The 115,343-nt window shown below is 65.0% G+C and carries 89 protein-coding genes and 3 pseudogenes (1 of these 92 running past the window's edge); 60 read left to right on the forward strand and 32 right to left on the reverse strand.

Annotated features, from left to right (window positions below; all coding sequences use genetic code 11):
* Positions 1-58: 58 nt before the first annotated feature.
* Entirely contained in the window at positions 59-2,542 is a 2,484-nt protein-coding gene (locus tag N7422_RS20495) for a glycogen/starch/alpha-glucan phosphorylase (RefSeq protein ID WP_279808261.1), read from the reverse strand.
* Between the two features lie 198 nt (positions 2,543-2,740).
* Between N7422_RS20495 and N7422_RS20500 the strand changes: the two genes are divergently transcribed.
* Positions 2,741-3,145, forward strand: a complete 405-nt coding sequence (locus N7422_RS20500) for a YkgJ family cysteine cluster protein (protein ID WP_198744613.1) — start codon at positions 2,741-2,743, stop codon at positions 3,143-3,145.
* 202 nt (positions 3,146-3,347) lie between these two features.
* On the opposite strand, the gene typA is transcribed toward N7422_RS20500, so the two are convergent.
* Positions 3,348-5,168, reverse strand: coding sequence for a translational GTPase TypA (typA, locus tag N7422_RS20505; RefSeq protein ID WP_279808262.1), 1,821 nt, complete (start codon positions 5,166-5,168; stop codon positions 3,348-3,350).
* 127 nt (positions 5,169-5,295) lie between these two features.
* Complete coding sequence (thiI, locus tag N7422_RS20510) at positions 5,296-6,750, reverse strand: tRNA uracil 4-sulfurtransferase ThiI (protein ID WP_279808263.1); 1,455 nt, start codon at positions 6,748-6,750, stop codon at positions 5,296-5,298.
* Between the two features lie 491 nt (positions 6,751-7,241).
* Here thiI and glnA point away from each other — a divergent pair, with 491 nt between their 5' ends.
* The 4 genes from glnA (at position 7,242) to ntrC (ending at position 12,110) form a co-directional block, all read left to right on the forward strand.
* Entirely contained in the window at positions 7,242-8,648 is a 1,407-nt protein-coding gene (glnA, locus tag N7422_RS20515; protein WP_279808264.1) for a glutamate--ammonia ligase, read from the forward strand.
* A gap of 151 nt (positions 8,649-8,799) precedes the next feature.
* Positions 8,800-9,339, forward strand: a complete 540-nt coding sequence (locus N7422_RS20520) for a chorismate mutase (RefSeq protein ID WP_279808265.1) — start codon at positions 8,800-8,802, stop codon at positions 9,337-9,339.
* 252 nt (positions 9,340-9,591) lie between these two features.
* The gene (gene glnL / locus N7422_RS20525; protein ID WP_279808266.1) at positions 9,592-10,677 is read left to right on the forward strand and encodes a nitrogen regulation protein NR(II); all 1,086 of its coding nucleotides are present in this window, start codon (positions 9,592-9,594) and stop codon (positions 10,675-10,677) included.
* Positions 10,674-12,110, forward strand: a complete 1,437-nt coding sequence (ntrC, locus tag N7422_RS20530; RefSeq protein WP_279808267.1) for a nitrogen regulation protein NR(I) — start codon at positions 10,674-10,676, stop codon at positions 12,108-12,110. The genes glnL and ntrC overlap by 4 nt, the downstream gene beginning before the upstream one ends.
* Before the next feature lie 283 nt (positions 12,111-12,393).
* On the opposite strand, the gene N7422_RS20535 is transcribed toward ntrC, so the two are convergent.
* Positions 12,394-12,831 (reverse strand): hypothetical protein, encoded by a 438-nt coding sequence (locus N7422_RS20535; RefSeq protein ID WP_279808268.1) that lies wholly within the window; start codon positions 12,829-12,831, stop codon positions 12,394-12,396.
* Between N7422_RS20535 and trmL the strand changes: the two genes are divergently transcribed.
* Complete coding sequence (trmL, locus tag N7422_RS20540; RefSeq protein WP_279808269.1) at positions 12,830-13,291, forward strand: tRNA (uridine(34)/cytosine(34)/5-carboxymethylaminomethyluridine(34)-2'-O)-methyltransferase TrmL; 462 nt, start codon at positions 12,830-12,832, stop codon at positions 13,289-13,291. The genes N7422_RS20535 and trmL overlap by 2 nt on opposite strands.
* A 108-nt stretch (positions 13,292-13,399) precedes the next feature.
* On the opposite strand, the gene secB is transcribed toward trmL, so the two are convergent.
* From secB to N7422_RS20555, 3 genes are read right to left on the reverse strand one after another with little or no spacing between them, the layout of a single operon-like run.
* Positions 13,400-13,882 (reverse strand): protein-export chaperone SecB, encoded by a 483-nt coding sequence (gene secB, locus N7422_RS20545; protein ID WP_279808270.1) that lies wholly within the window; start codon positions 13,880-13,882, stop codon positions 13,400-13,402.
* A gap of 39 nt (positions 13,883-13,921) precedes the next feature.
* Positions 13,922-14,176 (reverse strand): glutaredoxin 3, encoded by a 255-nt coding sequence (grxC, locus tag N7422_RS20550; protein WP_003249204.1) that lies wholly within the window; start codon positions 14,174-14,176, stop codon positions 13,922-13,924.
* A gap of 1 nt (position 14,177) precedes the next feature.
* Positions 14,178-14,591: a rhodanese-like domain-containing protein gene (locus N7422_RS20555; RefSeq protein ID WP_279808271.1), complete on the reverse strand. Its 414-nt coding sequence runs from the start codon at positions 14,589-14,591 to the stop codon at positions 14,178-14,180.
* A 206-nt stretch (positions 14,592-14,797) separates the two neighbouring features.
* On the opposite strand from N7422_RS20555, the gene gpmI reads away from it, so the two are divergent.
* The 4 genes from gpmI to N7422_RS20575 all read left to right on the forward strand — a co-directional run bounded on the left by gpmI (position 14,798) and on the right by N7422_RS20575 (position 20,031).
* On the forward strand, positions 14,798-16,333 hold the full coding sequence (gene gpmI / locus N7422_RS20560) for a 2,3-bisphosphoglycerate-independent phosphoglycerate mutase (RefSeq protein ID WP_279808272.1): 1,536 nt from the start codon (positions 14,798-14,800) through the stop codon (positions 16,331-16,333).
* Positions 16,334-16,553: 220 nt separating this feature from the next.
* Entirely contained in the window at positions 16,554-17,849 is a 1,296-nt protein-coding gene (locus tag N7422_RS20565; RefSeq protein ID WP_279808273.1) for a murein hydrolase activator EnvC, read from the forward strand.
* A gap of 88 nt (positions 17,850-17,937) precedes the next feature.
* The gene (locus N7422_RS20570) at positions 17,938-19,257 is read left to right on the forward strand and encodes a S41 family peptidase (RefSeq protein WP_279808274.1); all 1,320 of its coding nucleotides are present in this window, start codon (positions 17,938-17,940) and stop codon (positions 19,255-19,257) included.
* Positions 19,258-19,266: 9 nt separating this feature from the next.
* Complete coding sequence (locus tag N7422_RS20575) at positions 19,267-20,031, forward strand: divergent polysaccharide deacetylase family protein (RefSeq protein WP_279808275.1); 765 nt, start codon at positions 19,267-19,269, stop codon at positions 20,029-20,031.
* A gap of 3 nt (positions 20,032-20,034) precedes the next feature.
* Here the strand turns inward: N7422_RS20575 and N7422_RS20580 are convergent, their stop codons facing one another.
* The 5 genes from N7422_RS20580 to N7422_RS20600 form a co-directional block, all read right to left on the reverse strand.
* A complete protein-coding gene (locus N7422_RS20580; protein ID WP_279808276.1) occupies positions 20,035-20,481 on the reverse strand; it encodes a hypothetical protein in 447 nt (148 codons plus the stop codon).
* Entirely contained in the window at positions 20,478-20,954 is a 477-nt protein-coding gene (locus tag N7422_RS20585; protein WP_279808277.1) for a hypothetical protein, read from the reverse strand. The genes N7422_RS20580 and N7422_RS20585 overlap by 4 nt, the downstream gene beginning before the upstream one ends.
* A 33-nt stretch (positions 20,955-20,987) precedes the next feature.
* Positions 20,988-25,664 (reverse strand): DUF6543 domain-containing protein, encoded by a 4,677-nt coding sequence (locus N7422_RS20590; RefSeq protein WP_279808278.1) that lies wholly within the window; start codon positions 25,662-25,664, stop codon positions 20,988-20,990.
* A gap of 148 nt (positions 25,665-25,812) precedes the next feature.
* Positions 25,813-30,642 (reverse strand): DUF6543 domain-containing protein, encoded by a 4,830-nt coding sequence (locus tag N7422_RS20595; protein WP_279808279.1) that lies wholly within the window; start codon positions 30,640-30,642, stop codon positions 25,813-25,815.
* Between the two features lie 144 nt (positions 30,643-30,786).
* The gene (locus tag N7422_RS20600; protein WP_279808346.1) at positions 30,787-32,733 is read right to left on the reverse strand and encodes a BCCT family transporter; all 1,947 of its coding nucleotides are present in this window, start codon (positions 32,731-32,733) and stop codon (positions 30,787-30,789) included.
* A 536-nt stretch (positions 32,734-33,269) separates the two neighbouring features.
* On the opposite strand from N7422_RS20600, the gene betI reads away from it, so the two are divergent.
* The 22 genes from betI to trxC all read left to right on the forward strand — a co-directional run bounded on the left by betI (position 33,270) and on the right by trxC (position 66,690).
* Positions 33,270-33,926 carry a transcriptional regulator BetI gene (gene betI / locus N7422_RS20605; protein ID WP_279808280.1) on the forward strand — a complete coding sequence of 219 codons (657 nt, stop codon included), beginning with the start codon at positions 33,270-33,272 and terminating at the stop codon, positions 33,924-33,926.
* A gap of 38 nt (positions 33,927-33,964) precedes the next feature.
* Positions 33,965-35,437, forward strand: a complete 1,473-nt coding sequence (gene betB / locus N7422_RS20610; RefSeq protein ID WP_279808281.1) for a betaine-aldehyde dehydrogenase — start codon at positions 33,965-33,967, stop codon at positions 35,435-35,437.
* A 77-nt stretch (positions 35,438-35,514) separates the two neighbouring features.
* Positions 35,515-37,212 carry a choline dehydrogenase gene (gene betA, locus N7422_RS20615; protein WP_279808282.1) on the forward strand — a complete coding sequence of 566 codons (1,698 nt, stop codon included), beginning with the start codon at positions 35,515-35,517 and terminating at the stop codon, positions 37,210-37,212.
* Between the two features lie 435 nt (positions 37,213-37,647).
* On the forward strand, positions 37,648-38,361 hold the full coding sequence (locus N7422_RS20620; RefSeq protein ID WP_279808283.1) for an autoinducer binding domain-containing protein: 714 nt from the start codon (positions 37,648-37,650) through the stop codon (positions 38,359-38,361).
* 124 nt (positions 38,362-38,485) lie between these two features.
* Positions 38,486-39,034 carry an acyl-homoserine-lactone synthase gene (locus N7422_RS20625; RefSeq protein ID WP_279808284.1) on the forward strand — a complete coding sequence of 183 codons (549 nt, stop codon included), beginning with the start codon at positions 38,486-38,488 and terminating at the stop codon, positions 39,032-39,034.
* A 50-nt stretch (positions 39,035-39,084) separates the two neighbouring features.
* Entirely contained in the window at positions 39,085-40,023 is a 939-nt protein-coding gene (locus tag N7422_RS20630; RefSeq protein ID WP_279808285.1) for a diiron oxygenase, read from the forward strand.
* Between the two features lie 16 nt (positions 40,024-40,039).
* Positions 40,040-40,630, forward strand: coding sequence for an aminodeoxychorismate/anthranilate synthase component II (locus tag N7422_RS20635; RefSeq protein ID WP_279808286.1), 591 nt, complete (start codon positions 40,040-40,042; stop codon positions 40,628-40,630).
* A 32-nt stretch (positions 40,631-40,662) separates the two neighbouring features.
* Positions 40,663-42,123, forward strand: coding sequence for an aminodeoxychorismate synthase component I (pabB, locus tag N7422_RS20640; RefSeq protein ID WP_279808287.1), 1,461 nt, complete (start codon positions 40,663-40,665; stop codon positions 42,121-42,123).
* Entirely contained in the window at positions 42,120-43,379 is a 1,260-nt protein-coding gene (locus N7422_RS20645) for a chorismate mutase (protein WP_279808288.1), read from the forward strand. Before pabB ends, N7422_RS20645 begins: the two co-directional genes overlap by 4 nt.
* A gap of 2 nt (positions 43,380-43,381) precedes the next feature.
* Positions 43,382-44,704, forward strand: a complete 1,323-nt coding sequence (locus N7422_RS20650) for a hypothetical protein (RefSeq protein ID WP_279808289.1) — start codon at positions 43,382-43,384, stop codon at positions 44,702-44,704.
* Complete coding sequence (locus N7422_RS20655) at positions 44,701-46,407, forward strand: thiamine pyrophosphate-dependent enzyme (protein ID WP_279808290.1); 1,707 nt, start codon at positions 44,701-44,703, stop codon at positions 46,405-46,407. The genes N7422_RS20650 and N7422_RS20655 overlap by 4 nt, the downstream gene beginning before the upstream one ends.
* A 37-nt stretch (positions 46,408-46,444) precedes the next feature.
* Complete coding sequence (locus tag N7422_RS20660; RefSeq protein ID WP_279808291.1) at positions 46,445-52,138, forward strand: non-ribosomal peptide synthetase; 5,694 nt, start codon at positions 46,445-46,447, stop codon at positions 52,136-52,138.
* A gap of 29 nt (positions 52,139-52,167) precedes the next feature.
* Positions 52,168-53,055 (forward strand): isochorismatase family protein, encoded by an 888-nt coding sequence (locus N7422_RS20665; RefSeq protein WP_279808292.1) that lies wholly within the window; start codon positions 52,168-52,170, stop codon positions 53,053-53,055.
* Positions 53,052-53,822: a 2,3-dihydro-2,3-dihydroxybenzoate dehydrogenase gene (locus N7422_RS20670; RefSeq protein ID WP_279808293.1), complete on the forward strand. Its 771-nt coding sequence runs from the start codon at positions 53,052-53,054 to the stop codon at positions 53,820-53,822. Before N7422_RS20665 ends, N7422_RS20670 begins: the two co-directional genes overlap by 4 nt.
* 34 nt (positions 53,823-53,856) lie before the next feature.
* Complete coding sequence (locus N7422_RS20675; protein ID WP_279808294.1) at positions 53,857-54,582, forward strand: hypothetical protein; 726 nt, start codon at positions 53,857-53,859, stop codon at positions 54,580-54,582.
* Positions 54,579-55,988, forward strand: coding sequence for a chorismate-binding protein (locus N7422_RS20680; protein ID WP_279808295.1), 1,410 nt, complete (start codon positions 54,579-54,581; stop codon positions 55,986-55,988). Before N7422_RS20675 ends, N7422_RS20680 begins: the two co-directional genes overlap by 4 nt.
* A gap of 88 nt (positions 55,989-56,076) precedes the next feature.
* Positions 56,077-57,987 carry a threonine--tRNA ligase gene (gene thrS, locus N7422_RS20685; RefSeq protein WP_279808296.1) on the forward strand — a complete coding sequence of 637 codons (1,911 nt, stop codon included), beginning with the start codon at positions 56,077-56,079 and terminating at the stop codon, positions 57,985-57,987.
* A gap of 337 nt (positions 57,988-58,324) precedes the next feature.
* Positions 58,325-59,335 (forward strand): 3-deoxy-7-phosphoheptulonate synthase, encoded by a 1,011-nt coding sequence (locus N7422_RS20690; RefSeq protein WP_279808347.1) that lies wholly within the window; start codon positions 58,325-58,327, stop codon positions 59,333-59,335.
* Between the two features lie 126 nt (positions 59,336-59,461).
* Positions 59,462-61,204, forward strand: coding sequence for a potassium/proton antiporter (locus N7422_RS20695; protein ID WP_279808297.1), 1,743 nt, complete (start codon positions 59,462-59,464; stop codon positions 61,202-61,204).
* 36 nt (positions 61,205-61,240) lie between these two features.
* Positions 61,241-64,546 (forward strand): mechanosensitive channel MscK, encoded by a 3,306-nt coding sequence (gene mscK / locus N7422_RS20700; RefSeq protein WP_279808298.1) that lies wholly within the window; start codon positions 61,241-61,243, stop codon positions 64,544-64,546.
* A gap of 118 nt (positions 64,547-64,664) precedes the next feature.
* On the forward strand, positions 64,665-66,125 hold the full coding sequence (selO, locus tag N7422_RS20705; RefSeq protein ID WP_279808299.1) for a protein adenylyltransferase SelO: 1,461 nt from the start codon (positions 64,665-64,667) through the stop codon (positions 66,123-66,125).
* Between the two features lie 130 nt (positions 66,126-66,255).
* Complete coding sequence (gene trxC, locus N7422_RS20710; RefSeq protein WP_279808300.1) at positions 66,256-66,690, forward strand: thioredoxin TrxC; 435 nt, start codon at positions 66,256-66,258, stop codon at positions 66,688-66,690.
* Here the strand turns inward: trxC and N7422_RS20715 are convergent.
* A complete protein-coding gene (locus N7422_RS20715; RefSeq protein WP_186711981.1) occupies positions 66,687-67,460 on the reverse strand; it encodes a ParA family protein in 774 nt (257 codons plus the stop codon). The genes trxC and N7422_RS20715 overlap by 4 nt on opposite strands.
* Positions 67,461-67,785: 325 nt before the next feature.
* Here N7422_RS20715 and N7422_RS20720 point away from each other — a divergent pair, with 325 nt between their 5' ends.
* Genes N7422_RS20720 through N7422_RS20820 form a run of 21 tightly spaced genes read left to right on the forward strand, consistent with a single transcriptional unit; the run spans position 67,786 to position 86,323 of the window.
* Positions 67,786-68,502, forward strand: coding sequence for a beta-ketoacyl synthase chain length factor (locus tag N7422_RS20720; protein WP_279808301.1), 717 nt, complete (start codon positions 67,786-67,788; stop codon positions 68,500-68,502).
* The gene (locus N7422_RS20725) at positions 68,478-69,296 is read left to right on the forward strand and encodes a lysophospholipid acyltransferase family protein (RefSeq protein WP_279808302.1); all 819 of its coding nucleotides are present in this window, start codon (positions 68,478-68,480) and stop codon (positions 69,294-69,296) included. The genes N7422_RS20720 and N7422_RS20725 overlap by 25 nt, the downstream gene beginning before the upstream one ends.
* Positions 69,265-69,537: a phosphopantetheine-binding protein gene (locus tag N7422_RS20730; RefSeq protein ID WP_279808303.1), complete on the forward strand. Its 273-nt coding sequence runs from the start codon at positions 69,265-69,267 to the stop codon at positions 69,535-69,537. Before N7422_RS20725 ends, N7422_RS20730 begins: the two co-directional genes overlap by 32 nt.
* A 9-nt stretch (positions 69,538-69,546) precedes the next feature.
* Entirely contained in the window at positions 69,547-69,801 is a 255-nt protein-coding gene (locus N7422_RS20735; protein WP_279808304.1) for an acyl carrier protein, read from the forward strand.
* Complete coding sequence (locus N7422_RS20740; protein WP_279808305.1) at positions 69,798-70,343, forward strand: hypothetical protein; 546 nt, start codon at positions 69,798-69,800, stop codon at positions 70,341-70,343. Before N7422_RS20735 ends, N7422_RS20740 begins: the two co-directional genes overlap by 4 nt.
* The gene (locus N7422_RS20745; RefSeq protein ID WP_279808306.1) at positions 70,340-72,019 is read left to right on the forward strand and encodes an AMP-binding protein; all 1,680 of its coding nucleotides are present in this window, start codon (positions 70,340-70,342) and stop codon (positions 72,017-72,019) included. The genes N7422_RS20740 and N7422_RS20745 overlap by 4 nt, the downstream gene beginning before the upstream one ends.
* Entirely contained in the window at positions 72,012-72,746 is a 735-nt protein-coding gene (locus N7422_RS20750) for a glycosyltransferase family 2 protein (protein WP_279808307.1), read from the forward strand. Before N7422_RS20745 ends, N7422_RS20750 begins: the two co-directional genes overlap by 8 nt.
* Positions 72,743-73,681, forward strand: a complete 939-nt coding sequence (locus N7422_RS20755; protein ID WP_279808308.1) for a glycosyl transferase — start codon at positions 72,743-72,745, stop codon at positions 73,679-73,681. The genes N7422_RS20750 and N7422_RS20755 overlap by 4 nt, the downstream gene beginning before the upstream one ends.
* Positions 73,662-75,206 carry an aromatic amino acid ammonia-lyase gene (locus N7422_RS20760; protein ID WP_279808309.1) on the forward strand — a complete coding sequence of 515 codons (1,545 nt, stop codon included), beginning with the start codon at positions 73,662-73,664 and terminating at the stop codon, positions 75,204-75,206. Before N7422_RS20755 ends, N7422_RS20760 begins: the two co-directional genes overlap by 20 nt.
* Complete coding sequence (locus N7422_RS20765; protein ID WP_279808310.1) at positions 75,199-75,624, forward strand: acyl-CoA thioesterase; 426 nt, start codon at positions 75,199-75,201, stop codon at positions 75,622-75,624. The genes N7422_RS20760 and N7422_RS20765 overlap by 8 nt, the downstream gene beginning before the upstream one ends.
* The gene (locus N7422_RS20770) at positions 75,621-76,355 is read left to right on the forward strand and encodes an outer membrane lipoprotein carrier protein LolA (RefSeq protein WP_347815272.1); all 735 of its coding nucleotides are present in this window, start codon (positions 75,621-75,623) and stop codon (positions 76,353-76,355) included. The genes N7422_RS20765 and N7422_RS20770 overlap by 4 nt, the downstream gene beginning before the upstream one ends.
* Complete coding sequence (locus N7422_RS20775) at positions 76,345-78,666, forward strand: hypothetical protein (RefSeq protein WP_279808311.1); 2,322 nt, start codon at positions 76,345-76,347, stop codon at positions 78,664-78,666. The genes N7422_RS20770 and N7422_RS20775 overlap by 11 nt, the downstream gene beginning before the upstream one ends.
* Positions 78,663-79,820: a sodium:proton antiporter gene (locus tag N7422_RS20780; RefSeq protein WP_279808312.1), complete on the forward strand. Its 1,158-nt coding sequence runs from the start codon at positions 78,663-78,665 to the stop codon at positions 79,818-79,820. Before N7422_RS20775 ends, N7422_RS20780 begins: the two co-directional genes overlap by 4 nt.
* Positions 79,807-81,054, forward strand: a complete 1,248-nt coding sequence (locus N7422_RS20785; protein WP_279808314.1) for an NAD(P)/FAD-dependent oxidoreductase — start codon at positions 79,807-79,809, stop codon at positions 81,052-81,054. The genes N7422_RS20780 and N7422_RS20785 overlap by 14 nt, the downstream gene beginning before the upstream one ends.
* A complete protein-coding gene (locus N7422_RS20790) occupies positions 81,051-81,782 on the forward strand; it encodes a class I SAM-dependent methyltransferase (protein WP_279808315.1) in 732 nt (243 codons plus the stop codon). Before N7422_RS20785 ends, N7422_RS20790 begins: the two co-directional genes overlap by 4 nt.
* Positions 81,779-82,264, forward strand: coding sequence for a hypothetical protein (locus tag N7422_RS20795; RefSeq protein WP_279808316.1), 486 nt, complete (start codon positions 81,779-81,781; stop codon positions 82,262-82,264). The genes N7422_RS20790 and N7422_RS20795 overlap by 4 nt, the downstream gene beginning before the upstream one ends.
* Positions 82,261-83,454: a beta-ketoacyl-[acyl-carrier-protein] synthase family protein gene (locus N7422_RS20800; RefSeq protein WP_279808317.1), complete on the forward strand. Its 1,194-nt coding sequence runs from the start codon at positions 82,261-82,263 to the stop codon at positions 83,452-83,454. The genes N7422_RS20795 and N7422_RS20800 overlap by 4 nt, the downstream gene beginning before the upstream one ends.
* Positions 83,451-83,921, forward strand: coding sequence for a hotdog family protein (locus N7422_RS20805; RefSeq protein ID WP_279808318.1), 471 nt, complete (start codon positions 83,451-83,453; stop codon positions 83,919-83,921). The genes N7422_RS20800 and N7422_RS20805 overlap by 4 nt, the downstream gene beginning before the upstream one ends.
* Positions 83,914-84,642, forward strand: a complete 729-nt coding sequence (fabG, locus tag N7422_RS20810) for a 3-oxoacyl-ACP reductase FabG (protein ID WP_279808319.1) — start codon at positions 83,914-83,916, stop codon at positions 84,640-84,642. Before N7422_RS20805 ends, fabG begins: the two co-directional genes overlap by 8 nt.
* On the forward strand, positions 84,642-85,868 hold the full coding sequence (locus N7422_RS20815) for a beta-ketoacyl-ACP synthase (RefSeq protein ID WP_279808320.1): 1,227 nt from the start codon (positions 84,642-84,644) through the stop codon (positions 85,866-85,868). Before fabG ends, N7422_RS20815 begins: the two co-directional genes overlap by 1 nt.
* A 29-nt stretch (positions 85,869-85,897) precedes the next feature.
* Entirely contained in the window at positions 85,898-86,323 is a 426-nt protein-coding gene (locus tag N7422_RS20820) for a hypothetical protein (RefSeq protein ID WP_279808321.1), read from the forward strand.
* A gap of 100 nt (positions 86,324-86,423) precedes the next feature.
* Here N7422_RS20820 and N7422_RS20825 read toward each other — a convergent pair whose 3' ends face one another.
* Positions 86,424-87,320 carry a LysR family transcriptional regulator gene (locus N7422_RS20825; RefSeq protein ID WP_279808322.1) on the reverse strand — a complete coding sequence of 299 codons (897 nt, stop codon included), beginning with the start codon at positions 87,318-87,320 and terminating at the stop codon, positions 86,424-86,426.
* Positions 87,321-87,444: 124 nt separating this feature from the next.
* Between N7422_RS20825 and N7422_RS20830 the strand changes: the two genes are divergently transcribed.
* The gene (locus N7422_RS20830) at positions 87,445-88,686 is read left to right on the forward strand and encodes an MFS transporter (RefSeq protein ID WP_279808323.1); all 1,242 of its coding nucleotides are present in this window, start codon (positions 87,445-87,447) and stop codon (positions 88,684-88,686) included.
* A 4-nt stretch (positions 88,687-88,690) separates the two neighbouring features.
* On the opposite strand, the gene creC is transcribed toward N7422_RS20830, so the two are convergent.
* The 3 genes from creC to N7422_RS20845 all read right to left on the reverse strand — a co-directional run bounded on the left by creC (position 88,691) and on the right by N7422_RS20845 (position 91,424).
* Positions 88,691-90,124 (reverse strand): two-component system sensor histidine kinase CreC, encoded by a 1,434-nt coding sequence (gene creC / locus N7422_RS20835; RefSeq protein WP_279808324.1) that lies wholly within the window; start codon positions 90,122-90,124, stop codon positions 88,691-88,693.
* Complete coding sequence (gene creB, locus N7422_RS20840) at positions 90,124-90,804, reverse strand: two-component system response regulator CreB (RefSeq protein ID WP_279808325.1); 681 nt, start codon at positions 90,802-90,804, stop codon at positions 90,124-90,126. Before creB ends, creC begins: the two co-directional genes overlap by 1 nt.
* A gap of 119 nt (positions 90,805-90,923) precedes the next feature.
* Positions 90,924-91,424 carry an ATP-dependent zinc protease gene (locus tag N7422_RS20845; protein WP_279808326.1) on the reverse strand — a complete coding sequence of 167 codons (501 nt, stop codon included), beginning with the start codon at positions 91,422-91,424 and terminating at the stop codon, positions 90,924-90,926.
* 182 nt (positions 91,425-91,606) lie between these two features.
* Here N7422_RS20845 and N7422_RS20850 point away from each other — a divergent pair, with 182 nt between their 5' ends.
* Entirely contained in the window at positions 91,607-92,494 is an 888-nt protein-coding gene (locus N7422_RS20850) for an acyltransferase (protein ID WP_279808327.1), read from the forward strand.
* Between the two features lie 173 nt (positions 92,495-92,667).
* A complete protein-coding gene (locus N7422_RS20855; RefSeq protein ID WP_279808328.1) occupies positions 92,668-94,017 on the forward strand; it encodes an APC family permease in 1,350 nt (449 codons plus the stop codon).
* A 59-nt stretch (positions 94,018-94,076) separates the two neighbouring features.
* Here N7422_RS20855 and N7422_RS20860 read toward each other — a convergent pair whose 3' ends face one another.
* The 8 genes from N7422_RS20860 to N7422_RS20895 form a co-directional block, all read right to left on the reverse strand.
* On the reverse strand, positions 94,077-94,643 hold the full coding sequence (locus N7422_RS20860; protein ID WP_279808329.1) for a DUF2780 domain-containing protein: 567 nt from the start codon (positions 94,641-94,643) through the stop codon (positions 94,077-94,079).
* Between the two features lie 134 nt (positions 94,644-94,777).
* Positions 94,778-95,977, reverse strand: coding sequence for a formaldehyde dehydrogenase, glutathione-independent (gene fdhA / locus N7422_RS20865; RefSeq protein WP_279808330.1), 1,200 nt, complete (start codon positions 95,975-95,977; stop codon positions 94,778-94,780).
* A gap of 288 nt (positions 95,978-96,265) precedes the next feature.
* Entirely contained in the window at positions 96,266-97,123 is an 858-nt protein-coding gene (gene purU / locus N7422_RS20870; protein ID WP_279808331.1) for a formyltetrahydrofolate deformylase, read from the reverse strand.
* Between the two features lie 12 nt (positions 97,124-97,135).
* Positions 97,136-97,768 (reverse strand): sarcosine oxidase subunit gamma family protein, encoded by a 633-nt coding sequence (gene soxG, locus N7422_RS20875; protein WP_279808332.1) that lies wholly within the window; start codon positions 97,766-97,768, stop codon positions 97,136-97,138.
* 180 nt (positions 97,769-97,948) lie between these two features.
* Positions 97,949-100,966, reverse strand: coding sequence for a sarcosine oxidase subunit alpha (locus N7422_RS20880; protein ID WP_279808333.1), 3,018 nt, complete (start codon positions 100,964-100,966; stop codon positions 97,949-97,951).
* Positions 100,963-101,298: a sarcosine oxidase subunit delta gene (locus tag N7422_RS20885; RefSeq protein ID WP_028688435.1), complete on the reverse strand. Its 336-nt coding sequence runs from the start codon at positions 101,296-101,298 to the stop codon at positions 100,963-100,965. Before N7422_RS20885 ends, N7422_RS20880 begins: the two co-directional genes overlap by 4 nt.
* A gap of 16 nt (positions 101,299-101,314) precedes the next feature.
* Positions 101,315-102,565 carry a sarcosine oxidase subunit beta family protein gene (locus N7422_RS20890; protein ID WP_011536148.1) on the reverse strand — a complete coding sequence of 417 codons (1,251 nt, stop codon included), beginning with the start codon at positions 102,563-102,565 and terminating at the stop codon, positions 101,315-101,317.
* A gap of 15 nt (positions 102,566-102,580) precedes the next feature.
* Complete coding sequence (locus N7422_RS20895) at positions 102,581-103,834, reverse strand: serine hydroxymethyltransferase (protein ID WP_279808334.1); 1,254 nt, start codon at positions 103,832-103,834, stop codon at positions 102,581-102,583.
* Between the two features lie 272 nt (positions 103,835-104,106).
* Here N7422_RS20895 and N7422_RS20900 point away from each other — a divergent pair, with 272 nt between their 5' ends.
* A complete protein-coding gene (locus N7422_RS20900) occupies positions 104,107-105,147 on the forward strand; it encodes a low specificity L-threonine aldolase (RefSeq protein ID WP_279808335.1) in 1,041 nt (346 codons plus the stop codon).
* Positions 105,148-105,245: 98 nt separating this feature from the next.
* Here N7422_RS20900 and N7422_RS20905 read toward each other — a convergent pair whose 3' ends face one another.
* The 3 genes from N7422_RS20905 to N7422_RS20915 form a co-directional block, all read right to left on the reverse strand.
* Positions 105,246-107,183 (reverse strand): methyl-accepting chemotaxis protein, encoded by a 1,938-nt coding sequence (locus N7422_RS20905; RefSeq protein ID WP_279808336.1) that lies wholly within the window; start codon positions 107,181-107,183, stop codon positions 105,246-105,248.
* A gap of 175 nt (positions 107,184-107,358) precedes the next feature.
* Entirely contained in the window at positions 107,359-107,661 is a 303-nt protein-coding gene (locus tag N7422_RS20910; protein ID WP_279808337.1) for a cell division protein ZapA, read from the reverse strand.
* Positions 107,658-107,888: a hypothetical protein gene (locus tag N7422_RS20915; RefSeq protein ID WP_279808338.1), complete on the reverse strand. Its 231-nt coding sequence runs from the start codon at positions 107,886-107,888 to the stop codon at positions 107,658-107,660. Before N7422_RS20915 ends, N7422_RS20910 begins: the two co-directional genes overlap by 4 nt.
* A gap of 277 nt (positions 107,889-108,165) precedes the next feature.
* Between N7422_RS20915 and N7422_RS20920 the strand changes: the two genes are divergently transcribed.
* Positions 108,166-109,791: a methyl-accepting chemotaxis protein gene (locus N7422_RS20920; protein WP_279808339.1), complete on the forward strand. Its 1,626-nt coding sequence runs from the start codon at positions 108,166-108,168 to the stop codon at positions 109,789-109,791.
* A gap of 90 nt (positions 109,792-109,881) precedes the next feature.
* Here the strand turns inward: N7422_RS20920 and gbcB are convergent, their stop codons facing one another.
* Entirely contained in the window at positions 109,882-110,982 is a 1,101-nt protein-coding gene (gene gbcB / locus N7422_RS20925) for a glycine-betaine demethylase subunit GbcB (RefSeq protein ID WP_279808340.1), read from the reverse strand.
* A gap of 295 nt (positions 110,983-111,277) precedes the next feature.
* On the opposite strand from gbcB, the gene gbcA reads away from it, so the two are divergent.
* Positions 111,278-112,570 carry a glycine-betaine demethylase subunit GbcA gene (gbcA, locus tag N7422_RS20930; protein WP_279808341.1) on the forward strand — a complete coding sequence of 431 codons (1,293 nt, stop codon included), beginning with the start codon at positions 111,278-111,280 and terminating at the stop codon, positions 112,568-112,570.
* 560 nt (positions 112,571-113,130) lie between these two features.
* On the opposite strand, the pseudogene N7422_RS26880 reads toward gbcA, so the two are convergent.
* Positions 113,131-113,481 (reverse strand): annotated as a pseudogene (locus N7422_RS26880) (RHS repeat-associated core domain-containing protein); the annotation flags it as partial.
* 94 nt (positions 113,482-113,575) lie between these two features.
* Between N7422_RS26880 and N7422_RS20940 the strand changes: the two are divergent.
* A pseudogene (locus N7422_RS20940) lies at positions 113,576-113,737 on the forward strand (transposase); the annotation flags it as partial.
* 18 nt (positions 113,738-113,755) lie between these two features.
* On the opposite strand, the gene N7422_RS20945 reads toward N7422_RS20940, so the two are convergent.
* On the reverse strand, positions 113,756-114,622 hold the full coding sequence (locus N7422_RS20945; RefSeq protein WP_347815273.1) for an RHS repeat-associated core domain-containing protein: 867 nt from the start codon (positions 114,620-114,622) through the stop codon (positions 113,756-113,758).
* Positions 114,623-115,243: 621 nt separating this feature from the next.
* Positions 115,244-115,343, reverse strand: a pseudogene (locus N7422_RS20950) (RHS repeat-associated core domain-containing protein) (its annotated part continues 125 nt past the right edge of the window); the annotation flags it as partial.

Raw genomic sequence — 115,343 nt, forward strand, 5'->3', positions numbered from 1 at the left:
CTGCGCGGCCCTTTCGCGACACAAGGCCGCTCCTGCAGCGATTGAGCAGGCTGCGGCCTCAATCCAACGCCTTCCAGATCTCGGTCGCATACTCGCGAATGGTCCGGTCCGACGAGAACCAGCCCATCCGCGCCGTGTTCAGCACCGCCATGCGCCACCACTCCTGCGGCGCATGCCACAGCTCCTCGACGCGGCGCTGGGCATCCCAGTAGGCATCGAAGTCGGCGCACACCAGGAAGCGGTCATAGGCGATCAGCCCATCCACCAGCCCGGCGTAACGCGCCGGATCGTCCGGCGAGAACACCCCGCTGCGGATCGCCTGCAGCACGTCGCCCAGGCGATGCGAGGCGGCGATCGCCGCGGCGGCGCCGAAATCGCCGCTGCGCTTGCGCGCCTCCACCTGCTGGGCGGTCAGACCGAAGATGAACATGTTCTCGGCGCCGACCTGCTCGCACATCTCGACGTTGGCGCCATCGAGCGTGCCGATGGTCAGCGCGCCGTTGAGGCCGAACTTCATGTTGCTGGTGCCCGACGCCTCGTAGCCGGCGGTGGAGATCTGCTCGGACAGGTCCGCCGCCGGAATGATGCTCTCGGCCAGGCTGACGTTGTAGTTGGGCAGGAACACCACCTTGAGCAGGCCGCGCACGGTCGGGTCGTTGTTGACCACCCGGGCGATGTCGTTGGCCAGCTTGATGATCAGCTTGGCCTGGTGGTAGCTGGCCGCGGCCTTGCCGGCGAAGATCTTCACCCGCGGCACCCAGTCGGTGCCGGGGTCGTTGCGCATGGCCTGGTACAGCGCCACGGTGTGCAGCAGGTTGAGCAGCTGACGCTTGTACTCGTGGATGCGCTTGACCTGGACATCGAACAGCGCCTCCGGGTTGACCGTCACCCCCAGCCGATCCTGGATGATGCTGGCCAGGGCGCGCTTGCTGTGCAGGCGCTGAGCGGCGAACTGCTTGCGGAAGGTGGCCTTGTCGGCGAACGGCACCAAACCCTTGAGCTTGCCTTCCGGGTCGTCCAGCACCTGCGCGCCCAATGCCTCGATCAGCATCGCGGTGAGTTGCGGGTTGGACTGGTACAGCCAGCGGCGGAAGGTGATGCCGTTGGTCTTGTTGTTGATCCGCTGCGGGTAGAGCTTGTGCAGCTCGGCGAACACCGTGCTCTTCATCAGTTTGCTGTGCAGCGCCGACACGCCGTTGACACTGTGCGAGCCCAGGAACGCCAGGTTGCCCATGCGCACCCGCCGGCCGTTGTCTTCCTCGATCAGCGACACCGCGCGCAACACGTCGAAGTCGTGCAGGCCTTTCGCCCGCAGCGCATCGATGTGGTAGGCGTTGATCAGGTAGATGATCTGCATGTGCCGCGGCAGCATGCGCTCCATCAGCGCCACCGGCCAGGTTTCCAGAGCCTCGGGCAGCAACGTGTGGTTGGTGTAGGCCAGGGTCCCGACCGTCAGCTCCCAGGCCTTGTCCCAGGGGATTTCGTGCTGGTCCACCAGCAGCCGCATCAGCTCGGCGACGGCAATCGACGGGTGGGTGTCGTTGAGCTGGATGGCGGCGGCTTCCGGCAGGTTGAGCAGGTCCTTGTGCATGTTCAGGTGGCGGCGCAACAGGTCCTGCAGCGAGGCAGAGACGAAGAAGTACTCCTGACGCAGGCGCAACTCTTGCCCGGCTTCGGTGCTGTCGGCCGGGTACAGCACCCGCGAGATGCTTTCGGCCCGCGCCACCTCGGCCACCGCGCCCAGGTGATCGCCGGCATTGAAACGCTCCAGGTGCAGCTCTTCCAGCGCCCGGGCCCGCCACAGGCGCAGGGTGTTGACGCTGGCGCCGCGCCAGCCGACCACCGGCGTGTCGTAGGCCACCGCTCGCACCGTCTCGCCCGGCCACCAGACCTGGCGCTGCTGGCCATTGCTTTCGTGCACCGTCTCGACGCTGCCGCCGAAGCTGATCGGGTAGATCACCTCGGCGCGTTCGAACTCCCAGGGGTTGCCGAAGTCCAGCCAGTTCTCGGTCTGCTCCTGCTGCCAGCCATCGACCACGGCCTGGCGGAACAAGCCGTGCTCATAGCGGATGCCATAACCGTGGGCGGCGATGCCGAGCGTCGACATGCTCTCCATGAAGCACGCCGCCAGGCGCCCCAGGCCACCGTTGCCCAGCGCCGCGTCGGGTTCGAGCAGGCGGATGCGCTCCAGGTCGACATCGAGGTCCTGCAGCGCTTCCCGGGCGATCTCCAGATAGCCCAGGTTGCTCAGGCTGTCGTACAGCAGCCGGCCGATGAGGAATTCGAGGGAAAGGTAATAGACGCGCTTCTGGCTTCGCCGGTAGGCCTGGCGGGTGTGGTCCATCCAGTGGTCGACCATGTGGTCGCGGGCGGCCAGGGCGATGGCTTCGAACCAGTCATGGTCGAAGGCGTGTTCCGGATCCTTGCCGACCGCGTAGGTCAGCTTGGCCAGCACGGCGGCACGAAAGGCGGCCACCTGCGCGTCATGTGCCTCGGCGGTCGTCGGGACCTTGGCGTCGCGGGCCTGATTTTCCTGGGACATGGGGCATCCTCGGGCAAGTGGGCGAAAGCGCTGGGAGATTGTTCAGCCTAGACGCTCTGACACGGAGCGACAGCGACGGTTCGCGGTTTTCATCGACCGCTCGCCGAACCGGCAAAAGGTTGTTCACAAATTGAACAACTCCGGTATGATCGCGCGCCCCAAAACCGTGATTTCCCTTGCAAGAATAAAACCGCAACCATGAAACCGACCCTGATCGCCGCCGCCGAAGTCGACCGCCTGGAGACCTGGCAGCGCTATGCCAGCCACATGTGCGGTGGCTGCCACTCGACCTGCTGCACCCTGCCGGTGGAGGTGAAGATCAAGGATCTGATCCGCATCGGCGTGGTGGACGAATTCGAAAAGGACGAACCACCGAAGAACATCGCCAAGCGCCTGCAGAAGGACGGCATCATCGAACGCTTCAACCAGAAGTCGGGGATCTTCACCCTGACCCGGATGAGCAACGACGACTGCCTCTATCTGGACCGCAAGAGCCGGCTGTGCACCATTTACGACAAGCGCCCGGATACCTGCCGCAATCATCCCAAGGTCGGGCCGCGGCCGGGGTATTGCGCTTACAAGCCCAAGGTGGCCACCCGTTGATCCTGCTTTGCTTTTGACATCCTGGGGCTGCCTTGCAGCCCTTTCGCGACACAAGGCCGCTCCTACAAGGGCCCGCTATCTCCTGTAGGAGCGGCCTTGTGTCGCGAAAGGGCCGCAAAGCGGCCCCAATTTCTCAAGGCAAACAAAAACGCCCCCGGCCTTTCGACCGGGGGCGTTTTTTCATTCAGCCTGAACTAATGACTCAGTTCTTGGCTTTCTTGGCAGCGCGGGTACGCTCGCCTTCGTCGAGGATCTTCTTGCGCAGACGGATCGACTTCGGCGTGACTTCGCACAGCTCGTCGTCCTGGATGAACTCCAGAGCCTGCTCGAGGGTGTGGCGAACCGGCGGAACCAGGGCGATGACTTCGTCCTTGCCCGAAGCACGCATGTTGTCGAGCTTCTTGCCTTTGGTCGGGTTCACGCCCAGGTCGTTGTCACGGCTGTTCAGGCCGATGATCTGACCGTTGTAGATGTCCTGGCCGTGCTCGATGAACAGCTTGCCACGAGCCTGCAGGGTTTCCAGCGAGTAGGTCAGCGCCTTGCCGGTCTCGATCGAAACCAGAACACCGTTCAGACGGCCGGACATCTGGCCCGACTTCATGGTGTCGTAGCGATCGAAGATCGAGGTCAGGATGCCAGCACCGTTGGTCAGGGTCAGGAACTGGTTACGGAAACCGATCAGACCACGCGCCGGTACGTTGTACTCCAGACGCACGCGACCCTTGCCATCCGGCGCCATGTTGGTCAGGTCGGCTTTACGCAGGCCCATCTCTTCCATGACCTTGCCCTGGGATTCCTCAGGGATGTCGATGGTGACGTTCTCGAACGGTTCCTGCTTCACGCCGTTGACTTCACGGATGATCACTTCAGGACGGCCCACGGCCATCTCGAAGCCTTCACGACGCATGGTTTCGATCAGAACCGACAGGTGCAGCTCACCACGGCCGGAAACCTTGAACTTGTCGGCCGAGTCGCCTTCTTCAACGCGCAGTGCAACGTTGTACAGCAGCTCTTTGTCCAGACGTTCCTTGATGTTGCGGGAAGTCACGAACTTGCCTTCCTTGCCGCAGAACGGCGAGTCGTTGACCTGGAAGGTCATCGAAACGGTCGGCTCGTCGACGGTCAGCGGCTTCATCGCCTCAACGACGTTGATGTCGCACAGGGTGTCGGAGATGAACAGCTCGTCGAAACCGCTGATGCAGACGATGTCGCCCGCCTGGGCTTCTTCGACGTCGACGCGGTGCAGGCCGTGGTGGCCCATCAGCTTGAGGATACGGCCGTTACGCTTCTTGCCGTTGGTGTCGATGGCGACGACCGGGGTGTTCGGCTTGACGCGACCACGGGCGATACGGCCAACGCCGATGACACCGAGGAAGCTGTTGTAGTCCAGTGCGGAGATCTGCATCTGGAACGGGCCGTCACGGTCGACAGCCGGCGCCGGTACGTTGTCGATGATCGACTGGTACAGCGGGGTCATGTCTTCGGCCATGGCGGTGTGGTCGAGACCGGCGATGCCGTTCAGGGCCGAGGCGTAGACAACCTGGAAGTCCAGCTGGTCGTCGGTGGCGCCGAGGTTGTCGAACAGGTCGAAGATCTGGTCCAGAACCCAGTCAGGACGCGCGCCCGGACGGTCGACCTTGTTGATCACGACGATCGGCTTCAGACCGGCTTCGAAGGCCTTCTTGGTCACGAAGCGGGTTTGCGGCATCGGGCCGTCCTGGGCGTCGACCAGCAGCAGCACGGAGTCGACCATCGACATCACACGCTCCACCTCGCCACCGAAGTCGGCGTGGCCGGGGGTGTCGACGATGTTGATGTGGTAGCCGTTCCAGTTGATGGCGGTGTTCTTCGCCAGAATGGTAATGCCGCGCTCTTTTTCCTGGTCGTTGGAGTCCATGACGCGCTCGTCGTTGAGCTCGTTACGCTCCAGGGTGCCGGACTGGCGCAGGAGTTTGTCGACCAGGGTGGTTTTACCATGGTCAACGTGGGCGATGATGGCGATGTTACGCAGATTTTCGATCACAACTGTATCTCGATCAGAGGATTCGGTTGCCGCCAGTGTAGGCGGCCAATATGTACTGTTTAAGGCTCAGCGGGCCCGGCGGTCGGGAGGGCGATGGCGGATGCTGCCGCCATACAGCCCTGGCGTCTTATGTCGGACGATAAACACGCACATTGGCATGTCCCTCACTGAGCAGGTGGTGTGCGTGCAGACGGCTCATCACACCCTTGTCGCAATACAGCAGGTACTGGCGGTTGGCATCCAGGTGCTTGAACTTGCTGTTGATCGCGTAGAACGGCATGGCCTGGACTTCGACGCCTTCGAGCACCAGGGGTTCGTCTTCCTGGGCATCGGGGTGACGAATGTCGATGACGATCTGGCCCGGCAGGGCCTCGGCCACCTCTTCGATTTCGATATCCTTGCCCAGCTCGTCGATCACATGGTCGATGGAGATGAACTTGGCGCGCTCCAGGGCGCGCTCCAGCACCGCCATGTCGAACTGCTTCTCTTCATGCTCCATGCGGTGACGCTTGGCATGGGTGGTCGGGTTCACCGAGATCACGCCGCAGTATTCGGGCATGTGCTTGGCGAAGTCGGCGGTGCCGATCTCGGTAGCCTGGTCGATGATGTCCTGCTTGTGGCTGGCCAGCAGCGGGCGCAGCACCAGCTTGTCGGTGGCCGAATCGATGATCGACAGGTTCGGCAGGGTCTGGCTGGAGACCTGGGAGATTGCCTCGCCGGTGACCAGCGCATCGATCTCCAGGCGGTCGGCCATGCGCGCGGCGCCGCGCAGCATCATGCGCTTGAGGGTCACGCCCATGTAGCTGTTGTCGACCTTGTTGAGAATCTCGCCGACCACTTCCTCGAACGGCACGCTGATGAACAGCACGCGCTGGCTGCTGCCGTATTTCTTCCACAGGTAGTGGGCCACTTCCATCACGCCCAGCTCGTGGGCACGGCCACCGAGGTTGAAGAAGCAGAAGTGGGTCATCAGGCCACGGCGCATCATCTGGTAGGCCGCCACGGTGGAGTCGAAACCACCGGACATCAGCACCAGGGTCTGCTCCAGGGCGCCCAGCGGGTAGCCGCCGATGCCGTTGTGCTGGTTGTGGATCACGTACAGGCGCTGGTCGCGGATCTCGATGCGTACCAGCACTTCTGGCTTCTTCAGCTCGATGCCGGCTGCGCCGCACTGCTGGCGCAGCTGGCTGCCGACGTAGCGGTCGACGTCCATCGAGGTGAAGTCGTGGTGGCCGCCACGCTTGCAACGCACGGCAAAGTGCTTGCCGGCCAGCAGGTGGCCAAAATGGTGCTTGCACTTGGCGACGATATCGTCGAAGTCGCCCAGCGGGTACTCCTCGACCTGCAGGAAGTGGGTGATACCCGGGGTGCAGGTGAGGCGCTCGATCATCTCGCGCTGGATCTTCTCGTCCTCGACGCGGGTGACCACTTCGAGGTTGTCCCAGACACCATCGACCACGAGCTCAGGATCGAGATCCTTGAGCACGTTGCGGATGTTCTTGCCGAGCTGGCGGATGAAGCGCTTGCGCACCGGCCGGCTCTTGATGGTGATTTCCGGGAAGACTTTGACGATAAGTTTCATTGGTTTAACAGCGCGCGCCGGGCCTGCCGAAATTAGGGGGCGCGAATTATAGCGGAAATTGCTCAAGGTTTGAGCAACTTTTGATCAGAAGCTTTGAGATGAATGCAACAGGGGACTTCTACAGCGCCTGCACGGGCCCTTTCGCGGGTGAACCCGCTCCCACAGGGATCGCACAGTCATTGAAGCCGGTGCAGATTCTGTGGGAGCGGGCTTACCCACGAAAGGGCTCCCGAAAGAAGCACAAGACCACGTCATTGCACCAAAATAGTGCGTCAAATTCAAAAAGCGCCTTCAAAGGGTGCAGTCTTTCCACCCCGTCACCTCGTAAATACCCGCAAACGCCCCCTTTTATCCCGCGCTCGCCATTTTCGGGCACTGGCATGCAATTTGCTCCCTTGTGAGGCAGGTAAGCTTGGCCGACTATCCGCGCCCGGCGACACTCTTTTTCCAGGGCAGCGGCCCACCGCGCCCTAGACCATCCGGAGGACAACATGTCGAAGTCGGTTCAACTCATCAAGGATCATGACGTCAAGTGGATTGATCTGCGTTTCACGGACACCAAAGGCAAGCAGCACCACGTCACCATGCCGGCTCGCGACGCGCTGGATGAGGACTTCTTCGAAGCTGGCAAGATGTTCGACGGCTCGTCGATCGAAGGCTGGAAAGGCATCGAAGCCTCCGACATGATCCTGATGCCGGACGACTCGTCCGCCGTGCTGGACCCGTTCACCGAAGAGCCGACCCTGATCCTGGTCTGCGACGTGATCGAGCCGTCCACCATGCAGGGCTACGACCGCGACCCGCGCGCCATCGCCAAGCGTGCCGAGGAGTTCCTGAAGTCGACCGGTATCGGTGACACCGTCCTGGTGGGCCCGGAGCCTGAGTTCTTCATCTTCGACCAGGTCAAGTTCAAGTCGGACATCTCCGGCTCGATGTTCAAGATCTACTCCGAGCAAGGCTCCTGGATGACCGACCAGGACGTCGACGGCGGCAACAAGGGCCACCGCCCTGCCGTCAAGGGCGGCTACTTCCCGGTTCCGCCGTGCGACCACGACCACGAAATCCGCACCGCCATGTGCAACGCCATGGAGGAGATGGGCCTGGTCGTCGAAGTTCACCACCACGAAGTGGCCACCGCCGGCCAGAACGAGATCGGCGTGCGCTTCAACACCCTGGTGACCAAGGCTGACGAAGTCCAGACCCTGAAGTACTGCGTGCACAACGTGGCCGACGCCTACGGCAAGACCGCCACCTTCATGCCGAAGCCACTGTACGGCGACAACGGCTCGGGCATGCACGTGCACATGTCCATCTCCAAGGATGGCAAGAACACCTTCTCCGGCGAAGGCTATGCCGGCCTGTCCGACACCGCCCTGTACTTCATCGGCGGCATCATCAAGCACGGCAAGGCCCTGAACGGCTTCACCAACCCGGCCACCAACTCCTACAAGCGTCTGGTGCCAGGCTTCGAAGCCCCGGTGATGCTGGCTTACTCGGCCCGCAACCGTTCGGCCTCGATCCGTATTCCTTACGTTTCCAGCCCGAAAGCCCGCCGTATCGAAGCGCGCTTCCCGGACCCGGCCGCCAACCCGTACCTGTGCTTCGCCGCCCTGCTGATGGCCGGCCTGGACGGCATCCAGAACAAGATCCACCCAGGCGACGCCGCCGACAAGAACCTGTACGACCTGCCGCCTGAAGAGGCGAAAGAGATCCCACAGGTTTGCGGCAGCCTGAAGGAAGCCCTGGAAGAGCTGGACAAGGGCCGTGCGTTCCTGACCAAGGGCGGCGTGTTCTCCGACGACTTCATCGATGCCTACATCGAGCTGAAATCGGAAGAAGAGATCAAGGTCCGTACCTTCGTCCACCCGCTGGAATACGACCTGTACTACAGCGTTTGATGTAGGCGACGCCTGGCGTCACCGACATCGATCTGAAACGGCCTCCCTCGGGAGGCCGTTTTCGTTTGCGCGACTGCAAGATCGGACTAAACCTATAGCCACCCTCGATCAACTGCAGAGACTCAGGTCTCCATCCCCCCAGGAGACCACCATGCGTACCTCCCTTGCCCTGATCTGCAGCCTGACCTTGTCCGGCTGCGCCTCCCCTGCGCCGCCCACACCGGCACTCGGGCACTTGCTCGACACCCTCGAGCGACGCCTGGACCTCGCCGAAGCAGTCGCCCTGCACAAGTGGGACCGCCAGCAACCGGTGCAGGCCAGCGTTCGCGAAGCGCAGGTACTGGCCAGCGTGCGCCAGGCCGCCCCCTCCCATCAGCTGGCGCCGGCCCGGGCCGAAGCATTCTTCGCCGACCAGATGGAGGCCAACAAGCTGCTCCAGTATCACCTGCTCGACAGCTGGCACCTCGCCCGCCAGGCGCCCAACCTCCCGCGGCGCGACCTGAGCCACGATATCCGCCCGGCGCTGGACCATCTGCAGGACCAACTGCTCGACGCCCTCGCCCGCTTCGACCAGGCACCGCCCTGCGCGTGCGCCGACCGCCTGGCCGATGCCCTGAGACAGCGCACACAGGACCCGACCCGCCATCTTGCCTTGGTCCGTGCCAGCGGCCAGCTGTGCAAAATACCTTGATCACCCTATGCTCCATATTGGTGCATGGATAGGATGCACGCCCCATCATGCATCCCAATTTGGGTCACAAGAATCGATAAACCAGGGCTTTCTGGCCTGAACTCGCGCCTATCCAGGGCTTTGTCCGGAATTTCCGCTTCTTTTCGGAGCCTTGGTTTGGTTCTTGCATTTTCACTGCATCCAGCACGCCATCCCTGTGCGCCCCGGCAGGTCCCGGGGCGCCAATGTGCCAAAAGAGGTCAACGACGCCTTATGACCATCAGCGATGCACAGCACCGTCTGCTCCTGGACAACCTGACCACCGCCACCTTGCTGCTCAACGGCGAGCTGCGCCTGGAATACATGAATCCGGCCGCGGAAATGCTCCTGGCCGTCAGCGGGCAGCGCAGCCATGGGCAGTTCATCAGCGAGCTGTTCACCGAGTCGGCCGAGGCGCTCAACTCGCTGCGCCAGGCGGTCGAGCAGGCGCACCCGTTCACCAAGCGCGAAGCGCAGCTGACCTCGCTGACCGGGCAGAGCATCACCGTGGACTACGCGGTGACGCCGATCCTGCACCAGGGCCAGACCCTGTTGCTGCTGGAGGTTCACCCACGTGATCGGCTGCTGCGCATCACCAAGGAAGAAGCCCAGCTGAGCAAGCAGGAAACCACCAAGATGCTGGTGCGCGGCCTGGCCCACGAGATCAAGAACCCGCTGGGCGGGATTCGCGGCGCGGCACAGCTGCTGGCCCGCGAGCTGCCCGAAGATGGCCTGCGCGACTACACCAACGTGATCATTGAGGAAGCCGACCGCCTGCGTAACCTGGTCGACCGCATGCTGGGCTCGAACAAGCTGCCCTCGCTGGCCATGACCAACATCCACGAAGTGCTCGAACGGGTCTGCAGCCTGGTCGAGGCGGAAAGCCAGGGTGGCATCACCCTGGTGCGCGACTACGACCCGAGCCTGCCGGACGTACTGATCGACCGCGAACAGATGATCCAGGCCGTGCTCAACATCGTGCGCAACGCCATGCAGGCCATCAGCAGCCAGAACGAGCTGCGCCTGGGCCGCATCACCCTGCGCAGCCGCGCGGTGCGCCAGTTCACCATCGGCCATGTGCGCCACCGCCTGGTGGCCCGGGTCGAGATCGTCGACAACGGCCCGGGCATTCCCGTGGAACTGCAGGACACCCTCTTCTATCCCATGGTCAGCGGCCGCCCGGACGGTACCGGGCTGGGCCTGGCCATCACCCAGAACATCATCAGCCAGCACCAGGGTCTGATCGAATGCGAAAGCCACCCTGGGCATACCGCCTTCTCGATCTACCTGCCCCTGGAACAAGGAGCCACCGCCTCATGAGCCGAAGTGAAACCGTCTGGATCGTCGACGATGATCGCTCCATCCGCTGGGTCCTGGAAAAAGCCCTGCAACAGGAAGGCATGACCACCCAGAGCTTCGACAGCGCCGATGGCGTCATGGGCCGCCTGGCCCGCCAGCAACCGGACGTGATCATTTCCGATATCCGCATGCCGGGGGCCAGCGGCCTCGACCTGCTGGCGCAGATCCGCGAGCAGCACCCGCGCCTGCCGGTGATCATCATGACTGCCCATTCCGACCTGGACAGCGCCGTGGCTTCGTACCAGGGCGGCGCCTTCGAGTACCTGCCCAAGCCGTTCGACGTCGACGAGGCGGTGTCGCTGGTCAAGCGCGCCAACCAGCATGCCCAGGAGCAGCAGGCGCTGGACGTGCCCCAGGCTCTGGCCCGCACGCCCGAGATCATCGGCGAGGCCCCGGCGATGCAGGAGGTGTTCCGCGCCATCGGCCGCCTGAGCCACTCCAACATCACCGTACTGATCAACGGCGAGTCCGGCACCGGCAAGGAGCTGGTGGCCCACGCCCTGCACCGCCACAGCCCGCGCGCGGCGGCCCCGTTCATCGCCCTGAACATGGCGGCGATCCCCAAGGACCTGATGGAGTCCGAGCTGTTCGGCCACGAAAAAGGCGCCTTCACCGGTGCGGCCAACCTGCGCCGGGGTCGTTTCGAACAGGCCGATGGCGGCACGCTGTTCCTCGACGAGATCGGCGACATGCCCGCCGACACCCAGACCCGTCTGTTGCGGGTGCTGGCCGATGGCGAGTTCTACCGGGTCGGCGGCCACGTGCCGGTGAAGGTGGACGTGCGCATCATCGCCGCCACCCACCAGAATCTCGAGTCACTGGTGCAGGCCGGCAAGTTCCGCGAAGACTTGTTCCACCGGCTCAATGTCATCCGCATTCATATCCCGCGCCTGGCCGATCGCCGCGAGGACATCCCCGCGCTGGCCCGCCACTTCCTCGGCCGCGCCGCCCAGGAACTGGCGGTGGAGCCCAAGCTGCTCAAGCCGGAAACCGAAGCGTTCATTCGCAACCTGCCGTGGCCGGGCAACGTGCGCCAGCTGGAGAACACCTGCCGCTGGATCACCGTGATGGCTTCCAGCCGCGAGGTGCTGATCGGCGACCTGCCGCCGGAGCTGCTCAACCTGCCTCAGGACGCCACGCCGGTGACCAACTGGGAGCAGGCCCTGCGCCAGTGGGCCGACCAGGCCCTGGCACGCGGCCAGTCGAACCTGCTCGACAGCGCCGTGCCGAGTTTCGAGCGGATCATGATCGAGACCGCGCTCAAGCACACCGCCGGCCGCCGTCGCGATGCCGCGGTGCTGCTGGGCTGGGGGCGCAATACCCTGACGCGCAAGATCAAGGAGCTGGGGATGAAGGTCGATGGCGGGGATGATGACGAAGGTGAAGAGCACTGATCACAGTGCTTAAAGGACATCGCGGGGCAAGCCCGCGATGCTTCGATGCACCGAACCTGTGCCGCTTGCACCGAGTGAAGGCAAAAAACCCGTCAAATTCTGGCCAGACAGCCATCAACGCCAGCGTTTTCAGGCATCTAAAACCTGGCACGCCCCCTGCAATAGACACCGTATCTCCAGTTTCGGGGGCCTCGGTACAGGCAGGCCGGGATACCCCCTCTTTAATTTGCAATCGCGCAAGTTTCGGGGACCTCGGTACAGGCAGGCCGGGACATCCCCTCTTTTATTCGTGCAGCCTGACCTGCACCCGCCAACGCCCGTCATCCTTCGCGCCGGTCCACTCCCCGCGCAGGGGGCGGGCGGCCACCACGGTCAGCAGCAACCCTTGATCGCTCTTCTGCAGGCGCCAGCCCACCGGCTTGCCCTGCAGCATCAGTTGGCCGCGCTGGGCCTTGCCTTGGGCCTCGAACACCACGGCCACGGTCCCCTCGACATGCTCGCCATGCAGCTGCGGTTCCTCGTTGAACCACAGGTCGAGCCCATCCTGCACCACCGTTACCTGCTCCAGCATCCGCTCTTCGGGCGAGGTCAGGCGGCCGATCATCATGCCCACCATCAGCCCGACGATGGCCAGCGACAGGATCACGCGTGGGAAGGCCTTCGAACGCAGGTCCGGTTCGAGGGTAGAATGCCCGTCATCTTCACGCCTGGAGCCGTGCATGTTTCACGTCATCCTTTTTCAACCAGAAATTCCGCCGAATACCGGCAACATCATCCGCCTGTGCGCCAACAGCGGCTGCGACCTGCATCTGATCGAGCCGATAAGCTTCGAACTGGATGACAAGCGCCTGCGCCGGGCAGGGCTGGATTACCACGAGTATGCCACGCTCAAGCGCCACGACAGCCTGGCCGGATGCCTGGAGAGTCTGGGCAATCCACGGCTGTTCGCCTTCACCACCAAGGGCTCGCACCCGTTCCATGAGGTCGAGTACCAGCCAGGCGACGCCTTCCTGTTCGGCCCCGAGAGCCGCGGGCTGCCCGCCGAGGTGCTGGACAGCCTGCCCGCCGAGCAACGCCTGCGCCTGCCGATGCGACCGGGGTGCCGTAGCCTGAACCTGTCCAATACCGTGGCGGTGACGGTCTACGAGGCGTGGCGGCAGCAGGGGTTCGCCGGCAGCTGATGCGGTGGCTGTACGGGCCCTTCGCGGGCTCACCCGCGAAGGGCCCGGCGCAGCGGCAACGCAACAAAAAGGCGACCTCGAGGGTCGCCTTTTCAGTTGCCGCTGCAATCACTGCACGGTCGGCACTTCACCGGCTTCCTGCATGCGCTGCATCTCTTGCGCGTACAGGGCGTCGAAGTTGACCGGCGACAGCATCAGGGCCGGGAACGAACCACGGGTCACCAGGCTGTCCAGGGTCTCGCGGGCGTACGGGAACAGGATGTTCGGGCAGAACGCGCCAAGGGTGTGGCTCATCGAGGCCGCGTCCAGATTGGCGATCAGGAAGATGCCAGCCTGCTGCACTTCGGCGATGAAGGCTACTTCGTCACCGTTTTTCACGGTCACCGACAGGGTCAGCACCACTTCGTGGAAGTCGCCTTCCAGGGCCTTCTGGCGGGTGTTCAGGTCCAGCGAGACGCTCGGCTCCCACTGCTGGCGGAAGATCTGCGGGCTTTTCGGGGCCTCGAACGACAGATCGCGCACGTAGATGCGCTGCAGGGAGAATTGCGGGGAGTTGTCTTCGGCAGCGCCGTTGGTCTGTTGGTCAGTCATTGCAGATCCTTTTCCTAATGTTCTTGAATGCAGTGCGAATCAGGCCGCCAGCAGCGCGTCGAGCTTGCCCGCGCGCTCCAGGGCATAGAGGTCATCGCATCCACCGACGTGCGTGCTGCCGATCCAGATCTGCGGCACCGAGGTACGGCCGGCCTTCTGGCTCATTTCGGCGCGGACCTGGGGCTTGCCGTCGACCTTGATCTCCTCGAACGCCACGCCCTTGCTCTCGAGCAGGTACTTGGCGCGCATGCAGTAGGGGCAGTAGTCGCTGGAATAAACGATGACGGGCTTCATATCACTTCACCAGGGGCAGGTTATCGGCTTTCCAGCTGGAAACGCCACCGCTGAGCTTGGCAGCGGTGTAGCCAGCCTTGAGCAGCTCGCGGCAGATGGTACCGGACTGCTGGCCCATCGCGTCGACGACGATCAGGGTCTTCTCTTTGTGTTTTTCCAGCTCGGCCATGCGACCGGCCACTTTGTCCTGGGGAATGTTCAGCGCGCCGACGATATGCCCGGCGGAGTATTCCTTGGCGGGGCGGATATCGATCACCACGCCCTTCTCGGCATTGACCAGCGCGGTCAGCTGGCCATTGCTCAGGCTCTGGCCGCCGCGACGGATTTCGTTGATCAGCAGCAGCACCAGCAGTACAACGAAGATCGCCACCAGGATGAAGTGGTTTGTCGCAAATTGGATCAGGTTAGCAACCATCAGGGGTGTTCCAGGCGATTGAAAATGGCGGCCAGTATACACAGCCCCCCATGACCGCCAAAGCCCACCGGGCCGGCCGCAAAGCCGGCTTCATGTTGCATGCCTGACCGCGCCTGTCGGGCGATGGGAGGAATATTCGCCGTCGCTGGCGCATTTGCCCTAAAATGCGTGTCTTTATCATCTTTGAACAACCGTGAGTTTGATTGATGACGAGTACGCCTAAACCCCTGGTCCTGATCATCCTGGATGGCTTCGGTCACAGCGAAAGCCCCGAATACAACGCCATCTTCGCCGCCAACACTCCGGTCTACGACCGCCTGCGCGCCACCCAGCCGCACGGTCTGATTTCCGGCTCCGGCATGGACGTGGGGCTGCCCGACGGGCAGATGGGCAACTCGGAAGTCGGTCACATGAACCTCGGCGCCGGCCGTGTGGTGTACCAGGACTTCACCCGTGTCACCAAGGCCATCCGTGACGGCGAGTTCTTCGAGAACCCCGTGCTCGGCGGCGCGGTGGACAAGGCCGTCGGCGCCGGCAAGGCCGTGCACATCCTCGGCCTGCTCTCCGACGGCGGCGTGCACAGCCACCAGGACCACCTGATCGCCATGGCCGAACTGGCCGCGCAGCGTGGCGCCGAGAAGATCTACCTGCATGCCTTCCTCGATGGCCGCGACACGCCGCCGCGCAGCGCGCAATCCTCCATCGAGCTGCTCGACGCGACCTTCGCCCGCCTGGGCAAGGGCCGTATCGCCAGCCTGATCGGCCGCTACTTCGCCATGGACCGCGACAACCGCTGGGACCGCGTCAGCGCCGCCTACAACCTGATCGTCGACAGCGTCGCCGACTACAACGCGCCGACCGCCGTGGCCGGCCTCGAGGCCGCCTACGCACGCGATGAGAGCGACGAGTTCGTCAAGGCCACGCGCATCGGCGAAGCGGTCAAGGTCGAGGACGGCGACGCCGTGATCTTCATGAACTTCCGCGCCGACCGCGCCCGCGAGCTGTCCCGCGTGTTCGTCGAGCCCGACTTCAACGAATTCCCCCGCGCCCGCCTGCCAAAACTGGCCGCCTACATCGGCCTGACCCAGTATTCGGCGAAAATCCCGGCCCCCGCGGCCTTCGCCCCCGCCAGCCTGAACAACGTGCTGGGCGAGTACCTGGCGAAGAACGGCAAGACCCAGCTGCGCATCGCCGAGACCGAAAAATACGCCCACGTCACCTTCTTCTTCTCCGGTGGCCGCGAAGAGCCGTTCGAGGGCGAAGAACGCATCCTGATCCCGTCGCCGAAGGTCGCCACCTACGACCTGCAGCCGGAAATGAGCGCCCCCGAGGTCACCGACCGCATCGTCGAGGCCATCGAGCAGCAGCGCTACGACGTGATCGTGGTCAACTACGCCAACGGCGACATGGTTGGCCACACCGGCGTGTTCGACGCCGCGGTCAAGGCCGTGGAAGCGCTGGACGGCTGCGTCGGGCGTATCGTCCAGGCCCTGGACAAGGTCGGCGGCGAAGCGCTGATCACCGCCGACCATGGCAACGTCGAGCAGATGGAAGACGAGTGCACCGGCCAGGCGCACACCGCCCACACCACCGAGCCGGTGCCGTTCATCTATGTCGGCAAGCGCCAGGTCAAGGTCCGTGAAGGCGGCGTGCTGGCCGACGTGGCGCCGACCATGCTCAAGCTGCTGGGGCTGGAAAAGCCGGTGGAAATGACCGGCACATCGATCCTGGTCGACGAGTAAAACCCCATGGGAGCGGGTTTGCCCCGCGATAGCGTCATCTGCTGCAGTGATGTTCCAGCGCAGGCCGCTATCGCGGGACAAGCCCGCTCCCACGAGGATTGCGACGCGCTTTACGCATGAATTCCAGACCAACGCCCCGCCGCACACGCCACGGGGCGTTTTTTTTGCACGCCCAGGCGGGCATACTAGGCCAGTCTCCATCCCTGGTACGCCCAACCCCATGCTCCGCGCCCTTCTATTACTCGCCTTGTCATGCCTGCTCATCCCGGCCTTCGCCGACGAGCGCGCGCAGACCCAGCAACAGCTGGACGCCACCCGCCAGGACATCGCCGAGCTGAAGAAGATGCTGGGCAAGCTCCAGGAGGAAAAAGCCGGCGTGCAGAAAGACCTCAAGTCCACCGAGACCGACATCGGCAAACTCGAGAAGCAAGTGGAGGCGCTGCAGCAAGAACTAAAAAAGACCGAGGGCGAGCTGGAGCGCCTTGATCACGAGAAAAAAAAACTCCAGAGCGCCCGCGTTGAACAGCAACGCCTGATTGCCATCCAGGCCCGTTCGGCCTACCAGAACAATGGCCGCGAGGAATATCTCAAGCTGCTGCTCAACCAGCAGAACCCGGAGAAGTTCGCACGCACCCTCGCCTACTACGACTACCTGAGCAAGGCGCGCATGGACCAGCTGCGCGCGTTCAACGAAACCCTGCGCCAGCTGGCCAACGTCGAGCAGGACATCGCCCGCCAGCAGGAACAGCTGCTGACCCAGCGCGCCGACCTCGACAGCCGCCGCCAGGCCCTGGTCGCCGAGCGTGACAAGCGCCAGCAGGTACTGGCCAAGCTCAATGGCGACCTGAAAGCCCGCGACCAGAAGCTGCAGAGCCGCGAACAGGACCAGGCCGACCTGAGCAAGGTACTCAAGACCATCGAGGAAACCCTTGCCCGCCAGGCCCGCGAGGCCGAAGAGGCCCGCCAGCGCGCGTTGCTGGCCAAACAGGAAGAAGAAAAGCGTCGCAAGGAGCAGGCCCTGGCGGCCGCCCGCGCCCCGGAGCCGGAAGAGGCGCCGAAAAAAGCCCGCACCACCCTCGGCCCGGTGGTTTCCAGCGATGGCGCCAGCTACGGCGGGGCATTTTCTGCAGCCCGGGGAAAACTTCCATGGCCGGTCAATGGTCGATTGCTAGCGCGCTTCGGCGATAGCCGCGGCGGCGATGCCCGGGCCCGATGGGACGGGGTGATGATCGGCGCCAGCGCCGGCACCCAGGTACGCGCCGTGCATGGCGGGCGCGTGGTGTTCGCCGACTGGTTGCGCGGCGCCGGACTTCTGGTCATCCTCGATCACGGTAACGGTTACCTGAGCCTGTACGGCCACAACCAGAGCCTGCTCAAGAGCGCCGGCGACATCGTCAAGGCCGGCGAGGCCATCTCCACCGTCGGCGACAGCGGCGGCCAGGACAGCGCCGGGCTGTACTTCGCGATTCGCCAGCAGGGCCGCCCGACCGACCCTGCGCAATGGTGCCGCGGCTAGGCACCGACTACTTTTACGGCGCGGCCCCTGAAATGGCCGCACCGCTGCTCCCGCCGGGAGCGCCAACAGGATCAGGAGTTCGTTCGACATGCTGCACTCGCCTCGTCTCACCCAACTGGCCCTGACCATCGCCCTGGTCGTCGGCGCGCCCCTGGCCATTGCCGCCGAGCCGGCCAAGCCAGCCGTGGTCAAGCCGGCCACCGAGGTGACCGCCAAGGCGCCGCTGCCGCTGGAAGAGCTGCGCACCTTCGCCGAGGTGATGGACCGCATCAAGGCCGCCTATGTCGAACCGGTGGACGACAAGACCCTGCTGGAGAACGCCATCAAAGGCATGCTCAGCAATCTCGACCCGCACTCGGCCTACCTCGGCCCCGAGGACTTCCAGGAGCTGCAGGAAAGCACCAGCGGCGAGTTCGGTGGCCTGGGGATCGAGGTCGGCATGGAGGACGGCTTCGTCAAGGTGGTCTCGCCCATCGACGACACCCCGGCCTCCCGTGCCGGCATCGAGGCGGGCGACCTGATCGTCAAGATCAACGGCGCGCCGACCCGTGGCCAGACCATGACCGAAGCCGTGGACAAGATGCGCGGCAAGATCGGCGAAAAGATCACCCTCACGCTGGTGCGCGATGGCGGCACGCCATTCGACGTGACGCTGGCGCGCGCGGTGATCCAGGTCAAGAGCGTCAAGAGCCAGCTGCTGGAGAACGACTACGGCTACATCCGTATCACCCAGTTCCAGGTCAAGACCGGCGACGAAGTGGGCAAGGCCCTGGCCAAGCTGCGCAAGGACAACGGCAAGAAGCTGCGCGGCGTGGTCCTGGACCTGCGCAACAACCCCGGTGGCGTGCTGCAGTCGGCGGTGGAAGTGGCCGACCACTTCCTGACCAAGGGCCTGATCGTCTACACCAAGGGCCGCATCGCCAACTCCGAGCTGCGCTACTCCGCCGACCCGGCCGACGCCAGCGAAGGCGTGCCGCTGGTGGTGCTGATCAACGGCGGCAGCGCCTCGGCCTCGGAAATCGTCGCCGGCGCCCTGCAGGACCAGAAGCGCGCCGTGCTGATGGGCACCGACAGCTTCGGCAAGGGCTCGGTGCAGACCGTGCTGCCGCTGGCCAACGACCGCGCGCTGAAGCTCACCACCGCGCTGTACTTCACTCCCAATGGCCGCTCGATCCAGGCCCAGGGCATCGTCCCGGACATCGAGGTGCGCCCGGCCAAGCTCACCGCCGAGGCCGACAACGACAACTTCAAGGAAGCCGATCTGCAGGGTCACCTGGGCAACGGCAACGGCGGCGCCGACCGCCCGAGCGGCAGCAGCAAGCGCAAGGACCGCCCGCAGGACAACGACTTCCAGCTCAGCCAGGCTCTCAGCCTGCTCAAGGGCCTGAACATCACCAAGGGCGACTGACCACTTCCCATGCGTTACTTGCTGTTCGCGCTGTTCTGCCTCATGGCCGGCGTCGCCCAGGCGGCGCCGGCCAAGGCCTACATGAGCATCATCATCGACGACCTGGGCCAGAGCAGCGAACGCGACAGCCGCACCCTCGCCCTCCCCGGCCCGGTCACGATGGCGATCATGCCCGACACCCCGCACGCCACCGACTTCGCCCGCCAGGCGCACAAGGCTGGCAAGACGGTGATCCTGCACATGCCCATGGACCCGGCCACCGGCCCATACGCCTGGCATCCCGGCACGCCGATCGAGGAGCTGGCCCGCCGCCTGGACGCGGCGCTGGCCAAGGTGCCCTATGCCGCCGGCATCAACAATCACATGGGCAGTCGCATGACCGCCCAGCGCGCGCCGATGGGCTGGCTGATGAGCGAACTGCAACGGCGCCATCTGCTGTTCGTCGACAGCCGCACCAGCGCCGCCACGGTGGCCGCGGCCGAGGCCCAGGCGATCGGCCTCGCCCACGTGTCACGCGATGTGTTCCTCGATGATGTGCGCACCGTCGAAGCCATCACCGACCAGCTACGCCAAGGCGTCGCCCTGGCGCGCAAGCAAGGCTCGGCAGTGCTGATCGGTCACCCCTACCCGCAAACGCTCGAAGTGCTGGAAAAAGAAATGCCCCGGCTCAAAAGCCAGGGCATCGAACTGATCAGCCTGCGCCAGATGGTCGCCGAACGAGGCAACCAGGCCATGCCGGCCCACGGCCGCCAAGGGCGCTACACGAATCGCTGAGCATCAGGTCAGTGGAATGATGCCGGTGATGTCCTCACGAACCAAAGGCCCACGGTGCACACGCTCACCCTTGGCCACTTCGTATGCATGCCCCTGGAAACGCTTGGGCCAAAGCTTCAAGTGAGCAAAGGTGAAGTCTTGCAGATGAGCGGCTTGTGAGCTCAGATGAAAGTGCGCGGCCCAGATGGCCTGCTCTTTCTTTACACCCGAGGCCTTCAGGCGGATGATCTTGAACTCGTCGAACGGGCTGGTGTTTCGCGAGGTGTCACGCCTCGCATACTCCACCTTGATCAGCTTGTGCCTGTGCAGAAAGCGCAACGCTGCAGCGGTTGGATACTTCGTGTTGGTGTAGGCCTCTGTCAACAGCTGCTCGCGCTGTGCCGGCAGTGCGTCCAATGCCGCCAGTACGCGCAATCTGCAGGCTATTGATGATCGCGGCGGCATATTCATCCCACGCCTCCTGCAAGATCACGATCCTGTCGGCCACCGGCATGGAGGACATCAACAGCTCGCCATGCTGGAGCCCGCGAAATGATGGGCGCAAGCAAGCCCAGGTTGTAATGACGCTCGTCCAACGGCTCCAGCGTGATTGGCTTGCCATCGAGCTGTGCCTGCAGCACGGCATCCACCAGGGAGCTGGTGGCCCAGTATTCGCTGTCGGGATCGGGACTATCCAGCGTCAGCGGACTCCAGAGCGGGCTGAACGAAAGCCAGCCAGGGCAGTTGCTCCAGCAGGACGGCCAGCAACTGCTTGCTTGCCACCTCGCAAAGCGTGGGACGGTCGCCGAACGCCTGGGCGACGACGCAGGTGCTGACGCACCTCCCCCAAGCGCGACCTTGCTCGAAAACAGATGCCCCGGCTCAAGAGTCAGGGCATCGAACCGATAAGCCTGCGCCAGATGGTCGCCGAACGGGGCAACCAAGCCATGTCCGCCCATGGCACAGGCGGTCAACCGTCAGCCGTTCGACCTGCCCGCCCAGGCGATGATTTCCTTGGCCTGTTCACGGGTCAGCGGCCCACGGTGAATACGTTCGCCGTCGGCCGCCAGGCGCTTGGCGTCCTCGCGACCGTAATGGCGTTGCGCCCAGGTCTTGATATGAGCCAGAACGAAGTCATCCGCCGGGTCGGACTGCCCGTTGTAGTGGTAATGCACTGCCCAGAGGATCTTCTCTGACTTGGCTTCCTTGCCCTTGAGCAATCGGATCGCGTACTCGTCCAGGGCAGTCCGGTCCTTGAGCAGCTTGCGATTCGGCCGGTACTCAACCTTGATGAGGTTGCGCTCGCTGAGGAAGCGCAAGCTTTCGAAATCCGGGGAACGCGTTTCGGTGTGCAACGTCAACAGCAACGACTCGCGCCTGGCCGGCCACTGGGCAAGCTTGTTCTTGAGCAATAGCGCGGTTGCCCCGGTATTGTCCCCGAACGCATCGGCCAGCTTCTGCAGCTTGCTGACATGCTCGTCCACCAGCCGCTCCAGCAGGCGATGGTGGACCCGCTTGGCCACGTACTCGTCGGCCATGCCCATGACCGACGCATCTTCCGCGGTCACCGTCAACGCCTGTCTCAACAGCTCATCCCTGACAGGCGCAAGCTCTGGAGCAGCGCGCTCCACCACCTCGACCCAGGCCTGCCCCACCTGCTCGAAACGGACGATTCTGCTACGCGTGCCGGGGTCGCGTACCTCCATCGACCTCCGGCCACCCTCCTCGACCACATCACCCACCACGATCTGGCCATCGCTCCTGCGCGCGACCGCCCTGACCCGAGCGCCAGGATCGTAGGCGACGCCCATCTGGGCAGGCTCCCCGTCCTCCACGCCAATCGCCTCCACCAGGCGATCGCCAGCGTCCTGCTTGAGTGACTGCATGACCTCAACGTAACGGTCGAGCATGGCCACGTCCACCAGGCTGCCCCCGTCACGCTTGATATCGACCGCATTGATGATCGCCGCGCTGTATTCATCCCAGGCACTCTGCAACGCCTCGACCCGGTCAGCGGCTGACAGACTGCCGAACTGCACTTCGCCATGCGCGAAGGCCGCGGCTCGCAGGTGCACGCTCATCAATGCCTGACGATACCGGGGGAGCTGGCCGGTCGGATCCTCCATCTCGTAATGAATCGCCAGTTCGCAATAATGGACAGCCTGCTGGAACCGAATATCCACAGTGGTCAGGGCACGCTGCGCAGCAAGCTCACCGAACAGCACCCTCGGTGGGCCGTCGACCACAGCCACCAGTGGAGCTTGCGGATCGACCTGCGGCAGGAACTGGTCCACCAGAGCACTCGCCCTAATCATCCGCTCCTGCAAAGGGATCGTTTCACGCATGCGCTGCCGGAAAGCCTCGTACTGCTCCGGCACGTCACTGACAATCCGGCCGTGCAATGCCTGCCCCATCTCGCTGATGCGGGGATAGTCGATCATTTCACCCAGACGCGGGAGATTGAACCAGCACCCTCTCACGATCGCTTCACGGGCGAACACCAGCGACCTTCTGAGCTCTTCGGGTCCAAGCCCGCTGTTGACTCTGCGATAACGCTGCATGTCGAGCATCTTATGGGCATCGTCAACCACCTTCAGATCGATCTCGACCATGGCTTCCATCTGCGCGACGTAGTCGCTACGTGCGTCTTCGAACACTTTGCGCTTGGCACGTATATTGTCGTCGTACAAACCCAGCATTCTGTCGAGTACCTCTTGCGACAGACCGCTTTCATTCGCTGCGGCCTTGTCCCGCAACGCCTGTACTTTGTCCAGTTCGGCTCGGCTGTTGAGTTCGCGGGCATCCATCACGTTGGATTCCCTGCTCATCCTGTTGTAAGTCTCGATCAGCTCGTCGAGCCGAGCAGAGATGCGGTCGAAGGCGGCCTGGGTCACCTGCGCCCCGCGCGCCTGCTTCGGGCCGCCGCCAAGGGCGAATCCGTCGCTCCGTACCCGCCAGACCCCATCATGAAAAAGCCAGGGTCCGAGCTCGCCAGCCGGGCCGACGATCCGTCGCCCTTCGTCCTCATGCACGACCTGGTAGTGATCGCCCAGCACGGCGGCATAAAAGCGCCCGCCCAGCAGGTAAAGGTCATTGCCAGGCGCCACGCCAGACAGATCGACGCTGGCCCGGTACGGCCGCAGCATGGCGCGCTGCTCGACAGGGCCAGCTCCCCAGCCATGTCCCAGCGACACCTGCCCGCTCCATTCACTCAATGCCTTATCTAGCGGCTCATGCCGCACCTGCCCGACCACCTGCGGCAAGCGCAACGGCTCTCGCAGCGCCGGCTCCACCAGCCTGACGGGGGCCGGCGCCGGCAAGGCGACGCCTTGGCGGGTATCGGGGAGTCGCTCATGCAGCAACGCCATCGCCAGGTTGGCCGCCAGGTCGATGGCGAACGCCGAATCGGCGCCTTCGACCCGCGGTGCCTGCTCAGGCTCCAGCAGCGGCGCCAGCAGGCTCGCGACCCAGGCCACCTTGCCCAGCGAGCCTGGCAGCACCGGCGCGATGAGGTCGAACAGCAACCAGCCAAAGCGCTTCAAGGTGGACCAGCGCTGCTGGGTGTTGGAGAGGGTTTCACGCTGCGCCAGCGCAATCAGCGCCTGGCGCTTGTCGCCGTACATCCAGGTATCGATGTCCGCCAGGAACGGGACCAGCGACAAGCTCGCCGGCTCGACGGGTTCCGGCCAGATCGACGTATCGAAAATGACCCGGCGCAGATGAGGCTCGAGGAAGCCGCCCCGGGCATAGACATTGAACGCTGACTCGGGCAGCCACCGCAGGACGCTGTCTTGGAGATCCCCCACAGCACTGATCGCCGTCATCAAGGTGGCTTCATCGGCAAAGCTCAGCAACGTGCGTTGCGGGTAGAGCGGGCGATACAGCAAGACCGCCTTTGGCGTGTGCAGGCGAATGACATACATGCACATGGCGGCGTCGCGCTGGCGACTGTCCGGCTCGGCCTTGAAGGCCAGGGGCGCCAGGTCGACATTCGCCTTCAGATCCTTGTCGCTGCGGCAGAATTCGGCCAGTGCCCGCCAGCAGGCTCCGTCCAGTTCGCCATCGACCTTGGCACGCAGGGCATCGAACAACAGCGCGCTTCGCCACTCCCGGGAGAACCGCTCGATCCGCACGGCCTGCTGCCCAGGGTCGTTCAGTCTGTCGGCCACATACGCCGGGTAGGTACCCCCGATATCGACCGCCTCGACCAGGCCAGCGACATAGACAGGCGTCATCCAGCCCGGTATCGGCCGCCCATCACGATGATCGACAGACGTTATCAATGCATCCTGCAGCCCATCCAGACGCTCGACGGCATACGCGACCAAGGTCTTGCCGCCAACAGGCTTGAGCACCACCGGCAGTTCCTTGTCGATGACCGGGTCCGGCACCGACACATGGATCAACAGCTCATCGGGCGCCAACTCTGGATCCTGTGGATGATCCAGGCTCATCTGCTCGATCAGGCGTCGCACCGTGAAGGCGTGCAGGTCCTCCACCCCGTCGAGCGATGTCTTCCCCCGCGAAAGCGCCTGGGCAATGGCCAGGTCCTGCATGGCCACCTGATACTCGAAGCGGTCCTGCGTCGAGGCCGCCGCCAGCCACGCGGGCACCCCGGCCGTTGGTGCGTCGGCAGTGAACAGATCGTCCGAATAGAACATTCGCGACGGATCGGTCAGTAGCGCCAGCGTCTGTTCGAGCTGCTCCGCGTCGGTGATATCGGACAACTGCAACCGTTCGACATCCGCCAGCAGGCTGCTCAGCAACAGGGCGGACTGCTGCAGGAAAGGGTCTGCGTCGAACGTCCGGCGCTGCCAGGCCAGCTCATCGAACAGCAGGCGCGGCGCCAGTTCGGCATGCAGGCTGGCCATGAACGCCGAGATCGATTCGAACGCCTGGACACGCCCGCCGGGCTGGCAGCGCACGATCAACTCGCGCTCCTCGCGTTCGGCTTCGATCAGCAGATCGGGCAACAGCTGGCTGAATGACGTGCCGTCCTGGGTGAACGTCAGTTCGATGGCCGATACCGAGGTGCCTTTCTGCAACCCCAGCATCACCTCGTAGAGACAGTCCCGTTCCTCGTCACGCCACCCCGAACGAGCGACACTGCGCAGCAGCGTCGACCTCAGCGCCTGCCGCATCCAACCATGCCGGCTGACCGTGGTGATGGCTGGGACGATCGCATCGTCCTGCTCCCAGAAACGTATGTGCGCCTGCAGGAACGTCGGGATCAGCGACTGGAGAACGGTATCGAGGTCATCATTCATGGGGGCAAGGGACAGCTCGGTGAGCGAGTCGTCGTCAGCATCGATGCCTGTCACCTGTTCGAAGAAATCTTCAAGGGCGGCACGACCGAAGGCCTCCAGGCGAAGCGAGTCGCGAACGCCAAAGGCAACCTTCTGTCCTTGCACGAAAACACTGAGCAGCAGCGACAGCAGCGCCTCGGGATGCCGCTTCCCGTCAAGGCCTGGACGGATGAGTGTGTAGGGCTCGGCAAGGTCATGGTCGATGGAGGCCGTGGCCTGATCAGGGTGATGCTTCACCAGGACCTTGTGGATCTCCTGGCTGAGGACGTAACGCAAGGTCGGCCGATAGGCGAACTGTCGCGCGACAGCCGCCTTGAACGTGGTCGGAAGAGATGTGGCATCTTGCATGGCGGCACTCCGGCTGATGATTTGGAGGGCCACGCTAAGTCACTGCCTGCATCGCAAGGCGTTATTCATTCATTACCAGCGGCTGAAACGACAGAGGGCCCGACGCTTGCGCGACGAGCCCTCTGTCGTTGCCTGAGCCGTTGTTGCCTCAACTGTTGAATGGAATGATGTCTTTCACCTGCTCATAGGTAATCCGGCCATAGTGAACGTCAATGCCGGTTTTCTTGCGCTGGGCACGGGTCTTGAGGTGGCCGCGCACGAATGCGGAGGCGACGTCTGCCTGCCGCTGGAAGTGGAAGTGCGCGACCCAGAAGTCAGTGCCTTTCCCCTGCGCGTGCGGAGTCCTCAACCAATTGATGGTGTACTCGTCCATGGCCGAGCCATTGGCTATGACGGAGCGACCGCTGTAGGTGATCTTGAGCCGACCACGCTCGAACAGGAAGCGCAGGCCTTCGAGGTCCGGGTAATGGGTGCTCCTGTAGAGCTCGGTCAGCCAGCTCTCCTTGTTGGCTTGCCATGTCCCGATACGGGCATCGATGGCATCGGTGTTTTCGCCCGCTCGCAGCAGCGTGCTCCTGGCATCGTCGAGCGCTTGCAAATGCGCATTCACCAGTTCGGTCAACGCCTCGACGCCCGCATCACCTTCGACGTATCCCTGCGCAATCGACTCCACCCTCGCGCTATCGGCCAGCACCCGGCTTTGCAAGTGCCTGGCGATATCGATCAACTGCGGCCCTTCGGCGCTGGCCGATGTGCCCGAGCCCGGGCTCGACCCGGATTCGACATCAGACTCTGATTCAGTCTCACTCTCGGACGCGAGCCTGGGTTCGGACGCAGGCCGGGAGCCTGCCTCCGAACCGGACTCGGATTCGGTCTCGTAGCCAACCTCCAGATCAGCAGCACCACCCGCCTGGACCCAGTCACCCTGGGCATCCGCCTCGAAACTCAGCAGCACCCTGTTGCTGAACGGTTCGAGCACCTGCAGGACGGTCGTTCCATCCGCCTGAACGGCCTCACTGGCAATGACCAGCGTCTGTGCGCGCGTGCGGACGGCCCGATAGCCCGTTTTGACTGGGTAGGGTGATACTTCTTCCCCCATCGGCGTGCCCTCTAGCTGCGCCTGCGCCCTGAGCAGGGCCGGCGCCATGGCCTTCTTGAGCGCCTCCATGTGCTTCTTGTATTGCTCGATCATCCCAGGGCTGTAGGTGGCGGTGTCCCTGTGCAGGAGCACGTCCGCCTTCACGATTGCATTGCCATATCGACGCCACGCAGCCTGCAGTATTTCCAGCCGATCGTCGGTACTCACCTCGCTCATCAGTACACGGCTGTGCGCAGCGCTGACGACACGCAAGGAGAGACCCGCAAGCTGTCTCGAGACACGCAGAAGCCTTTGGGTACTGGTGACCTTGGTGACATCCAGCGCCAGATTGGCGTAGCCCATTGCGATATGGAACCGGTAATCGACGTACGTCCGCTCGCGCAGGTCGATCAGCTCGTGCCTGAACAGGGTTCTACCCTGCAGATCGACCGATATGTCCGGCGGCAACTCACCGATGTGCTTGTCGATGAGGTCCAGCGCGTCAGCCATCACCTCCTCGTTATTGACGGCTTCACGCAGAACATCCTGGTAGGCGGGCCACTCATGGGACAAGTCACTGTCCGGGGCGAATGCACGAGCACGTGCGTCGATCAGATCTTTCGCCTTGTTCACCCTGTCCAGCATGTCCAACACGGTGAACCCCTCGACCAGCAGCAACCTCAGCGCGGTGACATGCCGTTCCTCGTGGTTCGTAAAGGGCACCCCCTTCTTGGCTTTATCGAGCACGACCAGCAGCTCGTCGGCATGAACCATCAGGGTATATCGGGTGGTCTCTCGGTCCGTGCTTGTCTTGCGGATCAGCATGCGCCAGTTCCTGACCTTTTCCCCAAGCACACCCAGGACCTTGTATTCCTCGCTTTCAGGCTCATATCCAGCGGCCATTTCCAGCTTTAGATTGTCTGCATCCTTCTTCAGCTGGGCCTGCAGGAACCGGATATTGGAGTTCAGGGCCTTGATCTTGTCGTTGCTGTTCCTGATCCTGGTGGCAATATCGCTCGCGATACGCTGATACCTCGGCAGACTGATGGATGGTCCTGCCGCGCCGCCCCTGCCCGACCCACCCTTGAGGCCGAGATCAAGCACCCAGCCTTCGTCCCCCGGACGCAACCATGGCCCTTCCCGACCGTCGGGTGCCACGATTCGGGCGCTCCCCCAATCCACGCGGACTTCATAGGACTGCCCGTCGAGCTCGAGATACAGGGGGCCATCCACTTCTACAAGACCACGCATGGGCCATTGCTTTTCGCTCAGCCGCCCGACAAGGGAAACCGAAGCCTCGTAGGTCGCCAATCGCGCCTTCAACGACGGTGTCAGAGTATTGAAGCGCTGTTCGCTCCAGGCGTATGCCTGCAACGCCTCACGGTCGTCCATGGCACGCAGTGGAGCACCCTCCTCTGCCACGGTCATTGGCCGCAGCACCCGGGCGATGGCATCGTCCTCGAGCAAGTCGCCCTGTTCCTCGAGCGAGGCATCCATCGGCTCCCAGGGCCGACTGCGTTCAGGCGGCGCTGCCAAGGTGACGGGCGTGTCGTGCTCGACAGGCACTGGCGCCCCATCCTTGGCTCCGTGGCCATGGACCAGCAGCATGGCCAGGTTGTTGAGCAAGTCGACCAGTGCGAGCGATTTCTGCGCATCGTCGCCGTTGGCGAGTGCGCGAAAATCATCCGGCAGGCCGTGCACGAGCGCCGCCAGCCACGCCACGCTGGCCAATGGGCCGGGCAGCATCGGCGTCACCAGGTTGAACAACAGCCAGCCCAGCTGATTGGCGATCGCCCAGCGCCGCTGTGCGTTCGAGACGGTCTGGCGCGCAGTCAGCATCGCCAACATCCTGCTTCGGGCCTGATACATCCGTGCATCGAGGTCGGCGAGCCAGAACTTCGGCGTGGCCTTCACCGGTTCGCGCAGGCTTTCCAGGTAGGTCGCCACGTTGTCCGCCTCCAGGGTCAGCAGATGCAGGATCGACTTCAGCGCATCATGCAGGTGCGGCTTGCCGAAGCCGCCGTCGTCGTAGACCGCACGCACATCGTCCGGCAGCCAATCCAGCACGCTCTGCTGCAAATCGCCCGGTTCGCGCAGCTGCCTCATCAAGTCGTCCAGATCGGCAAACGCCAGGATCGCGCGGGCCTCATACAGGGGGCGGTACAGCATCCACTTGCCCAGCTCGTTGAAGCGAATCACGAACATCCCGCTGACCTGGTCCGCAGTGCGGGCGCCCGGCGCGCACTTGAAGGCCAGCGGCGCGATGCTCAGGTACTGGGCAAAATCGCGTTTGCTGCGGCAGAAGGCTGCCAATACCTGCCAGCAGGGTTCATCCAGGTGGCCTTCGATCTTCGCCCTCAGCGCCTGGAACAACAGCGCACTGCGCCATTCACTGGCGAACAGCCTGAGGCGCTCGGGCTGACCCGTGCTGTCATCGAGCGCGCGGCCGACCTGGCTCGGATAGGTGCCGCCAATGTCCACGCGGGTGAGCAGCCGGTTGACGTATGCCGGGGTCATCCAGCCCTGGACGCTCCCACCGCCGGCATGGGTAACGCCTGTCACCACCTCCAGCGTCTCGACCGCAGGTTGGGTATACGCCAACTCCGTCAGGCTTAGGTTTCTCGCGGGTTTCAGGGATGCCGGCAGCTCGGGGTCGATCGCAGGGTCGGGGACCGCCAGGGCGATCGTCAGCTCATCCGGATCGCAGGGCGCCTGCCCGGGGTGATCGGCCTGCATCTGCTCGCGCAGGCGGCGCACGGTATAGCCATGCAAGTCCTCGATGCCGTCCAGCGAGGTGGCGCCCCTGGAAAGCGCTTGCCGGGCACTCTGTTCCTGCAACGCCATCTGGTACTCGAAACGGTCGGCGCTGCTGGCCTGGCTCAACCAGGCGGGTAGCTCGAGCGCTGGCAGGTCCTGGCCCGGCTCGGGCCGTTCGGGGAAGTCGGTCGACGGATCGCTCCACGTCTGGAAGCTGGTCTCCAGCTGCTCGACCGTGTCGGCTTGCCACATCTTCAGGCGCCCGATGCGCTCCAGCCCGCACTGCAGCAGCAGGCGGGCCTGCTGGGCGAACGGGTCCCCCTGCAGCGGGCTGCGCGACCACGACAAGGTGTCGAAGCGATAACGCTCGGAGAACGTGTCACGCAAGGTACGGGCGAAGCCCAGGTCATCGTCATGAGCACGCACGGTGCCGAAGGGCTCGCACCACAGCAGCAGGCTGCCCTCCTCGGACTCGCCGCTGATCAGCAGGTTCGGCAACAGCTCCCGGTATTCATTGCCATCGGTGTTCAAGCAGCATTCGACGGCATCTACCCGCAGCGTGGCCCTGTCGCCCATCAAAACCCCGTACAACAAGCTCTTTGCCTGCTCGGTCAACCCCTGGTGCTCGATGTTCCGTGCCAGGGCCGCCTTGATCACCTGCGTCATCCACTCGGCCCGGATGATCCCCAGCCCTTCCTGGCTGCCATTCCAGAAACATACCTGGGCCTGCCGGAAGCGATCGACCAGGCCCGCCAGCAGCTGGTTGAAGTCGTCGTTCAACAGGCTCAGGCGCAGGTTGACCTGCGCGGGTGCCATGTCCTTGGTGATGATCTCGGCGGCGCGAAAACGATGGGGCGTGTCGAGGCTCAGGTGATCGTCGTCGCTGAAGGCGACCCGCCCATCCTCGAGGAACACCTCGAGCAGGTGATCGAGCAACGGGGTATAGCGGACCAGCCCGGTGGCATCCCGCGCCCGCATCAGCGTGAAGGCGGCGAGGCTGTCGAGGTGCGGGTAACTGGACGTGACCAGTGGGTAATGGCGGGCCAGGAGCTTGAACCCCTCCCTGGCCACTACCTGGCGTAGCGTGGGTCGAGAGGCGAACTGGTACGCGACAGCGCCCTTGAGCGTGGTGGTACTCGGCATGGCAATGTTCCGGCTGATGATTCGGAGGGCCACGCTAAGTCACTGCCGGCGCCGCAAGGCGCTATTCATTCAACACCACCGGCCGAAACGACAAAGGGCCCGGCGCTTGCGCGTCGGGCCCTTGCTTGCGGTCAGCAGACTGGATCAGCTGTACACACGCCCCAGCAACTGGCGGTGGCTCTCGAACTGATCGAGCACGTCACGCACGATCTGCTCGCGGGTGAAGCCCATCAGGTCGTACTCCTGGCTGCCATCGTGCAGGTACACCTCGGCACGGTAGAAGCGCTGGCGTACCTCCGGCTCGCCTTCGACCGGCGCCTCGCTCGGGGCGGCCATGTAGCCATCAAGGCTGGCTTCGTAGACGAAGGGGTTGCCCTCTTCCATCATCACCCGCAGGCCCATCATGTTGCGCGACTGGCCAACCCGGGTCTCGACCTCGAAGCCCAGGGTGCGCAGCTGCTCGGCGGCTTCCTTCAGCGCCGGGCTGACCTGCTTGTCCATGAAGCGCTGCACCACCGCCTGGGTCGGCTGCAGGTCCAGCTGGCTCAGACGCTCGCTGAAACCGCGACGGCCACGGGCGGCCAGCTCGGCGCGCTCGCTCTCGACCGCGACGTCCTGCTTCATGGCCTTCATCAGGCCGAACATGAACAGCACCAGGACCACCGAGAATGGCAGGCCGGCCAGCACCACCATGGTCTGCATGGCTTCGAAGTTGCCGGCGAACAGCAAACCGATGGTGACCAGGGTGATGACCACCGACCAGAACACTACCATCCAGTGCGGGGCGTCTTCGTCGACCTTGCCGCCTTTGCACGACAGGTTGGCCATCATCACCGCGCCGGAGTCGGCCGGGGTCAGGAACAGCACGAAGCCGACGAACACCGCCAAGCCGATGACGATCTTGGCCGCCGGGAAGAACTCCAGCAGTTGGTAGATCGACATCGACGGCTGTTCGAGCGCCGTCTTGCCCAGCTCCACGGCGCCCTGGTTGATCACCAGGTCCAGCGCGGTGTTGCCGAAGATCGACAACCAGGCCAGGGTGAAGCCCAGCGGGATCAGCAGCACGCCGGTCACCAGCTGGCGCACGGTACGGCCCTTGGAAATACGGGCGATGAACATGCCGACGAACGGGCCCCAGGAGATCCACCAGGCCCAGTAGAACACGGTCCACAGGCCCAGCCAGCGCTCGGACTTGTCGTTATCGCCTTCGTAGACATAGAGGTCGAAGGTCTTGAGCACGATACCGTTGAGGTAGTCGCCGACGTTCTGCACGAAGCCGTTGAACAGGTGCAGGGTGTTGCCGGCCAGCAGCACGAAGATCAGCAGGCCGCTGAACAGCAGAATGTTCAGGTTGGACAGACGGCGGATGCCGTTTTCCACGCCCGACACCGCGGCCACGGTGGCCACGCCGGCCATGACCAGGATCACCACCAGCAGGTTGGTCTTGCTGTGGTCCATGCCGAACAGGTATTCCAGCCCCGAGGCCACCTGCATCGAGCCGATGCCGAGGTTGGTCACCAGGCCCAGCAGGGTGACGAACATGCCGAAGATGTCCACGGCATGACCGGCACCGCCCTTGACCCAACGCTCGCCGACCAGCGGGTACAGCGCCGAACGCAACGCCAGCGGCTGGTTGTGACGGTAGGCGAAGTAACCCACGGCCAGGCCGACCAGGGCGTAGATCGCCCAGCCGTGCAGGCCCCAGTGCAGGAAGGTCAGCTGCAGGCCCTGGCGCGCGGCCTCGAGGCTGGCAGGCGTGCCTTGCGGCGGGTTGAAGTAGTGATCCAGCGGCTCGGACGCGCCGAAATACAGCAGCGAGATACCGATACCGGAGGAGAACAGCATGCCGGCCCAGGCGCCGTAGCTGAAGTCCGGGGTGTCGTCCTTGCCGCCCAGCTTGAGCTTGCCGAAGTCGGAGAAGGCCAGGTAGACGACGAACAGCAGGTAACCGCAGATCACCAGCATGTAGTACCAGCCGAAGGTACGGGTCAGCCATTTCTGGGCGACGCCCAGCACCTGGCCGGCGGTTTCGGGGACAGCGATCAGCAGGGCAGTCAGAACGAGGATCATCATCGCCGAGGTGTAGAACACCACGCGATTGACCCGTACCCGCTCGGCGGGAGGCTTAGTCAGGGAGGCAGAACTCATTGCACGAATGCTCCGGGCAGTGCGGCAGTGGAGGCTATACAGTTATTTCCCGCGCAATTGGTGCAATAGCCCTACTGCGCAAGGTGTTATAAAAGGCACCTGGAAACCGTGATCCCGAATCGAAACGCTGCAAAAAAAACAGACCGGCCGCCTGTCGCCTTGCCACGCACTCAGCAGAAGGTGCGCGCATTCGCCACAGACCACCTGGCCCGCTCCAAGGGCCGACCGCGCAGTCCATGACCGCTCGGCAGAATCTGTCCTTTGCATCGCTCATGCCCGTCAACGCCTTGTATTCCGGGGGTTACACGATTTCCTGGGGTGTCGATTCGTGTCCTCTTGACCGCCTGAAAAACTGTCAATGGCACAAATTGTCGCAGAGCTTATTCTTTATTGATTGAACGTTCAATCAAAACAAAATAGACTGGCCTTCGCCGAGGCAGCCGCTCGTCGTCTGTCCGCAGGCCTGAGGAGATAGCAAGATGCCCAAGGTCGGTATGCAACCCATCCGCCGCCAGCAGTTGATCGAAGCCACGTTGCAGGCGGTCGATCAGGTCGGACTGGGAGATGCCAGCATTGCGCTGATTGCCCGTTTGGCCGGCGTGTCGAACGGCATCATCAGTCACTACTTTCAGGACAAGAACGGCCTGATCGCAGCGACGATGCGCTACATCATGAACATGCTCAACGAGGGTGTGATCGCGCGTCGTCAGGCACTCACGGACGACAGCCCGCGTGCCCACCTGAAGGTGATCATCGAAGGCAACTTCGATGCGAGCCAGGTGAATGGCCCGGCAATGAAAACCTGGCTGGCCTTCTGGGCCTCCAGCATGCACCAGCCGTCTTTGCACAGGTTGCAGCGGATCAACGATCACCGCCTGTATTCCAACCTGTGCTGCCAGTTCCGCCGCGTCCTGCCGCTCTACCATGCGCGCAAGGCCGCCCGCGGACTGGCGGCCCTGATCGACGGCCTGTGGCTGCGTGGCGCCCTGTCGGGAGATGCATTCGACACCGACCAGGCGATACGAATTGCTTACGAATACATGGATCTACAACTGGCTAAACAGCAGTCCCTGGGCACAACCGACCAGGCCTCTGAACAGCCGCGCGCAGCGACCAGCCAATCGGCAGGAGCGTGACGCGGCAGCCAACCACACACTGCACTTGCGAGGACACTATGGCCCGTTTCGGAACGCAAAAACTCTACATTGATGGCGCTTACGTCGACGCTGGCAGCGACGCCACCTTCGAAGCCATCAACCCGGCCACCGGCGAAGTCCTCGCCCACGTGCAGCGCGCCACCCAGGCTGACGTCGAGAAGGCCGTGGAAAGCGCCGAGCGCGGCCAGAAAATCTGGGCCGCGATGACCGCCATGCAGCGTTCGCGCATCCTGCGCCGCGCCGTCGACATCCTGCGCGAGCGCAACGACGAGCTGGCCATGCTGGAAACCCTGGACACCGGCAAGTCCTACTCCGAAACCCGCTACGTCGACATCGTCACCGGCGCCGACGTGCTGGAGTACTACGCGGGCCTGGTCCCGGCCATCGAAGGCGAGCAGATTCCGCTGCGCGAATCGTCCTTCGTCTACACCCGCCGCGAGCCACTGGGCGTGACCGTCGGTATCGGCGCCTGGAACTACCCGATCCAGATCGCCCTGTGGAAATCCGCTCCGGCCCTGGCCGCCGGCAACGCGATGATCTTCAAGCCGTCGGAAGTCACTTCGCTGACCACCCTGAAACTGGCCGAGATCTACACTGAAGCCGGCCTGCCGAACGGCGTGTTCAACGTCCTGACCGGCAGCGGCCGCGAAGTCGGCACCTGGCTGACCGAGCACCCGCGCATCGAGAAAGTCTCCTTCACCGGCGGCACCACCACCGGCAAGAAAGTCATGGCCAGCGCCTCCAGCTCTTCGCTGAAGGAAGTGACCATGGAACTGGGCGGCAAGTCGCCGCTGATCATCTGCGACGACGCCGACCTGGACAAGGCCGCCGACATCGCCATGATGGCCAACTTCTACAGCTCCGGCCAAGTCTGCACCAACGGCACTCGCGTGTTCGTGCCGGCGTCGATGAAAGCCGCCTTCGAAGCCAAGATCGCCGAGCGCGTCGCGCGCATCCGCGTCGGCAACCCGGAAGACGAAAACACCAACTTCGGCCCGCTGGTCAGCTTCCCACACATGGAAAGCGTGCTGTCGTACATCGCCAAGGGCAAGGAAGAAGGTGCCCGCGTACTGTGCGGCGGTGAGCGCCTGCTGGAGGGTGCCTTCGCCAAGGGCGCCTTCGTCGCCCCGACCGTGTTCACCGACTGCCGCGACGACATGACCATCGTCAAGGAAGAGATCTTCGGCCCGGTGATGAGCATCCTCTCCTACGAGACCGAGGAAGAAGTCATCCGCCGCGCCAACGACACCGAATACGGCCTGGCCGCCGGCGTGTGCACCAACGACATCAGCCGCGCCCACCGCATCATCCACAAGCTCGAAGCCGGCATCTGCTGGATCAACGCCTGGGGCGAGTCGCCGGCCGAAATGCCGGTTGGCGGCTACAAGCAGTCGGGCGTCGGCCGTGAGAACGGTGTCAGCTCGCTGGCTCAATACACTCGCATCAAGTCGGTTCAGGTCGAGCTGGGCGGCTACAACTCGGTTTTCTAAACCCTGTCCAGCCACGCCCGTGCCAGTGAGCACGGGCGTTTCCGCTCCCTGATCACCGCCAACGAGGGTACTTTTTCATGTCCCAAGAATTCGACTACATCATCGTCGGAGCAGGCTCCGCCGGTAACACCCTGGCCACCCGCCTGACCGAAGACGCCAGCGTCACCGTGCTGCTGCTGGAAGCCGGTGGCCCCGACTACCGCTTCGACTTCCGCACCCAGATGCCGGCCGCCCTGGCCTTCCCGCTGCAGGGTCGCCGCTACAACTGGGCCTACGAGACCGATCCGGAGCCGCACATGGACGGCCGCCGCATGGAATGTGGCCGCGGCAAGGGCCTGGGCGGCTCCTCGCTGATCAACGGCATGTGCTACATCCGCGGCAACGCCATGGACTTCGACGGCTGGGCGGAACTGCCAGGCCTGGAAGACTGGACCTACCTGGATTGCCTGCCGTACTTCCGTAAAGCCGAAACCCGCGACATCGGCCCGAACGATTACCACGGCGGCGACGGCCCGGTCAGCGTGGCCACGCCCAAAGCCGGCAACAACCCGCTGTTCCACGCCATGGTCGAAGCCGGCGTGCAGGCTGGCTACCCGCGCACCGAAGACCTCAACGGCTACCAGCAGGAAGGCTTCGGCCCGATGGACCGTTCGGTCACCAAGAACGGCCGTCGCTCCAGCACCGCCCGCGGCTACCTGGACCAGGCCAAGAAGCGCCCGAACCTGACCATCGTCACCCACGCCCTGAGCGACCGCGTGCTGTTCGATGGCAAACGCGCCGTTGGCGTGACCTACCTGGTGGGTGACAGCGAAGAGCGCGTCGAAGCCCGCGCCCGCAAGGAAGTGATCGTTTCCTCCGGCGCCATCGCCTCGCCGCAACTGCTGCAACGCTCCGGCGTCGGCCCACGCGCCCTGCTGGAAAGCCTCGACATCCCGGTGGTCCACGACCTGCCAGGCGTCGGCGAGAACCTGCAGGACCACCTCGAGTTGTACCTGCAGTACGCCTGCACCCAGCCGGTGTCGCTGTACCCCTCGCTGCTGTGGTGGAACCAGCCGGCCATCGGTGCCGAGTGGCTGTTCAACGGCACCGGCATCGGCGCCAGCAACCAGTTCGAGGCCGGCGGTTTCATCCGTACCCGTCCTGAGTTCAAGTGGCCGAACATCCAGTACCACTTCCTGCCGGTCGCCATCAATTACAACGGCTCCAACGGCGTGAAGGAGCACGGTTTCCAGGCGCACATGGGCTCCATGCGTTCGCCTGCCCGTGGTCGCATCCAGGCCAAGTCGAAAGACCCGCGCCAGCACCCGAGCATCCTGTTCAACTACATGTCCACCGAGCAGGACTGGCAGGAATTCCGCGACGGCATCCGCCTGACCCGCGAAATCATGGCCCAGCCGGCACTGGACCCGTACCGTGGTCGCGAGATCAGCCCGGGCGCCCACGTGCAAACCGATGAAGAGCTGGACAAGTTCATCCGCGAGCACGCCGAAACCGCCTTCCACCCGTCCTGCTCGTGCAAGATGGGCACCGACGACATGGCGGTGGTCGATGCCGAAGGCCGCGTCCACGGCATGCAAGGCCTGCGCGTGGTCGACGCGTCGATCATGCCGCTGATCATCACCGGCAACCTCAACGCCACCACGATCATGATCGCCGAGAAGATCTCGGACAAGATTCGTGGTCGCCAGCCGCTGCCGCGCAGCACCGCCAAGTACTACGTGGCCGGTGATGCTCCGGTGAAGGGCAAGGCACTGCGTGAAGTGAAGCAGGGCTGAGCCAGCGACTCAGTGTCCCTGCACCTGTAATACCATTGGGGCCGCTTTGCGGCCCCAATTGCTTCACACTGACCGGCCTTGACCGCCAGTTGCGCAGCAACCCAATGGAAACGGTTCAGTACCGCACGTTCTGCGCGAATGGCTGCCACTTCCAGCCAGAAAATCGTAACAGTCCCCCATCCTGCTACTCCGTGCCCGCCCTGGCCTGGCACTGTCGTGCCCGATTCGCCGAACGCCAACGCGAAAGATCCTCCCTCCTCCTGCACGTCAGTGCCCTCCCCTGTTTCCCCGCCCAACGCATTTCGTCGGTTTCAGGACCACGATGAAAAATCCGTCATAAATTTGGATCCAAAATCCGGAATGCCATATTCTCCGCTGGCCAGCAGTCCGGCGTAGCCCGAGTGGCATCCCATACAAGAGACAACGAGAACAAACATGGAAGGTTGGCAGATCGAGCTTTTGCATGCACTGGAACGGGCCGGCGATGAAAACGTCATCTTTGCCTTGATCCTGGAAGCCAGCGTCGCGCTGGACTTCAACTACTGCGCCTATGGCCTGCAGACCCCCTACCCTCTCTCCAACCCCAAGGCGATCATGCTCAACAACTACCCGGCCCGCTGGCAGGAGCGCTACAAGGAAGCCCGGTACCTGGAGAGCGACCCCACCATCCTCCTCGGTCGGCAGTCGGAACGCGTCATCATCTGGAGCGACCAGCTCTATACGCAGACGCCCGAGCTATGGGAGGAGGCCCGTGGCCACGGCCTGCGCAAAGGGCTCTCGCAATCGATTCTCAACGCCGGCGGAACCTGCGCAATGCTTACGCTGGCCCGCAGCGACGGCGATATCAGCGAACGCGAGCTGCGCCACAATGGCGAGCAGCTGCGCTGGCTGGCCAGCACCGCCCACGCATCGCTCAGTTCAATCCTGACCAAGCGTCACCGCAACGCCGAGGCCCCAGAACTCACCGAGCGCGAACGGGAGATCCTCAAATGGACCGCGGATGGCAAGTCAGCCAGTGAAATCGCCGACCTGCTGACGGTGTCGAAAAACACCATCGACTTCCACATCAAAAATGCCGTGCGCAAGCTCAAGACCGCCAACAAGACCGCCGCAGTGGTGCGCGCCGCCATGCTCGGCCTGCTGTTCTGAAACCACCGCCAAGGCACTAACATGACAGGCGAATGAATACCACCCTACTGCTTTTGGTAGGTTACACAGCCAGGGACTGTTGTATCTAATAGCTCCGCCAACGGAAGTTTGCGGAGCCCAAGAAATGGAATTCATCACCGGAACGCTGGAAACACTGGACGCCAGCGTACGCTCGGCCATGGCGCACTATCGGTACCAGGTATTTGTCCGACAGTTGGGATGGGAGCTGGACTGTGAAGAGGATGCCGAATTCGATCAGTTTGACCGAAGCGATACGGTTTATATCCTCGCCCGGGATGAAAACAAACAAGTAGTCGGGGTGGCGCGTTTATTGAGCACCGCCACGCCTTACTTGCTCAGCGAAATATTTCCCGAACTAATGGCCGGCCAGCCGATGCCCGCCAGCGAACAGGTCTGGGAATTGTCGCGTTTCGCCGCCGCCGGCCCTTCGTCGTGTCGTGCCGAGCGTCAGATTTCCTCGCCCAACGCCATCGCCCTGATGCAGGAGACCTTGCGCTGCGCCGCGGAGTACGGGGCTCGCAAGCTGATCACCGTATCACCACTGGGCATCGAACGCCTGCTGCGCAAGGTAGGCATCGATGCCTCCCGCGCCGGTCAGGTCTGCAGCAAATATGGCCAACCCCTGTATGCATCCTGGATCACCGTGAACTGAGCGGCGAACGGTTCGCCATTCGTTCCCACCCCACCTGACTGGAAAAAAACATGAGCCTCGACCAGATCAATGATCATTGGTACGCGAAAGCGACTGTCCGCAGCACACCGCGAATCATCGTCCCGGAATATGACGGCGAACAACTTATCTATCCCGTCTCGCGTTGTGCCATGTGCGAACACCCGATTATTCAGGCGCAAGGCAAGGGCATTAAAAACTATATATTGACCCAAGCGGCCTATCAGTTCCTCTACAACGTTGGGTTACTGGAAACGAAGTTCATAATCCAATGCTGCCTGGACATGTTGCACGACCGTTTCACCGGTATTGGCGATGTGGAAAAACTACAGGCCCTCACCGTCATCATCGACGAGGGTTACCACGCCCACGTGGCGCTGGACTATCTGACCCAGATGAATGAAAAGAGCGGCATCGAGGCGATCGAGGTGCCGCAGACCAACCAGAAGCTGAACGCGACCGCCCGCGCCTACGCGCAACTGCCCGAATCGCTGCGTACCGAATTCCAGCTGCTGGCCGTGACCATCGCCGAGAACGTGCTCACCGACGAAGTGGCCAACCTGGGGCGTGAACGCGAACTGAGCAAATCGTTCACCACCCTCATGACCGATCACGTTCGCGACGAAGGTCGCCATTCGCGGTTCTTCGCCGACCTGATGAAAAAACGCTGGCCGACCCTGCCGGAAAGCACCCGCGAGCGCTTCGGCCTGATGCTTCCCGCCTACCTTGACGACTTCCTCGACCTCGATCCCGAGCGACGCTTCGAACGCCGCATCCTGGCCCATTGCGGCCTTACCCCGGAACAGGCCGAGCAAGTGATCCACGAATCCGACCCGACCTTCCACGCCGACCATGCGCGCATGAAGAAATCGATTCTCCAGCGTCTGTACCGGCTGCTGCGGCAGATGGGCATCCTCGACCTGCCACAGGTCAGGGAAGCGTTCGCCGACCGCGACTACGTCAGCGCTTGAGCGGAGGGGAACGACTGTGAAAACACTGATCGTCGACAACTTCGATTCGTTCACCTACAACCTGTTCCAGTTCATGGGCCAGGTCTGCGGCGAAGAGCCTGACGTCTTCACCAACGACGTATCGCCCGCAGACATCGACCTGAACCGCTACGCCGCCATCATCATCTCCCCTGGCCCCGGTACACCGGCGCGCAAGAGCGATATCGGCCTGAGCGAAGACGTCATCCGCGATGCCAGCGTGCCTGTGCTGGGCGTCTGCCTCGGCCATCAATGCATGGCCCACCTGCACGGGATGGACGTGGTGCATGCCCCCGAACCGATGCACGGACGCCTGAGCCGCATCAGCCACGATGGCCAGGGCGTCTTCGCCGGGCTGCCCGCCGACCTGACCGTGGTGCGCTATCACTCGCTGATGGTGCGCCAGGTCAAGTCGCCGTTCGTGGTCAGCGCCTGGGACCAGCACGGCATGATCCACGGCATCCGCCACAAGGATCGACCACTGCACGGCATCCAGTTCCACCCCGAATCCATCTGCACCGAAGCGGGCCTGCAGATGCTCGGCAACTTCCGCGACCTCGCGCACCAGCACCAGGGCGGCCGCTGCTGACGGCCCTCGCCTGACTTTTCCGGAGATTCTAGATGAGCGACAACCGTGTCGAATTCCGGGCCTTTGACCATGTGCCCGACACCCTGGCGGCCTTCGAGCAAGAGTTCGCCCAATCCCCGGCCCGCTTCCTGCTGGAGAGCAGCGTGGTTATCCCGGGGTTTTCCCGATTTACCTTCATGGGCGATTCCCAAGGCCGCTGGGGCGAGGTGCTGCGCTACAAGCAGGAGAGCAGCAGCGTGGAGATCCAGCGCCTCGAGGGCACGCAGCACGAGCGCGCCGAAGACTTCCTCGGCTGGCTCGGCGAACGCATGCGTGCGCAGCACACTCCGTGCCCCGACGCACTGCCGTTCGACTTCAACCTCGGCTATGTCGGGGTTCTGGGTTATGAGCTGAAGGTGGCTACCCTGGGCGATCCTGCCTGGTCGTCCCCCGCCCCGGACGCCTGCTTCATGTTCGCTACCCGCATGCTGGTGATCGACCATCAGGAAAACCGCAGCTACCTGCTGCATCTGCTCAGGGACGATCACGACACGCCGGTGGCTCGCGCCTGGCTCGACCAGGCCTGCGAGCGCCTGCAGTCACTGCCAGCCGCCCAGCCACTGGCAAGACGCCCGCGGCGCATGTCGCTCGACCAGGTCGAGCACTGGATCCGTGCTCACGCCAAGGCCCGCCACGAAAAGCCGGCCTATATCGAAAAGATCCTCGAGGCCCAGCGCCAGATCGTCGATGGCGAAACCTATGAAGTCTGCCTGACCAACCTGGTCGAGCTGCCGTTCGAACACTCCGCCTATGCCCTCTACCGGATCATGCGCGAGCTGAGCCCGGCGCCCCACGCGGCCTACTACGCGATCCCCGGCTTCGAGATGGCCAGCTCTTCCCCGGAGCGCTTCCTCAAGGTCGATCGTCAAGGCGAGGTCGAGGCCAAGCCGATCAAGGGTACCCGCCCACGCAGCGACGATGCGCGGGAAGACCAGCGCCAACTCGACGATCTGCGCCAGGACGAGAAGGACCTGGCCGAGAACCTGATGATCGTCGACCTGCTGCGCAACGACCTGGGCAGGGTATGCCAGATCGGCTCGGTGAAAGTGCCCGGCCTGTTCGTGGTGGAGAGCTACTCCCACGCGCACCAGCTGGTGTCGACCATCCAGGGCCAGCTCAAGCCTGGCATGCAGGCGCTCGATTGCATCAAGGCCAGCTTCCCCGGCGGCTCGATGACCGGCGCCCCGAAAAAACGCACGATGCAGATCATCGGTGAACTCGAACAAGGCGCCCGGGGCGCCTATTCGGGGTCGCTGGGGTGGATCGGCCTGGGCGGAGCCTGTGACCTGAGCATCCTCATCCGCAGCGTGGCGGTACATGACGCGCTCGCCCGCTTCGGTGTCGGCGGCGCCATCACCGCGCTGTCCGACCCGGAAAGCGAATATGTCGAGACCGTGGTCAAGGCCAGTGGCGTGGTGGAAGCGATCGCCCTGCTCGAGGAGGTGAGTGCATGAGCCTCCCCTCGCGCCCGGACAACGGGCAAGCCATCGTCATCGGCGCCGCCGGCTCGATCGGCCGCATGCTCTGTGAGCAACTGAGCGCAACCGGCCTGAAAGTACTGGGCGTCGACCTGGTGCCGGCGCAGGTGCCAGTGTCACAAGGCTACGAAACCCTGCAAGACGACATCTGCGCGCCATCCGCGCAGCTGTGCCAGCGGCTGGCGAACGCCAATCTGCTGGTGCTGGCAATCTCGGAGAAGGTCTTGCTGCAGGCGCTTCCCGCCTTGATCCCGCACCTGGCGCTGGAGTGCCTGCTGGTCGAGACGCTGTCCATCAAGAGCGCGTTCGCCACACTGATTCGCGATGTTTCGCTGCCGCAGGCCGTGGCCGGGCTCAACCCGATGTTCTCTGGCGACCTGTCGCCCGAGGGTCGACCGGTGGTGGTGGTTCCCTATCAGGCCGGGGTGCAGCTCGACGACCTGCGCGAACGCCTGGCAAGCCGTGGCATGCGCCTGTTCACGCTGTCGGCGCAGGAACACGACCAGACCATGGCCCTGCTGCAGACCGTCGGCCACTCCATGGTACTCGCCTTCGGCCACTCCCTGGCGGCCAGCGGTGTGCCCCTGGCGCAGTTGATCGAGCTGGCCCCGCCACCGTTCAAGGTCATGCTCTGCCTGCTGGCCCGCATGATGACCAACCACCCTGACGTGTACTGGGAGATCCAGGCAGCCAACCCGGCCTCCGAGGCCGCGCGCGAAACGGCCATCGCCCATCTGCAACGCCTGGACGGGCATGCCCGCAGCGACGCCCACGTCGAGTTCCTGGCCGCCATGGCCAGCCTGCGCAACCACCTGGAAGAGGTCCAGCCACAACTGGCGGCAACCTGCCGGCAGCTGTTCGAAGTGGTCGAGGGGCACGCGCCGCGGCCCTCGGGCAACGGCGTCGCGCTGGGCAGCCACCGTGAACGCATCGACCGTATCGACGATCAGCTGATCGACCTGCTGGCACAACGCCTGGACATCATCCGCGAGGTCGCCCACAGCAAGAAGGACAGCAATACCGCCGTGATGCAGCCAGAACGGGTCAGGCAGGTGGTCGGCCGCTGCACCGCGCGCGGGCACACCCGCAATGTCCCGGCGGCGCTGATCGAACAGCTCTACCACGCCATCATCGAGCAGTCCTGCCAGATCGAATACGACGTCATTGGCGGCCCCCGCCAGACGCTGCTCGCCGTCACCCCGGAAGTGTTTTCTCAGACAGGAGTCCGCTGAACATGAATCAGGACAAGCACAACGCCGGCCCGCTCATCGAATGGCTGGCCCAGACCCTCGATCAGGATTACCAGTACCGTCAGGACACCCTCAGCCTGACCGCCAACGAGAACTACCCGAGCGAACTGGTACGCCTCACTTCCGGCAGCACCGCCGGGGCGTTCTACCACTGCTCCTTCCCCTTCCCGGTACCGCTGGGCGAGTGGCACTTCCCCGAACCCGGGCAGATGAACGAGATCGCCGACGACCTGCGCGGGCTGGCCAGGCGCATGCTCGGTGCCCAGGCATTCGACTGGCGTCCCAATGGCGGCTCGCCCGCCGAACAGGCGCTGATGCTGGCGGCCTGCAAGCCAGGTGAAGGTTTCGTGCACTTCGCCCATCGCGACGGTGGGCACTTCGCCCTCGAGCAGCTCGCGAGCAAGATGGGCATCGAGATCTTCCACCTGCCGGTCGACCCGCACACCCTGCTGATCGATGTTCCCAGACTCGACGACCTGGTGCGACGCAACCCGCACATCCGTATCGTCATCCTCGACCAGTCGTTCAAGCTTCGCTGGCAACCGCTGGCGGAGATTCGCGCCGTGCTGCCCGAGTCCTGCACCCTGACCTACGACATGAGCCACGACGGTGGCCTGATCCTGGGTGGCGTGTTCGACTCGCCGCTGGCCTGCGGCGCCGACGTCGCCCATGGCAACACGCACAAGACCATTCCAGGTCCACAGAAGGGGTACATCGCCTTCAAGTCCGCCCAGCACCCGTTGCTGGTCGACACCTCGATGTGGGTCTGCCCGCACTTGCAGAGTAACTGTCACGCCGAGCTGCTGCCGTCGATGTGGGCGGCGTTCAAGGAGATGGAGGCCTTCGGCCCGGCCTACGCCCAGCAGATGGTACGCAACGCCAAGGCCCTGGCGCGCCAGCTCCATGAGCTTGGCCTGGAGGTTTCCGGCGAGTCGTTCGACTTCACCGAAACCCACCAAGTGCACTTCGCCGTCGGCAATCTGCAACAGGCGCTGGCCATGTGCGTCGACAGCTTGCATGCCGGCGGCATCCGTTCGACCAACATCGAGATCCCCGGCAAGCCAGGCGTGCATGGCATTCGCCTGGGCGTACAAGCCATGACCCGCCGCGGCATGCGCGAGGACGATTTCCGCCAGGTCGCCGGGCTGGTCGCCGACCTGTACTTCAAGCGCACCGAGCCCGCACGCGTCGCCGCCAGAGTCAAGGAGCTGCTGGCGGGTTTCCCTCTGGCGCCACTGGCGTACTCGTTCGACGGGCAGATCGACGAAGCCCGTCGCCACCTGCTCGAGCGAGGAATCCAGCGATGAACGTACTGACCCGGTTATTCACCTCGTCTCGGGAAATGACCCTCGGGCAACTGGTGGGCCATGTGCTGGTGGAAAACGACATAAGCGATCTGTTCTGTATTCCCGGCGACTTCACCATGCAGCTGTCGCGAGAGATGCTCGGCACTCCGGGCCTGACCCTGCGCACCATGTCCCACGAATACAGCACCACCCTCACCGCCCTGGGCTATGCCCTCGGCGGGCAGGCGCCTGGCGCGGTGTGCTTCACCTACGGGGTGGGTGCGCTGAACGCCATCAATGGTATCGCCCAGGCCTACGTCGAACGGCTGCCGCTGGTGGTGATTTCCGGTTCGCCCGGGCACAAGGAGCGCCAGGGCTCGATGTTCGCCCACCACACCATCGTCGACCACGGCACACAGTTGCGCCTGATGAAGGAGGTCACGGTGCACCAGGCCTGCATCGAGGATCCACACCAGGCCCAGGACCAGTTGCGCGAAGCGGTCGCCATCGCGCTGCGCGAGTCACGCCCGGTGTACGTCGAGATCCCCCGCGACCTGTTCCTGCACAAGATCCGCCATACCCCACGCCGCGCGCCGCTTGAGCGTCAGCCGGCGCTGTTCGACCAGCACGCCCTCGGTGCGGCCGAGCAAGCCCTGAAGCTGCTCGACCAGGCCACACAACCGATCCTGGTACCCGGTCTCGACATCAAGCGTGGCCACCTGGGAGACGAGGCCCTGGCCCTCAGCGACGCTCTCGGCCTGCCCTGGGTCGAAACCCCGATGTCACGGGGCGGCCTGCCAACGGCGCATGCCAACTACCGGGGAATCTACGCCGGCCCGGCCTCGCCTTCGCGCCTGACCCAGACCCTGGTCGACGGCTGCGACGTGCTGATGCTGCTGGGCGAACCCAACTCCGACGTGAACATGGGCATCGCCAGCCAGATCGCCGGTGGTCGGCTGATCCACGCCAACGACGGCGTGGTGATGGTCGGCCGACAGCGCTACGAGCTGAGCACCGAAGCCTTCCTGCGTGCCCTGCTTGGCCTGGCCAGCACCTCGCGGCGCCACGGCCAGACCCTGGCGCCACTGGAGGCGGAACAGACCGCCTTCATCCGTCCGCCGGCGCCGGAGCGGCTGCTCGCCTCGGACTCGCCACTGACCCCCTACGAGATCATCGACGAACTGAACAGGGTGTTCAGCGAGCATCCCGACCTGGACCTCATCGCCGACTGCGGTGACGCCTTCTTCATGTCGCTGGGCATGTTCCCGCGTGACGTGCTGGCCTCATCCCTCTACATGAGCATGGGGCTCGCCGTGCCGGGCGCCATCGGCTACCAGCTGGCGAGCGGCAAGCGCCCCTTGGTGCTGGTAGGGGACGGTGCGTTCCACATGACCGGCAACGAACTGATGCATGCCGCGCGCTTCGGTACCAGCCCCATCGTCGTGATTCTCAACAACCGGCGCTGGACTTCGCTGTCCGGCAAGCCACAGGACCGTCCGCTGACCGAGCAACCTGACCTGGAGTTCATCGACATTGCGCGATTCCACAAAGTGCAGGGTTTCACCGCGCACACCTCGGAGCAGCTTCGCGAGCAGCTCGCCGAAGCCTTGGCCATGGACCGCCCCGTACTGATCGATGCACGGGTCGCCCCCGACACCCGCTCCTACCTCTGCGAGCGTTTCTTCGATGCGGTGCAGAAGCAGCAGCATCTGCCCAAGGCCTGAGCCGCAGAGCCTCAGACACAGAATGGAGCCGTTTGAAATGGAAGCCGTCACCACTCTCCCGCTTACTGCCGCCCAGCACGCGATCTGGCTGGGGCAGCAGATGGCCAGCGACAGCGCCGCTTACAACATCGCCAGCCTGCTGCGCTTCGACGGCCGCCTGGACGCGCAGCGCCTGGCCGCCGCCCTGAACCAGGCCGTGGGCGAGAGCACTTGCCTGCGCGTGCGCCTGTGCGAAACGCAAGGCCAGGTGCAGCAGCAGATCCTCGCTGAGCCCCGGTGCAGCCTCGCCGAGCACGCCTTTGCCGACGAAAGCCAGGCCCGTCGCTGGATGGCCAGTGACCTGGCCACGCCTGTCGACCTGGAACAGGGCCCGCTGCTGCAGGCGAGCCTCGTGCGTATCGCCGACGCCGCCGATTGCCTGTACGTAAAGAGCCACCATATCGCGCTGGACGGCGTCGGCCTTGGCCTGTTCCTCAAGCGCTGGGCACAGTTGTACGCCGAGCGGTGTGGCCAGAACATCGTCGCGGCGCCGCTTGGCGCGTTCGACAAGGTCCTGGAAGCCGAACAGGCCTATCAGGCATCGCCGCGCTACGCGCAGGACCGCAGCTTCTGGCAGGGGCAGGTCGACGGCAGCCTCACCGTGGCCAGCCTCAATCCACAGGTGAAACTGCCGACCAGACAAGCCTTGCTGTACCGTGGCCAGCTGTCCGAGGCGGCCTTCCAACGCCTGCGCCAATGCGCCAGTCAGCTGCACAGCCACTGGGTGCACGCGCTGATCGGGGCCTTCGCCGCCTTCATCGGCCGCAGCACCGGCCAGCGTGACGTGGTGGTCGGCATCCCGATGATGAACCGCCTGGACACTCAGGCGCACGATGTACCCTGCACACTGGCCAACGTGCTGCCGCTGCAGGCCCGGATCGATCCTTGGACCCGCGTCGGCGAGCTGGTCGCCGAGGCCGGCAAGACCCTGGCCGGCCTGCGCGAACACCAGCGCTACCGAGCCGAGGACATCCGCCGCGACTGCAATCTGCTCGGCGAGGGCCGACGCCTCACCGGGCCGCAGATCAACATCGACATCTACTCTCCCACACTGGCCTTCGGTACGCTGGGCTGTGACGTCGAGGTACTCAGTGCCGGCGCCGCCGACGACCTGTCGCTGCTGGTCCAGCCGCTACCAGGCCAAGGGCTGCGCGTGTGCGGCATGGCCAACCCCGAGCTGTACGACGCGCAGGCGCTGGGCGCCCACGTGGAGCGCTTCCTCGCCTTCGTGGAAGCCTTCGCCACCGACGCCGAGCGTCCGCTCGGTCAGCTCGAAGCGTACGTACCGATGGCCTGCCCGCCGCTGGCGCAAGCCCGGCAAGATCAGGCGACGCTGCTCGACGGCTTCGCCCGCTGGGTTGCCAGCACACCGGATGCGGTCGCGCTGACACTGGGCGACCGCTCGTTGAGCTACCAGGACCTCGACCGCCAGGCCAACCGCCTGGCTCACCTGATCAAGGCCCACCTGCCGGCCCGCACGTCTTCGCCGCAACGCACCATCGCCCTGCTGCTGGAGCGTTCGCTGGAAACCGTGGTGACCATCCTTGCCGTGCTCAAGTGCGGCGCGGCCTACGTGCCGTTGGACCCCGACGCCCCTGAAGAACGCCTGGCCGGCATTCTCGACGAATGCACCGCCGAACTTCTGCTTTGCAGCGAAGCCACGGTGGCCAAGGCCTGTACCCTGCAAGCCGAAGGACGGACCCTGAGCATCGACGCCCAGGCCACGCTCGAAGCCCTGCGGCAGTCCGCGGAGCATGCGCCGCAAGGCGGTCCGCAACCCCAGGACAGGGCCTATGTGATCTACACCTCGGGCTCCACCGGCAAGCCGAAGGGCGTGTGCGTCAGCCACCACAACGTGGTGCGGCTGTTCAGCAGCACCGACGCCTGGTTCGACTACCGCAGCAGCGACGTCTGGACCGCCTGCCATGCCTACATGTTCGACGCCTCCGTCTGGGAAATGTGGGGCGCGCTGCTGCACGGCGGGCGCCTGGTGATCGTGCCGGTGGACACCACCCGCGACCCCCATGCCTTGCTGGAGCTGGTGGTGCGCGAGCAGGTCACCGTGTTCGGCCAGATTCCCTCGGCGTTCTATCGCTTCATGGAGGCCGAGGCCGACCATCCCGAACTGGTCGCACGCATGAACCTGCGCTACCAGTGCTTCGGGGGCGAACCCCTCGACCTGGGCCGCCTGGCTCCGTGGTTCGAACTGCCGCGCCCGGCCGGCACGCAATTGCTCAACCTGTACGGGATCACCGAGACCACCATCAACACCTGCCACCGCTTCATCACCCGCGAACAGGTGCTGGCCAATGCAGGCAGCTTGATCGGCCGGCCCTACGCCGACATGGACATCCTGGTCCTGGACGACGCGCTGCAGCCGGTACCCGAAGGTGCGCAAGGCGAGATGTACGTGCGTGGCGAGGGCTTGGCCCAGGGCTACCTGGCCCGCCCCGAACTGGATGCCACGCGCTTCGTCGCCGACCCCTTCGGCGCGCCGGGGCAACGCATGTACCGCAGCGGCGACGTGGCGATCCGCCTGGCCGACGGTGAACTGGAGTACATCGGCCGCGCCGACCAACAGGTCAAGCTGCGCGGCTATCGCATCGAGCTGGGTGAGATCGAGAGTTGCCTGCGCGCTCACGTGTCGGTGTCCAACGCCGTGGCCCTGGTGGTGAGCGACCGAGCCAACGACCCGCGACTGATCGCCCACGTGGTCCCTGCACCGGGCTACGCAGTAGGCGATGTCGACAGCGAAGCATTGCGTGAACACCTGCGCGAACACCTGCCGGCCTATATGGTGCCGTCGGCGATCGGTGTCCAGCAGGCCTTTGCCGTCACCGCCAACGGCAAGCTCGACCGCCGTGCCCTGCCGGCCATCGAGGCGAACCACACACGCCACCTGGAACCGGCGCGGGACAGCCTTGACGAACAGGTACTGGCCCACTGGTCGACGCACCTGGACCAGCAGCGAATCGGTATCGACGACGATTTCTTCGCCATCGGCGGCGACTCGATCAAGGCCATCGGCCTGTGCCGCGACCTGGGCCTGCCCGTGCTGCAACTGTTCGAGCAGCCAACGCCTCGCGGCTGCGCCGACTACCTGCGACACAGCGGCATGAGTACCGGCGACAGCTGGACCCAGGCCATGGGGGCCAGCGCCCGCACCGACCGCGCCACCTTGCTGCTGGTGCCGTTCGCTGGCGGCAACGTGTTCGCCTACCGGCAACTGGTCGAGCAGCTTGGCAGTGCCTTCAACTACCTGTGCGTGCGCCTGCCCGGCCATGACGTGGTGCGTGCCGATGAGCCTTTCGCGGACAATGCCACCATCGCCGCTGGCGTGGTCGCCGACGTACTGGCCAAGGTGCAGGGCCCCCTTCTGGTCTACGGCCACTGTGCCGGCAACGCACTGGCACTGGACATCAGCCGTCGCCTGGAGCAAGCCGGCGCTGACCTGCGCGGGCTGACCATCGGTGGCATGCTGCTCGACCTGCAGCCCGACGAAATCGAGCAGCAGGTGGCCGAACGGTCGGGTGAGCAGATCATCGGCTTCCTGCGTGAACTGGGTGGATTCAAGGAAGTCCCGGACGCGCAAAGCCTGGCGGCCATCGCCCGGATGACCAAGCACGACGCCGGACAGACGGCCGCGTTCTTCAGCCGCGAGGCCAGGCAGCGCGCATCGCTGCAGGCCCCCATCCATGTCATCGTCGGCAGCGACGACCCGTTGACCCCGGACTACGCCAGCCGCTACCTCGACTGGCAGGCCTATAGCACGGATGTATCGCTGGACGTGATCGAGGGCGGTGGCCACTACTTCGTCTCCGAGCAGCCGGAGGCACTGGCACAGGTGCTGCTGCGTCGCAACGCGACACTGGCCAGGCCCCAGGCGCGGCGCACGCAGCACGTGCTGCGTGACTTCCACAACCCGTTCGATGCCGCCCATGGCCACTTCCTGCTGCTGCGCAACGGTGCTTCGCAGCCGTCGCTGTGGCCAAGCTTCAGCCCGATACCGCACGGTTGGCAGGTGGCATTCGGCCCGGCTTCGCGCCAGGACTGCCTGGACCATCTGCAGGCTCATGCCCAGTCAGCGGTACCCCAGCTGCCCGGACTGGATGCCCCCTACTGGCCGGAGAGCTTCGAGCGCTACTACCGCCAGCAGGGTGCCTGGACGGGTGAAACCCTGGATGCCTGCATTGCCCGGCATGCCCGCCAGACCCCCGAGCGGATCGCGGTCAGTGACGGCGAACGCAGCCTCACGTACGCCGAACTCGACAGCCGCTGCAACCAGCTGGCCGACGGATTCAGCCGATTGGGGCTGCGCCCAGGCGATCGCATCGTGGTGCAGCTGCCCAATGTGCTGGAGTTCATCGAGACCACCTTCGCCCTATTCCGCCTCGGCGTGGTCCCGGTATTCGCCCTGCCCACCGACCGGCGCAACGAGATCACCCATATCGTCCAGGCCAGCAAGGCCGCGGCATATCTGATCAAGGACCGCGCCCTGGGCTTCGACTATCGAGACATCGCCCGCGAGCTGCTGGCCCTGCCGGATGCGATCCGCCACGTGATCGTGCTGGGTGATGCCGCGGAGTTCGTCCCCTATGCCAGCCTGTATGGCACGGACCTGCCAGTGCCGGCCGGAGACAGCCGCGCGCCAGCGCTGATCACGCTGTCCGGTGGCAGCACCGCCATGCCCAAGCTGATCCTGCGCCGGCATGATGATTACCTCTACAGCATCCGTGTCAGCGCCGAGATCTGCCAGCTGGGACCGCAGAGCGTGTACCTGTGCGTGCTGCCGGCCGGGCACAACTTCACGCTCAGCTCGCCCGGCTTCATCGGCACGCTGCTTGCCGGCGGCAGGGTCGTGATGCAGGCCGATCCCAGTGGCTCGGCCTGCTTCGCCAGCATCGCCCGCGAAGGGGTGACCTTCACCGCCCTGGTACCGAGCCTGGCCCAGGCCTGGCTGCACGCGCCACGCCAGCACGACCTGAGCAGCCTGCGCTTCCTGCAGGTGGGTGGCGCACGCCTGAGCGACGACGTCGCGGCACGCCTGAACGACAGCTTCGACTTCACCCTGCAACAGGTCTACGGCATGTCCGAAGGACTGGTCTGCTACACCGACCTGGCCGACGACCTCGACCAACTGCTGCATACCCAAGGGCGGCCGATGAGCCCGCTGGACGAAATCCTCGTGGTCGATGACGACGACCAACCACTCGCCGTCGGGCAGCCAGGCCATTTGCTGGTGCGCGGTCCGTACACCATCCGCGGCTACCTCGATGCTCCCCAGCAGAACGCTCGGGCCTTCACCGCCGATGGTTTCTACCGCACCGGCGATGTCGTGTGCCTGCGCGCGGACGGCTACCTGGTGGTCACCGGCCGGCACAAGGATCAGGTCAACCGTGGCGGCGAGAAGATCGCCGCGGAAGAAATCGAAGGCCACCTGCTGGCCCACCCTGGAGTACTGGAGGCGGCCGTGATCGGCATACCCGATCCGCACCTGGGCGAACGCTCTTGCGCCGTGCTGGTCGCCGCGCCCGGCCAGGGATGTGACACCGAGGCGCTCAAGCTCCACCTGCAGGCGCGCGGCGTTGCCGTGCAGCGCATTCCCGACCAGTTCCAGTGGCTGTCCGGCCTGCCCAAGACCACCCTGGGCAAGATCGACAAGAAGGTTTTGCGCCAGCAATTCGCGGCGTGACCCGCCCTAACGCTTTCAAGGATATTCCGATGGCTATTCCACAGATCCAGCACTACCCGATCCCCAGCCAGGTCATGCTGAGCCGTCCGGCACTGCCATGGACGCCGGCACCTGAGCGAGCGGCCCTGCTGATCCACGACATGCAGAACCACTTCCTCAAGCCCTATGCCTCGCAGGCCTTCGTCGACACCCTGGTGCAACGCATCCAGTCGGTGCGGGCGGTCTGCCATGCGCTTGGCATGCCGGTCTACTACACCGCGCAGCCCGGCGATCAGAGCGTCGAGTCGCGCGGCCTGCTGTGCGACCTCTGGGGGCCAGGACTGGCCGAAGACGGGCACAGCCCTGGCATCGTCGCCGGGCTGACTCCCGACCCTCGGCGCGATGTCATGCTGGTCAAGCATCGCTACAGCGCCTTCGCCCGCTCCGACCTGCTCGAACGCCTGCGCGCGGCGGGTCGCGACCAGCTGATCATCTGCGGTGTCTACGCCCATATCGGCTGCCTGGTCACCGCCACCGACGCCTTCATGGCCGACATCCAACCGTTCGTGCTGGCCGATGCTCTGGGCGACTTTTCCCTGGAGCGCCACCAGCTGGCGCTGGAACACATGGCGCACTGCTCGAGCGTCGTGCTGTCGACCCGCCAACTGCTCGATACCCTCGCCCCGACTCGACCGGCCCATGACCTGCTCGGTGACGTCGCCCGTTGCCTGGCTCTGCCCAAGGAACACGTCGCCGAAGTGGACGACCCGGTGCAGCTTGGACTGGACTCGGTACGCCTGCTGATGCTGTTCGAACAGTGGCAGGAGGCGGGCCTGCCGGTGACCTTCCTCGAACTGCTCGAGCGCCGCAGCATCCGCGCCTGGTCGCAACTGATCGATCAACGCCGGCAGGCGCAGGTCGCTGGAGAACCCGCATGAGGCGTTTCGCTGGCAAATCGGTACTGGTGACAGGCGCCGCGCGCGGCATCGGTGCCGCCGTGGTCGAGCGCCTGCTCGCCGAGGGTGCCACGGTGATCGCGCTCGACCGCGACGAGGCTGGCCTGGAGGCCATCGCCCAGCGCCTGCCTACGGACAACGTCAAGCTCCACGCCGCCGACATCACCGACCGGCAACAGATCGCCAGCCTGGTCGAGCGCATCGACGAGCATTATCCACTCGACGGCCTGGTCAATGCGGCGGGCATCCTCGAGGCAGCGCCCTTCACACAGATCTCCCCACAAGCGTGGCTGCGGCTGTTCGAGATCAACGTGCACGGCACCTTCCATGTTTCCCAGGCCGTTGCCCGGTGCATGTTGCAAAGGCGCCGGGGGGCGATCGTCAACGTTGCCTCCAACGCCGCGAGCACGCCGCGGGTCAACCTGAGCGGTTACTGCGCCTCGAAGGCCGCCGTGGCCATGCTCACTCGCTGCATGGGCCTGGAACTGGGCCAGCATGGCGTGCGCTGCAACGTGGTATCCCCCGGTTCCACCCGCACCCCCATGCTGCACCAGCTGGCCGGTGACGACGACAGCCTCGACCAGCGCATGGTCCAGGGCGACCTCGGCCTGCATCGCATCGGCATTCCGCTGGGCAAGATCGCCGAACCCCAGGACATCGCCGCGGGCATCACCTTCCTACTGTCGGACGATGCCAACCACATCACCCTGCAGGACCTGGTCATGGATGGCGGCGCCACCTTCGGCTGAGCACCCCATCATGGATATTGCGAGACGGACTGCCATGGACATCACTATTTCGCCCCATTCCAACCCCACGCGCAGCAACGACCACGTGCCACCAGGCCGGGCCGGCGCTGGCCCGCTGAGCCAGCACCTGGACCAGGCCCTGAGCGGTGAAGGCTTCATCCAGTGGATCGAGGTGCCGACCGACGCGAGCGTCGATCGCCACACCCTCGACACCACCTGCCAGCGTCTGCGGCGCTATCTGCAGTGGATGATCGGCGGCCCGGTGCTGACGATCCTGCACGTCACCCCGGCGCAGGCTTCTGACCTGGTCGGGATCAGCGATGCCTACCTGGCCGTCGACACGGCCAATCAAACGGGCCACGCAGCCTCGCTGAACCTGCTCGACAACCAGCTCCGCCCGGCCTGGCCGGAGGTGACGGTTCGCCCGCTGGCACTGGAGGCACACGGGCTGAGCCCGGCCCGGCTGGCGCAACGGCTTGCCGACGCCAACCCGGCCAGGGCCCACACCCTGGCGCTGCTGCTGTGCGATGTCCCACCACTACACGACGGCAGCCTCTGGCTGTTCGACCCCCGCGACAACCCGCACAACCTGCGAAGCGTGACGCAACCGGACAGACGCCCGCACGGCCTGGTCCATCGCTGGCACGGCATGGTCGACGCCGCGGCCCGGCCACCGTTGCCCGCCCCGTCGGATTTCGAAAGAGGCCTGCAGCTCTGCAGTCACCTGGCCCAGGTATTCAAGGAGCCAACTTGCGCATGATCAGCCCCTTTGACTTTTCCCTTCCCGCCCCTGCGCTCGGCGTGCAGGACACCGGCAGCGCGCTGCTCGCCGAACTGAGCAGTGCCTTTCCGGCACTCGCCGAGCAGTTCAGTTGCGTCTTCAGTGAGCACACCGATGGGCGTGACCGCTCGCTGGTCGGGCTCGGCAGCCAGTATCGCCTGTGCGTGACCCGCGAGCCGCAGGCACTGCGTATCGACTGGCTCGACCACGACCGTGTGCTGTACCGCGACATCCTGCACCTGGACCGCGAACGGTGCTTTCACGAACAGCTGTTCAAGGGTGTCGCGCACTTCTGGAAGACCCTGCGCGACACCTCGCCCGCACTGGCAGGCCTGCCCGGCGATGTACCCTTGCTGGGCGGCTGGCGCTGCGCCACTCACCCGGAACGCCTGGACGAGCCACTGATCATGACCCTGCCGAGCCTGTTCCTGTGGGTGGAGCATGGCCGTATCAGCGGCGCGACCTTCGCCGCCGACCTGCAGCCTCGGATCGAGCAGGCCGTGGCACGCCTGGCGCCACGCAGCTATCCGGCACTGCCCGCAGTCAGCAGCTGCGAGCTCATCCCGCAATGCACCGACTATGTCGACAACCTGCTCGACCTGCTCAAGGAAATGTCGACCAGCGAAGCGGACAAGGTGGTGATCGGCCGTGAGGTCCGCCTGAAGATGAGCGAGGCGGTGGATCCCCTGCAGTTGCTCGAACAAGTCGCGCCACGTCCCAATCCGCACTACGAATACCTGTTCTGCTGGGACCAGGGACCGGCATGGATCGGCATCTCGCCGGAAACCCTGATCCGTACCCATGGCAGCAACGTGGTCGTCGAGCCTCTCGCCGGAACCCGCAAGGGCTCCAGCGAAGCGCTCAAGCGCGACCGCTATCGCCAGGAACTGCTATCGGACAAGAAGGAGCTGGAAGAGCACGAAACCGCGGCCCAGCTGTTCCTCGAGCAACTCCAGCAGGTTTGCCGACCAGGTTCGCTGGACCTGCGCGAATCAAGAAACGTCATCGACCTGGGGTATGTACAACACCTCAAGAGCCGCATCGAAGGCGAGCTGGCCACCGGCGCGAACGTGTTCGACGCCCTGGCCGCCGTCTACCCGCCGGCGACCATCTGGGGCAAACCCCTGGACCTGAGCGGCGAGCGGATCCGCCGTTTCGAATACATCGACCGCGAGTTCTTCACCGGAGGCCTGGGCTACCTCACCCTCGCTGGCCAATCCAACTTCGCGCTGGCGATCAGGACCGCGAAGGTGACCGCGGCGCATGTGCACATCTTTGCCGGCAGCGGCATCGTCAAGGCCAGCGATCCTTACCGGGAATGGCTGGAGACCAGCAACAAGATGAAACCCTACCTGCAGAATGGCTCCTGGTCATATCGAGGGTGATACCGCCGCAAAGCCTTGCACCAGGTCACGCAAGGCTCTCTACACCGGCGCCCAGGCGCCAACGTCAAACTAAACGGGCAGCAAAAACATGATCTCAATCGCTCTACCGGATGGCAGTCGCAGGGAATTCCCGGAACCGCTCAGCGTCCAGCAACTGGCACAGTCCATCGGCAGCGGCCTGGCGGCCGCCACACTCGCGGCGAAGGTCGACGGGCGTCTGGTCGACGCCTCGTGCATGCTGACTGGCGATACCACGGTCGAGATCGTCACGAACAAGAGCGAAGACGCCCTCGAGATCGTCCGCCACTCCACCGCGCACTTGCTCGCGCAGGCTGTGCAGCGCCTGTACCCGGGCACCCAGGTGACCATCGGCCCGGTGATCGACAATGGCTTCTACTACGATTTCGTGGCCGAACGCCCGTTCAACCAGGACGACCTGCCACTGATCGAAGCTGAAATGCACCGGATCGTCGCCAGCGCCCTGCCGATCGAACGCCAGGAGCTGTCGCGCGGACAGGCCATCGACCTGTTCACGACCCTGGGTGAGTCGTACAAGGTGCGGATCATCGAGGACATCCCGGCGCAGGAAACCCTCTCGGTGTACCGCCAGGGTGAGTTCACCGACCTGTGCCGCGGCCCCCACGTGCCCGATACCAGCAAGCTCGGGGCGTTCAAGCTGATGAAGGTGGCCGGCGCCTATTGGCGCGGCGACTCCAGCAACGCCATGCTCAGCCGCATCTACGGCACCGCCTGGCTGAACGACAAACAGCTCAAGACCTACCTGTCGCAGCTGGAAGAAGCCGAGAAGCGCGACCACCGCAAGCTGGCCAAGCAATACGACCTGTTCCACCAGCAGGAGGAAGCGCCAGGCATGGTGTTCTGGCACCCCAAGGGCTGGGCGATCTGGCAGACGGTGGAGCAGTACATGCGCAAGGTGTACCGCGACAGCGGCTACCAGGAGGTGCGCTCGCCACAGGTGGTGGACAGCTCGCTGTGGCGCCGGTCCGGGCACTGGGACAACTACAAGGAGAACATGTTCGTCACCGAATCGGAAAACCGCCAGTACGCGCTCAAGCCGATGAACTGCCCGGGGCACATCCAGATCTTCAAGTTCGGCCTGCGCAGCCATCGCGAGCTGCCGATCCGCTACGGCGAGTTCGGCGGCTGCCACCGCAACGAGCCTTCCGGGGCCCTGCACGGCATCATGCGCGTGCGCGCCTTCACCCAGGACGACGGGCACATCTTCTGTACCGAGCAGCAGATCGAGGCGGAAATCCGTACCTTCCACCAACAGGCCCAGAAGGTCTACAAGGCCTTCGGTTTCGAGGACGTGGCGGTAAAGATCGCCCTGCGCCCCGAACCCGGCAAGCGCCTGGGCAGCGACGAAGTGTGGGACAAGGCTGAAAACCAGCTGCGTTCGGCATTGTCGGCCTGCGGCGTGAGCTGGGAGGAACTGCCAGGCGAAGGCGCCTTCTACAGCCCGAAGATCGAATACCACCTGCGTGATGCGATCGGTCGCGAATGGCAGGTCGGCACCATCCAGGTCGATTACCACATGCCAGATCGCCTGGGCGCCGAGTATGTCGACGAGCACTCGCAGCGCCGACGCCCGGTCATGCTGCACCGGGCGATCGTCGGCTCGCTGGAGCGCTTCATCGGCATCCTCATCGAGCATCACGCCGGTGTCTTCCCGACCTGGCTCGCGCCGGTACAGGCGATGCTGCTTACCGTGACCGAGGCCCAGAACGCCTACGCCGAGCAGGTGCGCCAGCAGTTGCGCGAGCGGGGGCTACGGGTCGAGGCTGACCTGCGCAACGAGAAGATCGGCTACAAGATCCGCGAAAGCACGCTGCAGCGGGTGCCTTACCTGCTGGTGATCGGCGACCGCGAGAAAGACAGCGGCACGCTCACCGTGCGCAGCCGCACCGGGGAGGACCTCGGCACCTTGAGCGTCGATGACTTCGCCGAGCTGCTGGCCAGGGACAACCAGATGGACTGACCTCGCCCGTCACGGGCTTCGAACGCGCGGAGCCCGTGGCCAGCCCAGGGATGGCCTGGTTTGGAATGGATGCTGAACCCAGGAGGTCGTGATGTTTGCAGCCCCACCCGATTAGCCAGGCGGTCGCCACACCTTCGCCACACGCCACACGCCACTTTGCCTCGCAGCCACGCGCAGGCGCGGCCGGGTCGCGCCTGCGCGTCAGCGGCGAAGCGCGGTTCGAACACCCCCGAAAGCGTGCACCTCTGTTTTCCAGAACGACATCAGGACGTCCGACATGAACACCATCGCCACCTTGCGTTCGACCCCCCTTGCTGCCCAGGCCTACGGCCTGGACATGGACCCCAGCACCCAGGCACTGCCCAGCGCCCATGCGCTCAGGACAATGCTGCCGCTGGACGAGCGCCTCGCAGCGCAGATCCGCCAGCAGCGCCATCAGGTCAGGGAGATCATCCACGGCAACGACCCACGCCTGCTGGTGATCGTCGGGCCATGCTCGCTGCATCACGGCCAGGCCGCACTCGAGTATGGCGGCCGCCTGGCCGACCTTGCCGACGAGCTGCGCGACGACCTGCTGATCGTCATGCGCGCCTATGTGGAGAAGCCACGGACCACGGTTGGCTGGAAAGGCCTGATGTACGACCCCGACCTCAATGGCAGCGACGACATGTCGGCCGGCCTCGAGCGATCCAGGTCGCTGATGCTCGAACTGGCCGGGCTCGGCCTGCCACTGGCCTGTGAAATGCTGCAACCCATGGCCGCGCAGTACTTCAGCGACCTGCTGAGCTGGGTGGCGATCGGTGCCAGGACCTGTGAATCGCAGATCCACCGTGAGCTGGTCAGCAGCCTGGACGTCCCGGCAGGCTTCAAGAACGGCACCGATGGCGGCCTGGGCATCGCCTGCGACGCCATCTGCAGCGCCGCCCACCCGCATCGCTACTTCGGCATCGACCTGCTCGGCCGGCCGGCACTGATCCGCAGTACCGGCAACCCGGACTGTCACCTGGTACTGCGCGGCGGGCGCAACGGCCCCAATCACCATGCCGAAGCCGTCGACCAGGCACGTGTTCAACTCACCGCAGCCGGTATCGCGCCGCGCCTGCTGGTGGATTGCAGCCATGCCAACAGTGGCAAGGACTACACCCGTCAACCGCAGGTGCTGGAGGAAGTGCTGGCACAGCGCCGCGCGGGCAACCGCGACCTGTTCGGCATCATGCTGGAGAGCAACCTGAACCCAGGCCGGCAGGATCTTTCGACGCAGCTGCGCTATGGGGTATCGATCACCGATGGCTGCCTCGGCTGGGACGATACCAGGGCGCTGTTGCGCCGCGCCGCCGAGCTGGCCTGAGCGGACTCCGGCGACACACCCGTGTCGCCGGAACGCTTTGACAGTCGCTGCAGTGCTCGGGTTAGAATTCTGGCACGCGAACTGCTTGTTCCCCTCGCCTGCCCTGCTGCCCCTGGAGTACTGCCTTTGGATGCGAGCACCATCAATAGCCTGTTCCTGATCGGCGCACTGCTGGTCGGGGCCAGTATCCTGGTCAGCTCGCTGTCGTCGCGCCTGGGCATCCCCATCCTGGTCATCATCCTCGCCGTCGGCATGATCGCCGGGGTCGATGGTGGCGGCATCATCTTCAACAACTACCCGACCGCTTACCTCGTGGGCAACCTGGCCCTGGCCGTCATCCTGCTCGACGGTGGCCTGCGCACCCGCGTGGCGAGTTTCCGCGTGGCCTTGTGGCCGGCCCTGTCGCTGGCCACCGTCGGCGTGCTGATCACCACCGGGCTGACCGGCATGGTCGCCGCCTGGCTGTTCGACCTCAGCCTGATCCAGGGCCTGCTGATCGGCGCCATCGTCGGCTCCACCGACGCCGCGGCGGTGTTCTCGCTGCTCGGCGGCAAGGGCCTCAACGAACGGGTCACCGCCACCCTGGAAATCGAATCGGGCAGCAACGACCCGATGGCGGTGTTCCTCACCGTCACCCTGATCGACATGATCGCCAGTGGCCAGACCGGCCTGCACTGGAGCCTGCTGACCCACCTGCTGCGCGAGTTCGGCATCGGCGGCCTGCTGGGCCTGGGGGGCGGCTGGCTGATGCTGCAACTGGTCAACCGCATCAACCTGGCGGGCGGCCTGTACCCGATCCTGGTGGTGGCGGGCGGCCTGGTGGTGTTCTCGCTGACCAACGCCCTGCACGGCAGCGGCTTCCTCGCCGTCTACCTGTGCGGCCTGGTGCTCGGCAACCGGCCGATCCGCAGCCGCCACGGCATCCTGCACATGCTCGACGGCATGGCCTGGCTGGCGCAGATCGGCATGTTCCTGGTGCTGGGCCTGCTGGTCACGCCCCACGACCTGCTGCCGATCGCCTTGCCGGCGCTGGGCCTGGCGCTGTGGATGATCCTGGTGGCGCGACCGCTGTCGGTGGTTGCCGCGCTGCTGCCGTTCAAGGCGTTCCATGGGCGCGAGAAAGGCTTCATCAGCTGGGTCGGCCTGCGCGGCGCGGTGCCGATCATCCTCGCGGTGTTCCCGCTGATGGCCGGTTTGCCGCAAGCCCAGCTGTTCTTCAACCTGGCGTTCTTCATCGTGCTGGTGTCGCTGCTGGTGCAAGGCACCAGCCTGCCGTGGATGGCCAAGCTGCTGAAAGTCACGGTACCGCCTGACCCGGCGCCGATCTCGCGCTCGGCGCTGGAGGTGCACATCACCAGCGAATGGGAGCTGTTCGTCTACCGCCTGGGCGCCGAAAAGTGGTGCATCGGCGCTGCCCTGCGCGAACTGAAGATGCCTGAAGGCACGCGTATCGCCGCGCTGTTCCGTGGCGAGCAGTTGCTGCACCCCTCGGGCAGTACCGTGCTCGAAGTCGGCGACATGCTCTGCGTGATCGGCCACGAACACAATCTGCCGGCACTGGGCAAGCTGTTCAGCCAGGCGCCGCAGCGTGGCCTGGACCTGCGTTTCTTCGGCGACTTCGTGCTCGAGGGCGACGCCGAACTGGGCGCGGTGGCGGCACTTTATGGCCTGAAACTCGACGGACTGGACGCGAAAATGCCCCTGGCGCAGTTCATCCGACAGAAGGTCGGAGGCGCGCCAGTAGTAGGCGACCAGATCGAATGGCACAGCACGATCTGGACCGTCGCGGTCATGGACGGGAACAAGATCCAGAAAGTGGGCGTCAGATTCCCCGAAGGTACCCGACCCGGCCCCGGGTTGTTCCTCTAAACTCCGATTTGCCTCGTAGCCCTAAGAATTCTGCCTATGTCCCTGCGTGACCACTGCCGCGCAACCCTGCTGGGGCTGTGCCTGACCCTCTCGTTCGCCGCCGTCGCGGTGGAAGTCCCGACCACTCCGGGCATCCAGAGCAGCCTGAGCAAGATCACCGAACGCAAGCTGCCCGAAGCCGAGCAGAAAGCCGTGCAGCAGGTGCTGGAGCAGACCCTGGCGCTGCTCAACGCCCGCGACGACAGCGAGAAGAAGCTCGAAGCCCTCAAGCAGCAGCTGGCCAGCGCCCCCCAGGAGATCCGCGACAGCCAGCGCGAGCTGATCAAGCTCAAGGCCACCATCACCGTGCCGGTGGCGCAGCGCTACATCAACCTGACGGTGCCCCAGCTCGAACAGATGCTCAGCGAGCGCAGCACCCAGCAGGGCGACCTGCAAAAGGCGCTGTCCGAGGCCAACAGCCTGATCATCAACTCGCAGACCCGCCCCGAGCGCGCGCAGGCCGAGATCAGCAACAACCAGAGCCGCGTCCAGCAGATCAACAACAGCCTCAAGAGCGGCAAGGACGGCGGCAAGACGATCAACGCCGACCAGCGCAACCAGCTCAACGCCGAACTAGCCTCGCTCAACGCCCTTACCCTGCTGCGTCGCCAGGAACTGGCCGGCAACAGCGTGCTGCAGGACCTGGGCAATGCCCGCCACGACCTGCTGATCGAGCGCGCCGCGCGCCTGGAGCAGGAAATCCAGGACCTGCAGACGCTGATCAACGAAAAGCGCCTGGCCCAGTCGCAACAGACCGTCACCCAGCAGTCGATCGAGGCGCAGAAGGCCGGCGGCAGCAACCTGCTGGCCACCGAGAGCACGGCCAACCTGCAACTGTCCGACTACCTGCTGCGCAGCACCGACCGCCTCAACGAGGTGACCCAGCAGAACCTGCGCACCAAGCAGCAGCTCGATACCCTCACCCAGGCCGACCAGGCCCTCGACGAGCAGATCAACGTGCTCAAGGGCAGCCTGCTGCTGTCCAAGATCCTCTACAAGCAGAAGCAGGCGCTGCCGCACCTGAAGCTCGACCGCGACCTGGCCGACCAGATCGCCGACATCCGCCTGTACCAGTTCGAGATCAACCAACAGCGCGAACAGATGAGCAGCCCTTCCAGCTATGTGGACAAGCTGCTGGCCAATCAGCCCCAGGAAGACGTCACCCCGCAACTGCGCAAGGCCCTGCTGGAAGTGGCGATCACCCGCAGCGACCTGCTGGAACGGCTGAACCGCGAGCTGTCGGCGCTGCTCAATGAATGCATCACCCTGCAACTGAACCAGAAACAGCTGCTGAGCACCGCCCAGAACCTGCGCACCACGCTGGAAGAACAGATGTTCTGGATCCCCAGCAACAAGCCGCTGGACTGGCAATGGCTGCGCGAAGTGCCCGAGCGCCTGGCCTACCAGGTGGCCAGCCTGCCCTGGGGTGCCGGCATCAAGGAACTGGGCGACGGCCTGGTGCAGCAGCCGCTGCTGTTCCTGCCCTTGATCCTGGTGATCGGCGCCCTGCTGTGGCGGCGCAAGGCGCTGTATCGGCGGCTGGGCAAGGTCCACCAGGACATCGGCCACTTCAAGCGCGACAGCCAGTGGCACACGCCCCAGGCGATCCTGATCAACATCCTGCTGGCCCTGCCGGTGGCCCTGGCGCTCACCCTGGGCAGCTACGCCCTGCAGATCGACGCCCGTGGCCAGAACGCCAACCTCGGCGCCGCGCTGTGGCAGATCGCCCAGGCCTGGCTGGTGTTCTACACCGCCTACCGCATCCTCGCCCCCGGTGGCGTGGCCGAGATCCATTTCCGCTGGCCCAAGCCCCAGGTCGAATTCCTGCGTGGCTGGGTGCGCCGGCTCGGCACCGTGGTACTGGCCCTGGTCGGCGTGGTGGCGGTGGCCGAGCACCAGCCGTCGGCACTGGCCGACGACGTACTGGGCATCGGCGTGGTGCTGACCTGCTACGCACTGATGGCCTGGCTGCTCAGCCGCCTGCTGCTGAGCAGCCCGGCGCACCGCGACACCTCGCTGTTCCGCAAGGCCGTCGGGGTGGCCTTCACCGCCCTGCCGATCGCCCTGTTCGTGGCGGTGTGCTTCGGCTACTACTACACCGCCCTCAAGCTCACCGACCGGCTGATCTACACCCTCTACCTGCTGCTGTTCTGGCTGGTGATCGAGGCCGCCTTCGTCCGCGGCCTGTCGGTGGCGGCGCGGCGCCTGGCCTACCAGCGCGCCCTGAGCAAGCGCCAGGCCGCCAAGGAAGGACTCGACGGCGAGGTGGTGGTAGAAGAGCCGACCCTGGACATCGAACAGGTCAACCAGCAGTCCCTGCGCCTGATCCGCCTGGCCTTGCTCGGCGGCTTCATCGGCGGGCTGTACTGGGTGTGGGCAGACCTGATCACCGTGTTCTCCTACCTCAACAACGTCACCCTCTACGAGTACAGCAGCGGTACGGGCGCCGCGGCCAGCATGGTGCCGATCAGCCTTGGCGACCTGCTCGGCGCCATGGTCATCGCCGGCATCGCCGTGGCCCTGGCCAGCAACCTGCCTGGCTTGCTCGAAGTGCTGGTGCTGTCGCGCCTGAACCTTGCCCAGGGCAGCGCCTATGCCATCACCACGCTGCTGTCCTATGTGATCGCCGGTGTCGGCATCGTCAGCACCCTGGCCACCCTCGGGGTCAGCTGGGACAAGTTGCAATGGCTGGTGGCGGCACTGTCGCTGGGCCTTGGCTTCGGCATGCAGGAGATCTTCGCCAACTTCATCTCCGGCATCATGATCCTGTTCGAGCGCCCGGTGCGCATCGGCGACACCATCACCATCGGCAACCTGTCCGGCACGGTGAGCAAGATCCGCATCCGCGCCACCACCATCACCGACTTCGACCGCAAGGACATCATCGTCCCCAACAAGACCTTCATCACCGGCCAGCTGATCAACTGGTCGCTGACCGACACGGTCACCCGGGTGACGCTGAAACTGGGCATCGACTACGGTTCGGACCTCGACCTGGTCCGCGACCTGCTGCTCAAGGGCGCGCACGAGAACCCACGCGTGCTCAAGGACCCGGAGCCGTTGGTGTACTTCCTCAACTTCGGCGAAAGCTCGCTGGACCACGAGCTGCGCATGCACGTGCGCGACCTGGGTGACCGCAACCCGACGCTGGACGAGCTCAACCGCTATATCAACCGCGAGTTCAAGGCGCACAACATCAAGATCTCGGTGCGCCAGGTAGAGGTGTTCCTGATGGATACCAAGGGTGGCAAACAGCAGCTCATCCCAATGGAACACAAGCCCGACAGCGCACCTCCTGTCTGAGTGGACGTCAAAGGGGTAACCGCCCAGAATGCCGGCGAGGGCTTCGCCCTCGTTCGCGGGTAAACCCGCGAAGGGCCGCAAAGCGGCCCCAATGGCACCGAATCCAGGAGCAGGCCCCGTGAAGTCCCTCGACCAACTCACCTTCGACAACCGCTTCGCCCGCCTCGGCGATGCCTTCTCCACCCAGGTCCTGCCCGACCCCATTGCCGAGCCGCGCCTGGTCGTCGCCAGCGAATCAGCCATGGCCCTGCTCGACCTCGACCCGGCCCAGGCCGAGCTACCGGTGTTCGCCGAGCTGTTCAGCGGCCACAAGCTCTGGGAAGAGGCCGACCCACGGGCGATGGTTTATTCCGGCCACCAGTTCGGCTCCTACAACCCGCGCCTGGGTGACGGTCGCGGCCTGCTGCTGGGCGAGGTCCTCAACGATGCCGGCGAGCACTGGGACCTGCACCTCAAGGGCGCCGGCCAGACACCTTATTCGCGCATGGGCGATGGTCGCGCCGTGCTGCGCTCGTCGATCCGCGAGTTCCTCGCCTCCGAAGCCCTGCACGCCCTGGGCATTCCCAGCAGCCGCGCACTGTGCGTGATCGGCTCGAGCACGCCGGTATGGCGCGAGAGCCGCGAAAGCGCGGCCATGCTCCTGCGCCTGGCCCAAAGCCACGTGCGCTTCGGTCACTTCGAGTACTTCTACTACACCAAACAGCCGGAACAGCAGCGGGTGCTGATCGATCACGTATTGGAGCAGCACTACCCCGAGTGCCGTGACGTCGAACAACCCTACCTGGCGATGTTCCGCACCATCGTCGAGCGCAACGCCGAGCTGATCGCCCGCTGGCAGGCCTATGGCTTCTGCCATGGCGTGATGAACACCGACAACATGTCGATCCTCGGCATCACCTTCGACTTCGGCCCCTACGCCTTCCTCGACGACTTCGACGCCAACTTCATCTGCAACCATTCCGACGACCGTGGACGCTACAGCTACGCCAACCAGGTACCGATCGCCCACTGGAACCTCAGCGCCCTGGCCCAGGCGCTGACCACGGTGATCGAAGTGGAGCCGCTGAAAGAGGCGCTCGGCCTGTTCCTGCCGCTGTACCAGGCGCACTACCTGGATCTGATGCGTCGCCGCCTGGGCCTGACCACGGCCGAGGACGGCGACATGGCCCTGGTCGAGCGCCTGCTGCAACGCATGCAGAGCGGCGGCGTGGACTACACCTTGTTCTTCCGTCGCCTGGGCGAGCGACCGGTGGCCGAGGCGCTGCAAGTGGTACGCGACGACTTCATCGACCTGGCCGGCTTCGACGCCTGGAGCGCCGACTACCTGGCACGCTGCGAGCGTGAACCGGACAACGCCGAAGGGCGCCGGGAACGGATGCACGCGGTCAATCCGCTGTACGTGCTGCGTAACTACCTGGCGCAGAAGGCCATCGAAGCCGCCGAGGCAGGCGACTACAGTGAAGTGCGGCAGCTACATCAGGTACTGAGCAAGCCGTTCGAGGAACAGCCCGGCATGCAGGCCTATGCCGAGCGGCCGCCAGAGTGGGGCAAGCACCTGGAGATCAGCTGTTCGTCATGAACCCCGGGGCCGCTGCGCGGCCCTTTCGCGACACAAGGCCGCTCCTACAGAAAGACCCATACCCCTGCAGGAGCGGCCTTGTGTCGCGAAAGGGCTGCTCAGCAGCCCCAAGCATCATCAAGGAGACGAAATGTCCGACCCCCTGGTTATCCCCTGCCCCCACTGCAACGGCCTCAGCCGCCTGCCCGCCGAACGCCTGGGCGACAGCCCGAAATGCGGCCGCTGCAAGCAGGACATGCTGCTGCCCCGCCCCTTCGACCTGAGCGAAGCCAGCTACAGCGCCCAGATCAAGGGCGACCTGCCACTGCTGCTGGATGTCTGGGCCGACTGGTGCGGCCCCTGCAAGAGCTTCGCCCCGGTATTCGAACAAGCCGCCCGCCAGCTCAACGGCCGCTGCCGCCTGGCCAAGCTCGACAGCGAGGCCAACCGCAACCTCGCCGGGCAGCTGGGCATCCGCTCGATCCCCAGCCTGATCCTGTTCAGGAATGGCCGCGAGGTGGCGCGCCAGGCTGGGGCGTTTCCACTCCAGTCATTGCTGGAGTGGCTGCGCGGCCAGGGCGTCTAGGCGCTGCGCTCCAGCAGGTCGTGCAACTCGACGAACTGCTGGGTCAGCTTGTGCCGTGGTTCCAGGTGGATCAGCGGCAGGCTGGCATGGTGGGATTCACGCATCTTCACCGAGCTGCCCAGGTACACCGGCAGCACCGGCAGGCCCTCGGCCAGCAGCTCGTCGAGCATCTGCTGCGGCAGGCTGGCACGTGACTGGAACTGATTGACCACGATGCCCTCGACCACCAGCTCGTCGTTATGGTCTTCCTTGAGTTCGTCGATCTCGGCCAGCAGCCCGTATAGGGCCTGACGCGAAAAACTGTCGCAATCGAAGGGAATAAGCACGCGATCAGCGGCGATCAGCGCAGAAACCGCATAGAAGTTCAACGCCGGCGGAGTATCGATGTAGATCCGTTCGTAATCTTCGTCCAGCTCGTCGAGCAGTTTGCGCAGCTTGTTGATCTTGTGCTTGGCCTCCAGCTTGGGCTGCAGGTCGGCCAGCTCCGAGGTGGCGGTGACCACATGGAGGTTGTCGAAGGGGGTTTCGTAGATGTCGACCTTGTTCTTCTTGGCGAACGGCCCGCTGGACAGCGACTGCTTGAAGAAGTCGGCGATGCCCATGGGGATGTCGTCGCCGGTCAGCCCGGTCAGGTACTGGGTGGAGTTGGCCTGCGCATCCAGATCGATCAGCAGGGTCCGATAGCCTTCACTGGCACTGACCGCCGCAAGATTGCAGGCAATGCTCGACTTGCCCACGCCACCTTTCTGATTGAACACCACGCGCCGCATGTCAGACCTCCGTGTATCAACGAATGCCCGAGTATGTGGCGCCCCGGCGTCAATGGCCAGCATTCTTCGCTCAAGTTGTGGCGATTGCATCCGACACTGTATGGCCAACCGATTGTCGGAAATCGCGTACACGAACAGCCAGGAATGACGCACATGCGTGCAGCGATTGTCTGATTGCCACCATGCGGATTGATACACACCCCGGTCACCGGGATAATGCGCGCCACTCGCCCATGCGCTCCCCTGCAAGGCAGGTGGCCAGGGATCACTCCCACGGCAAGGAAATCCTTCAGGGTAGACAGCAGACGCGAACGTCACATTAAACATGATCAGCTTCGACATCAGCCAATGGCGTGCCTGGGCCCCCGGCCTGCAGACACCCGCCGACTGGCAGGCATGGGCGCACGGTGAGTTGCAACCGCATCAGGACGGGGCAGCTCCCGATGTAGCGTTCCTGCCCGCCATGCAACGCCGTCGCCTCAGCCACTTGGCGCGCATGGCCTTCGCCGTGGGCTGGCCGCTTGCCCAAGGGCACGCGCGGTTGCCTTTGGTGTTCGTCTCGCGCCATGGCGAAACGCCGCGGACCTTCTCGATACTTAGCGAACTGGCCGCGGCTCAGCCGTTGTCGCCCACCCAGTTCAGCCTGTCGGTGCACAACGCGGTGATCGGTCAGTGGTCGATCCTGCGCGGCTCGACCTGCGAGATGACGGCCCTGGCCGCGGCCGGCGATGGTTTCGAGCACGGCCTGCTCGAAGCGGCCACGCTGCTGGCCGAGGGCGCCCCGGCGGTACTCGTGGTGGTGGCCGAGGAGCTGCCCCCCGAGGCCTACCGCCCCTGGATCGATGACGTGCCCTTCGCCTATGCCCTGGGCTTGCTGCTGACCCCGGGAACGCAATGGCTGTTGACCCCTGGCCAGGCGGTCACTCCCGCCACGGCGCCTCTGCCCCACGCCCTGAGCTGGTTGCAAGCCTCGCTGAGCGGCCGGGATTCCTTCACCCACACATGGAAGCGTCGTACATGGAACTGGCAACGCCAACCGTGACCCGGACGCGGGACGCCTATCACTGGCGCCTGCTGGCCACCGCCGCGAGCTTCGTGCTGTTCGGGCTGGGCGGGCTGGGCCTGCGCGTGCTGGTGTTTCCCCTGCTCGCCTGCCTGCCCGGCGGCGCCGAGCGCCACCGCCAGCGCGCGCGCCATACCATCAGCTGGCTGTTCTGGCGCTTCGTGCGCTTCATGCACGCCAGCGGCGTGCTCACCTACCAGATCGAGGGCGCCGAGCGCCTCGGGCGCCCCGGGCAGATGATCATCGCCAACCACCCCTCGCTGATCGACGTGGTGTTCCTCATCGGCCTCGTGCGCCAGGCCAACTGCGTGGTCAAGCAGAGCCTGTTCGACAATCCGTTCACCCGTGGCCCGGTGAGCGAGGCCCAGTACATCGGCAACGACGGCAGCATGGACATGCTCGACACCGCAGTAGCCTCGCTGCGACAAGGCCAGACCCTGGTCATCTTCCCCGAGGGCACACGCACCCCGCCCGGCCAGGCGCCCGCCTTTCATCGCGGCGCCGCCGCCATCGCCCTGCGCGGTGCGAAGATCATCACCCCGGTGACCATCCAGGTCAGCCCCACCACCCTGACCAAGCACGAACCCTGGTACCGCATCCCCGCCCGCCGCGTGCATTTCACCCTGCGGGTCGGCGCCGATATCGACCCCCAGGCCTTCGCGGCGCTGGGGCCGGCGCCCCAGGCCTCGCGCAAACTCAACGACCACCTGCACCAGCACTACATCAAGGAGCTCGCCGCCGATGAGCGCGCCACAGCAAGACCTCAACCGTGACCTCAAGCAGCTGATCATCGACGCCCTGGGGCTCGAGGACATCGGCGTGGAGGACATCGCCGACGACCAGACCCTGTTCGGCGAAGGCCTGGGCCTGGACTCGGTGGATGCACTCGAGCTCGGCCTGGCGATCCAGAAACGCTACGGCATCAAGATCGATGCCGACGCCAAGGACACCCGCAACCATTTCAGCAGCGTGGCCGCCCTGGCCGCGTTCGTCACTGCCCGTAAGGCCGCCTGAGACCGTCCCATGCAAACCCGCGAAGACATCTTCAACATCCTGCGCGACGCCCTGGTCGAGCTGTTCGAACTGGAGCCGGCGAGCATCAGCCTGCAGTCCAACCTCTACCAGGATCTGGAAATCGACAGCATCGACGCCGTCGATCTGATCGACCACATCAAGCGCCAGACCGGCAAGAAGATCGCCGCCGATGACTTCAAGTCGGTGCGTACCGTCAATGACGTGGTCGAAGCCGTGTTCCGCCTGGTCAATCCCAGCGCATGAAGCGCCTGATCGGCCTCGGCCTGCTGTTGGCCGGCGTGCTGTATCCCTTTGCGGTGCATTTCGGCATGGGCCACTTCGCCCCCTGGCAGTTCGGTCTGCTGCTCGGCGCGTTGTGGCTGGCTCGTGCCCTGAGCGCGCCACGCCGTCCCGGCAGCCTGTGGATGGCCATCGCCGCCCTGGCGTTCTGCGCCCTGCTGGGCCTGTCCGACAGCCCGCAGCTGCTGCGCTGGTACCCGGTGCTGATCAGCGCGTTCATGCTCGCCCTGTTCGGGGGCACCTTGCTGCACGGCATGCCCATGGCCGAACGCCTGGCCCGCCTGCGCGACCCGGAACTGCCGCCACGGGCGGTGCGCTACACGCGCCAGGTCACCCAGGCGTGGAGCCTGTTCTTCCTGCTCAATGGCCTGATCGCCGCCGGCCTTACCCTGTGGGCGCCGCTGAGCTGGTGGACCCTGTACAACGGCCTGATCGCCTATGCCGCGATGGGCCTGCTGTTCGCCATCGAATGGCTGATACGACAACGTGTGCGAGGACGCTCATGAGCTGGATCAACCTCGAACACCTGCTGCGCCCGCTGGATGCGCCGCGCCAGGTGACCCAGGCACCCGACCTGGACCACGCCCAGCTGTGCCATCAGGCCCTGCGCCTGGCCGGCGGCCTGCGCCAACGTGGCGTAACGCGCCTGGCCGTGCACCTGGAGGACGCCGCGCAATTGGCCATCGCCCTGCTCGGCGCATGGCGCGCCGGGGTCGAGGTGCTACTGCCGGCCGACCTGCAGCCGGGCACGCGCGAGCGCTGGGGCAACCAGGTTGACCTGTGGCTCAGCGACCAGGCCGGCGATGCCGCCCTGGAGGCCCTGCTGGCGGATCCACTGCCCTGGACCGACCTGGACCTCGCGCAGTGCCGCATCAGCCTGTGCACCTCCGGTTCCAGCGGCGAGCCCAAGCGCATCGACAAGCAGCTGCGCCAGCTGGCCAATGAAGTGAGTGCCCTCGAACACCTGTGGGGCAGCACCCTGGGCGACGCCTGGATCATCGGCAGCGTCGCCACCCAGCACATCTACGGCCTGCTGTTTCGCGTGCTCTGGCCACTGTGCGCCGGGCGTGGCTTCGAGCGCCGCCAGTTGCCCTTCCCCGAGGACCTGCAACGCGCCAGCCGCGAGCATCCGGCATTCGCCTGGGTGGCCAGCCCGGCACTGCTCAAGCGCATGGGCGACAACCTCGACTGGCCGGCCCTGCAAGCGGTGCGCAAGGTATTCTCCTCTGGCGGCGAGTTGCCCACCGAGGCCGCGGGGCGCCTGCACCAACGCCTCGGCCAGTGGCCCACGGAGATCCTCGGCAGTTCCGAGACCGGTGGCATCGCCTGGCGCCAGGGCGAAACGCTTTGGCAGCCGTTCGTCGACGTCCGCCTGAGCCAGGACGAGCACGGTGCGCTACGCATCGCTTCGCCCTACCTGCCCGACGGGCATGTCGAGCAGAGCGCCGATGCCGCCGAACTGACCGAGGACGGACGCTTTCGTCTGCTCGGGCGCCTCGACCGCATCGTCAAGCTGGAAGAAAAGCGGGTGTCCCTGCCCATGCTGGAGCATGCCCTGGGCGCCCACGCCTGGGTCGCCGAAGCCCGCCTGGGCATGATCGAGGAAGGCCGTGCCTACCTTGGGGCAGTGGTGGTGCTCTCGCCGAGCGGCCTGCATGCCCTGCGCAACCAGGGACGCCGAGCACTGGTGCAAGGCCTGCGCGCCCACCTGGCCGGGCACTGCGAGCCACTGGCCCTGCCCCGCCGCTGGCGGCTGGTACGACAAATGCCGCTCAACGCCCAGGGCAAGCTGCCCCAGGCCACCCTGCAGGCGCTGCTGCTCGCCCCGCGCAGCCTGGCCCCGGAGGTGCTGGAGCTGCGTCACGAGCAAGGCGAAACGCATCTGCGCCTGGCCGTGCCTGTGGACCTGGCCTGCTTTACCGGGCACTTCCCGCGCACCCCCGTGTTGCCAGGCGTCGTGCAGGTGGACTGGGCCATCGCCCTGGCCGGCGAGCGGCTTGGCATCCAGGGCCGCTTCGCCGGCATGGAGGTGCTCAAGTTCCAGCAACTGGTGCGCCCCGGCGACGAACTGACCCTGACCCTGCGCTTCGACAGCGAGCGCGGCAAGCTGTACTTCGCCTACACCTGCGCCGGGCTGGCCTGCTCCAGTGGTCGCATCCTGCTGGAGGTGGCGCGTGCATAAGCCCTGCGCCGTGATCCCGGTGTACAACCACGAGCAGGCGCTGCCCGCCGTGGTGGCCGACCTGCAGCACGCCGGCCTGCCCTGCGTGCTGGTCGACGACGCCAGCCATGCGGCCTGCGCCCAGGTCCTGCGGCAACTGGCCGGGCAGGCCGACGTGTACCTGGTCACCCTCCCGGTGAACCAGGGCAAGGGCGGCGCGGTCATGGCCGGGCTGCGCGAAGCTTCGCGCCTGGGCTTCAGCCATGCCCTGCAGGTGGATGCCGATGGCCAGCACGACCTGGCCGACGTCAGCCGCTTCCTGGAACAATCCCAGGCTTTCCCGCAGGCGCTGGTGTGCGGCTATCCGCAGTACGACGCCAGCGTGCCCAAGGGTCGCCTGTATGCCCGTTACCTGACCCATGTCTGGGTCTGGATCAACAGCCTGTCGCTGCAGATCCCCGACTCGATGTGCGGCTTTCGGGTCTACCCATTGCCCGCGACCCTGGCGATGATCGACAGCGTCGCCCTTGGGCGGCGCATGGACTTCGATCCGGAGATCCTGGTGCGCCTGGCCTGGCGCAACCAGCCGATGCGCTGGCTGCCGACCCGGGTTCACTACCCGCAGGACGGCCTGTCGCACTTCCGGCTGTTCCACGACAACGCGCTGATCTCCAAGATGCACGCCAAGCTGTTCTTCGGCATGCTCCTGCGCGCGCCGCTGATCCTCTGGCGCAGGTGGCGTGCATGAGCCAGCAGCCCAGGCACTGGGCCGAGCACCAGGAGCGCGGCAGCTTCTGGCTGATGAAGCTGACCGCCACCCTGGTGCGCCTGCTTGGCCGACGCCTGCTCAGCCCGCTGATCCATGTCATCGTCGCGTACTTCTTCCTGTTCGGCCGCCGCGCCCGGCGCAGTGCCTGGCAGTACCAGCAGCGGCTCGCCCGCTGGAATGGCGGACAGACGCCGATGCCCGGCCAGTGGCAGGTGTTTCGCCAGTTCATGGCCTTTGCCGACGCGCTGCTGGACAAGCTCGACGTGTGGAACGGCAAGCTGCGCCTGGAGGACATCGAGATCGACGACCCGGCGCAGTTGCGCCTGCAACTGCGCGGCACGCGTGGCCAGATGCTGGTGGGCGCGCACCTGGGCAACCTCGAGGTGTGCCGTGCCCTGGCCGAGCTCGGCGAGCAGGTGACCATGAACGTGCTGGTGCACACCCGCCACGCCGAACGCTTCAATCGCCTGCTGGGCGAGGCCGGGGCGAGCAACCTGCGGTTGATCCAGGTGAGCGAGCTGGACCCCGCGGTCATGCTGCAGCTGTCCGAGCGCCTGGAGCGCGGCGAGTGGCTGGCCATCGCCGGCGACCGGGTGCCCCTGCACGGCGCGCGCACCGTCGAAGTGGACTTTCTCGGGCACCCGGCCGCCTTCCCGCAAGGCCCCTGGCTGCTGGCCGGCATGCTCGAATGCCCGCTCAACCTGCTGTTCTGCCTCAAGCACCAGGGGCGCTACCGGGTCACCCTCGAACCCTTCGCCGAGCGCGTGCACTGGCGGCGCGGCCAGCGCGACCAGGTGATCGCCGAGTGGGCCGCGCGCTATGCCCAGCGCCTGGGCCACTACTGCGGCCAGGCACCCTTGCAGTGGTTCAATTTCTACCCTTTCTGGAAGACCGATGACGATGCATCCGCATGAGCCTGTAACGTTCGGCGAATCGCCGCTCGCGATCGAAGACGTCCTCGCCCTGGCCGAACGCCGGGCGTCGGCGCGACTGGACAGCGACACCGCCTACCGCGAGCGCATCGAGCGCGGCGCCCGCTTCCTCGACACCCTGCTCGACAAGGAAGGGGTGATCTACGGTGTGACCACAGGCTATGGCGACTCCTGCGTGGTCGCCGTGCCGCTGGAGCACGTCGAGGCCCTGCCGCGTCACCTCTACACCTTCCATGGCTGCGGCCTGGGCAAGCTGCTCGACGCCGTCGCCACCCGCGCCGTGCTCGCCGCCCGCCTGCGCTCGCTGAGCCACGGCGTGTCGGGCGTGCGCCTGGTGCTGCTGGAGCGCCTGCAGCAGTTCCTCGAGCACGACATCCTGCCGCTGATCCCCGAGGAAGGCTCGGTGGGCGCCAGCGGCGACCTGACGCCCCTGTCGTACGTGGCCGCCACCTTGTCCGGCGAGCGCGAGGTGATGTACCGAGGCGAGCGCCGTGACAGTGCCGAGGTGCACCGCGAACTGGGCTGGCAGCCGCTGGTGCTGCGGCCCAAGGAGGCCCTGGCGCTGATGAACGGCACCGCGGTGATGACCGGCCTGGCCTGTCTGGCCTACGCCCGCGCCGACTACCTGCTCAAGCTGGCGACCCGCATCACCGCGCTCAACGTCATCGCCCTGCAAGGCAACCCGGAACACTTCGACGAGCGCCTGTTCGCCGCCAAGCCGCACCCCGGCCAGACCCAGGTCGCCGCCTGGCTGCGCCAGGACCTGGCCATCGACGCCCCGCTGCCATCCCTGCACCGCCTGCAGGACCGCTACTCGCTGCGTTGCGCGCCCCATGTGCTGGGCGTGCTGGCCGACAGCCTGGGCTGGCTGCGCGGCTTCATCGAGACCGAGCTGAACAGCGCCAACGACAACCCGATCATCGACGGCGACGCCGAGCGCGTGCTGCATGGCGGGCACTTCTACGGCGGGCACATCGCCTTCGCCATGGACAGCCTGAAGACCCTGGTGGCCAACGTCGCCGACCTGCTCGACCGACAGCTCGCCCTGCTGGTGGACGTGCGCTACAACCACGGCCTGCCGAGCAACCTATCCGGCGCCGAGGCCGAACGGGCGATGCTCAACCACGGTTTCAAGGCCGTGCAGATCGGCGCCAGCGCCTGGACCGCCGAAGCGCTCAAGCAGACCATGCCGGCCAGCGTGTTCTCACGCTCCACCGAGTGCCACAACCAGGACAAGGTGAGCATGGGCACCATCGCCGCCCGCGACGCCCTGCGCGTACTGGAACTGACCGAGCAGGTCGCCGCCGCGACCCTGCTGGCGGCCAACCAAGGGGTCTGGCTGCGCGCGCGTCAGGCCGATGCGCGGACATTGCCTGCGACCCTGGCGCGGATGCACGAGGCCCTGCTCGAGGACTTCGCCCCGGTCATCGAGGACCGCGCCCTGGAGCGCGACCTGCGCCTGTGCCTGGAGCGCATCGGCCAGCGCCACTGGAGGCTGCATGCGTAACCCTGGCGTGTTCCATGTCGACAGCGAAATCGTCGTGCCCTTCTTCGACGTCGACAGCATGCACATCGTCTGGCACGGCCACTACGTCAAGTACCTCGAGGTCGCGCGTTGCGCCCTGCTCGAGCGCCTGGCCCACGACTATGTGCGGATGCAGGCCAGCGGCTACGCGTGGCCGGTGATCGACCTGCAGCTGCGCTACATCCGCGGCGCCACCTTCGGCCAGCGCCTGCGCGTGCGGGCCAGCCTGGTGGAGTGGGAGAACCGCCTGAAGCTGCACTACCTGATCAGCGATGCCGAGACCGGCGAACGCATGACCCGGGCCAGCACCGTGCAGGTTGCCGTGCACATCGAAAGCGGCGAAATGCAGCTGGCCTCGCCCCAGGTGATGCTCGATGCCGTCGCCAAGGTGCTGCCATGAGCGCCTCTCATGGCTTCGCACGATCCGTGTGGGAGCGGCCTTGCGTCGCGAAAGGGCCGCGAAGCGGCGCCTGGATTTCGACAACGCTGCTTGGATGGCTGGGGCCGCTACGCGGCCCTTTCGCGACGCAAGGCCGCTCCCACAGGGCCCTGATAACCATCGTCCTGCTGCTCATCAGCCCCCTGGCCCAGGCCTTCACCCTCGACGACCTGCAAAAACAGCTCAGCGAACCGGCGGTGGTCAAGGGCCCGTTCATCCAGGAGAAGCACCTGCGCGCCCTGCCCCAGCCGTTGCTGAGCAAAGGCCGCTTCGTCCTGGCCCGCGACCACGGCCTGCTCTGGCTGCTGGAAACCCCACTGCGCCAGGACTACCGCATCGACGCCAGCGGTATCGCCCGCCGCGACCCGAGCGGCTGGCAGACCCTGCCCAGCCACAGTGCCGGCGCCCAGCAGAACCGCCTGTTCTTCGCCGTGCTGCAAGGTGACAGCAGCGGCCTGCAACGCGACTTCGAGCTGAGTCTCAGTGGCGATGCCACGCACTGGCAATTGCGCCTGACGCCCCGTTCGCTGCTGCTCAGGCAGGTCTTCGCGCGCATCGACATCAGCGGCGGACGCTTCGTCGAACGCATCGAACTGAGTGAAACCCAGGGCGACAGCACCGTGCTGCGCCTGCCCGAAAGCAGCGGCGCCCCTGCCCTGAGCGATGCGGAGCGCAGCGACTTTGCCGACTGAACGCCTGTTGCCACGCCTGTTCCTCGCCCTGCTGCTGGTGATGCTCGCTGTCGCCGGCTGGCAATGGCACCGAGGAGCGCCGCTGTCGGCCGACCTGATGACGCTGGTCCCCGGCGCCACCCATGATCCGCTGGTGGAGCGCGCCGAGCAGCGCATGCAGGAGCCGCTCAACCGCGAGCTCCTGGTACTGGTCGGCCACGCCGATCGCCAGCAGGCATTGGCGCTGGCCGAGCGACTGGCCGGGCAGTGGCAGGCCAGCGGCCTGTTCGAAAAGGTGCAATGGAGCCTGCAGACCGACCTCGCGGCCGTGCGCGAACAGTTGCTCCGGGGACGCCTGGCGATGCTCTCGGCCGTGGATCGCCAGCAACTGCGCGAACACCCCGATGCCTTCGTCGAGCAACGTGTGCAAAGCCTGTTCGACCCCTTCGCCGGCCTCAGCCTGGTGCCCAGCCAGGACGACTGGCTGGGCCTGACCGGGCGTATCCAGAACAGCCAGCCAAAGCCTGCCAACGTCACCCTGGACACCGCCAGCGGGGCCCTGGTCGCCGAGGCTGACGGTCGCCATTGGGTACTGGTGCGCGCCCGCACCCTGGGCAATGCCTTCGATATGCACCTGCCGCTGCAAGTGGCCGGGCTGCTGGCCGACGCCCGCGCCCAGGCCGACCGACAGGATGCGCGGCTGCTGGCCGCCAGCGGCCTGTTGCATGCCGCCGCCGGCCAGCGGCAGGCCAGCCGCGAGATCACCTGGGTCGGCGGTGGCGCCACCCTCGGCATCCTCCTGCTGTTGCTGCTGGCTTTCCGTCGCTGGCGCGTGCTGCTGGCCTTCGTCCCGGTTCTGGTAGGCATGCTGTTCGGCTCGGTGGTGTGCGTGGCGCTGTTCGGCCAGATGCACGTGATGACCCTGGTGCTGGGCTCCAGCCTGATCGGCGTGGCCGTGGACTATCCCCTGCACTATCTGTCGAAAAGCTGGAGCCTGCGTCCCTGGCGCAGCTGGCCCGCGGTGCGCCTGACCCTGCCGGGCATGAGCCTGAGCCTGGCCACCAGCTGCATCGGCTACCTGGCACTGGCCTTCACGCCGTTCCCGGCCCTGACCCAGATCGCCGCCTTCTCTGCCGCCGGCCTGGTCGGCGCCTACCTGAGCGCGGTATGCCTGCTGCCGGCGTTGCTCGGCGGTGTCGAGCTGCGCCCGGCGCAATGGCCGCTGGGTGTCGCCGAAACGCTCACCGGCTGGCGCGAGCGCCTGCTGCGCAAGGTACCCAGTAGTGCGCTGCTGGCGCTGGTGCTGGCGTTCTGCGCGCTGGGCCTGTGGCGCCTCGATACCCACAACGACATCCGCCAGTGGGTCGGCAGCCCGCCCCAGTTGCTCGAAGAGGCACAGGCCGTGGCGCGCATCACCGGTTACCAGCCCACCAGCCAGTTCTTCCTGGTGCGCGGCGCCGACCAGCAGCAGTTGCTCGAGCGCCTGCAGGCCTTGTCGGTCAAGCTCGGCGAGCTGGTCGACCTGGACAAGCTCAAGGGCTACATGAGCCTCGGACAGCTGGTCGCCAGCCCGGCGGAACAGACCGCGACGCGCCTGGCGCTGGCCAGCCTGCCCGACCACTGGCAAGCGCTGGTGGACCTGGGTGTACCACGGGCCGCGCTGGACGACGAACTGACGCGACTGGGCGCGCTGCCCACGCAGACCATCGACCAGGTGCTGGCCGGCCCGCTGGGGGAAGCCTGGCGGCCTCTGTGGCTTGGCCAGGACGGCAGCGGCGTGGCGGCTATCGTCAGCCTGCAAGGCCAGGCCGATGCGGCGTTGCTGCGCCTGCAGGTCGGCGATCTGGCGGGCGTCCAGCTGGTGGATCGTCTCGGCGAGCTGAACCAGCTGTTCGCCGCCACCCAGCTCAGCGCCGCCGAGCTCAAGCTGCTGTCCTGCGCGTTGATCCTGGTGCTGCTGGTGCTGCCGTTCGGCCTGACCGGCGCACTGCGCATCGTCGCCCTGCCGCTGCTGGCGGCATTGTGCAGCCTGGCGAGCCTGGGCTGGCTCGGCCAACCGCTGACGCTGTTCAGCCTGTTCGGCCTGCTGTTGGTCACCGCCATCAGCGTCGACTACGCGATCCTCATGCACGAACGCATCGGCGGCGCCGCCGTCAGCCTGCTCGGCACCTTGCTCGCCGCCCTCACCACCTGGCTGTCGTTCGGCCTGCTGGCACTTTCCAGCACCCCGGCGGTGAGCAACTTCGGCCTGGCGGTGAGTCTGGGCCTGGCTTTCAGCTTCCTGCTGGCCCCCTGGGCCGCCCCCCGCGATGGAGCGCGCACGCAACCATGACCGTCCTGTTGTTCTGGGCCCTGGCCCTGTCGCTGTATGCGCTGGCCAGCACCCTGGGCAAGCGCCTGGGGCTGATCCCGATCGTCAGCCAGCTGTTGCTGGCGACCCTGGTGCTGCCGGTGGTCATGCTCCTGTGGGTCGAGCCGCACTGGCAGGTCGATGGCGCCGCGCTGGTGGCCCCGGCCTGGCTGAAGGCCCTCTACGGCTGCAGCTTCGCCCTGCTGCTGGGGCATATCCTCACCGACGTCGTGGAGCTGCGCCCCGACCGCGAGGCGCTGAAGCTCGCGGTACCCAGCTTCCTGGTACCGTTCGCCTGCGGGCTCGGTTGCGCAGTGTGGCTGCTCGACCAGGGCGGGGTGACCGCGCTGGCCCTGGGCCTGGTGTTCGCCATCACCGCGATCCCGGTGCTGTACCTGTACCTGCGCGCCATCGACTACCCTCCCGCGGCCAGCCGTCGCCTGCTGCAAGCCGCGATCCTGATCGACCTGGTGTGCTGGCTGCTGCTGGGGCTTGGCCAGGGCACCCTGCAGCCGGGCAGCCTGGTCCTGCCGCTGCTGGCGGCGCTGCTGCCGCTGCCACTGCACGCCCTCGGCCTGCGCGCGCCCAAGGCCTATGGCCTGCTGTTCCTGTTGCTGCTGTTCGGCGCCGAGCACTACCGACTCAACGCCCTGATCTTCGGTATCGGCTACCTGGGTTGCCTGGCATGGCTCGAGGTGCCGGTGCGCCTGCCACTGTCCGCGGCCTGGAGCCGCCGCCTGCAACAGGGTTTCGCGGTCCCGCTGATCCTTACCTACGGCGTGGTGCAGATTGACGTGCACCACGCGTTGCAGGGCTTCGACGGCTGGCAGTTGGCGGCGCTGCTGGCACTGCCGATCCTCAGCAAGCTGCTCGGCAACTGGCTCGGCCTGAGTTGGGCGACGCCCTCGTTCGCCGGTGCCAGCATGTGGCGCGAAAGCCTGTTGCTGAACATCCGCGGCCTCAGCGAGATCGTCTTCCTCAACCTGCTGCTGTCCCAGCAACTGATCAGCCCGGCGCTGTACTTCGCGCTGATGCTGATGAGCCTGGTCGCCACCCTGATGCCCGCGCTGGCGGGCCTGCACCGTCTACCCCTTACTTCTGTTTCCCCGGCAAGGAGGCCTCATGCCGAACACTGAACTGCAACAACGCCAGGTCCTGGTGATCGGTGCCGGCCCGTCCGGCGCCATCGCCGCCGCGCTGCTCAAGCGCCACGGCCATGACGTGCTGATCATCGAACGCCAGCGTTTCCCGCGCTTCTCCATCGGCGAGAGCCTGCTGTCGCACTGCCTCGACTTCGTCGAAGAAGCCGGCATGCTCGAAGCCCTGCAGGCCGCGGGTTTCCAGCACAAGAACGGCGCGGCCTTCGCCTGGGGCGATGAATACACGCACTTCGACTTCGGCCAGACCTTCACCCAGGGCAAGCCGAGCACCTTCCAGGTGCAGCGCGCACGCTTCGACCAGTTGCTGGCCGACCAGGCCGAGGCGCAGGGCGTGGAGATCCGCTACGAGCAGGAAATCGTCAGCGCCGACATGAGTGGCGCGCAACCCCACGTGCGCGTGCGCCGCGCGGATGGCAGCGAGTACCAGGTCCAGGCCACCTTCGTGCTCGACGCCAGTGGCTATGGTCGGGTGCTGCCGCGCCTGCTCGACCTGGAGGCACCGTCGAACTTCCCGGTGCGCCAGGCGGTGTTCACCCATGTCGAGGACCGCATCGACCACCCCGGCTTCGATCGCGACAAGATTCTCATCACCACCCACCCCGAGCACCGCGACATCTGGTTCTGGACCATCCCCTTCAGCGATGGCCGCACTTCGCTGGGCGTGGTCGCCGCGGCCGAGCGCTTCGCCGACGCGCCATCCGACCTGGACCAGTGCCTGAAGCACTTCGTGGCGCAGACCCCGAGCCTGTCCAAGGTCCTGGTCAACGCGGTGTGGGACACCCCGGCGCGCACCATCGGCGGCTACTCGGCCAACGTCAAGCGCCTGCATGGCAAAGGCTTCGCCCTGCTGGGCAACGCCGCCGAGTTCCTCGACCCGGTGTTCTCCTCGGGCGTGACCATCGCCATGCGCTCGGCCAGCATGGCCGCCGGCCTGCTGCACCGCCAGCTGCAGGGCGAGACGGTGGACTGGCAGACCGAGTTCGCCGACCCGCTCAAGCGCGGCGTCGACACGTTCCGGGTGTATGTGGAGGGCTGGTACGACGGCGGCTTCCAGGACGTGATCTACCATCCCGGCAGCTCGCCGGAGATCCGCGCCATGATCAGTTCGATCCTCGCCGGCTACGCCTGGGACACCCGCAACCCGTTCGTCGCCGAGCCCCGGCGACGCCTGCGCACCCTGGCCGAACTGTGCGCGAGGGAACCGGCATGAGCCAGCAGCCCTACCTCAGCGAGACCTACGTCGAGGAAACCCGCATCGGCTTCCGCTTCCTCAGCAGCCACACCTGGCAGCACCACGTGCTGCGCGTGGCCATCGACGACCTGCGCCGCCTGTTCGACGGCGAACCGCCCCAGGCCCCAGTGCTGCTCGATGCCGGCTGCGGCCAGGGCAAGTCGTTCAAGCACCTGCACCAGGTGTTCGCCCCGGCGCGCCTGCTCGGCACCGATGCCGACCCGCACAGCCTCGACCTCAGCGCCGCCGAAGCCGGGCGCCTGGGCATCGAGGTGGAGCTGCGCGGCAGCGACTGCGCCCAGCTGCCCTACCCGGACGCCAGCGTCGACCTTCTGTTCTGCCACCAGACCTTCCACCACCTGGTCGAGCAGGAGAAGGCCCTGGCCGAGTTCCATCGCGTGCTCAAGCCCGGCGGCTACCTGCTGTTCGCCGAGTCCACCGAGGCCTACATCGACACCTGGGTGATCCGCTGGTTCTTCCGCCACCCCATGCATGTGCAGAAAAGCGCCGAAGGCTACCTGCGGATGCTCCGCGAGCAAGGCTTCGTGTTCGGCCCGCAGAACGTGTCTTACCCCTACCTGTGGTGGAGCCGGGCCAAGGACTTCGGCCTGCTCGAACGCCTCGGCCTGCGCAAGCCGCCACCCGTGGGCCAGCGTGAGGAGACGCTGGTCAACGTGGTGGCGCGCAAACCCCTGGAGCCTGCATGAAAGCGCTATTGGCGATGGCCCTGTGCCTGCTGCTCGGCGCCTGCGCCGCCCATGCGCCGCTGCCCACGCAACTGCCGGCGCTGACGCTGCCACAGCAGTTGCATGTGGCCCGCGAGCAGGCCGGGCAACGCCAGGACTGGCTGCTGGTGATCCAGCGTGAAGAGGGCCGCCTGCGCTGGTCGCTGCTGGACCCGCTGGGCATCCCCCAGGCCCGTCAGCTGCTCGATGGCCAACGCTGGCAGGCCGACGGCCTGCTGCCACCCAACCCCGAGGCCCGGGAACTGTTCGCCGCCACATTGTTCGCCCTGACCCCGGCCGGCCAACTGCCGCTGCTGTATCCGCAGGCCCGCCAGCAAGGCGATCGGCGCTGGCTCGACGACCGCTGGCAGGTCACCTATCGGGCCGTCGACCGCTTCGACTTGAACCTGGGCCAGGGCCTGCGTTATGTAGTCGACCCACTGCCCAGCGAGACCGCGCCATGACCGCCTACCTCAATGCCCTGGGCCTGGTCTGCGCCCTTGGTCGCAGCCAGGCCGAAGTGGCTGCCCGCCTGTTCGCCGGCGACTGCTCCGGCATGCGGCACCAGGATGGCTGGATCCCCGGACGCCGCCCCCCGGTCGGCGCGGTGAGCGGCGAGCTGCCGGCATTGCCCTTGCCCGACCGGCACAGTCGCAACAACCAGCTGCTGTACAGCGCCGCCCTGCAGATCGAGCCGGCCATTCGCCAGGCCATCGCCGAGCATGGCCCGCAACGCATCGCGGTGATTCTCGGCACCAGCACGTCCGGGATCGCCGAAGCCAGCGAGGGCATCGCCCACTACCTGCAGGCCGGACACTTCCCCGACCACTACCGCTATGACCAGCAGGAACTGAGCGCGCCGGCCAATTTCCTCGCCGACTGGCTGCAACTGAGCGGCCCGGCCTATGTGATTTCCACCGCCTGCACCTCCAGCGGGCGGGCCCTGCTCAGCGCCCGTCGCCTGCTGGAGCAAGGCCTGTGCGACGCCGTGCTGTGCGGCGGCGTGGACAGCCTGTGCGGCCTGACCCTCAACGGCTTCAGCGCCCTGGAGGCGGTGAGCGAGCAACGCTGCAACCCGTTCTCGGTCAATCGCGACGGTATCAACATCGGTGAAGCCGCGGCGCTGTTCCTGATGACCCGCGAGCGCAACCGCGAAGGCCCTTGCATCGCCCTCCTCGGTGCCGGCGCCAGCTCCGACGCGCACCATATCTCCGCGCCGGACCCGACCGGTGCCGGCGCCTTGCAGTGCATGGGCAAAGCACTGGACAATGCCGGCCTTGCGCCGGCGCAGATCGACTACCTGAACCTGCACGGCACCGCCACGGCGCACAACGACGCCATGGAAAGCCTGGCCGTGCACAGCCTGTTCGGCGGCGCCCTGCCTTGCTCGTCGAGCAAGCCACTGACCGGCCACACCCTCGGCGCCGCCGGTGCCCTGGAAGCGGCCTTCTGCTGGCTGAGCCTGAGCGAGCACAACCGGCAAGGCCTGCTGCCACCGCACGTGTGGGACGGCCAGCGGGATCCGCTGCTGCCAGGCCTGGCACTGGTCGACGGCAGTCAGCGCCTGGACGCCCGGCGACCACGTCGATTGATGAGCAACTCGTTCGCCTTCGGCGGCAACAACGTCAGCCTGATTCTCGGAGACACCCCATGATTTCCTGGCCTTTGGCCGAACTGCTGCCCCACGCCGGCGACATGATCCTGATCGACCGGATCGACAGCTGCGAGGAGGAGCAGATCCACACCCGCGCCACGGTGCGTCCTGGCGGCCTGTTCAATCGCGCCGACGGCAGCCTGCCGGCCTGGCTGGGCGTCGAGCTGATGGCCCAGAGCGTGGCCGCCTACGCCGGCTGCCGCGCCCGCCGCAGCGGCCAGCCCGTGGAGCTGGGATTTCTGCTGGGCACCCGCAAGTACGAATGCGATGTCGAGCATTTTCCGGTCGGCGCCGAACTGCACATCCACGCCCTGCGCTCGCTCGAAGACGAGAACGGCATGGGCGTGTTCGAATGCCACCTGCGCGGCCCCGGCATCCACGCCAGCGCCCGCCTGAATGTCTACCGCCCGCCACAAGTGGCCAGCTACCTGGCCGAAGCGGGCCCAGAGGAGTCCTCCCATGACTGACACCATCCTGGTCACCGGCTCGAGCCGGGGCATCGGCCGGGCCATTGCCCTGCGCCTGGCCCGCTCCGGTTACGACCTGGTGCTGCATTGCCGCAGCGGCCGCGCCGAGGCCGAAGCCGTGGCCGCCGAAGTCAGCGCGCTGGGCCGGCAGGCGCGGGTGCTGCAGTTCGACGTGGCCGACCGCGCCACCTGCCGGGCCATCCTCGAGGCCGATGTCGAAGCCCATGGCGCCTACTACGGCGTGGTGTGCAACGCCGGCCTGACCCGCGATGGCGCCTTCCCGGCGCTCACCGACGAGGACTGGGACCAGGTCCTGCGCACCAACCTCGACGGCTTCTACAACGTGCTGCAGCCACTGACCATGCCGATGATCCGCCGCCGCGCGCCAGGGCGGATCGTCTGCATCACCTCGGTGTCGGGGCTGATCGGCAACCGTGGCCAGGTCAACTACAGCGCTTCGAAGGCAGGCCTGATCGGCGCCGCCAAGGCCCTGGCGATCGAGCTGGGCAAACGCCGCATCACGGTCAACTGCGTGGCGCCCGGGCTGATCGACACCGCCATGCTCGACGAGCATGTGCCGGTCGACGAACTGCTGAAGATGATCCCGGCCGGGCGCATGGGCACGCCGGAAGAGGTGGCGGGCGCGGTGAACTTCCTGATGTCGCCCGAGGCGGCCTATATCACCCGCCAGGTGCTGGCGGTCAACGGAGGGCTGTGCTGATGCGCCGCGTCGTGGTCACCGGCATGGCCGGCCTCACCGCCCTGGGCAACGACTGGGCCACCATCGCCGGGCATTTCGCCGGCCAGCGCAGCGGCATCCGCCGCATGCACGAGTGGGACCGTTTCGAGGAACTGAACACACGCCTGGCCGGGCCGATCGATGACTTCCAGGTGCCCGGCCACTGGACCCGCAAGCAGCTGCGCAGCATGGGCCGCGTTTCGCGCCTGGCAGTGGCCGCCGCCGAGCGGGCCCTGGCCGACGCCGGGCTGCTCGACGACCCGAGCATTCGCGACGGGCGCATGGGCGTGGCCTGCGGCTCCTCCACCGGCAGCACCGACGAGATCAAGGCGTTCGGCAACATGCTGCTCAACTCGGTGGCCGACGGTCTCAACGCCAACTCCTACGTGCGCATGATGCCGCACACCACCGCCGCCAACATCAGCATCTTCTTCGGCCTCACCGGGCGCCTGATCCCCACCTCCAGCGCCTGCACCAGCGGCAGCCAGGGCATCGGCTACGCCTACGAGGCGATCAAGTACGGCCGCCTGCCGCTGATGCTCGCCGGTGGCGCCGAAGAGCTGTGCCCCACCGAAGCGATGGTGTTCGACGCGCTGTACGCCACCAGCCTGAAGAACGACACCCCGCACCTGAGCCCAAGGCCCTACGACAGCGGCCGGGACGGGCTGGTGATCGGCGAGGGCGGCGGCATGCTGGTGCTCGAGGAGCTGGAGCATGCCCTGGCCCGTGGCGCCCGGATCCACGCCGAGATCGTCGGTTTCGGCAGCAACGCCGACGGCCAGCACACCACCCGCCCCGAGCAGACCACCATGCGCCGGGCCATGGAGCTGGCGCTGGAGGATGCCGCCCTGCCGCCCGAGGCGATCGGCTACGTCAACGGCCACGGCACCGCCACCGAGCAGGGCGACATCGCCGAGACCCTGGCCACCAGCAGCCTGTTCGGCCCACGCATGGCGATCAGCTCGCAGAAGAGCTTCCTCGGCCACACCCTGGGCGCCTGCGGCGCGCTGGAATCGTGGTTCAGCATCGAGATGATGAACAGCGACCGCTACGCGCACACCCTCAACCTCGACGACATCGACCCACGCTGTGGCGAGCTGGACTACCTGCGCGGCGAATTCCGCGGCATGAGCCACGAGCATGTGATGAACAACAACTTTGCCTTCGGCGGCGTCAACACCTCGTTGATCTTCCGCCGCTGGCCCTGACACCCCCACCCCTGACTGGAGAGCAAGGAATGTCCCCATTGATTCGCGCCGCGGCCCTGGGCCTGGCACTGACCGGCCTGGCCGGCTGCACCTCGAAGCCGGTGCTGAACCCGGCCGAGCAGCTGACCGCCAGCCACAACTACAGCCAGCCGCAGGTACAGCAGGCGATCCTCAAGGCCATCGCCGAGCGCGGCTGGACCGCGCGCAATGTCGGCCCCAGCCTGATCCAGGCCGACATCACCGTGCGCAACACCTTCTACGCCGCCGTGGATATCCACTACAGCCCGAGCCAATTCCGCATCGCCTATCGCGACAGCCGCGAGCTGGGCTACAAGGACGGCAAGATCCACCGCAACTACAACCGCTGGGTGTACAACCTGGATCGCGCCATCGTGCAGCAACTGAACAACGCCTATTCGCAGAACCTGACGCAGCAGGGCACCGCGCTCAAGTGATCCATCCTCTTCGCGGGTGAACCCGCTCCCACAGGCTCTGCACAGTCCTTGAGTTCAGCGCTGACCTGCGGGAGCGGGTTCCCCCGCACTGGCCGCGCGCCTACTGGCCACCCACCTGCCCCGTCAGCAATTCGGCGAATGCCCTGGCCATCGCCGAACCACCTCGCTCACGCTGCACCAGCCACACCGCCGTCATCGCCTCTGCATCCAGCAACGTGCGGTACACCACGCCATCGATGCGCATGCGCTGGAATGACGCCGGCAGCACCGAGACCCCAAGCCCCGCCGACACCAGGCCGATGATGGTCATCGCCTCGCCCGCCTCCTGGGCGAAATGCGGGCTGAACCCGGCCGCGCGCGCCAGGCTCAGCAACTGCGCATGCAGGCCGCTGCCGTAGCTACGCGGGAAGAACACGAACGGCTCGTCGGCCAACGCCTGCATGTACAGGCCTTGTTCGCTGCCTTGCGCCAATGGATGCGAGGCGTTGATCACCGCCACCAGCGGTTCGCGCAGCAACTCGGTGACCAGCAGCCCTTCCGGCAACGGCATGGGCCGCATCAGCCCCACTTCGATGGACTCGTCGAGCACCGCCTCGGCCACCTCGCGGCTGCTCATTTCCCGCAGGTTCAGATGCACCGCCGGGAAGCGTTGGCGAAACGCGTGCAGCGCCTTGGGGATCTTCGAGGTGAACGGCGCCGACGAGGTGAAGCCGATCTTCATCTCGCCCAGCTCCCCCAGCTGGGCGCGACGCGCCACATCGGCGGCCTTGTCCACCTGCGCCAGCACCAGACGCGCCTCGTCGAGGAACAGCCGCCCGGCTTCGCTGAGCTCGACGCGACGATTGGTACGGTCGAACAGCCGCGCGCCCAGTTCCTGCTCCAGGGCCTGGATCTGTTGGCTCAAGGGCGGCTGGGAGATGCCCAACTGCTGGGCGGCGCGACCGAAATGCAGTTCCTCGGCCACGGCGATGAAATAGCGCAGGTGACGTAGCTCCATGATCGGCTCCAGAACAGGTCGTCAAACATCTCAAATAGGTCGAACAATATATTGGATCTAATCATTAGCCAGCTATATGCTTTTTCTCATCGCAGCACCGGCCCCGCGCCCGAGGTACCCTTCCGTGAGATCCGCCGTAGCCCCCCTGCCCGCAGACCCCGAGCCCATCCTCAACGACCTCTGGATCGAGAAAGGCAGCCCCGCCTTCATCAAGACCGTGCTGGCCCTGTTCAGCGGCGGCTTCGCCACCTTCGCCCTGTTGTACTGCGTGCAGCCGATGATGCCGCTGCTGTCCCAGGAATTCGCCATCAACGCCGCGCAGAGCAGCCTGGTGCTGTCGGTCTCGACCGCCATGCTCGCCTTCGGCCTGCTGGTCACCGGGCCGATCTCCGACCGCGTCGGGCGCAAGCCGGTGATGGTCTTCGCCCTGCTCTGCGCCGCCCTGTCGACCTTGGCCAGCGCAGTGATGCCGAGCTGGGAACTGGTGCTGGCCACCCGCGCCCTGGTGGGCCTGTCCTTGAGCGGCCTGGCGGCGGTGGCGATGACCTACCTCAGCGAGGAGATCCACCCGCAGCACATCGGCCTGGCTATGGGCCTGTACATCGGCGGCAATGCCATCGGCGGCATGAGCGGGCGCCTGATCACCGGCGTGCTGATCGACTTCGTCAGCTGGCACACGGCGATGCTGACCATCGGCGGCCTGGCCCTGGTGGCGGCCCTGGTGTTCTGGAAGGTACTGCCCGAGTCACGCAACTTCCGGCCCCAGGCCCTGCACCCGCGCAGCCTGCTCGACGGTTTCGTCATGCACTTCAGGGACGCCGGCCTGCCCTGGCTGTTCCTCGAAGCCTTCCTGCTGATGGGCGCCTTCGTCACCCTGTTCAACTACATCGGCTACCGCCTGCTGGCCGAGCCTTACCATATGAACCAGGCATTGGTCGGGTTGCTGTCGGTGGTGTATCTCTCGGGCATCTACAGCTCGGCGCAGGTCGGCGCCCTGGCCGACAAGCTGGGCCGGCGCAAGGTGTTCTGGGCCAGTATCGTGGTAATGGCGGCCGGCTTGCTGCTGACCCTGGCCAGCCCGCTGGCACTGATCATCGTCGGCATGCTGGTGTTCACCTTCGGCTTCTTCGGCGCGCATTCGGTGGCCAGCAGCTGGATCGGCCGCCGCGCGCTCAAGGCCAAGGGCCAGGCATCGTCGCTGTACCTGTTCTGCTACTACGCAGGCTCGAGCGTCGCCGGCACGGCGGGCGGGGTGTTCTGGCACCAGGCCGGGTGGAACGGCATCGGCCTGTTCATCGCCAGCCTGCTGACGGTGGCATTGCTGGTGGCCCTGCATTTGAGCCGGCTGCCCGCCAAAGCCGCCTGATTGCTCAGCCGAACCGCCGCGCCGGCAGCCACAGCCTGACCCGCACGCCACCGTCGACGTTGTCGACCGCCAGCGTCCCGCCGTGCAGTTGCATGACTTCGGCGACGAAGTTCAGCCCCAGGCCCGTGCTCTTGCGCCCGGAACCCGGCCTTGGCAACGAATAGAAGCGCTCGGCGACCCGGGCTATGGCATAGCCGGGGATCGCCTGCCCTTCGTTGAACAGGCTCAACGCCACCCGCTCCCCTTCACGCTCCAGCTCGAACAGCAACGCCCCCCCTGACGGCGTGAAATCCAGGGCATTGTCCAGCAGGTTGGCGAGTGCCTGGCGCATCAGGAACGGGTCGCACAATAGCCGTGTACCGCCCGGCACTCGCTGGCCAACCTGCAACCCCGCGCGCGCAATCCGCGCCGCATGGTTCAACACAAGCTCATCGACCAGCGGCACCAGGGCCACCTGCTGCTCGTCTTCCAGTGCCTGCATCTGCTCGACCCGGGCCAGGTTGAGCAGGCGCTCGATCATCTGCTGCAAACGCTCGCTCTCGCGTTCGATGTTGCCGGCGAAACGCACCCGCTGCTCGTCCGGCATATCGCCCTGGAGCAGCTCGGACGCGCCCCGGATCGCCGCCAGCGGGCTCTTCAGCTCATGGGTGAGCGTATGCACGTAGCGTTCGACGTAGGCCTTGCCCTCCAGTTGCGTGCGCATGCGTTCCACCGCCGTGGCCAGTTGCAGCAATTCACCGCCCCTGTAATGCGGCAAGGCGGCGCGCTCGCCCTCGCTGACGGCCTGGGCGTAGTAGGTGAGGCGACGCAGCGACCGGGTCAGCCACCACGACAGCGCCGCGCCGACCATCAGGCCGAGCACGATCAGCCCCAGTCCAAGCGTCAACAGGTGCCGCTCGGAGCGGTCGATGTAGGGTTGCAGCGAGCTGTTGGGCTTGGCCACGGTGACCACGCCGATGATCTTGCCATCGTCGAGAATCGGCGCCGCCACATGCATGACCGAGGTGCTTTCGTCATCCGGGTCGCTGCGGGTGGAACGGGCGCCGTACTGGCCACGCAGGGTGAGGTAGACATCGTTCCAGCGCGAGTAGTCCTTGCCCAGGTCCTGGCCGGTGGAGTCGAGCAGCACGATGCCCTTGGCGTCGGTCACGTAGATGCGGTGGTTGACCTGGGTCTTGGCCAGGCCCCAGATCTGCGCGCTCGGCTGACGTTCGCCGTAGGACTGCAGCACCTGCGACAGTCGGCTCTGGTTCAGCGTGCCGCGCTTGAGGTCGTCATGAAGGATCTCCGCCAGCAGGTTGGCGGTGTCCACCAGCGTCTCCTCCGAGGCCTGGCGCACCACCGGGCGAATCTGCTCGCGCACGGTATTGAGCAGGAAGTAACCCGCCAGCCCGACGAACAGGAAGTACACCAGGAAGATGCGAATACCCAGGCGCATCAGGCGTGATCCGGGCTGTAGCTGTAGCCCAGGCCGCGGTGAGTCTGGATCGGCTCGGCGTCCGCGGTGACCTGGCGCAGCTTGGCCCGCAGGCTCTTGATATGGCTGTCGATGGTGCGCTCGTAACCCACGTCCGAGGCCACGCCAAGGCCGTCGAGCAGCTGCTCGCGGCTGAATACCCGGCGCGGCTGTTCGAGCAGGCACTGCAACAGCCGGAATTCGTGGCGGGTCAGCGCCAGCGGCTGGCCGCGATAGACGATGCGCATGGCCAGGGTATCGAGCTGAAACGCGGCAGCCGGCTCGCCAGGTTCGGTCCGTGGCGCCATGCGCTTGAGAATCGCCCGTACCCGTGCCGCTACCTCGCGCGGGCTGAACGGCTTGACCACGTAATCATCGGCGCCGATCTCCAGACCCAGCACCCGGTCGATCTCGGCGTCGCGGGCGCTGAGGAACATCACCGGCACCTCGCTGAAGCGGCGCAGCTGGCGGCAGGTTTCGAAACCGCTGATATCGGGCAGGCCGATGTCGAGGATCACCAGGTCCGCCGGGCGCAGACGCTGCTGCTCCACCGCGGCGCTGCCGAGGGTCACCCAGTCGGTGCTGTGGCCATCGGCCTGCAGGGCGTAGACCAAGGTATCGGCGATGGCGGCTTCGTCTTCGACGATGAGGATATGGGGCATGGCGTCCGGCCTTGCTGGGGGCAAAGCTGGATTCTTAGGGCATTGAAGGAATGTGGCAAGCGCCTGCACCGGCCCCTTCGCGCGTTTACCCGCGAAGGGGCCGGTGCAGCAGCATGAGATCAGCAGTCCGGCTTGCCCGCGGTGAACTTCTTCGCCGGGTTCACCGCGGCCTTGAACTCGCGCAGGGCCTTGGCGCCTACCAGCAGCGGGTAGTTGAAGCTGCTGCGGTCCACCAGGTTGACCTCCACGGTGCGCTTCACATCGCCCAGGCACAGCTCCAGGTCCACCACCGGGCGCCGGGACAGCTCGGGCGCGTCGCCTTCGTCCTCCTCGTCGGCGCGGTTCTTGATCTTGCTGATGCGCGCCAGCTTGTGTTCGTAGACCTTGCCATTAGCCCCCTTGGTGGCCAGGCGGAAGCGCACCCATTCATCCCCGTCGCGGGTGAACAACTCGATATCCTTGGCCGAAAGCGACGCGGTATAGGCACCGGTATCCATCTTGGCTTTCAGGGTTTCACCGATCTCCGGCAGGGCGATGTTCTCGTAGCGGCCATAGATCGTAGGCTCCGCGGCCATGACCGGCAGCGCCAGAAGAGACAGCAGGGCAAGCAGGGATTTCACAGGGCAGGCTTCCTTGAGGGGGGTCAGTGCTTAGACTGCGCAGGCAGGATAGGTTCGTCGCCACAGCTTAAACAACATAATGTGAAACATTTGTCCCAGTTAATGGACGTACGACGTTTGGCGTAGGCCACCGCCCTGCTTATCATTGCCAACCGTTTCCTTCTGACAACACGAGTCTCCTTATGCGTCGCCTGCTGACCGGCATCCTCACCCTCACCCTGCTGCTGCTCAACACCCTGGTGCTGATCTGCCCGCTGCTGGTCTTCGCCCTGCTCAAGCTGGTGCTGCCGGGGCGTGGCCGTGACTATGCGTCCTGGGCGGTGATGTGGATCGCCGAGACCTGGTCGGAAATCGACAAGGCCATCTTCGCCCTGTGCATCCCCACCCAATGGGACATCCGCGGGGTCGACAAGCTACGCCAGGACACCTCCTACCTGTGCATCAGCAACCACCAGACCTGGGTCGATATCCCGGCGCTGATCGAAAGCCTCAACCGCCGGGTGCCGTTCTTCAAATTCTTCCTCAAGAAAGAGCTGATCTGGGTGCCGCTGCTGGGCCTGGCCTGGTGGGCGCTGGATTACCCGTTCATGAAGCGCTACAGCAAGGCGTTTCTCGACAAGCACCCGGAACTCAAGGGCAAGGACCTGGAAATCACCAAGGCCGCCTGCGAGCTGTTCAAGCGCCAGCCGGTGACCGTGGTCAACTACCTGGAAGGCACCCGCTTCACCGAGGCCAAGCGCGCGCAGCAGCAGTCGCCCTATCGCCACCTGCTCAAGCCCAAGGCCGGCGGCGTGGCGTTCGTGCTGGCGGCGCTGGGCGAGCAGCTGGACGCACTGCTGGACGTGACCATCGTCTATCCCGGCAACCAGGCGCCGGGGTTCTGGGACCTGCTCAACGGCAGCATCAGCCGGGTGATCATCGACATTCGCGTGCGTGAGCTGGAGCCGGCGCTGTGCGAGGGCGATTACGAGAACGATCCGGCGTTCCGCCAGACGGTGCAGGCCTGGGTCAACCAGTTGTGGCTGGACAAGGACCAACGGATCGAGCAATTGCGCGCCGAGATGCGTTGATCCTGTTCCGCCCTCTTCGCGGGCTTGCCCGCGAAGAGGGCGGCAATCCAAGTGAAAGTTCCCGATTAAAATCCAGGTTAATAATCGACATTAGCAACTCTTTGTTTGTCATCCTCCACGTGAGTGGATAAAAATCGATCAACCACAACTACAAAAAAAGCCAGGATCGATCGATGGCCAACCCACCTTGCTCCGCCCCCGCGCAACTGCGCCGTGTCCTGGGCCTGCCCGCCCTGGTGTTCTTCGGCTTGGTGTACATGGTCCCGCTGACCATCTTCACCACCTACGGCATCGTCACCGAAATAACCGGTGGCCGTACCGCCGGCGCCTACCTGGTCACCCTGCTGGCCATGCTGTTCACCGCCACGTCGTACAGTTTCATGGTCAAGCGCTTCCCGGTCGCCGGCTCGGCGTACTCCTACACCAACATGGCCTTCGGGCCGAACGTGGGCTTTCTCGCCGGCTGGTCGCTGCTGCTCGATTACCTGTTCATCCCGATGATCAACTACCTGCTGATCGGGCTGTTCCTCAACATTGCCTTCCCGGCCATCCCGGCCTGGACCATCGTGCTCGCCGCCATCGTCCTGGTGACCGTGCTCAACGTGGTCGGTATCCACTCGGTGGCCAGGACCAGCAACCTGATCGTCGGCGCGCAGATCGTCTTCATCGGGGTGTTCGTCGCCCTGTCATGGCAAGGCCTGGCCGGGCAACCGCTGGACCTGCTGGCGCCGCTGCGCGGTGACGGCAGCGCGCCGGGCTTCGCTGCGCTGATGGCGGGGGCGGCGGTGCTGTGCCTGTCGTTCCTCGGCTTCGACGCCGTCTCCACCCTGGCCGAAGAGTGCAAGGACGCCCGGCGCGACGTGCCACGGGCGATCATCCTCACCACCCTCGGCGCTGGCCTGCTGTTCACCGTGCTGGCCTATGTCAGCCAGCTGGTGCTGCCGGGCAGCACCTTCGCCAACACCGACGCCGCGGCCAACGAGGTAATGCTCAAGGCCGGCGGGCAGTTCCTCGCCAACTTCTTCACCGCCGCCTTCGTCGCCGGCAGCCTGGGCTCGGCGCTGGCCTCCCAGGCAGCGGTGTCGCGCATCCTGTTCACCATGGGCCGCGACCGCGTGCTGCCGCAGCGCAGCTTCGGCTACCTGTCGCCGCGCTTCGGCACGCCGGTGTTCGCCATCCTGCTGGTGTCGGCGTTCTCGCTGCTGGCGCTGGTGATCGACCTGGCCACCCTGGCCTCGCTGATCAGCTTCGGCGCGCTGGTGGCGTTCTCGGCGGTGAACCTGGCGGTGGTGAAGACGCACCTGATGGATGATGCCAGCCAGCGCCGGCCAATGGACCTGCTGCGTTACGGCGTGGTGCCGCTGGTGGGGTTGAGCCTGACACTGTGGCTGTGGACCAGCCTGTCGGCGCTGACGCTGGTGATCGGCCTGTGCTGGTTCGCCCTGGGGCTGGCGTACCTGGCGGTGCTGACGGCGGGCTTTCGCAAGCCGGTGCGGCTGGTGGATTTCTCCGAGGCCGCTTGAACAGACACAAGGCCTGTGGGAGCGGGTGAACCCGCTCCCACAAGGTCCGCGCCAGGTCTTTAAACCGAAGGTTGGGCCAACGGTGCCGGCGTCGCCCACAAGCTCCCCAGGTTCTGCAACAGCGAACCGGCGATCCCCTGCTGCCCCAGGTACTGCAGGATCAGCGGCGCGAACTGGCCGATCATGCCGGTATCCATGCCCAGCGCCTTGAAGGCGTTGTCCAGGTCGTTGCGGTTCTCCACCTCACCGCCCAGGGCATTGCTCAGGGCCGAACTGTTCTTGTCTTTGCCCAGCAACTGCCCCAGGCCGCCCAATCCACCCAGTGCATTGTTGCCTGACAGCAGGTCCAGGCCCGGCACGGCCTTGGTCAATTGCCCGTACTCGTCGCCACTGAGGTTGTTGCGCGCCAGCCCCAGCATCGCACCCGCCCCGCCTACGGCCTGTTCCGGGGTGATCTTCAGTTCGCTGCCCAAGGTGTTGAGCAGGTTGGCCTGCGCCGCAGGCGCCTGCACCTGACCGCTCGGATTCTGCGTGGCAGAGACCGCATTGGCGACGTCGTTCAGGTTGAAGGCGAACACCGGGCTTGCGGCCAGGGTCATCAGGGTTGCCAGGGTAAGTGCTTTCATCGGGACGGACCTCGTCGGCCGGAATGGCCGGGAAACGAGGGTTGGACTGGGGGCATGGCACTTTGTTCCAGACCGGCCATCGCCGTTCGCCACAAGTGCCCTATCGCGGGCAAGCCCGCGATAGGGCTCGGCTATCACGCCGCGCTGAAGGTCTTGTGCGGGTCGATCACGAATTTCTTCGGCACGCCCGCGTCGAACTCGCCATAGCCTTCCGGTGCCTGGTCCAGGCTGATCACCTGCACGCCCACCACTTCGGCGATGTTGATGCGATCCCACATGATCGCCTGCATCAGCTGGCGGTTGTACTTCATGGTCGGGGTCTGGCCGGTGTGGAAACTGTGCGATTTGGCCCAGCCCAGGCCGAAGCGAATGCTCAGTGCGCCGATCTTGGCGGCGGCATCCACCGCACCCGGGTCTTCGGTCACGTACAGGCCCGGGATACCGATCTTGCCGGCCACGCGGGTCACCTGCATCAGCGAGTTGAGCACAGTGGCCGGGGCCTCGTGCTTGGCGCCTTCATGGCCATGGCCGCGGGCCTCGAAGCCCACCGCGTCGACGGCGCAGTCCACTTCCGGCTCGCCAAGGATGTCGACGATCTGCTCATGCAAAGGCGTGTCCTTGGACAGATCGACCACCTCGAAGCCCTGGGCCTTGGCGTGGGCCAGGCGGGCCGGGTTGAGGTCGCCGACGATCACGCAGGCGGCGCCCAGCAAGCGAGCGGAAGCGGCAGCGGCCAGGCCGACCGGGCCTGCGCCGGCGACGTACACGGTGCTGCCCGGGCCCACCCCGGCGGTCACCGCGCCATGGTAGCCGGTCGGCAGGATGTCTGACAGGCAGGTCAGGTCGCGGATCTTTTCCATGGCCTTGTCGCGGTCGGGCAGTTTCAGCAGGTTGAAGTCGGCGTACGGCACCAGCACGTACTCGGCCTGGCCGCCGGTCCAGTCGCCCATGTCGACATAGCCATAGGCACCCCCGGCGCGGGCCGGGTTGACGGTGAGGCAGACGCCGGTGTGCATCTCTTTGCACGAGCGGCAACGGCCGCAGGCGACGTTGAAGGGTACCGACACCAGGTCGCCGATTTTCAGGCGTTCGACATCCCGCCCCATTTCAATGATTTCACCGGTGATTTCATGGCCCAGAACCAGGCCGACCTGGGCAGTGGTACGGCCACGGACCATGTGCTGGTCGGAGCCGCAGATGTTGGTGGAAACCACCTTGAGGATGACCCCGTGCTCGATCTTGTTGCCGCGCGGATCCTGCATCTTGGGATAGTCGATCTTCTGCACCTCGACCTTGCCCGCGCCGAGATACACCACTCCACGGTTACCAGACATGCTCTTACCTCGCTTGATTTGTATTTATGCAGCGGTGGTGGAAAGCGCCGCCGTCCGTGGGCGGCCTGTGTTACTGGAATGAGGGGAATTGTGGGCTGGATGGGGGGCGGGGCGGTGACTGGATGCGACAGGCAGATGCCTGTTCACGGCAGGCCAAAAGCCGGGGCCGCTGTGCGGCCCTTTCGCGACACAAGGCCGCTCCCACAAGGCCAGCGCAGCCCTTGGGACTTGCGCTGTACCTGTAGGAGCGGCCTTGTGTCGCGAAAGGGCTGCAAAGCAGCCCCAATGTCAAAGCACCACAGTCCGATTGGCGTTGAGGAACACCCGCCGCTCGATGTGATAACCGACAGCCCGCGCCAGGGTCAGGCACTCGATATCGCGCCCCTTGGCGATCAGGTCCTCGGGATAGTGCGCATGGTCCACCACCTCGACGCCCTGGGCGATGATCGGCCCTTCGTCCAGGTCGTTGTTGATGTAGTGCGCGGTGGCGCCGACCATCTTCACGCCCTTGTTGTAGGCCTGGTGATATGGCTTGGCGCCCTTGAACCCCGGCAGCAACGAGTGGTGGATATTGATCGCCCAGCCATCCAGCCGCCGGCACAACTCGGGCGACAGCACCTGCATGTAGCGGGCGAGGATCACCAGTTCCGCGCCGGTCTGCTCGATCACCTGCAAGACCTTGCGCTCCTGCGCCGGCTTGTCGTTCGGGTCGAGGGCGAAGTGGTAGTAGGGGATCTTGTGCCAGTGCGCCAGCGGTTCGAGGTCGGGGTGGTTGGACACCACCGCGACCACATCCATGGCCAGCTGGCCGATGCGCTGGCGGTACAGCAGGTCGTTCAGGCAGTGGTCGGCCTTGGACACCATGATCACCACCTTGGGGCGGTGGTTCGGCGCGGTCAGCTCGAAGGCCATGCCGAAGGCTTCGCTGCGCTCGGCAAGGTCTGCGCGAAAACCCTCTTCATCGAAGCCTTCCGGTACACGAAACTCCACACGGATGAAGAACCGTCCCGACAACCGGTCATCGAAGGAATGGTGCTCGGTGACGTAGCAGCGCTGCTCGTAGAGGTGACGCGTCACCACATCGACCGTGCCGAGCATGCTCGGGCAGTCGGCAGTGAGAATCCAGGTGTCCGGTGCCCGACTCATGGGTAATGCTCCTTATGCCTCGATGGCCAGGCCGTATTCGGCCGACGCGTCCTGCAGCCACAGCCACCAGTAGTCGGAGAAGCTGCGGCGGATCACCAGCTCCCAGGTGTCCTCGGCGGTGCGGCGGATCACCAGTTGCGACTTGGCGAACACGGTGCCGACGGCCTTGCCGACCGGGAAGTTGTTCGGATGCACATCATAGCTGGTGGACTTCATCAGCACCTCGCGCACGTTGGCGCCGCGCAGCTCGAGCAGGGTCTGCCCGCCGCTGACGTTGACCACCTGGATATGCTGGCCGTCGAGGGCGTCGCGCAGCTTCTGCTCGACGGCGAACTCCTGGCCGCCGGGGACGATCAGCAGGTACTCGTCCGGGCCCATCCACTGCAGCGACATCTCGCCATTGGCGACCACGGTCAGGGCCACCGGCAGCTCCAGGCCGAGGGCCTTGTGCACGCCGCCGGCGAAGGCCGGGTCGTGGCCGTCGCCACGCAGCGTCAGGTGGCCGAGGAGTTTCTTCTCGCGCAGGGTCACGCCTGCGTTCTTGCGGCCCTTGCCGACCAGGCTGGCCAGGTCGGCGTGGTGCAGCGGCGACTGGGCCTTGGCGTCGGTGCCTGGGTTTTGCTGGAAGACGTTGATAGCGCTCATTTATTACCTGCCTTGAATGCCTGTTCGTCGAAGAGACGCAGCTTTTCGACTGAATCCATCGCCCCTATCGCTGGCAAGCCAGCTCCCACAGGGACCGCGTGAACTCCGAAATCTGCTCCGATCCTGTGGGAGCCGGCTTGCCGGCGATAAGGCCTGGCCTGCCCCCACAGGCGCCTGGAATCAAACGTTCTGCCGCTCACCCTTCGGATCGAAGAACACCGAAGACACGATTTCGGCCTCGATCACGCTGCCGTCGGCCTGCGGCGAATACACCCGCTCGCCCAGGCGCTTGAGGCCACCCTTGACCACGCCCATGGCGAACGAATAGCCCAGGGAGTTGGCCGCGTAGCTGGAAGTGACGTGACCGACCATGTCCATCGGGATCGGCTGCTTGGGATCGAACACCAGCTGGGCGCCCTCGGGCAGCCAAACATTCGGGTCGACCGGCTTGAGGCCGACCAGCTGCTTGCGGTTCTCGCGCACGGTGTCCTCGCGGTTCATGCCACGCAGGCCAATCCACGAGAACGGCTTGTTGCGGCCCACGCACCAGCTCATGTTGAGGTCGTCCGGGGTCATCGAGCCGTCGGTGTCCTGGCCGACGATGATGAAGCCCTTCTCGGCGCGCAACACGTGCATGGTCTCGGTGCCATAGGGAGTGAGGTTGTACTTCTTGCCCGCCTCGACGATCTGCTCCAGCACGCCCATGGCGTAGTTGGCCTGCACGTTGATCTCGTACGACAGCTCGCCGGTGAACGAGATGCGGAACACCCGCGCCGGCACACCGCCGACCAGGCCTTCCTTCCAGCTCATGAACGGGAAGCCTTCCTTGTCCAGGTCGATGTCGCTGACCCCGGCCAGCAGCTTGCGGCTGTTGGGGCCGGACAGGGTCATGGTCGCCCAGTGGTCGGTGACCGAGGTGAAGTACACCTTCATCTCTGGCCATTCGGTCTGGTGGTACAGCTCCAGCCACTGCAGCACACGGGCGGCGCCGCCGGTGGTGGTGGTCATGATGAAATGGTTGTCGCCGACGCAGGCGGTGACGCCGTCGTCGAAGACCATGCCGTCTTCCTTGCACATCAGGCCATAGCGGGCCTTGCCCACGTCGAGCTTGGTCCAGGCGTTGGTGTAAATGCGGTTGAGGAATTCGCGCGCGTCCGGGCCCTGGATATCGATCTTGCCCAGGGTCGAGGCGTCCAGCAGGCCGACGCTGTCGCGCACGGCCTTGCACTCGCGGGCCACGGCGGCATGAATGTCTTCACCGGCTTTCGGGAAGTACCACGGCCGCTTCCACTGGCCGACGTCCTCGAACTCGGCGCCGTTCTTGATGTGCCAGGCATGCAGGGCGGTGAAGCGCACCGGCTCGAACAGGTGGCCGCAGTGCCGGCCCGCCACCGCGCCGAAGGTCACCGGCGTGTAGTTGGGGCGGAACATGGTGGTGCCCATTTCCGGGATGCCTATCCCGAGCGAGCGGGCGGCGATGGCCAGGCCGTTGATGTTGCCCAGCTTGCCCTGGTCGGTGCCGAAGCCCAGCGCGGTGTAGCGCTTGACGTGCTCGACCGACTCGAAGCCCTCGCGGGTGGCCAGCTCGATGGCGGCGGCGGTGACGTCGTTCTGCTGGTCGACGAACTGCTTCGGCGCACGGGCGGTGCCCTTGTCGTGAGGCACCTGGAACAGCGCCACGGTGGCCTCTTCCTTGCGCGCCAGGGTTTTCGGCAGGGTACCGGCGCTGGCCTTGAAGCCGGCCTCGGTGGCGGCGCGCGCGCCACCTTCGAAGCCGTCGGCGATCACATCAGCGAGGGCATAGACACCGTTCACGCCACCGACGCACACGCGCTTCTGCGGAGCGTCGCCCGGCACGAAGCCGAGGATGTCTTCGCGCCACACCGGGCGACCGCCCAGGTGCGAGGCCAGGTGGACCACCGGGCTGTAACCACCGGAGGTGGCGATCAGATCGCAGTCCAGGGTTTCGCCGGGGCTGGTGACCTTGTGCGCCTGCACATCGATGGCGGCCACGCGGGCGCCGGTGACGTGCTTGCTGCCCTTGGCCTCGATCACCGCGCTGGAGGTGAGGATGCGGATACCTTTGGCGCGTGCCTCTTCGACCAGCGAGCCACGCGGGTTGTGGCGGGCGTCGGCGATGGCGACCACCTGCAGCCCGGCGTCGTGCCAGTCCAGCGCGGCGCGGTAGGCGTGGTCGTTGTTGGTCGACAGCACCAGCTTGCGACCCGGGGCCACGCCATAGCGGCGCACGTAGGTGGAGACGGCGCCAGCGAGCATGTTGCCCGGCAGGTCGTTGTTGCCGTACACCAGTGGTCGCTCGTGGGCGCCAGCGGCCAGCACCACCCGGTTGGCGCGCACGCGGTGCACGCGCTGGCGCACCTGGCCGATCGGCGCACGATCGCCGAGGTGGTCGGTGAGGCGCTCGTGGATGGTGAGGAAGTTGTGGTCGTGGTAGCCGTTGACCGTGCTGCGCGGCAGCAGGGTGACTTCCGGCAGGCTCTCCAGCTCGGCCACCACGGCGGCGACCCAGTCGGCCGCGGGCTTGCCATCGAGGGTTTCGCGGGTGTCCAGCAGGCTGCCGCCGAACTCTTCCTGCTCGTCGGCCAGGATCACCCGGGCGCCGCTGCGGGCAGCGGCGAGCGCCGCAGCCAGGCCAGCGGGGCCGGCGCCGACGATCAGCACGTCGCAGTGCTGGTTCATGTAGTCGTAGCTGTCCGGATCGTTCTGCAGCGGCGCACGGCCCAGGCCCGCCGCCTTGCGGATGTACTTCTCGTAGGTCATCCAGAACGACTTGGGATACATGAAGGTCTTGTAGTAGAACCCCGGCGGCATCATGTTGCCGCCGACCTTGCCGATGATGCCCATCATGTCGTTGTTGACGTTCGGCCAGCCGTTGGTGCTGGTGGCCACCAGGCCGGCATAGAGGGCCTGCTGGGTGGCGCGCACGTTGGGGATCTGGGTGGCTTCGCTGGCGCCGATCTGCAGGATGGCGTTCGGCTCCTCGGTGCCGGCGGCGATGATCCCGCGCGGGCGCGAGTACTTGAAGCTGCGCCCGACGATGTCGACGCCGTTGGCCAGCAGCGCGGCGGCCAGGGTGTCGCCGGCATAGCCCTGGTAGGTCTTGCCGTTGAAGCTGAAGTTCAGCACCTTGCTGCGGTCGATACGGCCGCCGCTGGCGAGGCGATAGGTCTGGCTCATACTTTTTCCCCTTGGCCCTTGGCGGTCGCTGGCGCGGTGCTCTGTTTCGAGGCGGCGGTGACCTGTGGCTTCTCGCCGATCTTGTAGGTTTCCAGGATCTCGTAGGTCACGGTGTCACGGGTGACGTTGAAGTACTGGCGGCAGCCGGCGACGTGGTCCCACAGCTCGTGGTGGATGCCGCGCGGGTTGTCGCGGAAGAACATGTAGGTGCCCCACTCCTCGTCGGAGCAGGCGTTGGGGTCCAGCGGGCGGGCGATGTGCGCCTGGCCCGATGCGTGGAATTCTTCCTCGGAGCGCAGCTCGCCGCAGTGGGGACAGAAGATTTGCAACATGACGGTTGTCTCCGGGTCAGTGGGCGACGGCAGCGGCGCCGTGTTCGTCGATCAGCGCACCGTTGTAGAAACGGTCGATGGAGAAAGGCGCGGCCAGCGGATGCATCTCGCCCTTGGCCAGGCTCGCGGCGAACACGTTGCCCGAGCCCGGGGTGGCCTTGAAGCCGCCGGTGCCCCAGCCGCAGTTGAAGAACATGTTCTTCACCGGGGTCTTGGAGATGATCGGGCAGGCGTCGGGGGTGGTGTCGACGATGCCGCCCCACTGGCGGTTCATGCGCACACGGGAAAGGATCGGGAACATCTCGACGATCGCCTGCAGGGTGTGCTCGATGATCGGGTACGAGCCGCGCTGGCCGTAGCCGACCCAGCCGTCGATACCGGCGCCGATCACCAGGTCGCCCTTGTCGGACTGGCTGATGTAGCCGTGCACGGCGTTGGACATGATCACGCTGTCGATGATCGGCTTGATCGGCTCCGACACCAGCGCCTGCAGCGGGTGCGACTCCAGGGGCAGGCGGAAACCGGCCAGCTTGGCCATGTGCCCGGAATTGCCGGCGGTGACCACGCCGACACGCTTGGCGCCGATGAAGCCCTTGTTGGTTTCGACGCCGATCACGGCGCCGTTCTCTTTGCGAAAGCCGATCACCTCGGTCTGCTGGATCAGGTCCACGCCCAGGGCGTCGGCGGCACGAGCGAAGCCCCAGGCCACGGCGTCGTGACGGGCCACGCCGCCACGCCGCTGCACGGTGGCGCCGAGGATCGGGTAGCGGGTGTTCTTCGAGCAGTCCAGGTACGGGATCTCGGCCGCGACCTGCTCGGTGCGGATCAGCTCGCCATCGACGCCGTTGAGGCGGTTGGCGTTGACCCGGCGCTCGGAGTCGCGAATGTCCTGCAGGGTGTGGCACAGGTTGTACACGCCGCGCTGGGAGAACATCACGTTGTAGTTGATGTCCTGGGACAGACCCTCCCACAGCTTCATGGCGTGCTCGTACAGGTGCGCCGACTCGTCCCACAGGTAGTTGGAACGCACGATGGTGGTGTTGCGGGCGGTGTTGCCGCCGCCCAGGTAGCCCTTTTCGACAACCGCCACGTTGGTGATGCCGTGCTCCTTCGCCAGGTAGTAGGCAGTGGCCAGGCCATGGCCGCCACCGCCGACGATGACCACGTCGTAGACCTTCTTGGGCGTCGGCGTGCGCCACATGCGCTGCCAGTTCTCGTGGTGGCTGAGGGAGTGCTTGAAGAGGCCGAAGCCTGAATAACGTTGCATGGTGTTCTGCTCCACTCAGCGGTAGACCGGGAAGTCGGCGCACAGCGCGGCGACGTTCTTGGCCACATCGGCCTCGACATCGGCGTCGCCCAGGTTGTCCAGCACATCGCAGATCCAGCCGGCCAGCGCCACGCACTGGGCGACCTTGAAGCCACGGGTGGTGACGGCCGGAGTGCCGATGCGCAGGCCGGAAGTGACGAACGGCGACTGCGGGTCGTTGGGCACGGCGTTCTTGTTGACGGTGATGTGGGCACGGCCCAGGGCGGCGTCGGCGTCCTTGCCGGTCAGGCCCTGGCGAATCAGGCTGACCAGGAACAGGTGGTTGTCGGTGCCGCCGGAGACCACGTCGTAGCCGCGGTCGATGAACACCTGGGCCATGGCCTGGGCGTTCTCGATGACTTGTTTCTGGTAGCTCTTGAATTCAGGCTCCAGGGCTTCCTTGAAGCACACCGCCTTGGCCGCGATCACGTGCATCAGCGGGCCGCCCTGCGCGCCGGGGAACACGGCAGCGTTGAGCTTCTTCTCGATCTCTTCATTGGCCTTGGCCAGGATCAGGCCGCCACGGGGGCCGCGCAGGGTCTTGTGGGTAGTGGTGGTGACCACGTCGGCGAAGGCGATCGGGTTCGGGTACAGGCCGGCGGCGACCAGGCCGGCGACGTGGGCCATGTCGACGAACAGCAGCGCGCCGACCTTGTCGGCGATCTGACGGAAGCGTGGGAAATCGAGGGTTTTCGAGTAGGCCGAGAATCCGGCGACGATCATCTTCGGCTTGTGCTCGAGGGCCAGGCGCTCGACTTCGTCGTAGTCGATCAGGCCGGTGGCGGTGTCGATGCCGTATTGAACGGCGTTGTACAGCTTGCCCGAGGACGACACTTTCGCGCCGTGGGTCAGGTGGCCGCCGTGGGCCAGGCTCATGCCCAGGATGGTGTCGCCGGCCTGCAGCAGGGCGAGATAGACGGCGCCGTTGGCCGAAGAACCGGAATGCGGCTGGACGTTGGCATAGTCGGCGCCGAACAGTTGCTTGGCGCGCTCGATGGCCAGGGCCTCGACCTTGTCCACATGCTCGCAGCCACCGTAGTAGCGCTTGCCCGGATAGCCTTCGGCGTACTTGTTGGTCAGGCCGCTGCCCTGGGCCTGCATCACGCGCTTGCTGGTGTAGTTCTCCGAGGCGATCAGCTCGATGTGATCTTCCTGGCGCTGTTCCTCGGCATTCATCGCCGCCAGCAGTGCGTCGTCATAACCCTGGATCTGGTCTTGCTTGCTGAACATCGTGTATCTCCCGGCAGCGATCGTTTCTTGTCTGGTGAGGGTTTTCCCACCCTTTGCGGCGATGGTATGACCGGGCACGGGGGCACAGATGCCTGCGCGCGCCTTGCAATGGCGCGTTTACGACATTGGCTGCAGTGTTCGCCTGTGCCGGCCTCTTCGCGGGTTTACCCGCGAAGAGGCCGGCACAGGCGACGCAGGCATGGGCCTGTATAGGCAACCGCCAAATCGATGGTTTAGAGTGCGTTCCTGCGTCGTACAAAAGGACAGGCGTCATGACCGACAACAACCAACAATTCGCCAGCGACAACTACTCCGGCATCTGCCCCGAAGCCTGGGCCGCGATGGAAAAGGCCAACCACGGTCACGAGCGTGCCTACGGCGACGACCAGTGGACCGAGCGGGCCTCGGAATACTTCCGCAAGCTGTTCGAGACCGACTGCGAGGTGTTCTTCGCCTTCAACGGCACCGCCGCCAACTCCCTGGCCCTGGCCTCGCTGTGCCAGAGCTACCACAGCGTGATCTGCTCCGAGACCGCCCACGTCGAGACCGACGAATGCGGCGCGCCGGAGTTCTTTTCCAACGGCTCCAAGCTGCTCACCGCGGCCAGCGTCAACGGCAAGCTGACGCCCCAGTCGATCCGCGAAGTCGCGCTCAAGCGCCAGGACATCCACTACCCCAAGCCACGCGTGGTGACCATCACCCAGGCCACCGAAGTGGGCACCGTGTACCGCCCCGACGAGCTCAACGCGATCAGCGCCACTTGTAAAGAGCTGGGCCTGAACCTGCACATGGACGGCGCGCGCTTCACCAATGCCTGCGCGTTCCTCGGCTGCTCGCCGGCCGAGCTGACCTGGAAGGCCGGCGTCGATGTGCTGTGCTTCGGCGGCACCAAGAACGGCATGGCGGTGGGCGAAGCGATCCTGTTCTTCAACCGCGACCTGGCCGACGATTTCGACTACCGCTGCAAGCAGGCCGGGCAACTGGCGTCGAAAATGCGCTTCCTGTCGGCGCCGTGGGTCGGGCTGCTCGAAGACGGCGCCTGGATGCGCCATGGCCGGCACGCCAACCACTGCGCGCAGCTGCTGGCATCGCTGGTGAGTGACTTGCCGGGTGTCGAGCTGATGTTCCCGGTGGAGGCCAACGGGGTGTTCCTGCAGATGCCGGAGCACGCGCTGGAGGCCCTGCGCAACAAGGGCTGGCGCTTCTATACCTTCATCGGCAGCGGTGGGGCGCGGTTCATGTGTTCGTGGGATACCCAGGAAGCCCGGGTGCGGGAACTGGCGGCGGATATCCGCGCGATCTTCAATGCCTGACAGTCCGCATCGCCGGCAAGCCGGCTCCCACAGGGTGATGCGATCCCCTGTGGGAGCCGGCTTGCCGGCGAAACGAGCGCAACGCGCTCGCCTGTGATCTAAAGCCTGAACCCTCCCATCTGCCGCGCCAGGTCATCAGCCAATCCACGCAACGCCTGGCACTCCTCACGACACCCCTGCACTTCGCTGGCCGTCTGTCGCGCCAGGTCGGAAATCCCCTGCACCGTCCGGTTGATCTCCTCGGTCACCGCCGACTGCTCCTCGGTCGCCGTGGCCACCTGCTCGTTCATGCCGCTGATGCGCTCGACCTGATCGGTGATCGCCCCCAGCGAGGCCCCGGTGCGCTGGCTCGATTCGACCCCGCTGCCCGTCGCCTCCCGCCCGGCCTGCATCGAAGCCACCGCCGTGCCGGCGCCGTGCTTGAGGCGCTGGATCATCTGCTGCACTTCATCGGTGGACACCTGGGTGCGCCGTGCCAGGGTACGCACTTCATCGGCCACCACGGCGAAGCCACGGCCCATCTCGCCGGCCCGCGCCGCCTCGATGGCGGCGTTGAGCGCCAGCAGGTTGGTCTGCTCGGAGATACTGCGGATCACCGCCAGCACTTCATCGATCGAGGCGACCTCGTCGGCCAGTTGCGTCACCGCCTCGGCGGCGCGGCCGATCTCCCCGGACATGCCTTCGATGTTGTGGATGGAGCGATGCACCACCTCCCGCGCCTGCAACGCCTCGTCGCGCGCCGACTGCGAGGCATGCGCGGCGGAGCCGGCGTTGTGGGCGATGTCCTGCACGGTCAGGCCCATCTCGTGCACGGCGGTGGCGACCATCTCGGTCATCTCCTGCTGGCGACCGGAGCGTTCGGCGGTGTTGTCCACCACCTGGGTCACCTGCTCCACCGACCGGTGCAGGCGCTCGGTGGTGCGCAGCACTTCGCCGATCAGGTCGCGCTGGCTGTCCAGGAATCGGTTGAAGCCCCGGGCCAGGTCGCCCAGTTCGTCGTGTCGCGAATCATCGAGGCGATGGCTGAGGTCGCCCGCGCCACCGCCGATCTGCACCAGAGCCGCCGTGACCTGACGGATAGGCCGTACCAACCCGCGCGCCAGCAGCACCACCAGCAACAGTGAAAGCAGCGCCACGCCGCCGCCGATCAGGCAGGTCTGCCAGATGGCCTGGCGCGCCTGGGCATAGATTTCGGCCTCCGGCACTTCGGCCACCAGGGTCCAGTTCAGGTCACGCAGGGGTAGGCCAAGGGCCAGGTAGTCCTCGCCAGCGCGGCTGAAACGACTGCTGCGCAGCCCCTCGCCACCGCTCAGCACCGCCTTCGCCGCGGCGGCATCCAACTGCTCGGCGAGCTGGCGCCTGCCGCTGAACTGCTGCTCGGGGTGGACCTGGATAAGGCCATCGTTGCGGACCAGGAACACCTTGCCGTGCTCGCCGAAACTGAAGTCGTGGATCAGCTTCGACAGCTCGGTCATGCGCAGGCCCATGCCGGCCACGCCGACCAGCTGGCCATCCTTCTCGACCCGATAGTCGATGAACAGTGCCAACTCACCGGTGGAGCCGTCGATATCGATATTGATGAAGCGCTCGGCGCCACTGTCGATGTAGCCGTAGAACCACGAGTCCTTGGGGTTCGCGCGGCTGAGAGTGCGGTCCAGGCCCTTCTCGTTGTAGTAGTGGCCGCTGACGGTCGAGGCGAACAGGGTGGTGAAGGCGTGGTTGCGCTGCTTTGCCGCGTCCAGATACTCGATGAAGCGCGGCAGCTCGGCCGGGGCTTCACCGGCTGCCAACCAATCACGCAGGAGGGTGTTGCCGGCAATGTCCGCCGCGGCCACCAGCGGCTGGCCGAGCATGCGTTCGATATCGTTGCGAATGGCCTCGACGCTGGCGGGCAGCGCCGTGTCGACCAGGTAGCGTTCGGTGAGGCGATTGAGCGCCATCGTGTAGATCGCCACCACCACCAGGATGCTCGCCAGCAGGGCGGCGCCCATGCTTGCGATCAGTTGCCATTGGATGCTCCGCCGCCAGATACGCATGTCCCACTCCCGACAATTATTGTTTTTCGGGATGTATACACTTAAGTATCCAATTGTTCCAGTGATCCGAGGCAGCACAAAACAACTGTGGGAGCGGGTTTACCCGCGAAGACGATGGTGGCTCCACCGACGTCTTCGCGGGTAAACCCGCTCCCACAGGGGATGCTTGAGCGCTTTACTGGTCGCCGATGGTCCGGCTGAGGGCATCGACGGTGGCGTCGATCTGCGCCTGGGTGCGCTCGAGGGTGCGGTCGTGCTCGCGCTGCAGTTCGATCTGCTTCGAGCACAGGTTCAGGGCGGCCAGCACCAGCAGCTTGTCGCCGATCAGGGTCGGGTACTGGCGCTTGGTCTCGGCCAGGGCGACATTGAGCATGCGCACGGCCTGGTTCAGGGTTTCTTCCTGGCCTTCAGGGGCCTTCAGCGAGTAATCGTTGCCCAGGATGGACACGACGTTGACTGGCTGCGCTTGCAGTCTCATGCGTTCACGACACCTGCGCTGGCGCGCTCCACCAGGGCCTGGATGCGGGCGGCGGTGGCGCCGTGCTTCTCTTCCTGTTCCATCAGCGACAACTGCAGGCTGTCGTTCTCTTCCTTGGCCTGGGCCAGTTCCTGGCCGAGGCTGGCGTTCTGCTCGGCCAGTTGCGCGTTCTTGTGCATCAGGTCGTTGACCAGTTGCTCGAGTTGATTCAGGGAAGTTTCCAACATGCGTCTATCTCGGGTTGTTGCAAAGGGCGCACACGATAAGGAAAAACCTGCGCCCCCGCCATTAAATATCGGATTCAAAAGGTTTTTGCCTGGATCAGGTTGACCGGAGATCGCCCTCCTTGTTCCGACCTGGATCAACCGCTGGTCAGGAAATTAGTTAGCTGCCTCACAATTTCATCGTTTCGCCCTCAAGACTGCGCGGTCACGACCGATAGGCAGGCAGATCTAATTCCGTCGCAGGGATCGCGGCATTTCTTCTGCCTTGAGAATCGCCACCATGTCCTTACGCAATATGAATATCGCGCCCCGCGCGCTGCTCGGGTTCGCCGTGATCGGCCTGCTGATGCTCGGCCTTGGCGTCTTCTCGCTGATCCAGATGGGCAACATCCGCCAGGCCGGTGTGACCATCGAAGAGATCAGCGTGCCCAGCATCAAGACCCTCGACGAACTGACCGCGCTCAACCTGCGCCTGCGTACCCTCTCCTACCGCCTGCTGCTCAACCGCGAACCGGCTACCCAGCAGGAGACCCTGCGCTTGCTGGATGAGCGCAACGCGCAGATCGACAAGGCCCGCCGCATCTACGAGCCACTGGTCACCGCCACCGACGAGAAAGCCGCCTTCGATCAGTACGGCGCGCTGCTCAACCAGTACCGCCAGCTCGAAGCGCGCATGCGCAGCCTGAGCCAGACCGGTGACCTGGATGCGCTGCGCGACCTGCTCAACCGCGATCTGCTGGCCAACTCCGAGCAGATCAACAAGGTCATGGACACCCTTGTGCGCATCAACACCGACCAGACCAGCGCCACCAACGCCCAGGCCGCCAACCAGTACAGCAGCGCCTTCACCCTGGTGATCGGCCTGCTGATCGCGGCGACCGTCCTGACCTTGCTGTTCGCCTTCCTGCTGACCCGCAGCATCGTCAAGCCCATCGACGAAGCCCTGCAGGCCGCCGAGCAGATCGCCGAAGGCGACCTGACCCACAGCATCCGCCCCGAAGGCAGCGACGAGGCCGCGCGCCTGCTGCAGGCCATGGCCAAGATGCAGGACAAGCTGCGCGACACCCTGCAGTTGATCGCCGGCTCCGCCACCCAGCTGGCCTCGGCCGCCGAAGAACTGAACAGCGTCACCGATGAAAGCGCCCGTGGCCTGCAGCAGCAGAACAACGAGATCGAGCAGGCCGCCACTGCCGTCACCGAGATGACCAGCGCAGTCGAGGAAGTGGCGCGCAACGCGGTAAGCACTTCGGAGGCCTCCAGCGAAGCCAGCCGTTCGGCCGGCGACGGCCGGGACCTGGTGATGGAGACCGTGGGCGCCATCGAACGCATGAGCGGCGATGTGCAGGCCACCGCCAAGCTGATCACCCACCTGGCGGAGCAGTCCCGCGATATCGGCAAGGTGCTCGACGTGATCCGCGGCCTGGCCGACCAGACCAACCTGCTGGCGCTCAACGCCGCCATCGAGGCGGCCCGTGCCGGTGAAGCGGGCCGTGGTTTCGCCGTGGTCGCCGACGAAGTGCGCGCCCTGGCCCATCGTACCCAGCAGTCCACCAGCGAGATCGAGCGGATGATCGGCAGCATCCAGGGCGGCACAGAGCAGGCCGTGGACTCGATGCGCACCAGCACCGAGCGCGCCGAGTCGACCCTGAACATCGCCCGTGGCGCGGGCCTGGCGCTGGACACCATCGCCGGCGCGGTGGCACAGATCAACGAGCGCAACCTGGTGATCGCCAGCGCCGCCGAGGAGCAGGCCCAGGTTGCCCGCGAGGTGGACCGCAACCTGGTGAACATCAACGACCTGTCGGTGCAGAGTGCCACCGGGGCGCATCAGACCAGCGCGGCAAGCGCCGAGCTGTCGCGCCTGGCGGTGGACCTCAACGGGCTGGTGGCGCGTTTCCGTACCTGAAAGCAGTCGCGGGCAAGCCCGCTCCCACAGGTCATGCGCTGTACCTGTGGGAGCGGGCTTGCCCGCGAAGAAGTCAGACTGGCCGCCGGATCAGTACTCGATCCGCACATCTCCCTTCGGCACGCTGCAGCACGACAGGATGTAGCCCTCGGCCTCGTCTTCCTCGGTAATCCCGCCGTTGTGCTCCATTTCCACCTCGCCACCGAGCTTGAGCACCTTGCAGGTGCCGCAGATGCCCATGCCGCAGGCCTTGGGAATCATCAGCCCGACCTTGGCCGCCGCCGCGTGCACGGTCTCGCCCGGGGCCACGCGGATGCTCTTGTCGCTGCCGACGAACTCCACCAGGTTGAGGTCGGCCACATCCACTTCCGGCGCATCGGCCGCCGCTTCGGCATGCTCGACCGCGTCGGCCTTGGCCTCCGGCGGCGTCGCGCCGAACGACTCCTCGTGGTAGTTGCGCATGTCGAAGCCGACGGCCTCGAGCATGCGCTTGACCGCGTTCATGTACGGCGTCGGACCGCAGCAGAAGATGATGCGTTCCAGGTAGTCCGGGGCGATCAGTTCCATCAGGCGCTGGTTCAGGTAGCCGCGATAACCGGCCCACGGCTCGCCCAGGCCATGCTTCTCGCAGACGATATGCAGGCTGAAGTTGGGGATGCGCGAGGCCATCTGTTCCAGTTCGCGGTGGAAGATGATGTCCTTCGGCGAGCGGGCGCTGTGCACGAACACCATGTCGACGTTGGCGTTGGTGTCGTAGAACCAGCGGGCCATGGACATCACCGGGGTGATGCCGACGCCGCCCGAGAGGTAGAGCGTCTTCGGCGCCGGGAAGTCGATGGCGTTGAACAGCCCCACCGGCCCGTGCACCGGCAGCTCGGCGCCTTCGTGCATGGTGTCGTGGAGGAAGTTGGACACCAGCCCGCCCGGCACGCGCTTGACGGTGATCGAGAAGCTGTAGGGCACCGACGGCGAGCTGGAGATGGTGTACGAACGCATCACCGGCTTGCCCTCGATTTCCAGTTCGAGGGTGACGAACTGCCCGGGCTTGAAGAAGAACATGATCGGCTGGTCGGCCATGAAGCAGAAGGTGCGCACGTCCCAGGTCTCCTGGATGACCTTGACGCAGCGCACGATGTGGCGGCCATTGGCCCAGGTCTGGGTGGTGACCGGATTGAGGAAGGTATCGGACATGTTCATCTCCAGCAGCCGACTGTCGGCCTTTCTTATGGCTCCGATAATGCGCAAGCCCGTGGCTGTGTACATTCCCATCCGCGACATCGGCGTGCTTATCGCGACCAGCCCCGCGCTACAGGGGTTGGCGCGTCGGAATTCGATTCGGCCATGTCGCCCATGGACATGGTCATTTCCCGGCCCGGACGCACACTCCCGGCAAAACAACACGCTGTTTATCCACCAGCAGCCTTGCGGCACAAAAACAACGATTAGCCACCTTTTGCCGGCCGCACGCGGCCCCGAGGACCACACGATGGACGTCACCGCAACCCTGAGCCTGGGCGATCCACTGGAACCTGCGCGCAAGGCCACCGCCGAGATGCTGCAGACCCGCGAGCGCACCTTCTCGCTGCCGCAACCGTTCTACAGCGAAGAACGCCTGTTCCAGATCGACATGCAGGAGATCTTCCACAAGGAATGGCTGATCGCCGGCCTGGTCTGCGAGATCCCGGCCAAGGGCAACTACCTCACCCTGCAGATCGGCAAGAACCCGATCATCGTGGTGCGGGGCGCCGAAGGTAAGGTGCACGCCTTCCACAACGTCTGCCGCCACCGCGGCTCGCGCCTGTGCGTCAGCGAAAAGGGCAAGGTGGCCAAGCTGGTCTGCCCGTACCACCAGTGGACCTACGAGCTCGACGGCCGCCTGCTGTTCGCCGGCACCGAGATGGGCGCCGACTTCGACATGAACCAGTACGGCCTCAAGCCTGTGAACGTGAAGGTCGCCGGTGGCTACATCTTCATCAGCCTGGCGCAGAACCCGCCGGCCATCGACGAGTTCCTGGCGACCCTCGACCACTATATGGAACCGTACGACATGGAGAACACCAAGGTGGCGGTGCAGACCACCTTGATGGAAAAGGCCAACTGGAAGCTGGTACTGGAGAACAACCGCGAGTGCTACCACTGCAACGGTTCGCACCCCGAGTTGCTCAAGACCCTGCTGGAATGGGACGACACCGAAGACCCCCGCGCCAGCCAGGAATTCAAGGACCACGTCGCCGCCTCCGCCGCCGCCTGGGAAGCCGAGAAGATCCCGTACCTGCACAAGAGCCACGGCCTGCGTAACCGCATCGTGCGCATGCCGCTGCTCAAGGGCACCGTGTCGATGACCATGGACGGCAAGGTGGCGTGCAAGAAGCTGATGGGCCGTATCAAGAACCCGGACCTGGGCTCGATGCGCATCCTGCATCTGCCGCACTCGTGGAACCACTGCATGGGCGACCACATGATCGTGTTCACCGTGTGGCCGATCAGCGCGCAGGAGACCATGGTCACCACCAAGTGGCTGGTGCACAAGGATGCGGTGGAAGGGGTCGACTACAACCCCGAGGACATGCGCAAGGTGTGGGATGCCACCAATGACCAGGACCGGCGGTTGGCAGAGGAGAACCAACGGGGGATCAATTCGACGGCGTATCAGCCGGGGCCGTATTCGAAAACTTATGAGTTTGGCGTGGTTAATTTTATCGACTGGTACAGTCAGCGGATCTTGAACAATCTGGGAGCTGAGCCCGCACCGTACCTGAAGGAAGTCAAGGCACAATGATTCAACCCGCCCCCGCGAAATCGGGGGCGGGCCCATTGAGCATTGAAATGCATTTCACCAACACCCAACACAAACTACATTTCGCCACATATACCGCATACAAATTAAATATTCCAAACAACGCTAAACTTCCTCCCTCAATACATCTGCCCACTTCATTAAGCCCCCGAGCTCCAGCTTCTCCGCCGCGATCGCGACTGTTAAAAAACTCGCGTTCTCGCTACTCTGATCTGACAGCCTACTCTCTCGAGTATTTGCTTGGTTTATAGGGCTTAAAACCAACCCTAGACCGCCGTGAGATATGTGCCCAGAGGAGTGGAGACTGCAACTTTCCAAACCACTCGAATGGCTCCAAACAGCACTGCCATTGAGGCTTGAGCTCGGCGAAACAGTTCTCTACCGTGCGTGCATAGTGAAATGCCAACATCCAAAGTACCTAATGCAACCCCGGACACCATGGCATAGTTACCCGCCATTTGAAATCCTTCACCTTGCTGCACGTTCTCGAACGTCTCTATCATTCGCCCTCCAACATAACTCGTAGCGCCACCTATGGCTAGTTAAAGAGAAGCAATGGACTTTCTTGTGAATGATTGATTAAAGACCTTACTCACAACTACAGCCACTATTCCAACCAAGAGCATCACTCCATTAAGGAGATCGCAAGTAGAAGCCAAGTGGCTATAGTTTCCGCTCCGGTCGTGTCGATTGATCGGATCTCCGTTGCAATAATCGTAACTGTTAATCCCGCCCCTTACGAACGGGCTTAATCGATCGGACGAAAGAAAGCGCATCAACGCCGGGCTGTATGCTCGATATCCGTTGCCCAGTAGATAATTACCCTGTTGTCGCTCGTGTAGCTGGCCAGTGAAGCCGATTTTGGTGAAACCGGGAGGCCCAGGCCGGTAGCCATAGGTTCTGTATAAAAACCTTTAAAACCTCACCGGAGCCTCTGGAAGCCTGATTTTCCGTTGAGTTCTCGCTTTTTAGGCGAAGGATTCTGCCATGTCCAAGCGATACGAACTTTCCGATGAAAAATGGAAAATAGTCGCAGATCTCTTCACCGCACATCGACGTACAGGACGCCCAAGAGTCGACGATCGCTCGATGCTCAATGGCGTGTTGTTGGTGCTGTGCACCGGTGCAACCTGGCGGGACATCCCTAAATTTATACAAATAAAAGACTCAGTCTCTGCCATCTCTCACGATGGCCATTTCTTGACTCGATTGTCCAGTTCCATGGTTGCCGCGCGACATTGACGAGCGACCCTGTTCTAAGGGAGCAGGGGGATGCAGGATTAACTGCTGGTTAACCTCCCCTTGACGCGTATTATTTTTGTCTCTCCCATTACCATAGTGTTTCCTAAACATTTCAACAGCTGATATTCCTAGCAGCATACCTTCGCCCACGAGGGCCATCGTGGCACCGCCCATATAGGCTACGGCCAGACCGAAGTCATTGGGACTATTATCTACTCCGGAATACTTTGGATCCATATCTCCGGTCTGGTTAGAAAACTTGATAAAACTTGCCGTACCAGCAATCACTCCCCCCGCCGATTTCAATCCTTGGCCTGCGATCTCGACAACTGCATAGGGCTTATTATCAAGATAGCTTTTTGCCATCTTCATCCCATTATGAACAAACGATACCCCGGAATTCGCAAGTGAAATACTTGAGCCAGCTAACCACATCATCGGATTGGCTGCTAGCCCATCTGGATCAGTAAAGTTCATCGGATCATTCTGGACATACGCATAAGAGTTTATACCTCCACGTTCGAACGGACTGAGGTGATCTGGCGAGTGAAAGCGCTTTAATTTTGGGTTATAAATGCGATGACCGTTCCCCAACATGTACCAACCAAAATTTTTCTCGCGCAGCTGCCCAGTATATCCAACCGTCCTTGGCGACACAGAAGGCTCAGTGTAACCGTAAGGGGTGTATTGAATTGACCGTTGTTCGCGGTCGACTCTCGAAGCAAGCACGCTAGACTGTCGGTCTGACAGGAAAATCGTTAATGAACTAGACATAGTAGCCTCCACAGGCATGATTACTCGTGAATTAGCCGCTACCACCAAACCCCATTACTTAAATAGTAACTGCAGGGTCAAAATTTTACGACGCACTATAAACTCGGGTATTCGCGCTCAGCACATTAGGCGATGAACTATAGGAATCATTCAGATTGATCCAGAGCGCCAGGCGTAGGCTGAAGGAAACTCATTACCGACTCGCCTCTCAATACCCCGAATAGCCTGATCATATGCCTGATCCATGTCCAAATCGTCAATCTGCGGGAAAGTATTAGAGCCATGCAACAAACTCCGCTTTGCTTTATCAATCTCAATATCAAGCCTCATAACCATTTCAGTGTATTCCGCCCTCCTAACAGTCATCTGTGCAAGTTCAGTAAGACGCTTTAAGCTTTCATCGGAATGTGGCTCTCCGCTAGGTGAGCGTCGAGAGATAATGAGTTTTTCGGTATCTTGTATTGCAGTGCTTAGCTTAGTCAAATAAGCATCATATTCGAGTCTTTTTTTACCTAGATCATAGACTCTTTCCAAATAATTGCGTTCTCCGCTCGACAGGTGCCCAGTATTGTCTTTATTTTTCAATCCCACGTTGGTAGTGCTGGAAAATAGCGACCTGGTTAGTTTTTTTCTATTTCGTCCAGACGGGTCCCGCCAATTGACTGGATCACCTTCACAGTAGGCATAAACATTGATGCCTCCCCGCCCAAACGGACTCAGGCGATCCGGTGAATGAAAT

This window comes from Pseudomonas sp. GD04091, assembly GCF_029836165.1.
Taxonomy (GTDB): Bacteria; Pseudomonadota; Gammaproteobacteria; order Pseudomonadales; family Pseudomonadaceae; genus Aquipseudomonas.

Excerpts from the sequence above, each read along its gene's own strand:
- N7422_RS20805 (WP_279808318.1), top strand. The coding sequence starts at position 83,451 with ATGATTTCCTGGCCTTTGGCCGAACTGCTGCCCCACGCCGGCGACATG.
- gbcA (WP_279808341.1), top strand. The coding sequence starts at position 111,278 with ATGGACGTCACCGCAACCCTGAGCCTGGGCGATCCACTGGAACCTGCG.
- N7422_RS20590 (WP_279808278.1), bottom strand. The coding sequence starts at position 25,664 with ATGCAAGATGCCACATCTCTTCCGACCACGTTCAAGGCGGCTGTCGCG.
- pabB (WP_279808287.1), top strand. The coding sequence starts at position 40,663 with ATGAGCGACAACCGTGTCGAATTCCGGGCCTTTGACCATGTGCCCGAC.
- purU (WP_279808331.1), bottom strand. The coding sequence starts at position 97,123 with ATGAGTCGGGCACCGGACACCTGGATTCTCACTGCCGACTGCCCGAGC.
- N7422_RS20780 (WP_279808312.1), top strand. The coding sequence starts at position 78,663 with ATGACCGTCCTGTTGTTCTGGGCCCTGGCCCTGTCGCTGTATGCGCTG.
- N7422_RS20570 (WP_279808274.1), top strand. The coding sequence starts at position 17,938 with ATGCTGCACTCGCCTCGTCTCACCCAACTGGCCCTGACCATCGCCCTG.
- N7422_RS20895 (WP_279808334.1), bottom strand. The coding sequence starts at position 103,834 with ATGTTCAGCAAGCAAGACCAGATCCAGGGTTATGACGACGCACTGCTG.
- N7422_RS20650 (WP_279808289.1), top strand. The coding sequence starts at position 43,382 with ATGAATCAGGACAAGCACAACGCCGGCCCGCTCATCGAATGGCTGGCC.
- mscK (WP_279808298.1), top strand. The coding sequence starts at position 61,241 with ATGTCCCTGCGTGACCACTGCCGCGCAACCCTGCTGGGGCTGTGCCTG.
- N7422_RS20500 (WP_198744613.1), top strand. The coding sequence starts at position 2,741 with ATGAAACCGACCCTGATCGCCGCCGCCGAAGTCGACCGCCTGGAGACC.
- N7422_RS20920 (WP_279808339.1), top strand. The coding sequence starts at position 108,166 with ATGTCCTTACGCAATATGAATATCGCGCCCCGCGCGCTGCTCGGGTTC.
- N7422_RS20645 (WP_279808288.1), top strand. The coding sequence starts at position 42,120 with ATGAGCCTCCCCTCGCGCCCGGACAACGGGCAAGCCATCGTCATCGGC.
- N7422_RS20580 (WP_279808276.1), bottom strand. The coding sequence starts at position 20,481 with ATGAATATGCCGCCGCGATCATCAATAGCCTGCAGATTGCGCGTACTG.
- N7422_RS20795 (WP_279808316.1), top strand. The coding sequence starts at position 81,779 with ATGAAAGCGCTATTGGCGATGGCCCTGTGCCTGCTGCTCGGCGCCTGC.
- N7422_RS20855 (WP_279808328.1), top strand. The coding sequence starts at position 92,668 with ATGGCCAACCCACCTTGCTCCGCCCCCGCGCAACTGCGCCGTGTCCTG.
- N7422_RS20520 (WP_279808265.1), top strand. The coding sequence starts at position 8,800 with ATGCGTACCTCCCTTGCCCTGATCTGCAGCCTGACCTTGTCCGGCTGC.
- N7422_RS20860 (WP_279808329.1), bottom strand. The coding sequence starts at position 94,643 with ATGAAAGCACTTACCCTGGCAACCCTGATGACCCTGGCCGCAAGCCCG.
- secB (WP_279808270.1), bottom strand. The coding sequence starts at position 13,882 with ATGACTGACCAACAGACCAACGGCGCTGCCGAAGACAACTCCCCGCAA.
- N7422_RS20770 (WP_347815272.1), top strand. The coding sequence starts at position 75,621 with ATGAGCGCCTCTCATGGCTTCGCACGATCCGTGTGGGAGCGGCCTTGC.
- N7422_RS20680 (WP_279808295.1), top strand. The coding sequence starts at position 54,579 with ATGATCAGCCCCTTTGACTTTTCCCTTCCCGCCCCTGCGCTCGGCGTG.
- N7422_RS20675 (WP_279808294.1), top strand. The coding sequence starts at position 53,857 with ATGGACATCACTATTTCGCCCCATTCCAACCCCACGCGCAGCAACGAC.
- N7422_RS20765 (WP_279808310.1), top strand. The coding sequence starts at position 75,199 with ATGCGTAACCCTGGCGTGTTCCATGTCGACAGCGAAATCGTCGTGCCC.
- ntrC (WP_279808267.1), top strand. The coding sequence starts at position 10,674 with ATGAGCCGAAGTGAAACCGTCTGGATCGTCGACGATGATCGCTCCATC.
- gpmI (WP_279808272.1), top strand. The coding sequence starts at position 14,798 with ATGACGAGTACGCCTAAACCCCTGGTCCTGATCATCCTGGATGGCTTC.
- N7422_RS20740 (WP_279808305.1), top strand. The coding sequence starts at position 69,798 with ATGAAGCGCCTGATCGGCCTCGGCCTGCTGTTGGCCGGCGTGCTGTAT.
- gbcB (WP_279808340.1), bottom strand. The coding sequence starts at position 110,982 with ATGTCCGATACCTTCCTCAATCCGGTCACCACCCAGACCTGGGCCAAT.
- N7422_RS20630 (WP_279808285.1), top strand. The coding sequence starts at position 39,085 with ATGAGCCTCGACCAGATCAATGATCATTGGTACGCGAAAGCGACTGTC.
- N7422_RS20625 (WP_279808284.1), top strand. The coding sequence starts at position 38,486 with ATGGAATTCATCACCGGAACGCTGGAAACACTGGACGCCAGCGTACGC.
- betB (WP_279808281.1), top strand. The coding sequence starts at position 33,965 with ATGGCCCGTTTCGGAACGCAAAAACTCTACATTGATGGCGCTTACGTC.
- N7422_RS20755 (WP_279808308.1), top strand. The coding sequence starts at position 72,743 with ATGAGCCAGCAGCCCAGGCACTGGGCCGAGCACCAGGAGCGCGGCAGC.
- N7422_RS20620 (WP_279808283.1), top strand. The coding sequence starts at position 37,648 with ATGGAAGGTTGGCAGATCGAGCTTTTGCATGCACTGGAACGGGCCGGC.
- N7422_RS20730 (WP_279808303.1), top strand. The coding sequence starts at position 69,265 with ATGAGCGCGCCACAGCAAGACCTCAACCGTGACCTCAAGCAGCTGATC.
- N7422_RS20495 (WP_279808261.1), bottom strand. The coding sequence starts at position 2,542 with ATGTCCCAGGAAAATCAGGCCCGCGACGCCAAGGTCCCGACGACCGCC.
- fabG (WP_279808319.1), top strand. The coding sequence starts at position 83,914 with ATGACTGACACCATCCTGGTCACCGGCTCGAGCCGGGGCATCGGCCGG.
- N7422_RS20575 (WP_279808275.1), top strand. The coding sequence starts at position 19,267 with ATGCGTTACTTGCTGTTCGCGCTGTTCTGCCTCATGGCCGGCGTCGCC.
- betA (WP_279808282.1), top strand. The coding sequence starts at position 35,515 with ATGTCCCAAGAATTCGACTACATCATCGTCGGAGCAGGCTCCGCCGGT.
- N7422_RS20880 (WP_279808333.1), bottom strand. The coding sequence starts at position 100,966 with ATGAGCCAGACCTATCGCCTCGCCAGCGGCGGCCGTATCGACCGCAGC.
- N7422_RS20890 (WP_011536148.1), bottom strand. The coding sequence starts at position 102,565 with ATGCAACGTTATTCAGGCTTCGGCCTCTTCAAGCACTCCCTCAGCCAC.
- N7422_RS20915 (WP_279808338.1), bottom strand. The coding sequence starts at position 107,888 with ATGTTGGAAACTTCCCTGAATCAACTCGAGCAACTGGTCAACGACCTG.
- thrS (WP_279808296.1), top strand. The coding sequence starts at position 56,077 with ATGATCTCAATCGCTCTACCGGATGGCAGTCGCAGGGAATTCCCGGAA.
- N7422_RS20690 (WP_279808347.1), top strand. The coding sequence starts at position 58,325 with ATGGACCCCAGCACCCAGGCACTGCCCAGCGCCCATGCGCTCAGGACA.
- thiI (WP_279808263.1), bottom strand. The coding sequence starts at position 6,750 with ATGAAACTTATCGTCAAAGTCTTCCCGGAAATCACCATCAAGAGCCGG.
- N7422_RS20670 (WP_279808293.1), top strand. The coding sequence starts at position 53,052 with ATGAGGCGTTTCGCTGGCAAATCGGTACTGGTGACAGGCGCCGCGCGC.
- N7422_RS20785 (WP_279808314.1), top strand. The coding sequence starts at position 79,807 with ATGCCGAACACTGAACTGCAACAACGCCAGGTCCTGGTGATCGGTGCC.
- N7422_RS20725 (WP_279808302.1), top strand. The coding sequence starts at position 68,478 with ATGGAACTGGCAACGCCAACCGTGACCCGGACGCGGGACGCCTATCAC.
- trmL (WP_279808269.1), top strand. The coding sequence starts at position 12,830 with ATGTTTCACGTCATCCTTTTTCAACCAGAAATTCCGCCGAATACCGGC.
- N7422_RS20655 (WP_279808290.1), top strand. The coding sequence starts at position 44,701 with ATGAACGTACTGACCCGGTTATTCACCTCGTCTCGGGAAATGACCCTC.
- N7422_RS20790 (WP_279808315.1), top strand. The coding sequence starts at position 81,051 with ATGAGCCAGCAGCCCTACCTCAGCGAGACCTACGTCGAGGAAACCCGC.
- N7422_RS20745 (WP_279808306.1), top strand. The coding sequence starts at position 70,340 with ATGAGCTGGATCAACCTCGAACACCTGCTGCGCCCGCTGGATGCGCCG.
- betI (WP_279808280.1), top strand. The coding sequence starts at position 33,270 with ATGCCCAAGGTCGGTATGCAACCCATCCGCCGCCAGCAGTTGATCGAA.
- N7422_RS20535 (WP_279808268.1), bottom strand. The coding sequence starts at position 12,831 with ATGCACGGCTCCAGGCGTGAAGATGACGGGCATTCTACCCTCGAACCG.
- creB (WP_279808325.1), bottom strand. The coding sequence starts at position 90,804 with ATGCCCCATATCCTCATCGTCGAAGACGAAGCCGCCATCGCCGATACC.
- N7422_RS20735 (WP_279808304.1), top strand. The coding sequence starts at position 69,547 with ATGCAAACCCGCGAAGACATCTTCAACATCCTGCGCGACGCCCTGGTC.
- N7422_RS20900 (WP_279808335.1), top strand. The coding sequence starts at position 104,107 with ATGACCGACAACAACCAACAATTCGCCAGCGACAACTACTCCGGCATC.
- N7422_RS20800 (WP_279808317.1), top strand. The coding sequence starts at position 82,261 with ATGACCGCCTACCTCAATGCCCTGGGCCTGGTCTGCGCCCTTGGTCGC.
- N7422_RS20720 (WP_279808301.1), top strand. The coding sequence starts at position 67,786 with ATGATCAGCTTCGACATCAGCCAATGGCGTGCCTGGGCCCCCGGCCTG.
- glnL (WP_279808266.1), top strand. The coding sequence starts at position 9,592 with ATGACCATCAGCGATGCACAGCACCGTCTGCTCCTGGACAACCTGACC.
- N7422_RS20660 (WP_279808291.1), top strand. The coding sequence starts at position 46,445 with ATGGAAGCCGTCACCACTCTCCCGCTTACTGCCGCCCAGCACGCGATC.
- creC (WP_279808324.1), bottom strand. The coding sequence starts at position 90,124 with ATGCGCCTGGGTATTCGCATCTTCCTGGTGTACTTCCTGTTCGTCGGG.
- N7422_RS20555 (WP_279808271.1), bottom strand. The coding sequence starts at position 14,591 with ATGGTTGCTAACCTGATCCAATTTGCGACAAACCACTTCATCCTGGTG.
- N7422_RS20945 (WP_347815273.1), bottom strand. The coding sequence starts at position 114,622 with ATGCCTGTGGAGGCTACTATGTCTAGTTCATTAACGATTTTCCTGTCA.
- N7422_RS20595 (WP_279808279.1), bottom strand. The coding sequence starts at position 30,642 with ATGCCGAGTACCACCACGCTCAAGGGCGCTGTCGCGTACCAGTTCGCC.
- N7422_RS20565 (WP_279808273.1), top strand. The coding sequence starts at position 16,554 with ATGCTCCGCGCCCTTCTATTACTCGCCTTGTCATGCCTGCTCATCCCG.
- N7422_RS20825 (WP_279808322.1), bottom strand. The coding sequence starts at position 87,320 with ATGGAGCTACGTCACCTGCGCTATTTCATCGCCGTGGCCGAGGAACTG.
- fdhA (WP_279808330.1), bottom strand. The coding sequence starts at position 95,977 with ATGTCTGGTAACCGTGGAGTGGTGTATCTCGGCGCGGGCAAGGTCGAG.
- N7422_RS20760 (WP_279808309.1), top strand. The coding sequence starts at position 73,662 with ATGACGATGCATCCGCATGAGCCTGTAACGTTCGGCGAATCGCCGCTC.
- N7422_RS20815 (WP_279808320.1), top strand. The coding sequence starts at position 84,642 with ATGCGCCGCGTCGTGGTCACCGGCATGGCCGGCCTCACCGCCCTGGGC.
- N7422_RS20850 (WP_279808327.1), top strand. The coding sequence starts at position 91,607 with ATGCGTCGCCTGCTGACCGGCATCCTCACCCTCACCCTGCTGCTGCTC.
- trxC (WP_279808300.1), top strand. The coding sequence starts at position 66,256 with ATGTCCGACCCCCTGGTTATCCCCTGCCCCCACTGCAACGGCCTCAGC.
- N7422_RS20885 (WP_028688435.1), bottom strand. The coding sequence starts at position 101,298 with ATGTTGCAAATCTTCTGTCCCCACTGCGGCGAGCTGCGCTCCGAGGAA.
- N7422_RS20910 (WP_279808337.1), bottom strand. The coding sequence starts at position 107,661 with ATGAGACTGCAAGCGCAGCCAGTCAACGTCGTGTCCATCCTGGGCAAC.
- N7422_RS20715 (WP_186711981.1), bottom strand. The coding sequence starts at position 67,460 with ATGCGGCGCGTGGTGTTCAATCAGAAAGGTGGCGTGGGCAAGTCGAGC.
- N7422_RS20905 (WP_279808336.1), bottom strand. The coding sequence starts at position 107,183 with ATGCGTATCTGGCGGCGGAGCATCCAATGGCAACTGATCGCAAGCATG.
- grxC (WP_003249204.1), bottom strand. The coding sequence starts at position 14,176 with ATGAAGCCCGTCATCGTTTATTCCAGCGACTACTGCCCCTACTGCATG.
- soxG (WP_279808332.1), bottom strand. The coding sequence starts at position 97,768 with ATGAGCGCTATCAACGTCTTCCAGCAAAACCCAGGCACCGACGCCAAG.
- glnA (WP_279808264.1), top strand. The coding sequence starts at position 7,242 with ATGTCGAAGTCGGTTCAACTCATCAAGGATCATGACGTCAAGTGGATT.
- N7422_RS20820 (WP_279808321.1), top strand. The coding sequence starts at position 85,898 with ATGTCCCCATTGATTCGCGCCGCGGCCCTGGGCCTGGCACTGACCGGC.
- N7422_RS20665 (WP_279808292.1), top strand. The coding sequence starts at position 52,168 with ATGGCTATTCCACAGATCCAGCACTACCCGATCCCCAGCCAGGTCATG.